The sequence below is a fragment of the Dysosmobacter acutus genome, assembly GCF_018919205.1.
Taxonomy (GTDB): Bacteria; Bacillota; Clostridia; order Oscillospirales; family Oscillospiraceae; genus Oscillibacter; species Oscillibacter acutus.
Genome location: NZ_JAHLQN010000001.1, coordinates 287,956 through 402,721, shown reverse-complemented (window position 1 = coordinate 402,721; position 114,766 = coordinate 287,956). Strand labels below are relative to the sequence as shown.

Genomic DNA, 114,766 nt, shown 5'->3' with positions numbered 1-114,766 from the left:
GCGGGACTCCAAGCTGATGCTGCCCATGATGCTCTCGCCGCTGGAGCTTTTGGACGACGCGCTGATCAGCGGCAACTGCGTCTCCCCCGGCTCGAAGACCACCACCTATCACCACCAGAACAACGCCGTGGTCCAGGCCTGCTTTGCCAAGCATGGGACAGAGCTGAATTTCATGGGCGTGGTGGTCAACCCCCTGATGGTGACCCTGAAGGAAAAGCTGCGCAACTGTATGCTGACCACCAAATACGCCAGGGAGCTGGGCGCCGAGGGCGTGGTCGTTTCTCAGGAGGGATTCGGCAATCCCACCACCGATCTGATGCTTGTGGCCAGGAATATGGAGCACAGCGGGATCAAGGCGGTCATCATCACCAACGAGGACGCCGGCCTGGATGGGATGAGCGAGTCCCTGCCCGACAGCGTCAAAGAGGCGGACGCCATCATTTCCACCGGCAACAGCAACGCCACGCTGCTGCTGCCTAAAATGGATAAGGTAATCGGCGAGCTGACCGCGATCGAACACGTGACCGGCGGCAACTCCGAGTCCATCCAGCCCGACGGCAGTCTTGTGGTGGAGATTCACGGAATCATCGGCAGCCATAACCTGCAGGGCAATACCCATCTAAGCGCCATTACGATCTGAGGAGGTGGAGATATGTACAACATCGTTTATTATACCAACCAGTTCTTTGCCAACATTGGCGGCGAGGACATGGCATATCAGAAGCCCTTCTGGAAAGAGGAACTCTGCGGCGCGGCGATCGGCCTGCAGCCCCGGCTGAAGGACGCCCGGCTGGAGGGAATCGTGGTCTGCGGAGACAACTACTACGCCGAAAACGGCGATCAGGTCAAGGCATTTGTCCGCCAGCAGCTGGAGGGGCGGCAGGTGGACCTGTTCATCGCCGGTCCCGCCTTCAACGCCGGCCGCTTCGGCATGGCCTGCGGCGACATCTGCCAGTATGTGCAAAAGGAGCTGGGCATCAAGGCGTTCTCCGCCATGTATTGGGAAAACCCTGCTGTGGAGATCTATAAGCGGGAACTCTACATTCTGGAGGTGGAGAAGTCCGCCGCCGGTATGCGAAAAGCCGTCCCCCTGATGGCCGACTTCGCCAACAAGCTGCTCAGCGGCCAGCCCATCGGCCTGCCCAACGAGGAGGGGTATTTCGCCAGCGGAAAGCGCGTCAATCTTTTCCGGGAGCGGAACGGCGCCGAGCGGGCCGTGGATATGCTTCTGAAAAAGCTCAGCGGCGCGCCCTTTGAGACGGAGGTCCCTATCTCCATCTATGAAAAGGTGAAGCCCGCGGCCCCCGTCCCCGACCTGAGCAAGGCCAAGATCGCTCTGGTCACCAGCGGCGGCATCGTCCCTGTGGGGAATCCGGACCGGCTTCCCGCCTCCACCTCCAAGTTCTATAAAAAGTACGACATCTCCAAAATAGACCGGCTGGAGCCCGGGAAGTTCTTCTCTGTCCACGCCGGCTATGATCCCGTCTATGCCAACGAGGATCCCAACCGGGTGGCCCCTGTGGACGCGCTGAAGGAGCTGGAGCGCCGGGGGGAGATCGGCTCTCTCTACCCATATTACTTCGTGACCACCGGCAACTCCACCTCGGTCACATCCGCCACTTCCATGGGCCGCGACATTGCCCAGGAGCTTCTTGAGGCCAATGTGAACGCCGTCATCCTCACCAGCACCTGAGGGACCTGCACGCGTTGCGGAGCAACGCTTGTCAAGCAGATCGAGAAGGCCGGGATTCCCGCCGTCCATGTGTGCACCATCACTCCCATCTCCCACACCGTCGGCGCCGCCCGCATCTTTGGCGCCTTTGCCATCCCCTACCCCGTGGGCGACCCCTCTCTCTCCAAGGAGAAAGAAGCGAACTTCCGGCTGGACCTGGTGCGGCGGGCCATGTCGCTGCTCACACAGCCGTGACCGCCTGTTATGTGTTAAGGAGGAGAAAGTATGCAACATCTATTTCAAATGGTAAATGACGCGTTCGCGTTCATCGTCCCTATCACCGACACGCTGTGGAGCTTTCCCACCAATTTGGAGTGGTATAGCAGCATCCCCATCCTGGGCGACTTCTCCCTGGCGATTCTTCTTTTGATCGGCCTGGGCCTGTATCTGACCATCGACAACCGGTTTATCCAGATCCGCCACTTCAAGCGCGGTCTGAAGGTTCTGTTCAGCAAGAAAAAGACAAAGGACGGCCTCAGCCCCATGACCGCTTTCCTGCTCAGCTCCGCCATGCGCGTGGGGCCGGGCAACATCGTGGGCGTCACCGGCGCCATCACCATCGGCGGCCCCGGCGCCCTGTTCTGGATGTGGCTCTCCGCCTTCCTGGGCATGGCCACCGCCTATGTGGAGTCCACCTTGGCCCAGATCTTCAAGGAGAAAAAGGATGACCAGTTTGTGGGCGGCATGGCCTTTTATGGCAAGAAAGCCCTGGGCAACCACCGCTCCGTCCTTGTGGTCATCTCGGTGCTGTTAGTGCTCTACGCCGTCCTGTGCCAGCCTGTTCAGGTGTTCTACATCTTCACCTCGGTCTCCTCCATGGCTGAGGCCATGTTCCACGTGCAGTACGGTCGCGACTCCGTGCTGTACTATGTGGTGGCCGCAGTGGTCATCATAGGATCCTTCTTCATCATCTTCGGCGGCATCAAGCGCGTCACCAAGATCACCGACGTGCTGGTCCCCGTCATGGGCTGCATCTATATGCTGCTGGTGGTGATCATCGCCCTGTGCAACATCCACCACTTCCCCCAGTTCGTCTCCTCCGTGGTCGTGGGCGCGTTCAAGCCCGACGCTATCTTCGGCGGATTGTTCGGCGTGGCTCTGGTCCAGGGCATGAAGCGCGGCCTGATGTCCAACGAGGCCGGCATGGGCACCGTCACCATGTTCGCCGCCACTTCCGAGAACGAGCACCCCTGTGAGCAGGGCGCCGTCCAGTCCATCGGCGTGTTTCTTGACACCATCATCATCTGCACCATGACCGGTTTCGTGGTGGTGCTTGCCCAGCTGTGGACCGGCGAGGCCGGCGTGGATTGGAACACCATCAAGATTTCCGGCATCGGTACCTTCCTGGAGTCCATCACCTATCTCTTCCCCGGGACCTTCTTAGACGATGCCATCCGCTTCGTGGTAGCGTTCAGCTATGGCCTGTTCTCCTACACCACCCTGATCGGCCAGGTCTCTCTGGCTGAGATTTCCGCCAACGGCATCCGCAAGGACCGCAGATTTATCAACGCCATCCGTCTGGCCAGCACACTGTTTGCCATCCCCTTCGGCACACTGGCCGTTCTGGCCGGCCTGGAGTTAGGCAACATCTGGTATCTGTCCGACTTCCTGAACATCGCTGTGGTCTATATCAACATCCCCCTGCTCATCGTGGGCTATAAGTACGCTCGCCGTGCGATCCGCCACTTTGAAAAGAGCGGCGGCGGTGAGTTCACCTCCGAGACCATCGGCATGGAGGCGGAGTATTGGGATCAGCGCGCCAGGGAGCTGAAGCAGAGCAAATAAGCTCCGCCGTCAAAAGGCCGTGTCCCGGCTCTGAACCCTGTCCCCTGCCGGAGGAGGAGTCCGCGGATATATCCCGCGTACGGGAGCCGGGGAGGCAGTCCGGGAGACGCCATATTTTTGAGAATGATGAGGTAGATACGTTATGATCATTTCTGTTTTGAAGGAGATCAAAAAGGATGAAGGGCGGGTCGCCGCCTCTCCCAGCGCGGTCAGGGAGCTCTGCGCCCACGGCCACACCGTCCTGATAGAGCGGAACGCGGGACTGCTCAGCGGTTTTTCCAATGAACAGTATGCCGCCGCCGGCGCGGAGATAGTGGATGTCAAAGAGGCCTATGAGCGGGCGGACATGGTCTATAAGGTCAAGGAGATACTCCCGAAGGAGTACCCCTATATGCGCAGGGGCCTGATCGTTTTCACCTATATCCACTCCAACGGCTCCCGGGAGCAGACCGATGTCTGTCTGGAGGCCGGCGTCACCGGCATCGCCTATGAGGATGTGATCGACCGGGCCGGAAAGTTCCCCATGCTGCGCCCCATGAGTGAGATCGCGGGCAAGGGCGGGTTCCTGGCCGCCTGTGAATACGCCAAGAGCACCAACGGCGGACGGGGACGTCTCTACGCGAAGATAGACGGGCTCTCCGCTCCAAGAGTCACCATCATCGGCGCCGGCTGCGTTGGAATCGGCGCGGCGGAGCTGGCCGCCGGCTGCGGCAACATGGTTTCGCTGGTGGACGTGGACTATTACAGCCTGGAGCACGCCAAGATGAAGCTGGGTCCCAATGTGGAGTTCGTCCAGTCCAACCAGGAGAACATCGAGCGGCTGGTGAAGCAGACCGACCTTCTGATCAACTGCATTCTGTGGCCCAAGTGGCGTACCGACCACCTGGTCTCCCGGGAGCTGGTCCGGCAGATGAAGGATGACGCCATGATCGTGGATGTGGCCTGCGATGAGGGCGGCGCGATCGAGACCTGCCGCTGCACCTATCACTCCGACCCCACCTATACTGAGGAGGGCGTGCTCCACTACTGCGTGGGCAACATCCCCGGGGCCTATCCCAGGGATGCCTCCGTGGCGCTGTGCAACTCCACTCTGCCCTATGCCCTGGCCATTGCGGATAAGGGCGTGGTCCGGGCGTTGAGTGAGGACGCGGGTCTGCGGCGCGGGCTGTGCTTCTATCAGGGGCAGCTCACACTGGAAGAAACCGGGCGTAAGCAGGACCGCCCCTATATCTCTCCTGAGAGGGCACTGGGGCTGGAATAACTCTCTCACCGGTCCCATGAGTCATACACACACGCCAAAAACCGCTCCGTTCGGAGCGGTTTTTGGCGTGTTTCTTCAGATTTACCCAAAGGGTTTTCATATGATGGGTATCCGGTCCTTGGAAGGATCGTTGAGCCAATGTCAGCGCCTGCTATGAACAGCCGCCCGACGGGCGGAGGAGGTGTTCCTTGCTGAGATTTAAATAGATAGTCCCAACTGCTCAGCCTGTTCCAACTGCTCCGGGTGATTGTAAATATCTCCTGTTTCCATATTTCCGCCCGCATAGACAATGCCTGAGTTGTTCCAGCCCAAATGAGACACCAGTCCTTCATAAAATGCCTTTACAGGTGCGAAATTACTTTCTGTATCGCCCTCCGCCGCCATCAGCAGAACACAATCTTTTTTGGGATTTTCATAATGAGGATCAATTTCCGCCACCGCAAATAAACGGTCAAAAGCACATTTCAGCTGTCCGCTGATTCCCCAATAGTACATGGGCGAGGCAAGAACCACAGCATCCGCAGCCTGATATGCGGGATAAATTTTCTCCATATCATCCTTTTGAACACAGGGGCTGTCCGGATTTTTTCCGCCTTTGGTACAACCCAGACAGCCATGGATGTTCATTTTCTGCAAATCAAAACAGATGGTCTCGTTCCCTGCGGCCTCAGCACCTTTCATGAAAGCTTGAATCAGTGCCTTTGTGTTTCCGTTTGCCCTGGGGCTTCCATTTAAAATAACAAATTTTTTTGCCATATCAGTACACCTCCCTGTTTTTATGATATAATTGTAGCACACATAAAGTAAAAACAAAGTACGCACATTAAAGTTAGATACTATCTGAAAGGAGAGTATCCTATTGGATAAAGAATCCTGTATGTCCGTTGGAACCCCGATTGATAAAACGGACTTTGGCTATACGCTATCGCTCATAGGTGGAAAATACAAAATGATCATTTTGTATTGGTTATCGGAATGTGAAGTGATCCGATACAATGAATTGAAAAGAAAAATAGGGACAATTTCCCATAAGACCCTCAGCCTCACTTTAAAAGAACTGGAAAGGGATCAGCTCATTGTACGGACGGAATATCCACAGATTCCGCCCAAAGTGGAATACAGCCTTTCGCAAAGAGGAAAAACGCTGATTCCGGTTTTGGACTGTATGTGCCAGTGGGGCGGAAACAACAGAATGGTCGGGCTGCCTTTGACTGGGGAATAGCGGGGGACCCTTTTGGGGAACCTCGTCTTTTCTGCGGAGCACAGGTGTGCTATAGTATCCTGTGGCCGGTGCGCTGGCTGAAAGGAGCGGGAAGAGATGATTTTGATCGCCTGCGTGGATGACAACAACGGCATGCTGTTCCATGCCCGGCGGCAGAGCCGGGACCGCATGCTGCGGGCGCGTATTCTCCGGCGCTGTGCCGGAAGACGGCTTTGGATGAACGCGTATTCCCAAGGTCAGTTTCCGGCCGGGGCGGAGATCACGGTACATGAGGACTGCTTGTCCCTTGCGGGGGAAGGCGAGTTCTGCTTTGTGGAGGATCAGGATGTTCGGCCCGTTGCGGACCGGGTGGAGCAGGTAATCCTCTATCGGTGGAATCGGGTCTACCCCGCGGATGTTTTTTTCAGCCTCTCTCTGGACGGCTGGAACCTGACCTGCAGGGAGGAGTTTGCAGGCTCCTCCCACCAGCGGATCACAGAGGAGGTCTATGTGCGATGAAACAAAAGCTGCTGCCTGTTTTTCTGGCGCTGCTGGTATTGGCCGGCTGCGCCCCGCAGCCCCGGGAACTGTCGTTTTCCCTGGGGGACATCCCGGAGTTTTCCGGTGAGCCCTATGTGCTCCTCAACGACAACGAGCCGGAGTTTACGGCGGAGGAGATCACCTCCGACTCCTTTGAAACCTACGGCGAATTAGACGCGCTGGGCCGGTGCGGCCCGGCGTTTGCCTGCGTCGGGGCGGACCTGATGCCCACGGAGGAGAGGGGCAGCATCGGCTCCGTGAAGCCCAGCGGCTGGCAGACGGTGAAGTACGACTGCGTGGACGGCAAGTACCTCTACAACCGCTGTCACCTGATCGGCTATCAGCTGACAGGGGAAAATGCCAATGAGCAAAATCTCATTACCGGCACCCGCTATATGAACGTGGACGGCATGCTGCCCTTTGAAAACCTGGTGGCCGACTACGTGAAGGAGACGGAGCACCATGTCCTCTACCGGGTCACTCCGATTTTTGAGGGTGAAGACCTGGTGGCCCGCGGCGTCCAGATGGAGGGCTGGTCTGTGGAGGACTCCGGCGACGGCGTCTGCTTCAACGTCTATGTCTACAACTGCCAGCCGGGAGTGGACATCGACTATGCCACCGGAGAAAGCTGCCCTGAAGAGCAGGGTGGCGGCGGGGCGGCCGATGTATCCTACATCCTGAACACCAGCTCCCATAAGTTCCACAACCCGGACTGCTCCGGCGTGTCCTCCATGAACAAGAGCAACAAGCAGACCTATACAGGCAGCCGGGAGGCGCTGATAGCCCAGGGGTACACGCCCTGCGGCCAGTGCAACCCGTAAGACAGAGAAAAGGGACGGCTCAGCCGTCCCTTTTTGTGGTTCAGGAGTCTGCGGGCGGATCGGAAGGTTCCCTCCGGTCAAAATGGTGAAGCCAGTCGGCCTTTAAAAAGTAGATGGCAAGGACGATGCAGCTGAGACTCCAGGTGAGAGGGTAGCCCCAGAAGACAAAGCGGATGTCGTTGAAGAAACGGAGGATCAAAGTGACGTAGCTCACCCGGACCACACACCAGCACACCACCATCACGCCCATGGGGACCACCGCCAGCCCCGCGCCCCGCAGCGTGCCGGAGACGCTGTGGGAAAAGGCCAGCAGAAAGTAGAAGGGCGCCATGGTCCTGGCCTGGGCCACGCCCACGGCCACCACCGCCGGATCGCTGTTGAAAAGGGCAATGAGCCATGGGGATAAAAAGTAGATGAGCACACCGATGAGCTCCGACAAAAGCATGCTGGCCGCCATGCCGAACCGGGCGCCCCGCCTGGCCCGGTCATATTGACGGGCGCCTAAGTTCTGGCTGATAAAGGTGGTCATGGCCATGGCAAAGATGGTGACCGGCAGAAAGGCAAAGCCCTCGATCTTCATGTAGGACCCGCAGCCGGCCATGGCGTCCTCCCCAAAGGAGTTGATGTGGGACTGCATCACCGTGTTGGCCAGGGCGATGATGGAGCTCTGCAGCCCGGAGGGCAGCCCCGTCTGCAGAATCTCCCGGAGCATGGGCCGGTCCAGACGGATGTTCCGGGGAATCAGGCGGTGAGGTCTCTCTGCCCGCAGCAGGTGCCGCAGCCCCAAAAGGGCGCTGAGTCCCTGGGCGATGACGGTGGCGGCCCCCGCCCCGGCCACGCCCCAGTTGAGGCCTGCCACAAACAGCAGGTCCAAAACGGCGTTGAGCACTGCGGCGGTGATCAGAAAGTACAGGGGATGGCGGCTGTCCCCCACGGCCTGGAGGATGCCGTTGACCGTGTTGTACAGCGCGATGAACAGCACACCCGAGAAGTACATGCGAAAGTACAAAATGGAGTTGGGCAGCACGTTTTCCGGCGTGCCCATCAGCCGTAAGAGAAACGGGGTGAGTCCAACGCCGCAGACGGTCAGCACCACGCCTGAAATCAGCGCAAAGGCCACGGTGGTGTGGACGGCCGTGCTGACCTGCTCCATGGCCCCGGCGCCATAATAACGGGCAATGACCACGCCCGCGCCGATGAAAATGCCGGAGATCAACCCTACCAGCAGCAGAATCAGGTGGGAAGAGGAGCTGACCGCCGCCAGCGCGGCCTTGCCGGTGAAATTGCCAACCACCAGCGAGTCCACCACATTGTAGAGCTGCTGAAAGAGGTTGCCCAGCAGGATGGGAAACGCAAAGGTGAGCACCCGTTTCCAGATGGGCCCCTCTGTCATCAGCACGGCGCCATGTCCGGCCATTTCATCCCCTCCCCTCTCTGCTGTCCGTTCAACACGGACGTTTTGCTCCCTATAGTCTACTACAGCTTTCGCGCGGAAGCAAGGAGGGGGGCTGTTTGTAACAATGGACTAAAAGTATGCGGTGGATTTAACCGGAATGGCGATTGCAAAGGAGAAGAAAAGAAGCTATGATGGAAATAAGGTAAATTCTCCCTGGCCGCAGGGACTTTTTGAGGCGCCCATGAAACGAATCAAACTCAGGCCGCCCTTTCCGGAGCGGCTGACCGCGCTGTATCTGGGGCTGATGGCCCTGGTGTACCCGCTGTGGGTCACCGGGGACTACCAGACCATTTCCGCACAGAAATTTCGGTGTTTTCTGTTTTTAACCGGCGGATATGTCCTGGCCATGGCCGTGCTGGGGATAGAGATGTCCCTTTTGGGCCAGGCGCGCTGCCCTAAGCCGCGTCAGGTGTGGAAAGGCGCCTCGGCGCCACAAAGGCTGATCGTGCTTTTCTGGCTGCTGAGCGCGCTATCCACGCTCCTCTCCCCCTGGCGGAGCGAGGCGCTGTGGGGCATGTCAAGGAACGAGGGCTTTGTCACGCTCTCTCTACTGCGCGTCTTTCCTGCTGGTGTCCGTATTTGGCCGGGCCAGGATGTGGATGCTCTGTCTGTTGGGCGCGTCCATGAGCATCCTCTCCGTTGTCGGGCTGATTCAGCTCACCGGGGCCAATCCCTTCGGGCTCTATCCCGGCGGCTACAGCTATTTTGACGCCGGAAAGGCCTATTCCGGCCAGTACCTGACCACCATTGGAAATGCGGACCTGCTGGCGGCGCTCCTGTGCGCGGTGCTCCCTGCCTTTGCGCTGGCGCTTTTCCGGGGCCGGGAGAGAAAGCGGTTTCTTTTAACGGTCCCGCTGGTGCTGTGCGCCGTGCTTGCGGTGCGGATGCGGGTGGCGGCCGGATATGTGGCGCTGATAGGAGCTGCGCTGATCCTGCCGCCGGTGCTGTGCCGGGAGAAACGGGGCCGGCTGGCCCTGCTCTCCTGTGCCTTGGTATGTGTGGGCCTGGCGGCGGTGTATACTGCGGGAGACGCCCTGGGCGCCACGGCGGGGGAGCTTTCGGCCCTGCTCCACGGCCGTGTGGAGGACAGCTTCGGCTCCGGACGGATCTATATCTGGAAAGAGGTTTTGGCCATTGTGCCGGAGCGCCTGTGGTTCGGCGGCGGGCCGGACACCCTGTCTGTCCGGGTGGGGGGCTACTTTGAGCGCTATGACCCGGCCCTGGCGCTGGTTCTGCTGCTGTCACTGCTGCCAATGCCCGTGTCGGCAAAGGGGAACGACGCGCCGGAGGAGAGTTTTTCCCAGTCGGAGCGAGCCTATGATGCCGCCGGAGAGACACTGAATGTGGGCGGTGAAACCGTAGGCCCTGGGGAGAGGGCTTCGGGTATCGGCTGGAGCTATAACGGCACCACCGGGCTGACGCTGGAGAGCGCCTATACCGGGGAGCCCATCTCCGCAACGCTGACCCACCTCACCATCCAGGCGGCGGGAGAGGTGTCCGTAGCGGGCATCTTCAGCACCGGCCGGGTGGATTTCAACCTCACCGATCCGGCCTACAGCCTGAGCGTCACCGGCGCGGAGGGGCAGAGCGCCGTCACGGCAAATATGCTGGTCTTTGGAAGCGCTCCCAAGGGAATCCTCCGCCTCCGGAGCGGCGGGGCGGGCATTCCCGCCCTGAATTGTGCCGCGCTCATGCTGCCAACGGCCGAGGGCTATGATGAACAGAGTACAAACGTGGTTCTGCGGGCCGGAACATCCGATGATACAGCCCGAGTGGTGACGGAATACAGCGGCCAGGAGTATGTTTACTGGGAGCTGACAGAGTGCGAGGTGCTGTTCCTCTCCGACGGCCGCGTGGCGGCGCGGCAGAACCTGCCTCTGAGCCAGGCGGCGGATATCCGCATGATCGGTGCGCCGGAAAAAAGCGGAGGGATATTCCTTGGCTGGAGCAACGGGGCAAAGGTCTACCAGCCGGGGCAGACCGCCTCGGTCAGGCTCTCCTACACCAAGGAGATATTTTAGGCGGTCTGGGCGGAGCGGCCGGAGACCGGCGTGATCTACCACGGCAGCGGAGGTACGGTCACGGCTGCGGGAGCCGGCAAGGTGGCGGTCGCCGCCGCGTCCGCCGCGCCCGGATCGGACGCGGACCTGACAAGCCAGGGCTTTTCCTCCGGCTATTACAGCTTTGAGGGCTGAAGCCTGACGCCGGGCGGCCCCCGCTGGAATCGTTTACCGTGCCGGAGGGCGCTGCGGCGGATTTGTATGCCGTGTGGAAAAGCAATTACACCATCTCCGGCACCAGTGCCGGGAAAAAGGTATCCATTGTCCCCGGAGTGGTCTGCCTGGGGGATACGGCCATCGACGCCTCCCTCTCTCCCTATCAGGACAGCTCCGGGGCGGGCTGGTCGGGCAAGGCCGCCGATCTGACGCTGACAGCGGAGTACACCGGCGCGCCTATTGAGACGGCCTGCGACCTGAATCTGCACATCAGCGGTGAGGTCTATATCGACGGCACGTCCGGCGCGGCTGTCCGGGCGGGCGGCGCGCTGTATCTTGATTTTGCGCCCGGCGCCTCCTTAACGGTCGTCGGTTCCGCCGGCGCGCCGGCCATTGCGGCGGAGAATCTGTGGGTATCCATGCCCGGCGCCCTGCGGGCCTTGGGCGGCAGCGGCGCGAAGGCGCTGGAGGTGACGGGGGCGATGGACCTCTCCAACGCGGGCGCGGATAAGAGCGGATATCAAAACCGGTTATACAGCGGCGGCGCGTCCATCGCATCCTATGGAGGAGAGCGGGAGATAGAGATTCGCCGTCCGGCGGCGGAGTTTACCTTCCATTTTGAGGACGGCGCCACGGCGGACCAGACCCTCTCAACGGAATACGACGGCAGCGCGCTGCTCAGCGCGCCGGAGCCGGCGCGGGAGGGCCACGCCTTCCTGGGCTGGAGCACGGACGAGAACGGACTCAGCGGGACCTATTACACAAACGGCGGCGCCGCGCCCGATTTTGCCGGAAGCCGGGACCTGTACGCCATCTGGGGCGACGACTTTGGCGGCAGCTTTGTGATATTGGACGGCCGGGGCAAAAGCGTCACCGGCGATGGGCGGGGAGCCTGCACCGCGGCCATAGAGGACGGCGGCGCGCTGCTTCCGGAGGCGGCGGACTGGACGGATCAGGCAGAGTATGCCCTGCCTTCTTCCGGTGTGGTGACAGACCTCCTCTGGGGCGGGCAGCGGCATGCCCTTTCATCCGGACAGAGGCTCTATGCCGTATGGGGCACTGAGCCGTATTATACCTTCCATGGCAATGGGGGGACCTCCGCCTCCGGCGGTACGATGGTAAAGGCATCCTCTCCCGACAAGATGGCGGGTAGTGTTTTTGCAAAGGCGGGCCAGACCTTAGGCTGGTGGACGGAGTTCCCCGACGGCACCGGCCGGGCCTACGCCCCCGGATCCGCCTATGAAAGAACCCTGAAGACCTACTATACCCATTGGGTGGACCGCCGGGCCGTCTGCTGCGGCAGCGGCGGCACACTGAGCGGCGGCGCTGTGGCCAGGGAGACCGACTCCCTTCCCGCCGACGCATACGGCTTTACCCGTCCGGGCTATCAATTCCAGGGGTGGGCACTGGACCGGAGCGGCAGCGCCGTCACCCGGGCGGAGTTTGACGCGGCCCTCTCCGCCGGCGGCCCCGTGTATCTGTACGCGCTGTGGAGCGCTGTTACGGTGCATCTTCACAACGCCACCAACTGCTCGGAGCTGAAGCCCAACGCCGACGGCACCTATACCCTGCCCTACGGCCGCTCCCGCTCCTTCTACACCGACGCCTTTGACGGCTGGAACACAAAGGCTGACGGCTCCGGCACCTGGTATCCCTACGGCGCGGTCATCGACCCGGCGCGGGAGAGCGCCGCAGAGTTTTACGCCTTTTTCGTGGACTCCACCCAGCCCTCCGTCTGGATGACGGCGGGCAGGGGCGGCTTTGACGGCAAGACCTTCCTCACGGTGTCCGAAACGCTGCCCGCAGGATTCACCCTTCCCGGCCAGGTGGGAGACCGACAGATCTTAGCCTGGTGGTTCGGCAGCTTTTATACCGACGGCGGATTTTCCCCCAGGCCTGCCGTGGCGCCGGGAGACCTGGTGGAGGACTGGACGCTGCGCACCTGTTTCCGGGCGGTGGACGATGGGGAAAACACCGACGCCCACGCCAGGACGGTGCAGGATCTCAACGGCGGCGTCACCGCCGACGGCTTCCGGCTGATGGTGTCTTACGCCTCCCTTGGTGATCTGCGCCTTGCGGGCGGCGATATGGTCTTCCGGGAGGGCTATACCCTCAAGGAGTGGAATACCAGCGCCGACGGCACCGGAGAGTCCTACCTCCCGGGCGCAAGAATCTATAAATACGCGGGCCTTTCCAAGGCGCCGCGCCAGGTGTTCGCCATCTGGGAACCCACCTCCGCGCCCTTTGCCACTGTCACCACTGTGGTGGAGGGACGGCGGGTGCAGACCCCGGTGGCCCTGGGCGCAAAGATGACGCTGCCCACCCCGGAACGAAACGACGACCTGGGTTTTGTGGGGTGGAACACAGACAAGAAATGGAGACGGACGCTACGCGGACAGGTCTACCGCGGCGGCGATGCGCCGGCAGGCTTCCGGGTCAAAGACATCGCTGAGGCCGGCCTCCTTCAGAGCGTCGGTAAAATACCATTTGGAGCAGTCCATGGCCTCTACCGTGAGATAGGCGTTCAGCGCCTCATCCGGATCGCTCAGAAGCATGGTGTAAAGCTCCAGGGCGGAAATGGCGGAGACGGCGTAGCTGATGTAGTAAAAGGGGTAGAGGAAGTTGTGCTCCAGATACATCCAGCCGTTGGGCGCGCTGGCGTAGCCGTAGGCCTGGCAGACCTGGGCGTAGAGTTCACTGACCCGCTCCTGGCTCAGCGCCTCCTCCGCGTAGACGCGCTGTAAAAACTCATCGAACAGCGCGCCGTCCACCACGCTGTAAAAGAGGTTCAAAAGCGCCTCCCGGCGGATAGCCGCGCCCTCCACGCCGCCGAAGAGCTCCTCGTACCGGGGAAGGAGCAGCGCCTCCATCCCCTGGGACTGGAGCTCGCCCAAGTCGTTGTCGTCCATGCCGAACAGCAGGTCGCAGCCCGTCAGGTAGTAGTTGGTGAAGTGGCCGAACTCGTGGATGAACTGGGTGTAGTCGTAGTAGGTGGAGGAGGGGGCGTTGAACAAGAAGGGCACGTCATAGGCAAAGAGATAGGTGGTGTAGCCGGTGTCGGCCTTGGCGGCGCTGGGGGCGATGTCATAGAGGCCGTTGGAGCGCAGAAAAGACAGGGATTCGCTTAACTCTCCGGAAAGACCGCTGAGGCAGCGCTCCACGCCGTCCAGGATAGCATCGGGGCCGCAGTCGATGCGGTCGGTGGAGAAGAGGGACTCCGTCTGCTCATAGATGTCCTGGGCATGGCTGTCTGCGTCCGGCGCAAAGTACTCCCGGGCGGAGTGCCAGAGGATCTGGCTGTCCGCGGGGGTATAGCTGCGCACGTAGAGGGACGCATAGGCGTAGTCGGCATAGGAGTCGCAGCCCGCCTGGGCGGCGATCTCCCGGCGCAGCTCAACCAGCTCAAGGAAGACCTGGGCCACCGCCTCCTCGTCCACAGGCTCCGCCGCCATCAGGGAGCGGTAGCGCTGGCACAGCGCGTCCTCCCGGGCATAGAGCGCTTCTTCTGCGCTTGGCGCATCATAGGAGATGAACCACTGAATCTGCTGAGCAGTATAGTGCTCCTTCAGGAGCTTTCCATGTCCGGTCACTGACAAAGCGTGCATGGCCTCCCAATAGCCCTCATTCAGATCCCGGTACAGCTGAGAGGAGTAGAGGCTCTCCTCCGCCGCCCGCTGGTCGGTGGGGTCTGAGGCGCACTGGAGGTCAATGAGCTCACGCATGGTGGCCACGGTGTGGAGGTAGTCCACAAGGGCATCGTCGTCACGGTTGAAAGCCTCCTGGGTTCCACCCTCCTTGGCATAGGCGCGAATGTTTGAGAGAAGGGCCTCCCCCTCCTCGGCGCTGCAGCGGCGGTAGACCATGTCGGCGTAGGCGGTGGGGGCGGAGGAGAAGACGGGCTGGGAGCCGCCGGCGGGACCGTCGACTGCGGAGGGGTCCAGGAGCAGTCCGCAGCCGCTCAGCAGGGCAAGGCACAGCGCGGCCGCCGTCAGACGGAGAAAAAACGGCTTCATTCCGCCGCCTCCGCCGTCCTGGCACGCAGCAGGGCGATCTCCTCGGCGTAGCCGGGCAGCTCGTTGGGCGTCTCCAGGCAGAAGGGGAGCCCCCGCAGCAGAGGGTGGGAGGCAATGCGCACCAGGGCCTCCGTGCCGATGGAGCCCTCGCCGATTCTGGCGTGGCGGTCCTTGCGGCTGCCGGGCGGGTTTTTGCTGTCGTTGAGATGGATGGCCCGCAGGTAGTCCAGGCCGATCACCTGATCGAACTGGCGCAGCACATCATCCAGGCTGTGGATGATGTCGTAGCCGCCGTCGCTGACGTGGCAGGTGTCAAGACACACGCCCATCTTGTCCTTCAGCTCCACCCGGTCCAAAATGGCGCGCAGCTCCTCGAACCGTCCGCCCACCTCGCTCCCCTTGCCCGCCATGGTCTCAAGCAGCACAGTGGTGGACTGATCCGGCTTTAAAATGGCGTTGAGCCCGTCGGCGATCTGCCTGACGCCCACGTCGATCCCCTGGCCCACGTGGCTGCCGGGGTGGAAGTTGTAGAGCTGGCCTGGCAGAAGCTCCATCCGGGACAGGTCGTCGGCGATGGTCTCGGCGGCAAAGGCCCGCTTTTCCGGGTCGTTGGAGCAGAGGTTCAAAATATAGGGGGCATGGGCCACAATGGGGGCGAACCGGTTGGATCGCAGCAGCTCCATCAGCGCCGAGGCGTCGGCGGCGTCCATGGCCTTGGCCCGGCTGCCCCGGGGATTGCGGGAGAAGAACTGAAAGGTGTCGGCCTGAAGCGCCAGGGCCTGACGGCCCATGGCGGCAAAGCCGCGGGTGGAAGAGAGGTGACAGCCGATGTGCAGCATAAAAAACTCCTTTCTGAGCTGATTTTAAGAGAGGGAAAAAAGCAGCCGGCGTTTTCCGCCGGCTGCCTTCTTTTGCTTACAGCTCCCGCAGGGCGTCGATGAGCGCGGTTTTCTCCTCGGTCCTGGCGTCCTTGGTCTTGATGACCCGGGCAGGGCACCCGGCCACCACCGCGTGGTCCGGCACGTCCTCGATGACCACGGCGCCCGCGGCCACCACGGCTCCGCGGCCCACGTGCACGCCCTCGATGACCACGGCGTTGGCCCCGATGAGCACGTCGTCCTCCACGATGACGGGAGTGGCGCTGGCGGGTTCCACCACGCCGGCCAGCACGGTGCCCGCGCCGATGTGGCAGCGCTTGCCCACCGTGGCCCGGCCGCCCAACACGGCGCCCATGTCGATCATGGTGCCCTCGCCGATGACCGCGCCGATGTTGATGATGGCGCCCATCATGATGACCGCGTTCTCCCCGATCTCCACCTTCTCCCGGATGATGGCGCCGGGCTCAATGCGGGCCTTGATGCCTTTCAGGTCCAAAAGGGGCACGCCGGAGTTGCAGCGGTCGTTTTCCACCACGCAGTCGGCGATCCGGTCGGCGTTGGCCTCCAGGATGGGGCCAAGCTCCTTCCAGTCGCCGAAGACGATTTTGCTGGTCACGTTCCCGGCGGCGCCGGTGAAGACGGTGGCTCCGCCGTAGTCCACGGGGCTTTTCTCATTCACATAGACCTTGACGGGGGTCTTCTTTTCCGAGGTGCGGATATACTCAATAATCTCCTGTGCGTTCATATCTCAGTTGCTCCTTTACCGGAAGATTCAAAAAAGTTGTACCCATCATACCACGGCGGGTGGGGAAAGAAAAGGGGAAGGGGAAAACAAAATTTACAGAAATGAACGGTTTTCCTTTCCAAATATGCGGGATAGCGGCGAAATGCTCCGCCGCGAAAGAGAAAAAGTTGACGCGGTGGGCCGCCCGTGCTATGATTCGGTCAAATTCTTTAAGTGCAAAGAGGTGGCATATATGTCCCTTGTCGACGACCGTCGGGCCCTGCACCGCATTCCGGAGCTGGACTGCGACCTGCCGGAAACCATGGCCTATCTTGAAAAGGCCCTCTCAGGCCTTCGGTGCGATCTCTCCTCTCCCTGCAAAGGAGCCCTGTGCGCCTATTTTGACTTTGGAGCGCCCAGCGCCATTGCCTTCCGTTCCGACGCCGACGCCCTGCCCATCACCGAGCGCAGCGGCGTTCCCTTTTCCTCCCTCCACCCCGGGCGGATGCATGCCTGTGGCCACGACGGCCATATGGCGATCCTGCTGGAGCTTGGAAGGCGGCTCAACGGCTGGAAGGAATCGGACCGCAATGTGCTGCTGGTGTTTCAGCCGTCGGAGGAGACCACCGGCGGCGCCCGGAAGATCTGTGAGAGCGGCGTTTTTGAGCGCTGCGGCGTGGAGGCGGTCTTTGGGCTGCACCTCTGGCCCGACCTTCCGGCCGGGACGGTGGCCAGCCGCCGTCTGGAGATGATGAGCCGCTCCTGCGAGGTGACGGCGGAATTTACGGGCCGCTCCGCCCACATCGCCAGGGCGGAGGAGGGGATCGACGCCCTGGACGCGGCCGTCCTCTTTTACCGCCGGGTGCGGGAACTGGTGGATTCTCTGCCGCCTCAGATCTACCGGCTGTGCCGGTTCGGCCGCATGGAGAGCGGTACGGTTCGAAACGCGCTCAGCGGCCGCGCACGGATAGAGGGCAGTCTGCGCACCTTTCAGGACGAGGTGTTTTTCGATCTGCTGGAGGGTATCCGTGCCATCGGACGGGACGTCCAGGCGGAGACGGGCTGCGGCGTGGCCGTCACCAACTCCGACGGCTACCCGGCCGTTATCAATCCGCCGGAGCTCTATGACCGCATCCGGACCGGGTGCGGCGTGGAATTTGAGGAGCTGCCACGGCCGGTCATGATCACCGAGGACTTCTCCTGGTATCAAAAGCACCTGCCGGGGCTGTTCTTTTTCCTGGGCACCGGCCCCTCGCCTGCCCTCCACGCGGATAACTTCAACTTTGACGAGGCGGTTTTGAGCCGGGGCGCCGACCTCTTTGAGTCCATCGCCCGGAGATATGGAGGAAGAGCGGTATGATAGAACGAATGAATCAGCGGCTGCTGACGCTGGAGCCCAGCGGCATCCGCCGCTTCACGGCCCTTGCCAAAAGCGTTCCCGGCTGTGCCCTGCTGACCATCGGCGAGCCGGACTTCAACACCCCGGAGCCCATCAAGGAGGCCTGCAAGAGGGGGCTGGATGAAAACCATACCCACTATCCCCCCAATGTGGGCAGCCTTTCGCTGCGCACCCGTATCGCGGAGTTTGAACAAGCCCACAGCGGCCTCGTCTACAGCCCGGAGGAAGTGATCCTCACCATCGGCGCCACGGAGGCCATCTACACGGCCATGACCGGTGTGCTCAATCCCGGGGACGAGGTGGTCATCCCCACCCCCGCCTTTTCCCTCTATGAATCCATCGCGGCGCTGGCCGGCGCCAGGCCGGTGCTGCTGGACACCAGTGCAGACCGGTTTCAGATCACGGAGGAGAAGCTCCGCTCCGTACTGACGGAGCGGACGAAGCTGCTGGTGCTCAACTCCCCCAACAACCCCACCGGCTCCGTCTACAGCGCGGAGACGCTTGGGGTGATCCGGCGGGCCGCCATGGAGGGGAACTTCTTTGTGCTCTCGGACGACGTGTATACCGGGCTTTCCTATGGGCCCTGCCCCCGCCTTGCCGCCTGTAGGGAGCTGAAGGACCGGCTGCTGGTGGTGCAGAGCTTTTCCAAGCCCTATTCCATGACCGGCTGGCGGGTGGGCTATCTGATGGGCGACGCTCCGGTGATGGAGAAGCTGAAGCTGCTCCATGCCGCCGACGTGGTCAGCGTCACGGCCTTCATCCAGGACGGCTGCGCCGCCGCGCTGCGCTGCGACGTGTCGGACATGGTGGAGACCTACCGGGCCCGCCGGGACTATATGTACGACCGCCTGCGGGGCATGGGATTGGACGTGGTGGAGCCCATGGGCGCGTTTTACATGTTCCCCAGCGTGAAAAAGTTTGGACTTGACACCGAGGAGTTCTGCCAGCGGATGGTCCGGGAGGGGAAGGTGGCCGGCGTGCCGGGCACCTGCTTCGGCGCGGAGGGGTTTGTCCGGTTCTCCTTCTGCTATTCCACGGAGGAGATCGCCCTCGGAATGGACCGGCTGGAGGCTTTTTTGGGAACACTTTGAGGAAAACTATGATAAGTTGACAGGAACATAGTGGAATTTGCCGAAAAATACGTGAATTGTGCACATTCACCCGCTCTTGCATTTTCACGGCGGATACGGTATTATGTCACTCATAATATAGAAAGATAGAGGCGCGTTGCGCGATGAGTAACCCGGCTGCCAAGGCAGTGCAGGCCGTTGGCCGGGGGAAAGGCGCGGGATGCCGAAGGCAGTACCCGGGTGCAGCGGGGCTGTACTGGCCCGGTAAACGAACAGCAGCCGGGCTGTCGCGTGATGCGGAGAGCTATCTTTACAAGTGGTTGTATTGGCCTGCGGCGCTTGTCGCGGCGGCAAGCCATACGAGTTCATGTAAAGAACAACCTTTTCGCAAAGGTTGTTCTTTTTTTGAGAAATAAAAAACGGGAGGGCATTGACATGTCAAAGGAAATTTTCAGAGGGATCGCAACCGCGCTCATCACCCCGTTTAACGACAAAGGTGTGGATTATGAGAGCTATGGCCGGCTCATTGACTGGCAGATTGAAAGCGGCATCGACGCGCTGGTCTCCTGCGGCACCACCGGCGAGAGCCCCACGCTGTCGGTGGAGGAGCACAAGGAGGTCATCCGCTTTGCGGTGGAGCGCGTGGCGGGCCGGGTGCCCCTTGTGGCGGGAACGGGCAGCAACTGCACGGAGAGCGCCATTGAGCTGACGGAGTTCGCCTCCGAGGTGGGCGCCGACGGCGCCCTTGTGGTGACGCCCTACTACAATAAGGCCACACAGAACGGCCTGGTGGCCCACTTCACCGCCATTGCCGACAAGAGCAAAATCCCCCTGATCCTCTACAATGTACCCTCCCGTACCGGATGCGGCATTCTGCCTCAGACCTATCTGAAGCTGGCCCGGCACGAACGCATCCAGGCCATCAAGGAGGCCAATGGTGACATCTCCAGGATTGTGGAGACCGCCGCCCTGATTCAGGGCAAGTTAGACCTGTATTCCGGAAACGACGACCAGATCGTGCCCATACTGTCCGTGGGCGGCATCGGCTGCATCAGCGTGCTGTCCAATGTGCTGCCCCGGGAGACCACGGAGATCTGCAGGCGCTATTTCGCCGGGGATGCGGCCGGAGCCGCCGCGCTGCAGTTTCAGTATCTGGAACTGATCCACGCGCTGTTCTGCGAGGTGAACCCCATCCCCGTCAAGACCGCCCTGGCCGCGATGGGCATGTGCGGCGGGGAGCTCCGCCTGCCCATGACGCCCATGGAGGAGCCAAACCGCCAGCGCCTGCTGAAGGCTATGAGAGAGCAGGGGCTGCGGGTATGAGGATCATTGCAAACGGTGCCTGCGGGCACATGGGCCGGGAGATCGTCCGGCTGGCAGAGGAGGGTTACCGGGGAGGTGAACTTGCCGCCGCGGTGGATGCCTATGGAAAAGGGGAGGGCGTGCTCGCCGACCTGCACGACGCGCCTGAGGCGGATGTGATCATCGACTTTTCCCACCATACCGCTGTGGGCCCGCTGTTGGCCTATGCCTGCGGCAGGGGCCTTCCGGTGGTCATCGCCACCACCGGCCACACGGAGGAGGAGAGAGAGCTCATCTTTGCAGCGGCGAAAAAAATCCCTGTGTTTTTCAGCGCAAACATGTCGGTGGGCGTGGCGCTGCTGTGCTCCCTGGCCCGGCAGGCCGCCGCGGTGCTGGAGGGCGCGGACATCGAAATTGTGGAGATCCACCACAACCGCAAGGTGGACGCACCCAGCGGCACGGCCCTGATGCTGGCCGACGCCGTCCGTGAGGCGCGGCCGGAGCTGAAGAACCACTGCGGCCGGAGCGGCCAAGGCAAAAGGGAGCAGAATGAAATCGGCATCAGCGCCCTCCGGATGGGCGGTGTTGTGGGCACCCACGAGGTGATGATTACCACCGAGACCCAGACGATCACGCTCAAGCATGAGGCTTACAGCCGCGCGCTGTTCGCCGAAGGGGCGCTCACCGCCGCCCGGTTCCTCCAGGGGAAGGGCGCGGGGCTTTACGACATGCGGTCCATGATCGGCGAATCGGGAGGGGCGGAATGAAGACAGTCAAGTTCGGCGGAAGCTCTCTGGCCACCGCTGCCCAGTTTGAAAAGGTGGGGGCCATCCTCCGCCAGGACCCGGAGCGCCGCTATGTGGTGGCCTCCGCGCCGGGCAAACGCTTTTCCGGCGACATCAAGGTCACGGACCTCTTGTACTGCTGCTATGACTTGGCTCTGGAGGGCAAGGACTTCGCCGGCCCCTTCACGGAGATCCGGGCCCGGTTTGATGAGATCATCACACGGCTCCACCTGGATTTTTCCCTGGAGAAGGACCTGGATGAGATTGAGAAGCAGCTGCGTGAGCGTCCTCAGCGGGACTTTGCGGCCAGCCGGGGCGAGTACTTAAATTCCAGGGTCATGGCCGCCTATCTGGACGTACCCTTCTTGGACGCGGCGGAGTGCGTGTTCTTTACGGCCAAGGGCGCCTTTGACGCGGAGCGGACCAACAGTGTGCTGGGCGCAAAGCTGAAGGAGCTGCCCAGGGCCGTGGTCCCCGGCTTTTACGGCGCCCTGCCCGACGGCACCATCCGCACGTTCTCCCGGGGCGGGTCGGACATCACCGGCGCCATCGTGGCCCGGGCCTCCCAGTCCGACGTCTATGAGAACTGGACGGACGTGTCCGGCATGCTGGTCACCGACCCACGGATTGTCCCCGACCCCAAACCCATCGGCGTCATCACCTACACGGAGCTGCGGGAGCTGGCCTACATGGGCGCCAGCGTTCTCCATGAGGACGCCATCTTCCCCGTGAAGACGGCGGGCATTCCCATCAACATCCGCAACACCAACCGGCCCCAGGACCCGGGCACGCTGATCGTGCCCCAGGCCCAGGAGCAGCCCGAGGGCAGCATCACCGGCGTGGCGGGCCGCAAGGGCTTTACGGTGCTGACCGTCGAAAAGGATCAGATGAACTCCGAGGTGGGCTTTGGCCGCAAGATGCTCAGCGCTCTGGAGGAGTGCGGCGTGAACTTTGAGCACATGCCAAGCGGAATTGACACCCTGTCCGTGGTCATGGCCTCCGCGGAGTTTGAGCCGCACCGCCAGGAGATCGTTCAGAAGATATGCTCCACCGTCAACCCCGACGCCGTCTCCGTGGAGGCGGCCATGGCAATGATCGCCGTGGTGGGCCGGGGCATGGTGCGTCAGAAGGGACTGGCCGCCCGGCTGTTCACCGCCATTGCCGAGGCGGATGTGAACCTCCGGATGATCGATCAGGGCTCCAGCGAGCTGAATATCATCATCGGCGTGGATGAAGCCGACTTTGAAAAAGCCATCTCCGCTGTCTACCACGCCTTCTGCGTTTGATGGAATCCAAATTTGCCTCTCCCGCCCTCCGGCGGGAGGGGTTCTTTCTTGACAGAGCCCGTCCCATGGATTAAGATACCCTCAACCGGCCCCGCCGGAAACAGAGGGAGGAACTGCATGAACATTCTGGTTGTTTCCGACTCCCACGGCAATGTGGACAATATGGTCCGCCTCACCCGGTCTCTCCGGCCCGACGCGGTGTTCCACCTTGGAGACCTGCTGCGGGATGCCAGGGCCCTGGCCCGTGAGTGCCCCCAGACCCCCATGGCTTCGGTCCCGGGCAACTGCGACGGATGGACGGAGGAGCCGGACATCAAAAATCTGATGGTGGACGGCTGCCGGGTGCTGCTGTCCCACGGACACCGCTGGCAGGTGAAGATGGGATACGGAGCCGCCATCGGCGCCGCCCGGCGGGCCGGGGCCAATGTGCTGCTTTTCGGCCACACCCACCAACCCTGCTGTTTTCAGGAGAACGGGCTTTGGATCATGAACCCGGGCGCCGTGGGCGCGGGGGGAACCTGCGGCTGGCTGAATATCAGCGGCGGGAAGATTTCCTGCCGCGTCATTGCCCCTGAGGAACAGGAGAGCGGCTTTATCAAATAATTGAAAAACAGGAGGAACCGGACATGAAGGTATTGATCATCGGCGGCGTGGCCGGCGGGGCCAGCGCCGCGGCGCGGCTGCGGCGGCTGGACGAACAGGCGGAGATCGTGGTGTTGGAGCGATCCGGCTATGTGTCCTACGCCAACTGCGGCCTGCCCTATTATGTGGGCGGCGTCATCACGGATAAGGAGGCCCTGACTCTCCAGACGCCGGAGAGCTTCCGCCGCCGCTTCCGCATCGACGTGCGGGTGGGCCATGAGGCCACGGCGATCCACCCGGAACAAAAGACGGTGGAGGTCCGCGCCGGTGGAGAAACCTATGAGGAAACTTACGACAAGCTGATCCTCTCCCCCGGAGCAAGGGCCGTGCGGCCTGAGCTGCCGGGCATTGACGATGAGCGGATCATGACGCTTAGGACCGTGGAGGATACCTTCCGCATCCGGGAGTATGTGGAGCGGCGCCGTCCCCGCCATGCCACCGTGGTGGGCGGCGGGTTCATCGGCCTGGAGATGGCGGAGAACCTGATGGAGGCCGGCATTCCCACCACGCTGCTTCAGCGCAGCGCCCAGGTGCTGCCGCCCCTGGACTATGACATGGCCTGCCAGGTCCACTCCTACCTTCGTACCCGGGGGCTGGATCTGCGGCTCAACACCCCCATCGCCGGGTATGAGGACGCCGGAGACTGCCTGCGGGTGATGCTGAAGGAGAAGCCGCCCCTCCAGACGGACCTGGTGCTCCTGGCCATCGGTGTGGAGCCGGATACGCAGATAGCCCGGGACGCGGGGCTGGAGTTGGGGATCAAGGGCTCCATCGTGGTGAACGAGTATATGGAGACCTCCCTGCCGGACATCTACGCCGTGGGCGACGCGGTGCAGGTGCGCCACCTGGTCAGCGGCCGCCCGGCGCTCATCTCCCTGGCCGGCCCGGCCAACAAGCAGGGCCGCATCGCGGCGGACCGGATCTGCGGACGGGAGGCCCGCTACCAGGGCTCCCAGGGTTCTTCGGTCATCAAGCTCTTCGGCATGACCGCTGCCTCCACGGGCCTCAATGAAAAGAGCGCCCAGGCCGCCGGAATCCCCTATGATAAGGTGGTCAATTTCTCCACAGACCACGCCGGATACTACCCGGGAGCTGCCAATCTGACGCTGAAAACCCTCTTTGACCCGGAGAGCGGGCGGATATTAGGAGCCCAGATCGTGGGCTTTGGCGGAGTGGACAAGCGCATTGACGTGCTGGCCTCCGCCATCCGGGAGGGGCTGAGCGCCGCGGATTTGAGCGAGCTGGAGCTGGCCTATGCCCCGCCCTATTCCTCTGCCCGGGACCCTGTGAATGTGGCCGGCTTCACCATGGAAAACCTCCGTTCGGGCCTGGTGCGCCAGTTCCATTGGGACCAGGTGGACGCCCTGCGCCGGGAGGACGGCGTCATGCTGGTAGATGTGCGCACACCTGAGGAGTTCCGCTCAGGTCACATTCCCGGCGCCGTCAACATCCCCCTGGACGAGCTGCGGGACCGGCTGGAGGAGATGGACCGGAGCAAAACGATTTATGTCAACTGCCACAGCGGGCTGCGCAGTTACCTTGCCTGCCGCATCCTTGCCGGCAACGGCTTTGATTGCGCCCATCTCTCCGGCGGCTATCGCTTCTACGCCTATGTGATGTCGGACCGGCGCACCGATGAAGGCCCGGCCTACCCCTGCGGGATTCCGCTGAAGTAGCGCGCTGCCCAAGGTGTGGCAAAGGCTGCGGCATGCCGGTACAAGGAGGAAAAAACCGGCGGCTGTGGTACAACGCAGACAGAATCCGGAAGGAGGGACAATATGCCTGCCATAGAAGAGGTTTTGACCGCGCTGACGCCCAAGTGGTTTGACCGGGCCAGCGTATATACCGGCTCCGAAGGGGAGTTCCGCTACCGGTTCCGCCGGGAGAAGGAGGCCGTGTCCGCCGCCGTCTACACCCATCTGTGCTATGAGAAAGCCGGGGACGTGGAGGAGAGGGAGTTTCCCCGGGACGAACAGGGCGTGGAATTGCTGCGCCGATGGGTGGCGGAACGGTATCAGTTGTATGTATCCTCCAATGAGGGACAAGCGGCTGACGTCGATGCAAAAGTGGTTCGTCATCCTGCATAAATTTACAGAGAAAAAGGGGACAGTCTTGACAAAAGACTGTCCCCTTTTTCTGCCTTTCTGATAAAAATAGGTGAATTGCACAAACGAACTTAGGAAAAATGATAAAAAACAGAAAAAATGCTTACAACAATAAAAATTAACTATAGTTAGTATTGACATTAACTATATGAAATGATAAATTAGCCTAAACGCGGGCCATAAAAAAACCGCGGTCGAAATTTGGAGGGAAGTAAATGAAAACGATTGATCTGAGAAGCGACACCGTCACGCTTCCTACCCGGGAGATGCTGGAGTATATGATCAGCGTACCTCTGGGCGATGATGGACGGGCAAAGGGCAATAAGGGCGAGGACCCCACCGCCGCGGAGGCCGAGGCCTATGTGGCAAAGGTCTTCGGCAAGGAGGACGCGCTGTATGTGCCCTCGGGCAGCATGGGCAACATGGTCTGCGTCGCCACCCACTGCAAGCGCGGCGAAAAGGCGGTCACTGCCACCAATATGCACATGTACAAGGCAGAAAAGGGCATCTTCAGCCCGGATCTGTGCGGCATCGTGCCGGTCTGCCTGCCGCACACCAAGGGTGTATATGATTTGGAGGAACTGGAAAAGACGCTTAAGGGCGGCGACATCAAGCTGGTCTGCCTTGAGAACACCTACAACTTTGAGGGCGGCTGCGTGATTTCCCGGGAGGATATTGAAAAAGTCCTGAAGCTGTGTAAGCAGTATGGCGCGGCCACCCATATGGACGGCGCCCGTGTGTTCAACGCCGCCAGCGCCTTGGGCATCAGTGTGGCGGAGCTGACGGAAGGCGTGGACAGCGTCCAGTTCTGCGTGTCCAAGGGCCTCTCCGCTCCCATTGGCTCGTTCCTTGTGGGCAGCAGAGAGTTCATTGAAAAGGCCAGAGCCACCCGAAAGCTGATGGGCGGCCAGCTGCGCCAGGTGGGACTGCTGGCCGGAGCCGGCATGTATGCGGTGCAGCATCTCTCGGAGCGGGTGGCCCACGACAACGCCCGGGCGCGGAAGTTGGCCGAGGGCATTCAGGACGCCAAGGACATCTCCATCGATCTCTCCACCGTCCAGACCAACATTGTCAAGGTGGACCTCCACGGCGCGCTCAAGGGCAAGGATTGGCTCCGGGCCCTGGAGGAAGAGGCCCATGTCCGGGCCCACTACATCACCGACGACTCCATCCGCCTGGTGACTTACCGCGGCATCAGCGACGAGGACATTGACGAAGCCATTGTCCGCATCCGGAACTTCTGCGCGGCCCATTGATCTGAGCGGACAGGCTGAAATCCAACGAACCGAACGCACCGGCAAAAATTCGCCCGTATCTGAAAAAACCCGGGAGATTCCGGAAAAATATGAAAAAAAGAAAGTGTGGGTAATGTCATGAAAAGATTGTTTGCTCTGTTGCTGACCCTTGTAATGTGCGCTTCCCTGTTGGCCGCCTGCGGCAATGGCGGCGGTTCCTCCGGCAGCGCCGGCGGCTCTTCCACCTCCGGCAGCGGCGCCGGTTCCTCCGCAAGCACCGATTCCTATCCCGACGGCACCATCACCATCACCGTGGCCTACAGCGCCGGCGGCTCCAGCGACAAGCTGGCCAGAATGGTGCAGCCCTATCTCCAGGAGGAGTTAGGCGTCAACGTAGTGGTGGAAAACCAGGGCGGCGCCAGCGGCCAGATTGCCGCCGAGTCCTTCCTGAGAAAAGATCCCGACGGCTACAACCTGCTGGCGGTCAATGCCCCCGGCATCTTCTACACCGTAGCCCTTCAGGATACCACTTATGACTATGCCGACCTGGTTCCCGTGTGGGTGGAGTCCTATGACCCCATCGTCATGCTGGCCCTCAACGGCAGTGAGTTCAACACCCTGGGCGACTTTATCGACGGCGCCAAGGCCAACCCCGGCAAGTACTCCGTGGGCTATGCGGCCGGCGGCGGACAGCAGGCGACCGCCCTGTGGCTGAAGAACAACCTGGACCTGGACATCAAGCTGGTCTCCTATGACGGCGGCTCCGACGCCTCCGCGGCCCTTCTGGGCGGACACGTGGACGTGATCTTCGGCGACGCTTACGCCCGTGTGGACCTGGTCACCGAGGCCAAGGCTCTGGGAATCGGCACCACCGAGGCCAACAGCGCATGGCCTGACGCTGTCTCCTTCAACGAGCAGCTGAAGGCATATAATGTGGAAATGCCCTCCGACGAGTTCCAGGCCAGAATGGGCTGCTACTGGGTTTCCAAGGACTTTGTGGATCAGTACCCCGACCGTTATCAGAAGCTGATCAGCGCCTTTGAGGCGGTGGCCGCCGATGAGGCCTATCTCCAGAACCTGAAGGACGCCAACGTCTACGATTCCGCCGTGCTGGCTTCCGGCGCAGACTATGCTCAGCAGATGGAGCAGATGGCCAACGAGGTGGAGACCGTGGTCGCGCCTATGTTTTCGGAGAGCTGACTTAAGAAGCTGACTCAAGAAAGGACTGCCCATGTTTAGAATCAAGACAAAAACCGGCCAGGTGGAGATTTCCAAGGAAATCATTGTGGTTTTGCTGATGGATGTCTTTGCCGCCGCCTATGCTGTCGCCGCCCGGGGGTTGTCCTCCGCGTCGCTGATGTTCCCCGGCTTTTTGCTGGCGGGCATCCTGATCTTCAGCATTATGTGCATCAAGCAGTCCATCCACTTCCGCCGGGAAGCCCCGGCGGAAGCGGATGGAGAGGAAATCGGGTTTGGCATCACGGGAAAGTTGGTGGCCTTTGTGCTGCTGGTGTTGGCCACGCTGCTGTGCTTCAACTTCCTGGGCGCAGTGCTGTGCATCTTCCTGTTCCTGCTGGCCTCCATGGTGATCCTTGGCGTGCGCAGCAAGCTGTTGCTGGTGCTGATCCCCGTGGTAATGGATACTTTTGTGTATCTGGTGTTTAAAGTGTGGCTGGCGGTTCCCCTGCCCGCCGGACTGCTGACGTTTCTGAAGTAAGGAGGGGACGCAAATGGCAGAAATCGCAACATATGTGGGAAACGCCTTGGCAGAGCTTGCCAGCGGCAGCACCTGGATGTGGATCATTATCGGCACCTTCATGGGCATCATTGTGGGCGCCATCCCCGGATTCACCTCCAGCATGGCCACCGGCATCCTGCTCCCGGTCACCTTTGCCTTGACACCGGTGAACGCACTGGTGTTTCTGATCTCCGTGTACATTGCCACTATCTATGGCGGCAGCATCACGGCCATCCTGCTCAACACCCCGGGCGCTCCGGAATCTTCCGCCTCCACCTTTGACGGCTATCAGATGACCCTGAAGGGCCAGGGCTGTGAGGCGTTGGGCGTGGCCTTCTGTTCGTCGGCCTGCGGCGGACTCATCAGCTATGTTTTCATGATCTTCGCCATGATCCCCATCGCCCGTATGGCGGTGAAGATCGGGCCCACGGAGATGTTCCTCATCGCGCTGATGGGCGTGAGCATCCTGGCGGTGCTCTCCTCCAGCGCCAACGTGCCCAAAACGCTGCTCTCCGGTTTTGTGGGGCTGTTGATCGGCACCATGGGCATGACGCCCACCGGCGAATGGCGGGCCACCTTCGGTTCCATCTACCTGGCCGAGGGCGTCCAGGTGGTGCCGGCCATCATCGGCTTTTTCGCCATGTCTGAGGTGCTCAGCATGGTGGGCAAGGAATTTATCGTCAATAAGGACGCCAAGACAAAAACCAGCGTAAAAAAGATTGTAAAAGGTATGGGAATGGCTCTGCGCCATCCCAAAACCATTATCACCTGCGGTCTGATGGGCATGGTCATCGGTGCCATTCCTGCCGCCGGCGGCACGGTGGCCGCCTTTACCGCCTACGGCATGACCAAGAAGTCCTCCAAGCACGGCAACGAATTCGGCACCGGCTATCCCGAGGGCGTGGTGGCTCCGGAGGCCGCCAACAACGCCTGCACCGGCGGCGCGCTGATGACTACCCTGGCCCTGGGCGTCCCGGGCAGCTCCACCTGCGCCATTTTGCTGGGCGCGCTGAGCATCCAGGGCCTGACGCCTGGCCCTACATTAGTGCGGGACCAGATGCCCATGGTGTACGTACTGATCCTGGCAGCTATTTTGTCCCAGGTCATCATGCTGGTCATGGCCATCGGCGCGGGCTTCGGCCTCACCAATCTGCTGGATATCCCCACCAAGATTCTGGCCCCCTGCATCATGGTGTTCTGCATCGCCGGCTCCTTTGCCTGCCGCAACGCCATGTTTGATGTGTTTTTGATGTTCGCCTTCGGCTTGGTGGGTTATTTGATGAAGCAGTTTGACTTCTCGCTGCCGGGTATTGTGCTGGGCATCGTCTTGGGCGGCATAGCGGACAACCAGCTGATCCGGGCCAACCAGCTCTTCGGCTCGGAGACACTTAAGGCCATCTTCACCCGTCCTGTCTCCCTGGTACTGGTGATCGTCATTGTGTTCAGCGTGGTGTGGCCCTATGTGCAGCCGCTGTTGAAGAAGAAAAAGAATTCATAAATTGATATAAAGGAGATACAAAATGGAACTGTGGAAAGAAGACCCTTCCTATTATGGCGGGGACGTACTGCATCAGGCCAAGAAGGAGAAGATCCAGAAGGCCATGGAGGAGAACGGACTGGACGCCATTTTGCTGCTGAAGGCGGAGACCGTCCGCTATGCCACTGACTTCTATGTCAAGGGCTACCGCCCCTTCTACGAGCCGGAATACCTGGCCGTGATCCCCAAGGGCCGGGATACCGTGGTGGGCCACACCTCCGGCAGCGACAACTACCGCATCCAGATCCGTTCCGACATCAAGGACCACCGCAAGCTGCCCGGCTTCTCCAAGTGGGGCGAGGAAGTCATCAAGATTTTCCGGGACTATGGCATCACCTCCGGCCGCGTGGGCGTGGAGCTGCTTCCCTTTGAGATGTACCTCCAGCTGAAGGCGGAGTTCCCCTCCATGGAGTTCGTGGACATCAGCAAGATGTGGGTGGATCTGACGGTTGTCAAGCACCCTGAGGAGATCAAGCACCTGCGCCGCGCCGTTGAGATCGCCGTGGTGGGCTGCAACGCCGCCCTGGAGTTCTGCAAGCCCGGCAAGACCGAGTACGAGGTGGCCGCCTATGCCGAGTACAAGATGCGTGAATTGGGCAGCGAGATGACGCCCTTTGTCACCAACATCGCCTCCGGCGTCAACTCCGCCATCTTTGAGCGCATCTCCACGGAGAAGGTCATCCAGGAAAACGAGATGGTCATCATCGACCTGGGCTCCGTGTACCGGGGCTACACCGGCGACGTGGGCCGCTCCCTGTGCACCGGCAAGCCCACCGACCTCCAGAAGCAGATGTATAAGGTCAACTACTTGGCCCTCCAGGAGGCGCTGAACACCGTCAAGCCCGGCAACACCTGCGGCGATGTGGACGCGGCCGCCCGCCGGGTTATCCGGGAGATGGGCTTTGAAAAGTACGAGCACAAGTTCGCCACCGGCCACCAGTTGGGATACGGCCTCCATGGCTCCCCCTCCATCAACAAGGGCGTGGATTACGTGCTGCGTCCGGGCATGGTTATGGCTGTGGAGCCCCGGGTCACCATGTTCGACCGTCCCGAGGTGGGCGGCACCCACATGGAGCAGAACATTCTGGTCACCGAAGACGGCTACGAGCTGCTGAGCAAGGACCTGCCTTTCGACGCCGACCTGATGGCAGACTGATACTTCTCTCTATATACAGCAAAAAAGGCAGAAGCGGTGGTTTCTGCCTTTTTTGCTGGCCTTTTGGAAAGGATATGGAACTTTTCCGGCTTGCATATTTTTTCCAAAGGGATTATGATAGACTATATTGAAAAGGTAGAATGGAAGATATGCACACAACAACCCGGAGTATGAACGAACAGCCAAAAACAGCCCCTGTCATGGGAACGGAAAATTACGTGGGCAGGGTGATGAGGAGCAAGGGCGTGGATATTAAGCAGATCATTTATTTTGTGGAGATTGCCGACCGGGAGGGTTATTCGGCGGCCGCAAAATCCCTCTCCGTGTCTCAGCCCACACTGAGCGTCGCCATCCAGAAACTGGAGAAGGAGTTTGGGCTGAATCTCTTTTACTACAACGCCAAAAAGATGAACCTTACCAGCGAGGGCAAGCTGTTTTACAGCTATGCCCGGGATTTTCTTGCGGCCTACAACCGAATGGTGGAGGGGTCGTGGAGCATCAGCCGGGAGATCATCGGCAATGTGTCCATCGTGGCCGCGCCTGTGCTGAGCAAGGTGTATCTGGGGGAGCTGCTGTCCATCTATCATGAGAAATACCCCGGCGTCACCATCCACGTGGAGGGCAAGTGCGGCACCAGCGGGCTGGAGCTGCTGGAGTCCCAGGACGCGGATTTCGCCATGAAGATGATGCCCATCGACGAGAGCAAGTATGACATCATTCCCATGGTCAACCAAAACCTGAAGTTAGGGGTCCACAAGAGCCACCGCCTTGCGTCCCGCAAAGCCGTCTCCTTCAGGGAGCTGAGCAACGAAACCTTTCTCACGGTCAGCGACGACTACTCCCTGTACCGCCAGTTTATGAAAAACTGCGAAAATGCCGGCTTCACTCCCAACATCGCCCTGTCCTCCACGGACTGCGACTTCCTTGCTTCACTGGTCAGCCGCAACTGGGGCGTGTTCCTCATGGGGCAGTCCATCTGGGATTCCGTGGACAACAAAAACATCCGCCTGCTGGATGTGACGGATGCGGACGTCACCTGGGACCTGGTGCTGGTCAGTAAAAAGGGCCGGGTGATGAGCAATGCCAGCGTGGCCTTTGCGGAGCTGGCAAGGGAGTACTTTTCAGGAAAGCTTGCAGACGGGAGGCCGTTGTAAAACGAGAAGAGAGGAGCCGGAAGGCTCCTCTCTTTAGTTATAGGCGTTGGCAATGTCGCAGTAGTTGAAGTCGTCCTGAAGCGGGAACTCCTCCTCCATTCCATTGTCCTTGAGCTTTTGACGGGCAACCGCCTTTTTCTCATTGCTGTCCTGTAAGTCCATGGTGCGCAGGAGGCCCTCCACGCTCAGCGGGAATTTGCTGTAGGGGATGGAGACCGCCAGCTCACTGTCGCTCCACTTGCAGTACAGCCGGGTTCCGCCGCACAGTGTGGAGAGGTTGATGTTGTTGGACATGTAGGGATAGGCGGTGGACTCGGAGCAGATCGCCTGGAGGCCGGACATCTTGAAATTGGTCTGGATGCCATAGTAATAGGTATAGCCCTGAATCAGACGCATGGCATAATAGGGGTTGGTGATGATCAGTACCATGTGGGGCGGCTCCTCGGAGTCCGCATACTGAGAGAGGGGCTTGACCATGACGCCGTAGGCCCTGTGGTCACAGAGGGTCTGACGGTCCCGGGTGTACTTTGCGGTGCCCAAATCATGGTACAGGCGAATGACCTGTCCCCTGCGCCCGCTGCGGTGCAATTCATCCGGAAGCGCCAGTCCCAGGGCGCGGGCCGCGGCAGCGCACCGGTGGGCGGAGGCGTCCGCCTTTACAGCATGACCCAATGTGGCGGACTTGACCATCATGCAGTAGTTGATGGGCTTAGTGAGCTGGATGGCCTGCGCGTCCGCAAACTGCTGCTTTGTGAATAGAAAGCGGACGCCGACCGCCTGACGGGGCCAGTCGATGGCGCAGCTCAGCCGGACCGCAAGCTCTTTGACAGTAAACTCGTTCATACATGCTCTCCTCTACAGACGCTTGTAAATTTGGTTGCCGATCAGCTGGATTAGCTGAACCAGAATGCACAATATGACAACGCCGGTGTAGAGCACCATGTCGTCAAAGCGGTGGTATCCGTAGTTCATGGCGATGGAGCCCAGGCCCCCGGCGCCGATGGCGCCTGCGATGGTGGTGGCGGACAGGTAGGTGACCGTGGCCAGGGTGGTGCCGGAAACGATGGAGGGGACGGCCTCTTTCAGCATCACCCGAAAGATAATCTGAAGGTTGGAGGCGCCGAAGGACCGGGCGGCCTCAATGAGCTGGGGGTCTACCTCCACCATGGCGTTTTCAAAGATTCGGGCCATAAAGGGCGTGGCGGCCACGGTCAGGGGGAAAACGGCGCCACGGATGCCCATGGTGGTGCCCATGACGGCCCTGGTCACCGGCAGCAAGGCTACTATGAGAATCATAATGGGGAAAGAGCGGATGAAATTTACAAGGAAGTTCAGCACGGAGTAGATGGTCCTGTTGGGCTTGAGACCGCCGGGCCGGGTGGAGACCAGCACTACGCTGATGACAAAGCCGAACAAAATGGCCAGCACCATGGTGGCGGCCAACATGGCCAATGTGTCGTAAATGGCCGGTTCAATGAGGCCGAAAAAGTATTTCTTGAATCTTGCGATCAGTTCTGCATCCATTGGGGACCCGCCTCCTTTCCGCTTTGCCCGCAGGGCTCCGCCACCCATGCGATCTGCCGGCGCTCCAGCCAGTCCCGGACCTGGGGAAGGAGCCCATTGGGCACCTCGATGATCAGGTAGGTGACCGCGCCGTGGCGGTACTGCTCCCGGTCCGCTTTCAGGACGCTGAAGTCCTGGCCCAGCTCCCGGGCCATCCGGGAGAGGATGGGCTGGGCCGCCTGCTGACGGGTGGGCAGCAGGCGCAGCACCGTCCCGCCGCCGGTGGGTTCAACGGCCTCCTGGCTGCCCATCAGGCGGCGCAGGGCCTGCGGAGGCGTGGAGAAGAAGGAGGTGATATCCCCTTGGGCCACCAGGCGGCCCCGCTCCAAAAGATAAACCTGCTCACAGGAGGACTTCAGGATGGACAGCTGATGGGTGACGACGATCATGGTGATCCCTAACTGCTGGTTGATGTCCGAAAGGAGGTCCATAATGGTTTCCGCAATGTTGGGGTCCAGGGCGGAGGTGGCCTCGTCGCAGAGTAGGAATTTTGGATTCATGGTCAGCGCCCGGGCAATGGCCACCCGCTGCTTCTGGCCTCCGGAAAGCTCTGTGGGCAGGGCGTCCCGCTTGTCGGCGATGTGGACCATCTCCAAAAGCTCCGTGACCCGTTTGTCGATCTCGCTTTTGCTGTATTTCCAGCATCGCATGGGCAGCGCCACGTTGTCGTAGACGCTCAGCCGCTTGAGCAGGGAAAACTGCTGAAAAATCATGCCGATGTCCCGGCGGAACCGGCGGGCCTCCAGGCCGGACAGAGAGGATACCTCCACACCGTCCACTTTCAGGCTGCCGCTTTCGTAGCCGGTAAGGCCGTTGATGCAGCGCAGCAGCGTGGATTTTCCGGAGCCGCTCTGGCCGATAAGGCCGTAGACCTTTCCGCTCTCCATGGTCATGTGGATGTCCTCCAGGGCGGAAAAGTCGTCAAAATGCTTGCAAAGTCCGCGTATTTCAATCAAGGGATGTCCTCCTCCCGCAATGGCAAAGGGCGGCGCTTCGGCCACTCGTTCCAAGTAGATTTATCAATATAAAACCAGAGTTCCCTTGTAGAGCTCGTCGAACCGGGTGCGGAACTCGTCGGAGTGCAGCGCCTCGTCCAATGCCGCTGCCCACTCGCTGTCCGCGTCCTCGGCGCGCACGGTCAGGCCGATGGGGTAATTTTTCTTGGATTCGTTCTCCGCCAAAAAGTCATTGGGATCCAAGCCGGCTTCCATGATTTGCTGGCCGGTACAAACAACAGCATCACAGTCCTCAATGCTGCGGGCGGTATAGGATATCTCAGTCTCCACAAATTCAATGTTCTTGGGATTGCTGACCACATCCAGGATGGTGTAAAAGCTCTCAGTTTTCTCTCCTAATTCAAGGAGTCCCAGATCCTGAAGGAAGAGCAGCGTGTTCTCCATGTTGGTGGAGTCGTTTGGAATGGCAATGGTGGAGCCATCGGGCAGCTCGTCCAGGGAGGCGTGATTGGCGGAGTAGAGGGCGGTGCGGCCATAGTACAGGGGGCTTACCTCGGTGAAATCAGTACCATTGTCTTTGTTGTACTGCTCCAGCCAGGGGGCGTGGTTGTAGATGAACCCATCGATGTCACCGCCGCTGCAGGCATCGGCCGGACCGGAGTTGGAGTCGAAGAGAACCACCTCCACATTGTACCCCTTGTCGGCTACCAGCTCCGCCAGGACCTCAATCATGTCCGCATAGGTGCCGCCGCTGCCCAGCTGGATGGTCTGGGGCTGAGAGGAGGCGCTGCCGCCGGCGGAGGAAGCGCTTCCGGAAGAGACGGAGCCGCTCCCGCAGGCGCTCAGGGAAAGCGCCGCAATAAGGGCCAGTACAAGGGAAAGAACCTTTTTCATAGTAAAACATTCTCCTTAAAAATAAACAAAATGTTGTTGCAACAGGTAGAATGATATAAAAATCAGGCGAAAAAGTCAACGATTTGACGATTGTATTTAGCGTTTAATCAGGTGGTAAGATTGAAATATCCAATCATATAAAAATGGAGGAGAACAACCTGCGCCGCCGGTGAAGCACCTTAACGAAAAAATAACGAACAAGTAGCCGCTGTTTTTTGTTTCCCTATAGACAAGCGGGCCCATAAACGGTAAAATAAAAAATAAGAATCTCATCCGTCCCACGGGCCGGTGAGAATCAAATCTGAAAAAGAGGGACGAAACAATGAAAAAAATCTTATCTCTGGCATTGGCGCTGGTACTGGCCCTTGCGCTGGCGGTACCTTCCTTTGCCGTGGAGACCACTGCCCAAAAGGACATCCAGGTGGTTCTCAACGGCGAATCGGTCGCCTTCCCCGACGCGAAGCCTGAGTTGACCTCCGGCCGCACCATGGTGCCTTATCGTGCCCTGATGGAGACCCTGGGCGGCGAAGTGGAGTATGTCACCGGCGGGACCATTACCTGCAAGTTAGGTGACACCACGCTGAGCTTTGAAGCCGGCGGCAAGGTGGTCACCAAGACCGGCGCTGACGGCAAGGCCGAGACCATCCAGATGGATGTCCCCTGCTATATCAAGGCCGGCCGCACCTATGTGCCTGTCCGTTTCTTTGCCCAGGCTCTGGGTTATGACGTGTTCTGGGACAGCGACGACCGCGCTGCCGTCCTGGTGGACAAGGACGCGCTGATCGAGGAAATCGACAAGAACTTTACCGTGCTCAATGAGGCACTGGCAAAGCTGGTCAGTGACCCCGACAAGAACTACAAGACCACCGCCACCGCCAACATCGCCCTGTCCTCCAAGGACGAGACCGGCGCTGAGGTCAAGTTCGACATGAAGATGGATATGACCATGATTCAGGATAAGCAGAGCCTGGAGATGGACGCCAAGATCGACATGTCCTCCCTGCTGGAGGAGATGGATCTGGATGCCGCGGTGAAGAGCGGCGCCATGACCGCTGAGGAAGCCGAGGCCATGCGCCAGATGTTCAGCAACATCACCATAAAGATGATCTATGACTATAAGAACGACGTCATCTACATGAACATGCCGATGATGGATGCGCTGGTCGCTGAGGACACCACGGTGAACGGCGAGACCTGGTACAAGATGAGCCTGGGCCTTGGTGATCTTTCCGAGCTGGCCAGCTCCGCCACCGTGGGCCGAACCATTTACATGATGGAGAAGATGGTGGCCAATATGGACGCCAATGCGCCTGCGCAGCTCTATGATGCCGTGAAGGCCGACGCTGCCGCCGCCAGCGCGTTCTTAGGCGACAACGCCTACTCCAAGGTGGGTTCCACCTATCAGTGGAGCTTTGACAAGTCCAAGCTGGACAGTGAGACCGCCTCCCTGTTTGACGATCTGTCCATGACCATCAAGGCCAACAGCGACGGCTCCATGAAGATGACCTTCAAGATGGGTATGACCCAGGAGGGCAGTAGCGTCAGCGTGTCCGGCGACGGCACCATGACCAAGGACTCCGCCACCATCACCATGAACATGGATATGGGCGAGATGGGCACTGCTAAGATCACCATGGACATGAAGATGGCGGTCACCACTGAAAAACCTGCCATCGCTCCCCCCACCGGCGCTCAGATCACCGACCTGGGCAGCCTGGACGAGATGATGAACTCCCTTGCCGGCGCCGCCGGCACCGCTGCGTAAGATCAGCCAGCAGACAAAAAGACAGCCGCGTAAGCGGCTGTCTTTTTTTATGGAATCGACCGGTCAAAGTGCTGTCACGACCACCCAGAAGGGAATGGTGACGACAGAAAAGAGGGTGGAGAGCATCACCGCCCGGGAGGCAAGGTCCGCATCCCCGTGGTACTGACGGGTCAATATGGCGCAGATGGTGGCGCAGGGCATGGCGGTCATCAGAAGAATGGCCCGCACGGCGAAGGTCTGCACGCCCAGGAGCACATAGACCAGCAGGAAAAGGAGCCCCGGCACGCCTATGAGCTTCAGCGCGACGATCTCATAGAGACGGCGCTCTCCAAACAGGGACTTGAGGTCACACTTGCCCAGCTGGGCGCCGATGAGGAACATCACCACCGGCACAGTGCCTCCGGCGGCGGTGGAGAGCAGCTTGTTCACCAGCTCCGGCAGCTGTATGCCGCTGAGCAGAATCGCCACACCGCCCACCGCGCAGAGAAAGCAGGGATTCAAAAGGCCCCGCAGGTTCATGCGGCGGGCCTGGCCGCATCCCACCTGGGCGATCATCATGCCGAAGGAGAAGATGCACAGGTCGTTGACCACCTCCCCACAGGCGGCGAACAGCAGCGCGTCGGTGCCAAGAAGCATTTGCAGCAGGGGGATGCCGATGAAGCCGGTGTTGGAGAAGGTCATGAGGAACAGCGTGATGTAGCCCGGGTTGGGTCCTGTTCTGCGCAGCTTCATATAGAGGTAGCCGACCACAATGCCCAGTATGATGCCGGCCAGCATGGTGCCCAGCGCCGTACCGGCGTCCAGCAGCAGCTGAGGCGTCAGAGTGTTATGAATCAGAGCATTGAGGATGGTGGCCGGAGAGAGGTAGTTGACCACAATACTGGACAGGCCGTCCATCTGTTCGCCGCTGATCCAGTTTTTCCGCGCAAAGAGAAAGCCGGGGATGGTCAGCAGCAAAAACAGCGCGACCGAAGAGATGGCGGTGGACAGGACTTCTTGATTCATTTGGGGCGCTCCTTTGGGATTTGGTTGGGGTCAGGCAAACAGCTCCCGGATGGAGGCCTTGGCCTCCTCCGTCAGCGGCGCAAAGGGGCTGCGGCAGGCACCGCAGTCGATGCCGCGCACCGTCCAGCCGTATTTCACCGCACTGAAGATGCCGGCCTTCACCATGACCTCCACCCGGTGATTGATGAGGGCTTGCTCCGCAAAGGCCTCAGCCATGCGCCCGGCATTGTAGAGGTCCCGCAACTTTAAGAAGGTGGGAGCGAACAGATTCACCGTGGTGCCGATGGTGCAGCTGGCGCCCATGGAGAGCGCGCCCAAGAACATCTCGTCAAAGCCGTTGATAAGTACTTTGTCAGGATAGGCCGCTGCCATCCGCTCCAGGCTGTAGAGGTTCTGGGAGGTGTGTTTGATGCCGATGATCCGCGGGTCGCTGAGCAGCTCCGCGGCGTTGTCCTTGCTGAACTCCACGCCGGTGAACTGTGGGATATTGTAGAGAATGGCCTCCAGCCCCGGGACGGCATCCAGCACTGCCTTGTAATAGCCGGTGATCTCCGCCATGGAGAACTTATAGTAGTAGGGCGGGATCATGGACACCGCCGCGGCGCCGGCGCTTTTGGCGTGGCGGGCCAGGTCGATGACGTCGGCGGTGCGGATGGTGCCCACATGGGCCACCACCGGCACCCGGCCGGACACCTGGTGCAGCGTGCACTCAAGAATCTTTTTCCGCTCCTCCAGCGTCAGCAGCAGTCCCTCTCCGGAAGAGCCGCAGCAGTAAAAGCCTTCCACGCCGTCGGCGATCTGAGCTTCCACGATCTGGGCAAGGGCCTCATAGTTGACGCACTCGTCATCGTGCATGGGCACGGTGAGGGCGGAGAAAATCCTCTGCAGTTCGGGGTGGGCGGAATTTACCATGCTGTCCAGCCTCCATCGATGATCATATTGGAGCCGGTCATGAAGGAGGACGCCTTGGAGGCCAGGAAGATGATGGCGCCGTTGTACTCGTCCTCCCGGGACATGCGGCCCATGGGCATTCTGGCGCAGAAGTTGCCCTGGAAGGTGGCGTCCTGGGTGTCTCTCCACACGCCTGCGGGCGTCAGGGTGTTCACCCGGATGTCCTGCTTGCCCCAATAGGTGGCAAGATAGCGGGTCAGGTTGTAGATACCGGATTTGGCGGCGGAGTAGGCCACGGGCTTGATGAAGGGCACGCCGGTCTGCTCCTTTTTATAGGCATAGATGTCCTGAATGGGGGAAACCATGCCGTAGATGGAGCCGATGTTGATGATGGAGCCGCCCTTGTTGGCCTTCACCATCCGGGCGCCCACCGCCTGGCAGGCCAGGAAGGTGCCCACCAGGTTCACATCCACCACCTCGCGGAACACCTCCTCAGGAAAATTTTCAAAGGGGCCGGAGACCTCCGGAGGGGCGGAGGGCTGGGTGTCGATGCCGGCGTTGTTTACCAGCACGTCAGGGGCGTCGCCCCAGAAGCGCTCCATCTCGTCCAGGGCCTTATTGAGGCTCTCCTTGCTTGTGATGTCCACGGTAAAAAACTTCAGCCGGTCGGAGGTGGACTGCTCCTTGGTGTAGATCTTCTCAATCTTCTCCTGGGGGACGTGGCGGCCCCAGACGGCCACCCGCGCGCCCCGCTCCCACAGGGCTTTGCTGAACTGCGCTCCTAACTGGCCCATGCCGCCGGTGACGATGCAGATCTTATTTTCCACGCTGAACAGAGGATCGTTGCTTGTAATCATAGGAATGCTCCTTCCAATCAATGAATTCCAAATGGCGCCGCAAGGCACCCATGCCAAAAGGATCCGGTCCGCCCCGGGGCAATCCGAATCCAAACGACATCATACAAAAGACAATAATACATTTTATAAAAAAGTCAAGCTTTTCTTCGCGGTTGTTGAAAAAACGCGAAAAAAGAGGCGTAAAAATAGCAAAACTTTTTTCGCAAATATTTAACAAAAGATTAACTGGCTTTTTGGTCAAAACGGAGGAATTGCAAAAAGCCGGCAGTTTTCTGTCCAAAATAGATTGACATTGCGGATAAAGTCATCTAACATAAACTGCACGACATCGTACAATACGATGATTGCGAAACAGAAAATTGACAGAGCGGCTGGGGCCCTTGTTGTAAGAACCGACAGCCCTTGGTACAGCGGCCCTGCCGCTTCGCTCCGCGGATGGAGGAAACCCACATCTGGCGGCGGTTTTTGATCGGCATGCTCTTTTGAGCTGTTGATAAATACATTAAAAAATGGAGGATTTACCATGAAGAAATTTTTGTCTCTGGCCATGGCGCTTGTCCTGGCCCTCTCTCTGGTAGCCTGCGGCAGCAGCGGCGGAAGCGCTTCCGGCAGCGGCAGTGCGTCCGGCAGCGGAAGCGCGTCCGGCAGCGGCGAGGCCGGCGGCGTGACCTTTGATCACGACATCACCATGATCGTTCCCTGGTCTGCCGGCGGCGGCACCGACACCGTTGCCAGAAAGCTGGTTGAGAACGCCGAGAAGTATCTGGGCGTGAAGGTCAACGTGGAGAACGTCACCGGCGGCAGCGGCGCTGTGGGCTTGGCCCAGCTGCTCTCCGCTGAGCCCGACGGCTACACCCTGGCCCTTCTGCCTGTTGAGCTGTCATTCCTGAAGGAGCAGGGCGTTTACACCTTCGATTTCAGCGATTTCACTCAGATCTGCAACATCAACTCCGACCCCGCCGCCCTTGCTGTCTCCGCCAGCTCCGACTTCCAGTCCGTGGCTGATGTGGTGGAGTATGCCAAGGCCAACCCTGGCTCCCTGAAGATCGGTCATTCCGGCACCGGCTTCCTGTGGCATCTGGCTGGCGGCCTGTTTGCCGACGCTGCCGGCATCGAGGTCACCTATGTTCCCTATGACGGTTCTTCCACCGGCAACGCGGCTCTGATGGGCGGCGACATTGACGCCGTGACCTTCTCCGGCGCTGAGGAAACCGCTCTGGAGGCCTCCGGCGACATCCGTGTTCTGGCCACCTTTTCCGACGAGCCCATGACCATCTTCAGCACCGACGTCCCCACCATGAAGGACGAGGGCTATGACGTAGTGCTGTCCACCTTCCGCGGCATCGGCGGCCCCGCCGGCATGGATCCCGAAGTGGTTGCCGCTCTGGACGAGGCTTTCGGCAAGATGAGCGAGGAGCCCAGCTTCATCGAGGCCATGGACAACATGGGCCTGGGCATCAAGTACCTGCCCACCGAGGAATACAAGCAGCTGTGCGACGATACCGCCGCCAGCATGAAGTCCGTCTGCGAACTGCTGGGCCTGTCTCAGTAATCAAAGAGGATGGGATGAAAAGCTCCTGCTTTTTGCCGCCCCGGGTTGACCGGGGCGGCGGGAGCAGGAGCTCCTTCTGATTTTACAGCTGAAAGGAAAAAAGGCCATGGAATCAACAAAAAAGAGGAACTGGATCGATGTTGTCGTATCGCTGGCCGTCTATGCTGTGACCATTTTTGTGTTTGTCTACAGCGCCTCTTTCAAAGCAACCGCCGACAACTCTCTGAACCCGGACGTATGGCCCCGCATCATCTGTGTGCTGATGAGCGTAGCTGCTACCGTGCAGCTGGTCAACGCCCTGCGGGGCAAGCTTACCACCAGCGTGACGGTGGCCAACAAAAAGGAAGTGGTCATTGCCATCGCGCTGATCATTCTCTATGCCATTTTGCTCAAGCCGGTGGGATATATTTTGTGCTCCCTGGTCCTGATGGTCTGCCTGCTGAAGCTGTTCCGGGTGAAAAAAGTTTGGGTCTATTTCGTACTGCCCCTTGTGACGACCCTCGCCTCTTACTATCTCTTCCACACGCTGCTGCTGGTCCCCCTGCCCAAGGGACTGCTGACGTTCCTCGGTTAAAAGGAGGGTATCATGAGTTTATTGATTGACGGATTTGCGCGGATGATCGAAAACGGCGGCTGGCTCTACCTGATGATCGGTGTCATCGCCGGCGTGGTCATCGGCTCCCTGCCCGGCCTGACGGGCACCATGGGCATGACGCTTTTGCTGCCCTTCACCTACTCCCTGCCCTCCGACGTGGGCCTCTCCCTGCTGATCGGTATTTTTGCCGGCGCCATCTACGGCGGCTCCATCTCCGCCATTTTGCTGCGCACCCCCGGCACTCCCGCCGCCGGCGCCACACTGATCGACGGATACCCCATGGCGAAACGGGGTGAGGCTGGCAGGGCGCTGGCCACCTCCACCATCGCCTCGGCCATGGGCGGCCTGATCGGCGCCCTGGTGCTGACCTTCCTGGCCCCTACCATTGCAAAAATCGCGCTGAAGTTTGGCGCGCCTGAATACATTTGGCTGGCTGTGTACGGCCTGACGATGATCAGCTTTGTCTCCGGAAAGTCCCTGATCAAAGGCTATATCGCCGGACTGGTGGGCCTGCTGCTGGCCACCATCGGCATCGACCCCATCAGCGGCAGCATCCGCTTCACCTTCGGCTCCATGAACCTGCTCAGCGGCGTGTCGCTGCAGGCGGTGCTCATCGGCCTCTTTGCCATGGCCCAGGCGCTCAACAGCGTGGAGGAGTACGACCAGCCCCAGGCCAAGCAGCTGAAGATCGAGCACATCGGCATCTCGGCCAAGGACTTTATCCGGATTCTGCCCCACGTGGTCAAGTCCGCGTTCATCGGCACCTTTGTGGGCGCCGTGCCCGGTACGGGCACGGACATCGCCGCCTTTTTGTCCTACGGCGAGGCCAAGCGCTCCAGCAAGCATCCGGAGGAGTTTGGCAAGGGCGCCATCGAGGGCATTGCCGCTCCGGAAGCCGGCAACAACGCCTGCGTCAACGGCGCGCTGATCCCCATGTTCACTCTGGGTATCCCCGGCGAGGCCGGTACGGCGGTGCTGTTAGGCGGACTGATGGTGCTGGGCCTGACCCCGGGCCCGCTGCTGTTCCGGGACCACCCGGAGACCATATACTCTGTGTTTGCCGCAACCATTACCTCCAATCTGTTCATCGTGATTTTCGGCCTGCTGTGCGCCCGGCTCTTTGCGAAGGTGCTGTCCCTGCCGAAGAATATGATCACCGTGGTGATCTTTGTTTTGGCGCTGACCGGGTCCTTTGCCATGCGCAACAACGTGTTTGATGTCATCACCACCGTGGTGGCCGGCATTGCGGGCTACTTTATGACCAAGGCGGACTATCCGGTGGCCCCGGTGCTCCTGGGCATCATCTTGGGGCCCACTGTGGAACAGAACCTGTCCCGGGCGCTGCTGATCTCGGGTGGCAGCTATACCATCTTGTTTACCCGCCCCATCTCCATCCTCTTCATCGTCATCATCGCCGCTACGCTGTTCTCCAACCTGCGCAAGCAGAGCAAGAACAAAAAGAGCAAGAGCGATCTGGTGGCAGAAGAAGTGGCCGCGGAAGTGGCCAACATTGAGGCTGAGGAAAACCAAGAATAAAGTATCTTTAACGGCAAAAGGAGAGGTGCATATGCGCCTCTCCTTTTGCCGTTAAGCGCCTGTTAAAATTACAAAGACATAAAAAACAATCTTTACAAAAAATAAACAATGCTTTTGGTAAAAACATAAATCTTTATTTGGGAAAATATATTTTTCCCGGCAAAACGTTGACAAGCTGTATAAATTCAGCTACATTGACAATATGATTTCATGACATCGTACAATCAGATGCGGCCATCCCATCTTTGCCCTCAATCGAAGCTGTGACCGTGATCCGGCTTGGGCCGGCGGACAGCCTGGCGGTGCTCACCGTTGGGGTAGAAGATGGCGGAAGGCCTTGTCATCCTCAGGGAGATCGGCAAGCTCGACTGAGCTGTTGATAAATCGAGAACAGAGATCAAAATAGGAGGAAAACCATGAAAAAGTTTCTGTCTTTGGCATTGGCACTCGTAATGGTACTTTCCCTGGCGGCCTGCGGTAACAGCGGCTCCGGCAGCGCGTCCGGCAGCGGCAGTACATCCGGCAGCGCCCGGGCGTGGCGCTCGCTTAAGTTTGCCGAGCTGGTTTCCGAAAAGAGCAACGGCCGCATTGAGGTCCAGGTCTATCCCGCCGGCCAGATGGGCGAGATGGCCGATATCCTCAGTTCCGTGCAGATGGGCTCCATCGAGATGTGCCGCACCAACCCCTCCTGGCTGGCGGACGCCGGCGCCGAATCCATGAACCTGCTGTCCCTGCCCTTTGTGTTCAAGGATTTGGAGAGCGCCAACAAGGTGCTGGAGAGTGAAGTGGGCGACACCATGCTCCAGGAGATTGTGGACAAGGGCCTGGGCGTCCATGGCCTGGGCTATCTGGAGCCCTCCGGCAGATATTTCTTCTTCAAGAACAAGGAAGTCTCCAGCCTGGATGACATCAAGGGCCTGAAGATCCGCGTCCCGACCAACTCCCTGGCCACCTCCATGGTGGAGAGCCTGGGCGCTTCCGCCACCCCCATCGCCTACAATGAGCTCTACAGCTCCCTGCAGACCGGCATTGTGGACGGCGCCGACAACCCGCTGAAGGGTATTTTGAACATGAGCTTCTATGAGGTCAGCGCCTACGTCCTTGATATGGCGCACCAGTACGAGGCCAGCATCATGCTGGTGGGCGAATCCTTCTGGAACGGCTTAAGCGCTGAGGATCAGGCCATTTTGCAGGAGGCCATGGACGAGGGCGCCGCTTACTACAAGGAGATCGCCGAGGCTGAGTTGGACGGCTACCGCACCTCTTTGGAGGAGAAGGGCCTGACCTTTGTCACCCCCGACAATGCCCAGGAGTGGATGGACGCCGTGCAGCCCATGTACGCCCAGTTCTCTGCCGGCTATGAGGAGCTGCTGCAGCAGATTCAGGATATGCAGTAATCGATTCTGACGGATTGTGTGTGACGCGGGGCCGTCGGCAAAGCGAAGAGACCGGCGGCCCCGCTCTTCCAATTTAGGAGCGGTGGATAGCGTCCGCAGCGGGCGCGGTTCAGAGAGGAATCTGATATATGGAACATCAATTGGGAAAATCAAAGGTGGAGCGGGTCATTGACCTGCTGTACAGCCTGGTCCAGTGGATCTGTGTGATCTGCCTGGCCGGCCAGGTGGTGGTCATTACCTGGGCGGTCTTTGGCCGGTTCGTGCTCAACAGCACGCCGTCCTGGGCGGAGGAAGTCTCCAAAATTCTGATGGTGTGGATGTCGCTGATGGCGGCCGCTCTGGCGGTCAAGGATGACACCCACGTGCGTATGACCATTTTTGACAAGCTGTTCGGCCCTCTGGGGCTGAAAATCCGCAATACAATTTTTGCGCTTTTGAACATCTTTTTCTGCGGCGTGCTCTTCTGGAAGGGCCTGGACCTGATCGAGCAGACGTCCCGCACAAAGCTGCCCGGCAGCGGCCTGCCCTCCTCCGTGCTGTACGGCTCGGTCTGCATCGGCGGCCTTGCCATGACCATCATGCTTTTGTATCAATTGGGGAGGACGCTATGTCAACGGAAGTAATTGCTACGATTATTCTCCTGGGAAGCTTTTTTCTGCTGATCTTCCTGGGCAACCATATTTTGTTTTCCATCGGCGCATCCACGCTGCTGACGGTGCTGTACTTGGGACTCCCCCTGCAAACCGTGGCCCAGCAGACGGTGAAAGGGCTCAACTCCTTTTCCCTGATGGCGGTCCCCTTCTTTATTCTGGCCGGTGAGATCATGAGTTCCGGCGGCATCACCCGGCGGTTGGTGAAGTTAGCGGACGCCCTGGTGGGCTGGATGCGCTGCGGTCTGGGCATGGTCAACATTGTGGCCAGCACCTTCTTCGGCGGCATCTCCGGCTCCCCCACAGCGGACGTTTCCTCCATCGGCGCCATGCTGATTCCGGTGATGGAGGACAATGGATATGACACCGAGTTTTCCGCGGCCGTCACCATGGCCAGCTCCGTCCAGGGCCTGTTGATCCCGCCCAGCCACAACATGGTCATCTTTGCCATGGCGGCCGGCGGCGTCAGCGTGGGCCAGCTCTTTATGGGCGGACTGGTGCCGGGATTGTTCCTGGGCCTGGCGCTGATGATCTACTGCTACATTGTGGCCCGGAAAAAGAACTACCCTGTGGGCGACAAGTTTTCACTGAAGCGGACGCTGCGGGCCACCTGGGAGGGCATCTGGGGCCTTGGCACCGTGCTGATTGTGGTATTGGGCGTGGTCACCGGCGTGTTCACCGCCACCGAGTCCGCGGCCATCGCCTGCATCTATGCGCTGATCGTCACCTTTGCGGTGTACCGGGAGATTTCCCTGAAGGAGATTCTCAACATTATGCGCAACAGCCTGAAGACCCTGGCCATGGTCATGGCGCTGATCGGCGTATCCTCCGCCTTTGGCTGGGTGGTCTCCTATCTGCAGATTCCCTCCAAGCTGACCAATCTGCTGCTGGGTATTTCCTCCAATAAGATTGTCCTGCTGCTGTTGATCAACCTGATTTTGCTGCTGATGGGCACCATGATGGATATGATCTGCTCCATCCTGATCATTACCCCCATTATTCTGCCCGTGGTCACCGCCATCGGCATGAGCCCCATCCAGCTGGGCGTCATCATGATTTTGAACCTTGGCATCGGCCTGATCACGCCGCCGGTGGGCGTGCTGCTCTTTGTGTGCAGCGCCATCGCCAAACGGTCCATAGAACAGCTGACAAAGGCCATGCTGCCATTTTACGCCGTCATGGTCGCGGTGCTGCTGGCCATCACCTTTATCCCTCAGATTTCCACAGCGCTGCCCAACCTGATCTACGACCTGAGCTGAATTTGATCTGCAAAATCGCCCAAGTGCAGCACTTGGGCGATTTCCAATAGGAGGAATGCAAATGAATATCAATCGCACCACCAAGCCCTTAGACCGCACCATCCACTGCGGCGTGGCGGTGGTGGGCGGCGGCATCGCCGGTGTGATGGCGGCGGCCGCCGCCGCGAAAAGCGGCGCACGGACACTGATAGCGGAGTCCTCCACCTTTTTGGGCGGCGTGGTGACCATGGGGCCGCTGGAGGCGCTGATGACTCCGGAGGACTCAAAGGGCACGGTGATTGCCGGCATGGCCCGGGAGTTTTTGGACTTCCTCCGCACCTTGGACAGCGCTGCCAGGGCGGTGGAGGACACCACCGGCTACTGCGCCTCCATCGTGCCCTATGATGCGGAGACCATGAAGTTTGCCCTGCTGGAATTTCTGCACCGCTATGGCGTCACCGTGCTCACCGAGGCCACGCTGGAGGAGGTGGAGAAAGACGGCGCGTCCATTTCCGCGCTGTGCCTGCGGACCAAGACCGGCGCGGTCCGGGTGGAGTGCAGCGCCGTGGTGGACGCCACCGGCGGCGGCTACGCCTCCTATCTGGCGGGCAACGACGTGGAGGTGGGCGACGAATCCGGCCGCAGCCAGCCGGTGACGGTGCTCTGCCGCATCGGCGGCGTGGACATTGACCTGCTGAAGGAGTATGTGGCCGCCCACAGCGGGGAGTTCAAAACCTTTCAGAAAGAGCTGCACCTCCAGGCGGAGCGCCTCCACCTGTGGGGCTTTACGGGCGCGCTGAAGGCGGGCCATGATTCCGGCGCACTGAGGTTGCTGCGCAATGAGATTCACATGATGCAGACTACCCGCCCCGGGGAGGTCATTGCCAATTACTCCCGCATCAACGCGGACCCCCTGGACCCCCTTGCCCTCTCGGAGGCCCAGCGCCAGGGCATGGAGCAGGTGCGCCAGCTCCACAGCTGGTTCCGCCGCACCATCCCGGCCTTTGCAAACTCCTACATTGCCCAGACCGGCTATGTGGGCGTGCGGGAGAGCGGCCGGGCCGTGGGCAGGTACACCCTCACCCGGGACGATATCGTGGCCGCCCGCTGCGGCCCCACGGATGTGGCCATGGGGGCCTTCCCCATCGACATCCACCAGAGCGATGACGGCATGAAGTTTGAGCGCATCGTGTCCGGCTACCACATTCCCCAGGAGTGCCTGATGGCCCGGTCGGTGGAGAATCTGTTCTTAGCCGGCCGCTGCATCAGCGCCACCTTTGAGGCTAACGCCTCCTGCCGCATCTCCATGACGTGCATGTCCACGGGACACGCCGCCGGCGTGATGGCCGCCTCCTGCGCGGCCGGGACGTTTACCACTGAGGCCGTGCGTGGTATACTGAAGGAACAGGGAGCGATTTTATAACTCCTGTGGAAAGGAGAAATTTATGAAAGCAGCTGTTGTCACAAAAATCGGTGCGTTAGAGGTCCTTGATGTACCCATGCCGGAAATAGGCCCCTATGATGCGCTGTGCGCCCTTTGCTACGGCGCCACCTGCGCCGGGACGGATATCCATCTGATGGGCGGGAAACACCCCTTCCCCGTCTCCTTTCCCACTGTGTTAGGACATGAGAGCGTGGGCCGTGTGGTGGAGGTGGGAGACAGGGTGAAAAACCTCCATGTGGGCGATCTGGTGAGCCGCGTGGGATATCCCGGAGCGGCGGGCCTTGCCTCCAACTGGGGCGGGTTTGCCGAGTACGGCGTGGCCCGGGACCACTGGCAGATGAAAAAGGACGGCGTGGACCCGGCCCTCTGGAACCGCAGCCGGGTGAATCAGATCATCCACCCCTCCATTGACGAGAAGACCGCGCCCATGATCATCACCTGGCGTGAGACACTCTCCTACAGCAAACGGCTTGGCGTGGGCAGCGGCAAGAAGGTGCTGCTGATCGGCTCCGGCGGCAACGCGCTGTCCTTTGCCGCCCACGCGTGCAATCTGGGCGCGGAGGTCGTGGTGGTGGGGAGCCTCTCCAAGGAGGAAACCTTCCGTAAACTGCCGCTGTGCGGGTACTACAATTATAAGGACGAGTCCCTGCCGGAGGCGCTTCAGGCCGAATTCGGCAATGGCTTTGATGTGCTCATCGACGGCGTGGGCGGTGCCGATGTGGTGAACCGGGTGCTGGGCGTGCTGCGCCGGGACGCGGTTGTGGGCGTCTACGGGTGGAACAACCGGGCGGCTTACGGCCTCAATCCCTTCCAGGCGGCCCACAGCTTCCGGGTCTATACGGACGGCTACGATGAGGAGGAGGCCAACGCCGAGGTACAGGCCATGATCCTTCGTGGCCAGTTGGACGCGTCGCTCTGGTACGATATGGAGCGCCCGGTCCCTCTGGAGGAGTTGGGCCGGGCCTACGACAGCCTTCGCCGCCATGAGGCGTTTAAGTACCTGATCGCCCTGTAAACATCAAAAAGGAACGCCTCCCCATTGGGGAGGCGTTCCTTTTTTCAGCCATTCCAGAGGACGATGTGCCCTGCCCGGCGGCTTTGGTTCAAGTCGATGATCCGCTGGTTGGAACTGCCGCGAAACCGCAGGGAGATGTCGCGGAGCGCCGCCACATACCGTCCGTCCACCAGCACGTCCAAAAGGCCCAGCATTTCCTCCGTCACCTCGCAGTGGGGATAGGCATCCGGTGAGAGAAGCTCCTCATAGGTAAAACCGGAAAAGCTCCAGATGGTCTTGCGCCGCAGCGTCCCACGCACCCGGCGCAAAAACGGCACCAGAACCCGCTGGTTTTCCGGCTCAAACGGCTCTCCGCCCAAGAGCGTCAGTCCGCTGATGTAGTCCGGCGCCAGGAGGTCTATCAGCTCCTCCTCGGTCCGGGCGGTGAAGGGCCGGCCGTAGTCAAAGTCCCAGGTCTGGGGCTGGAAGCACTGCTCGCAGTGGTTGGTGCAGCCGGAGACGAACAGGCTCACCCGGACGCCCTCGCCGTTGGCAATGTCGCAGTTTTTGATCTCTCCGTAGTGCATAGTGACTCCTTCATGATTCGGTGTGGTTTGGAGCCATTGTACCATAGCGCGGGGGAAAAGAAAAGGCCCGGCCGGGAGTTCCGGCCGGGTCAAACATGCGCTTCAGATGGCCTCGCGGATGAGCCGGCCCATCTCCCGGCAGCCCACGGCGGTGCAGCCCTTGGTCATGATGTCGCCGCAGCGGTAGCCCGCGTCCAAAACGCGGCTCACCGCGTCCTCCACGGCCCTGGCCTCCTCCATCAGGTCAAAGGAGTCCCGCAGGAGCTCCGCCGCCGCCAGGATGGTGCCGATGGGATCGGCGGCATCGGTGCCGGCGATATCCGGCGCGGAGCCATGAATGGGCTCATAAAGACCCAGGGTGCCTCCCCCCAAGGAGGCGGAGGGGATCATGCCGATGGAGCCGGTGATGATGCTGGCCTCGTCGGAGAGGATGTCGCCGAAGAGGTTCTCCGTGACGATCACGTCGAACTGAGAGGGGTCCCGGACGATCTGCATGGCGCAGTTGTCCACATACATGTGGCTGAGCTCCACGTCCGGATAGCCCTGGGCCACCTGGGCGACCACACGGCGCCACAGCCGGGAGGTGGCCAGCACGTTGGCCTTGTCCACAGAGGTGACCTTTTTGCGCCGCTTCTCCGCCAGGCGGAAGGCCACGTGGGCAATGCGGCGGATCTCCTCCTCGCTGTAGGCCATGATGTCGGTGGCCTTTTCCTGGCCGTCCACCTGCTCGGAGCGGTGCTCGCCAAAGTAGACGCCGCCGATGAGCTCCCGGACCACCAGAAAGTCGATGCCCTTGTCCGCGATCTCCGGCCGCAGGGGGCAGGCGCGGCGAAGCTGGGGAAAGAGCCGGGCCGGGCGGATATTGGCATAGAGGCCCAATGCGCCCCGCAGGCCAAGAAGGCCCCGCTCCGGACGGAGCTCCTTGGGGACGGCATCCCACTTGGGACCGCCCACCGCGCCTAAGAGCACGGCGTCAGAGGCAAGGCAGGCGTCCACGGTGGCCTGGGGCAGGGGGACACCGCATTCGTCGATGGCGCACCCGCCCATGAGCACGTCGCTGTAGCGGAAGGTGTGGCCGAACCTGGTGGCCACGGCGTCCAGGACGGCAACCGCCTCGTTTACGATCTCCGGGCCGATGCCGTCGCCCCGGATGACAGCAATTTTCTTCTCCATGCCCTCACCTCTTGATGGAGGCCATCAGGCCGCCCTTGTCGATCATGTCCCGGATGAACGGCGGGAAAGGCTCAGCCTGATAGGTTTCGCCCCGGGTGAGGTTGGTGATGACACCCGAGTCAAAGTCCACGCTGACCTCGTCCCCGTCCCGGATGCCGTCGCTGGCGGCCTCACACTCAAGGATGGCAAGGCCGATGTTGATGGCGTTGCGGTAAAAGATGCGGGCAAAGGTCTTTGCGATGACGCAGCTGACGCCGGCGGCCCGGATGGCGATGGGCGCGTGTTCCCGGGAGGAGCCGCAGCCGAAGTTGAAGCCGCCCACCATGATGTCGCCGGACTGAACCCGCCCCACAAAGGAGGCGTCGATGTCCTCCATGCAGTGGGAGGCCAGTTCCCTGGGGTCCTGGGAGGCCAGGTACCGGGCGGGGATAATGACGTCGGTGTCTATGTTGTCGCCGTATTTGAATACTGTACCGTGTGCTTTCATGCGTCCATGACCTCCTTGGGATGGGTGATTGTTCCGGTGACGGCGGATGCCGCCGCCACGGCGGGAGAGGCCAGATAGACCTCGCTGTCTACGTGGCCCATGCGGCCCACGAAATTGCGGTTGGTGGTGGAGACGCAGCGCTCTCCGGCGGCGAGACAGCCCATGTGACCGCCCAGGCAGGGGCCGCAGGTGGGCGTGGAGACCGCGCAGCCCGCCTCAAGGAACGTGTCCATCCAGCCCTGGCGGATGCACTCCTGATAGACCCGCTGGGTGGCGGGGATGACGATGGCCCGGACGCCGTCGGCGATGTGCCGGCCCTTGAGCACCGCGGCGGCCGCCGCCATGTCGGCGATCTGGCCGTTGGTGCACGAGCCGATCACCACCTGGTCGATGGCGATGTGTCCGCTCTCAGCAGCGCTGTGGGCGTTTTCCGGCAGGTGGGGATAGGCCACGGTGCAGTCGATCTCACTGAGATTCAGCTCCACCGTGCGGACGTATTCGGCGTCCGCGTCGGCCTCAAAGGATTCCCACGGCCGGCTGACCCTGCCCTCCACATAGGCGCGGGTCACGTCGTCCACGGCAAAGATGCCGTTTTTGGCGCCCGCCTCGATGGCCATGTTGGCCATGGTCAGGCGGTCGTAGATGGTCAGGTTCTTCAACCCCGGTCCGGAGAACTCAAGGGACTGGTACAGCGCCCCGTCCACGCCGATCCGGCCGATGAGGTGCAGGATGGCGTCCTTGCCGGAGACATAGGGCCGGAAGGAGCCGGTGACGTGGACCCGAATGGCGGCGGGGACCTTGAACCAGGTCTGCCCCGTGGCCATGGCCGCGCCCATGTCGGTGGAGCCCACGCCGGTGGAGAAGGCGCCTAAGGCGCCGTAGGTGCAGGTGTGGGAGTCGGCGCCGATGACGGCCTCTCCGGGGGCCACCAGGCCCCTCTCCGGCAGCAGGGCGTGCTCCACGCCCATGGCGCCCACGTCGTAGTAGTTGTCCAGGTCAAAGCGCATGGCAAAGGCGCGGCACTGCTTGCACTGGGTGGCGGCCTTGATGTCTTTGTTGGGGGTAAAGTGATCCATGACCATGGCGATGCGGCTCTTGTCAAAGACCTGGTCGAACCCGGCGGCCTCAAATTCGTTGATGGCCACGGGCGAGGTGATGTCGTTGCCTAAGACCAGGTCTAACTTCGCCATGATGAGCTGGCCCGGGCGGACCTCGGGAAGACCGGCGTGCTTGGCCAGAATTTTCTGCGTCATTGTCATGCCCATGCTTACTGCACCCCCACAATTTTATTGATGCCGTTGATGTAGGCCCGGATGGAGGACTCAATGATGTCGGTGGAGAGGCCCCGGCCGGTGACGGTCTTGTCGCCGTAGGCAAGCTTCACCGTGGCCTCGCCAATGGCGTCCTCGCCGTCGGTGACGGCGTTGAGGCTGAAGCTGCTGAGGGTCACGTCCATGCCCACGATGTGGTTGATGGCTTTGAAGGAGGCGTCTAAGGGGCCGGTGCCCATGGCCACTTCCTCGATGGTCTCATCGTCCTTTTTCACCTTGATGCAGGCGGTGTTGGGCACGTCCAGGCCCGTATTGACCACGTGGCTGACAAAGTCGTAGGTCACGTTGTCCACCCGGCGCTGATTCAGGACCAGAGCCTCCAGATCGGAGCTGGTGATGGTTTTCTTTTTGTCCGCCAGGGTCTTGAAGCGGACAAAAATCTCGTCCAGCCGCTCGTCGCTGACCTCGTAGCCCATGGACTCCAGTTTCTCCCGCAGGGCGTGCTTGCCGGAGTGCTTGCCTAAGACCATGGTGTTCTGGGGGATGCCCACGTCGGTGGACTTCATGATCTCGTAGGTCTGGGCGTTGGCCAGCACGCCGTGCTGGTGGATGCCGGACTCGTGGGCAAAGGCGTTGGCGCCCACGATGGATTTGCTTGGGGCCACGCTGACGCCGGTGATGTTGCTCAGAAGCTTGCTGGAGCGGTAGATCTGCCTGGTGTTGACGCCGGTGTCGGCCTGGTAGAAATCCTGGCGGGTCTTCAGCGCCATGACCACCTCTTCCAGGCTGGCGTTGCCAGCCCGCTCGCCGATGCCGTTGACGGTGCATTCCACCTGGGTGGCGCCGGCCTGGACGCAGGCTAAGGTGTTGGCCACGGCCATTCCCAGGTCGTCGTGGCAGTGGACGGAGATGTCCACCTGGTCCACGCCCTCCACGTGCTTTTTCAGATACGAGATGAGCTCTCCCATCTCCTGGGGCGTGGAATAGCCCACGGTGTCGGGCACGTTGATGACCGTTGCCCCGGCGGCGATGGCCGTGGAGTAGGCCTTGGCCAAAAAGGCGGGGTCGGAGCGGGAGGCGTCCTCGGCGGAGAACTCGATGTCGCCGCAGAAGGACTTGGCGTAGGCCACGTTCTCGGCAATGCTCTCAAGCACCTGCTCACGGGTCATGCGCAGCTTGTATTCCATGTGGATGTCACTGGTGGCCAGGAACACGTGGATGCGCGGGTACTTCGCGCCCTTCACGGCTTCCCAGGCGGCGTCAATATCGCCCTTTGTGCAGCGGGCGAGACTGGCGACCTTACAGTTGGTGACGACTTCCGCAATGGTCTGTACGCTCTTGAAGTCCATGGGAGAGGCAATGGCAAAGCCGGCCTCGATGATGTCCACGCCCAACGCATCCAGCTGCCGGGCCATTTCGATCTTCTCCGACAGGTTCATGCTGCACCCGGGAGACTGCTCCCCATCCCGCAGCGTCGTGTCAAATACCTTGATTTTGTTCATGAGAACTGATCCTCCTTACATTTCCGCCAGTGGCTGAACTGAAAATCGTCAACGAACAACGAAACGACAAAATAAAAAAGGCCATCGTCTCTTCCTGAAAGAGACGAAAGCCTAAACACTTCCGCGGTACCACTCTTGTTGGTATATTGCTATACCCGCTTTCAGCATCAGTCCCATCGGGACGAATCCTGCCTCTTTGGTAACGGTGAGGAAACCCGTTCGCGCCTAAGCCCATAGACCTCAGCTTGAATACTCAAGGGCCAGTGACGTCTCCCAGCTCCGTACCGCCTCTCACCAACCGGCGGCTCTCTGAAACATCGCGGAGGGACTTTCTCCCTGTCATCGTATCTGTTCGTTGTGTTGTTGTTTGCAAGAATACAGGAAATTTTTCCGGTTGTCAAGAAAAATTTTCGGCGAAATTGGACTTGCATCGCCCGGATCATCCGTGTATACTGCAAGACGTACTGTAACCGTGAAATTTTAGAAAAAGTATGAAATTGATGCGGTTTCATAAGAAAAGCTGAGAATGTTGGCTGGGTTTGTCCCTGAATTTTTGTTTTAAAAAAGAGAGAGCGGCCCCGGACCTTCCCGGTCCTGTCTGCTGAGAGCGGGCCGGACTTGTGGCTTTTTGCAAAGCTTCCCCGGCCGGCGCGCATCAAATTTGTTCGGATTGACAAAGGAGAGATACCATGGATATGAGGCAGACGGCGCAGGCCCTGCGCCACCTTGTCATCTTTCGGAACCTGCGGGGAGAGCCGCTGATGGAGGCCCTGGCCGCGCTGCTGGAGGCGGACCGGGAAAGCGCGGCCGCAAGGATGTGCGACCTGGCGGCGGAGCTCTATCCCCGGGGCACGGATCTGCACCAGGCGGTGGAGACGCTGGTGCTGCGGGACGACAACTTCTATGTCCGCTCGGCGGCCTCCCAATGGACGGTGGGCTTTCAGGCCGAGCAGTGGCTGGAGCGGGAACTGGCGCTCCTGGAGGAGGCGGTCTTATCCAGCGAGGAGCTGTGCGATCGGTTTGGCCTGAAGGACCGGGTGGAGGAACTGCCCGCCTGGAGCGCTGAGGGAGAGCGGTTCACCCAGGTGTACCGACGGATGCTGAAGCGCTCGCCCCAGTCCGGATTTGGCATCTTTGCCCAATACCATGTGTTCTCCGTATCCCCCCAGGGCCGTCTGGTGGCGGTGGAGCACCCCGATCCCCAGCAGCTTTCAGAGCTCTATGGCTATGAGGCGGAGCGGGAGAAGCTCATCAGAAACACTCAGGCCCTGCTCCAGGGCCTGCCGGCCAACAACGTGCTGCTCTACGGCGACGCGGGTACCGGAAAGTCCAGCACGGTGAAGGCCCTGGCCAACGCTTATCAGGATCAGGGGCTGCGGCTGATCCAGGTGGAAAAGAGCCGCCTGCGCCACATCCCCGCCCTGCTGGACACCCTCAGCGGCCTTCCCCTGAAATTCATCCTGTTCATCGACGACCTGTCCTTTGCCTCCGACGACCGGGATTTTACGGCGCTGAAGACCGTGCTGGAGGGCAGCGTGGCCGCCCGCTCCGGAAACACGGTGGTCTACGCCACAAGCAACCGCCGCCATCTGGTCCAGGAGACCTTCCAGCAGCGCCAGGGCGACGAGATTCACCTCAGCGACACCCTTGAGGAGGTGGCCAGCCTCTCCGCCCGGTTCGGCATTGTCATCACCTTTGGAAAACCCAGCCGGGACCTCTATCTGAGCGTGGTGGCCCAGTTGGCGGAGCGGGAGGGGCTGGACGCGCCGGAGGAGCAGCTCTTCCAGGAGGCGGAGGCCTTTGCGCTTCGTTCCGGCGGACGCTCGCCCCGGGTGGCCCGACAATATGTTGAATATAAAATCGCCATGTCTGGGCCTGGTTCTTGTGCAAATTGACGATTGACGAACAAAAGGGTTTTAGCGTACAATGCAAGTAATTTCAAATGTAAAATGCGTTGAGGGGAACAAGTACCCTCCAGACCACATCAGAGAGTTGCCGGATGGTGCGAGGCAGTGGAGGTTTGGAGCGGGAAGATCATCCCTGAGCAGTTCGCCGAAGGACAGAGCACTCTGCCTGCGTAAGTGGAACCGGGAGCGCCCGTTAGAGCGCCGGACATTGATGGATGTCCATGAGGGGTTCGTCCTTTCGCAGTGCAGCGCGGAAGGCGGGCAATAAGAGTGGTACCGCAGAGACGTTTATGACGCCTTTGTCTCTTTTCTATGTAAAAGAGACAAAGGCGTCTTTTGCTTTTTATTGACAGAGAATTACAACATAGGGGGAGATTACATGGTATTGACAGGGGCAGAGATCATTGTGGAAGTGCTCATTGAGCAGGGTGTCACAAATCTCTTCGGATATCCCGGCGGCGCGGCGCTGAACATCTACGACGCGCTGTACCAGCGCCGGGACCGGATCACCCACTATCTCACCGCCCACGAGCAGGGCGCGTCCCACGCCGCGGACGGCTACGCCCGCGCCACCGGGAAGACCGGCGTGTGCCTGGCCACCAGCGGCCCCGGCGCCACCAACCTGGTCACCGGCATCGCCACCGCCTATCTGGACAGCATCCCCATGGTGGCCATCACCGCCAACGTGGGCACGGAGCTCATCGGCAAGGACAGCTTCCAGGAGGTATTCATCACCGGCATCACCACGCCCATCACCAAGCACAACTACGCCGTGCGGGACATCACCCGCCTGGCCCACACCCTGCGCACCGCCTTCCGCATCGCCTCCAGCGGCCGCAAGGGGCCCGTGCTGGTGGATATCCCCAAGGACATCACCGCCGCAACGTGCGAGTATACCCCGGAGCCGCCGGCAGCGCCGGAGGCCCCCATGCAGCCCGATATGCAGCAGCTGCGCCAGGCCGCGGCCCTGCTGGCCAGAAGCCACCGCCCAGTGCTGTGCTTTGGCGGCGGCGTCATCAGCGCCAACGCCTCCCGCGAGCTGGTGGAGTTTGTCCGCAAGGCCCATATTCCCGCCTGCCACACCATCATGGGCACCGGCGTCATCGGCTTTGGCGATGAGCTTGATTTGGGAATGATCGGCATGCACGGCAGCATGGTGGCCAACACGGCCATCGACCAGGCGGATTTGCTGCTGGCCGTGGGCACCCGCTTCAGCGACCGGGTGGCGCTGAAGACCGACGCCTTTGCGCCCAAGGCGCAGGTGGTCCACTTTGACATCGACCCAAGCGAGTTTGATAAAAACGTTCCCTCCTCCCTGGCGGTGGCCGGGGACCTGAAGGCGGCCCTGACCGCTCTTTTGCCCCTGGTGGAGCCCCGGGACCGCTCCGGCTGGCAGGAGAAGATCGAATTTTGGCGCCAGAAGGACTACTATCCCGCCTCCGAGCCCGGCGTCCTGCACCCCCACACCATCATGGAGATCATCGGCCAGGAGGCCGGCGAGGACGCGGTGGTGGTCACCGATGTGGGACAGCATCAAATCTGGGCGGCCCAGTACTGCAAGAAGACCAAGCCCCGGGGCTTCATCACCAGCGGGGGTCTTGGCACCATGGGCTTTGGCTACGGCGCGGCCATCGGCGCGAAGGTGGCGCTGGGCGGGAGTGCAAAGGTGATCCACGTCACCGGCGACGGGTCCTTCCACATGAACATGAACGAGGCCTGTACCGCCGTGTCCAACAACCTCCAGGTCATCACCGTTCTGATGGACAACAAGGTCTTGGGCATGGTCCGCCAGTGGCAGACCTCCTTTTACGACGGCCATTACATGTGCACGGAGCCGGAGCGTAAGTCCGACTATGTGAAGATAGCGGAGGGCTTTGGCGCCCGGGGCTTCCGGGCCGAGACGCCGGAGCAGTTCCGTGCGGTTTTGGATGAGGCGCTGCGCTTGGATGGCCCCAGCTGGATCGTCTGTCCAATCGACCGGGAGGAGCGGGTGCTGCCCATGATTCCCTCCGGCATGACGGTTCAGGACATCATCTTGGAGTAAGGAGGAGAGAAGATGACACAGGAAAAAGTGGCCCTGGCGCTGTTGGTGGAGAACAACACCGGCGTGCTGGCCCGGGTGGCCATGATGTTCGGCCGCCGCGGCTACAACATTGACTCTCTGACCGTTTCGGAGACCAATGACCCGGGCATCTCCCGCATCACCATCGCCACCCATGGCGAGGAGAAAATCATCGACCAGATCGTCCTTCAGACCAAAAAGCTCATTGAGGTCCGCTCCATCCGGGTGGAGGATACCTCCGCCGCCATTCAGCGGGAGCTGCTGCTGGCAAAGCTGCGCACCACGGAGAACCAGCGCAGCCACATCAAGGAGATCTGCGAAATCTACGAGGCGAAAATTGTGGATTTGACCCGGGACAGCCTGATTGTGGAGCTGACGGGCAAGCCGGGCAAGATCGACGCGTTTTTGGATGTGCTCTCGCCCTACGACATCATCGAGCAGTGCCGTACCGGCATGACCACCATTGGCCGCGGCTCCGCCGTGATGCCCTACGACCATACGGAAAACCACCGGGCATAAGCCTCGTACTGTCAAAAATCCATCCCTCTTTCCTGAAGAGGGGAAATTGTAAAGGAGAAGAATTATGATCAACAAGTACTATGACAAGGACTGCAACTTAGGTGTGCTGGACGGCAAGACCGTGGCCGTCATCGGCTTTGGCTCCCAGGGCCATGCCCATTCAGAAAACCTGGCCGAGAGCGGCGTGAACGTGGTGGTGGGCCTGCGCAAGGGTTCCGCCCACTGGGAAAAGGCCGCCGCCTTCGCCGCCAAGTGCCCCAATTTCAAGGTGATGGAAGTGGAAGAGGCGGCCAAGGCCGGCGATGTGGTGATGATGCTGGTGCCCGATGAGCTGTGTGCCGACATCTACAACAAGCAGGTGGCCCCCTACATGACCGAGGGCAAGACCCTGGCCTTTGCCCATGGCTTCAACATCCACTTCAAGACCGTGGTGCCCCCCGCCAATGTGGACGTCATCATGGTCGCCCCCAAGGGCCCGGGCCACACCGTCCGCAGCCAGTATGTGGAGGGCAAGGGCGTGCCCAGCCTGATCTGCGTGGAGCAGGACTACACCGGCAAGGCCAAGGACACTGCCCTGGCCTACGCCTCCGGCATCGGCGCCGGCCGCGCCGGCATCCTTGAGACCACCTTCAAGGAGGAGACCGAGACCGACCTCTTCGGCGAGCAGGCCGTGCTCTGCGGCGGCGTCTGCGAGCTGATCCATGCGGCCTTCGACACGCTGGTGGAAGCCGGCTATGAGCCTGAAATGGCTTATTTTGAGACCTGCCACGAGATGAAGCTGATCATCGACCTCATCAACGAGGGCGGCTTCTCCAAGATGCGCTACTCCATCTCCAACACCGCTGAGTACGGCGACTACCGCACCGGCAAGCGGCTGATCACCGAAGAAACCCGCAAGGAGATGAAAAATGTCCTGCGGGAGATTCAGGACGGCACCTTCGCCTCTGAGTTCCTCACCGAGATGAGCCCCAACGGCGGCCGCAGAACTCACTTCCTGGCCCAGCGCCGCATGGCCGCCGACCATCCCATCGAGAAGGTGGGCGCCGAGCTGCGCAAGATGATGAGCTGGCTGAAGAAGTAATCTATGAGAAGCGATAATGTGACAAGGGGCGTGGAGAGGTCCCCCAACCGGTCCCTCTTTTACGCCCTGGGCTATACGAAGGAGGAGCTGGAGCGCCCCCTGGTGGGCGTGGTCAGTTCCTACAATGAGATCGTCCCCGGCCACATGCACCTTGATAAGATCACCGAGGCGGTGAAGGCCGGCGTGCGCATGGCCGGAGGAACTCCGGTGGTGTTCCCCGCCATCGCCGTGTGCGACGGCATCGCCATGGGCCATGTGGGCATGAAGTACTCCCTGGTGACCCGGGACCTGATCGCCGACTCCACTGAGGCCATGGCCCTGGCCCATCAGTTCGACGCACTGGTGATGGTGCCCAACTGCGATAAGAACGTGCCCGGCCTCCTTATGGCCGCGGCCCGGCTGAACGTGCCCACCATCTTCTGCTCCGGCGGGCCCATGCTTGCCGGCCGGCTGCGGGATGGGCGGCGCACCTGCCTGAGCCATATGTTCGAGGCGGTGGGCGCCTACAAGGCCGGAAAGATCGACGAGTCCGGCGTGGAGGACTATGAGCTCAACGCCTGCCCCTCCTGCGGTTCCTGCTCCGGCATGTACACCGCCAACTCCATGAACTGCCTGACGGAGGGCCTGGGCCTTGCCCTGCGGGGCAACGGCACCATTCCGGCCACGTACTCCGCCCGGCTGCGGCTGGCAAAGCACGCGGGCATGCAGGTGATGGAGCTGCTGCGCCAAAATCTCCGCCCCCGGGACATCATGACCGAGGCGGCCTTCCACAACGCGGAGACGCTGGATATGGCCCTGGGCTGCTCCACCAACTCCATGCTGCACCTGCCGGCCATTGCCCACGAGTGCGGCATTGAGCTGGACCTGGAGTACGCCAACGAAATCTCCCGCCGCACTCCCAACCTCTGCCACCTGGCTCCTGCCGGCGATACCTTTATGGAGGATCTGGACCGGGCCGGCGGCGTGTGGGCCGTTATGGCGGAGCTTGACAAAAAAGGCCTTCTGGACACCTCCGTGATGACCGTCACCGGAAAGACCCTGGCGGAGAATCTGAGGGGCGTGGAAAACTTAGACCCGGAACTGATCCGGCCCATCGACAACCCCTACTCCTCCTATGGCGGCATCGCCGTGCTCAAGGGCTCCCTGGCCCCGGAGGGCTGCGTGGTCAAGCAGTCCGCCGTGGCGGAGGAGATGATGACCCACCAGGGGCCCGCCCGGGTATTCGACTCGGAGGAAGAGGCCATTGAGGCCATCTACCAGGGCAGAATCGTCTCCGGCGACGTGGTGGTCATCCGCTACGAGGGCCCCAAGGGCGGCCCCGGCATGCGGGAGATGCTCAACCCCACCTCCGCCATCGCGGGCATGGGCCTTGACAAGGAAGTGGCTCTCATCACCGACGGCCGGTTCTCCGGCGCCACCCGCGGCGCCTCCATCGGCCACGTGTGCCCCGAGGCGGCCCAGGGCGGCCCCATCGCTCTTGTGGAAGAGGGAGACCTGATCCGCATCGACATTCCCAACTGCAAGATCGAGCTGATGGTGGATGAGGAGACCCTGGCCCGCCGCAGGGCCGACTGGGTCTGTCCGGAGCCCAAGATCAAGACCGGGTATCTTGCCCGTTATGCCAAACTTGTGACCTCGGCGGCCCGGGGCGCGGTGCTGGAATAAGTCTGCTCCCCGCCGTGCGCTCCGGGGCGGCCCGCTGCCGCCGGATTGGCAGACGCTGCGGGGCGGCCCCGGCACAAGGATATCAATTTGGTACCATTCTTCTCCTCATTTGGGAGCCGGAGGCGCTTTGTGTTTCCGGCTCCCGCCCATATATGGACAGCAAAAAACGCGCCGCACAAGATTGTGCGGCGCGTTTTTTCAAATATTCGCTTACAGGTGGAGCACCCGGTCGCGGATTTCCTGGGTGCGGCCCTGGTTCCAGAACTGGGTGCCGATATAGCCGCAGGTGCGCCGGGCCACATTCATCTTGGCCTGGTCCGTGTTGCCGCACTTGGGGCACTTCCACAGCAGCTTCCCGTCCTCCTCCACGATCCGGATTTCCCCGTCCCAGCCGCAGACCTGGCAGTAGTCGCTTTTGGTGTTCAGTTCGGCGTACATGATGTGCTCGTAGATGAACTTCATCACCTGGAGAACCGCCTCCAGGTTCTGCTGCATGTCCGGCACCTCCACATAGCTGATGGCGCCGCCGGTGGACAGGTGCTGGAACTGGGCCTCAAAGGAGAGCTTATCAAAGGCGTTGATCTCCTCGGAAACGTGGACGTGATAGCTGTTGGTGATATAGCCCTTGTCGGTGATGCCGGGAATGACGCCGAAGCGGCGCTGGAGGCACTTGGCAAACTTGTAGGTGGTGGATTCCAGAGGCGTTCCGTAGATGCCGAAGCCGATGGTGGTCTCCTCCTTCCACCTGGCGCAGGCTTCGTTCATGTGCTCCATCACCCGCAGGGCAAAGGGCGTGGCGGTGGGGTCGGTGGGGCTTTTGCCGGTCATGTACTTCACGCACTCATAGAGCCCGGCATATCCAAGGGAGATGGTGGAGTAGCCGCCCACCAGGAGCTTGTCGATGGTCTCGCCCTTTTTCAGCCGGGCGCAGGCGCCGTACTGCCACAGGATGGGCGCCACGTCGGAGAGGGTGCCCTTGAGCCGGTTGTGGCGGCACATCAGCGCCCGGTAGCAGAGCTCCAGCCGCTCGTCAAAGATCTGCCAGAACTTCTCCTGGTTCCCGCCGGAGGAGAGGGCCACATCCACCAGGTTCAGCGTCACCACGCCCTGGTTGAACCGCCCGTAGAACTGGTACTCGCCCTTGTCGTTTTTCCAGGGGGACAGGTTGGACCGGCAGCCCATGACCGGGAAGCAGTTGCCCTCCTTGAACTCTTTCATCTTCTTCTCGGAGATGTAGTCGGGCACCATGCGCTTGGCGGTGCACTTGGCCGCCAAGCGGGTCAGATAGTAATAGGGGGAGTCGTCGTGGACATTGTCCTCCTCCAGAACATAGATCAGCTTGGGGAAGGCCGGCGTGACCCAGACGCCGTCTTCATTTTTCACGCCCTGATAGCGCTGCTCCAGAGTCTCCTCAATGATCATGGCCAGGTCTTTTTTCTCCTGGTCGCTTTTGGCCTCGCCCAGATACATGAACACGGTGACAAAAGGCGCCTGGCCGTTGGTGGTGAGCAGCGTCAGCACCTGGTACTGGATGGTCTGCACGCCCCGGCGCACCTCGTCCCGCAGCCGGACCTCCACCAGCTTGGAAAGGGTCTCCTCCGAAGGAGCCGCGCCGATGACCTCCATCTCCTGCTCCACAATTTTGCGGATTTTTTCCCGGCTGACCTGGACAAAGGGCGCCAGATGGGCCAGGGAGATGGACTGTCCGCCGTACTGGTTGGAGGCCACCTGGGCGATGATCTGGGTGGCGATGTTGCAGGCGGTGGAGAAGCTGTGGGGCCGCTCGATCATGGTTCCGGTGATGACGGTGCCGTTTTGCAGCATGTCCTCCAGGTTCACCAGGTCGCAGTTGTGCATGTGCTGGGCATAGTAGTCCGTGTCGTGAAAGTGGATGACGCCCTCCCGGTGAGCCTCCACGATGTCGCCGGGCAGCAGGATGCGCTCAGAGATGTCCCGGGAGACCTCGCCAGCCATATAGTCCCGCTGGGTGGAGTTGACCACCGGGTTCTTGTTGGAATTCTCCTGCTTGGCCTCCTCATTGCAGCATTCGATGAGGCTGAGGATCTTGTCGTCGGTGGTGTTGCTGCGGCGGACCAGGGAGCGGGTGTACCGGTAGGTGATGTAGCGCTTGGCCACCTCAAAGGCGCCGTGGGCCATAATCTGATGCTCCACCAGATCCTGAATCTCCTCCACCGACGGCGAGCGGTTCATCTTCTGGCAGTTGAGCTCCACGGACTCGGCGATGCGCCGGATCTGCACCGGCGTCATCCGGGCCTCTTCCTCCACCACGGCGTTGGCCTTGGTGATGGCGGCGATGATTTTGTCAATGTCAAAGGCGACCTCCGCGCCATTTCTCTTCAGTACTTTCATAAGCAAATTCTCCCCCTGATTCCGGTTCTCACTGTCACAACATGTAGTATAATCTTACGGTGCTTTCCCAGTATATACCGCAAGATGCAGTATGGCAAGTGCCAATTGCAACAGGGCTCCGCAAGATTGTTGTCCGCTGCCGCCAAAGGGAGTGAAAAAGTGCGCCGGCGGAGAGGTTCCGCCGGTGCACGGGAGGTTAACGGGCCAAAAGCTTCGCATTTAATTTTTGATAAATCCGCTCCCGGAACCAGGGCTCTGTGGACATCTCCACGGCCTTTTGCAGGGGAAACCAGCCCACGGCGCTGTTTTCGTCGGGTTTGGAGGCCACCTGCTCCTCCGGGTCAGCCTCCAGCAGGTAGGTGACGTTGAGGTGCAGGTGGGAGGATACGTACCTGCCCCGCTTCTCGTGGCCGTCCACGGTGAGGGATTCCAGGGAAAAGGGCTCCCTGGAGACCGCCAGCACCGAGCGTATGCCGCTCTCCTCCCGGACCTCCCGCGCCGCCACCGCCAGCAGGTCCTGCTCGCCGTCGGCGTGGCCGCCCAGCCAGGACCAGGAACGGTAGATGTTGTGGTAGGCCATCAGCACCTGGGTCCGGTCGGGACTGACCACCCAGGCGGAGGCCGTCATGTGGTAGGCGTCGTTTTCCCGGGAAAAGATGGTCCCGTCCGTTCGCAGCAGACGCAGCAGCAGCAGGCGGTCCCGCTCCTCCTGCTCGTTCCAGGGTTGGTAGCGCTCTATCTGGGCAATCAGGTCATTCATAAAATCCTTCCTTTCTCTTTCATATTCAGGGGTAGAGGGCCCTGGCCAGCTGGTCCAGACGCTGCTGGACCTGAAGGCGCCCGTCCTCCGTGGAGGACAGGTGGCCCAGGCGGCACCAGTGAGCGATCTCCAGATGGAGGGGCGAGTCGGGGGCGAAGGGCGGTATGGCCAACTTTTCCACCACATAGGCGGAGATGCTGGTGGGGTTCATGTAGCCCTCCACGCACCGGCGCACCGATGTAAAGCTGAGCACGCCGCAGAGGTAATAGGCCTCCTCCTCCCGCTCCACCGGAAGATACATCAGCTTTTCATTGGGGAGGGGAATGGTGCGTCCCAGATAGGGGTCGTCCATGGGGGGGAGCACCGCGCAGAAAAAGCGCTTCGAGATGTATCGCCAAGCCACCTTGTAGGGGGAAAATGTGTAGGCGCCCACCCGTAAAATGGCGTGAAACTGGCTCTGCTGGATGAATTTTTCCCACCCGGCAAAGCCTCTGCGCTGGTCCAGCACCTCCCGAAAGCGGCACAGGTACGCCCAGGTCAGCGGGGCCTGGGCACGGAGGACCTCTCCATCCACCGGCATCTGGCGGGTCCGGACCGTGTGGGGGCACAGGAGATAGGCCGAGGGGCGGACGCTCCACTGCTGGAGGTCGCTGCCCCGCGCCATGGGGTAGAGATAGTCCGGCTCTATCTCCGCGATAACCTCCTCCGCCTGCCGCTTGCCCTGATCGCTCAGGTTCCGGATCAGCAGACCGCCCGGGGAGCGGCCCAGGACGCGCAGGCAGTAGACGCCGTTGGCCCCGCCAGTGAATACGCCGGAGCGGGCGCGGTAGGGGTTGGAGCCCAAAAGGCCCCTGAGCGAATCCGCCTCCTCCGCCCGGACGGTGATCCAGCCGGAGCAGGGATCGCCGGCCACGCTGGGCCGGGCCAGAGCCTGTGTGATCTCAGCGGCGGCGAATACCTCCGCCGCGGTGGAGCCGGGGCGGTGCATCAGCCGGTTCACCCGCCCGCCCCAGAGGAAGCAGGGTACGTCGTAGCGCTGAGGCCGCCCGGTCTCAAGATAGGCGGCAGCCGCGGCCACCGACACGTCCGCAAAGGGCTGAAGGGCGGAAAAGTCGTCCAGGCGCACCACGCAAAAAGGCGTAGAGCCCGCCTGAAAGCGGCGGAAGGAGGCGCCGTTTCGCCGGGACTTGAACAGGGCCTGGCGCAGCACCACCGCCGCCGCGCCTCCGGGGACCACCAGGCGGTCCAGGCAGAGGCAGAGCATCAGCGCGGAGACATCCTCGTTGGCAAAGCTCTTCTCGATCTTCCGGTGGGGGAAGAGACCGTAGCGCTGCCAAAGGGGCAGCGCCCGCTGCCGCTCCGCCGGAGAGAGGTACTCCCAGCTGACCCAGGGGAAGTTCCCGACCAGCAGGTCCGCGGGGGGCAGGGCGGCGGAGAGTGCCCGGTTCAGGAGCATCCGCACCCGCACCCGGTCCGCCGCGCCCTTGGGCGGTGGAAGGCCGCACAGGCGGCAGACCTCCTTCATCGGGGCGTCCAGGCCCTGATGTGCAATCTTGTCAAAGGCCTCGCGGCGCAGCCGGAGCTGTCCGCCGCAGCCGTCCTCCACCACCAGGACATCATCTTCCCATCGGGGCAGCGCCAGCAGATCGCAGTGGAGCACGGAACGGGGGTCGGCGCCGGCAAAGAGCAGGGCGGTTCTGGCGCCCAACACCGCGAAGGCGTTGATGTCAAGGCCTGCTAAGCAGCAGCCCGGCGCGGCCCGGAGGGCGGCAAGGAGAAAGACGCCGCCTCCGCAGGTTGGGTCCAGGACGCGGCGGGGGCCGGGCCAGCGGCGGAGGGCTTCTTTTACCATCCCCTCCGCCATCCAGGGCGGTGTGTAGAATTCTCCCAGGCAGTGGCGGATGGGCTGAGGCAGCAGCTGCTGGTAGAGCGCCTGAATGGCTTCCGGCCGCTCCGGGACTTTGGAGCCGGGCAGTCCCTCCAAAAGGTCCCTCAGACCGATGCAGGCGTCGGACAGTTCCGCGTCCCAGCGGGCAAGGAGCCAGCAGCACCAGTCCTCCTCCCCGCAGCAGCCCCGGCCCAGCCGCCGGAAGCAGGAGCCGTCCAACAGCTCCCCCCAGGAATACCGGGCGCCCGGGGCAAGGAAGTCCAAGGCCAGCAGCCGTATGATCACACCGTAAGAGGTCAGAATGCCCTGGAGCAGGTGGGTCAGGCCGCCGCCGCAGGAGACACCGTAGAGACGGCCCAGGGCAGCCGGATCCACCCGGTTGTTCCGGCACAGCACCGGCCCAGGATCACCGTAGAGAGCGGAAAGCTCCCGTTCCCACAGCGCGGTCAGGGGCCGCTCCGGTCCGGGCTCGTCCAGATGGCGGCAGAATGCGCCCACCGCGCGGCGGATGGGCGTCCAGTGGGGGCTGCTCTCCCGCCGAAGGGAGTTCACAAGAAAGCTGATCCGGTCCATAGGCCCTCCCCCTCCTCAGAATACAGCTATTGTACAGCAGGCGGAGCGGCGAATCAAGGGACACGCAAAAAAGGCCGGACGCATCTTAACAAGATGCGTCCGGCCTGCCTGTTCCAAAACGCTCAGGATGCGTGATCCGGAGTGCTTAGGACCTGGAATGAGGAGATCATTGCATTGAACCGCATCCCATGCCCCTCTATGGCTTCGGTGAAGAGATAGGAGCAGATGCGGTAGGTTCCGCCCTGCCCGTCATCCACAAAGTGGCACTCCAGGAGCTCCGCGTCCCACGCCGTCCCGTTGTCGGCGTGGAGGAACAGCCCCTCCAACAGATAGGACGAAGCGATGTCGGAGACGGCTTCATAGATGTCTCCCAGTTCCTCCCGCATGGACTCCGCGTCCTCCTGAGGGGTCACGCCCTCCCGATGGGAGAGTTCAAGCCGGCAGGGGGGAAGGAGGGAAAGGGCATCCTCCCGCTGCTTGATCCACTGGTCGATCCGATCCTGGGCCTCCTGAGGGCTCAACGCCTCCAATTGGGCCGCGAGGTCCCGCTCCGCGTCCTCCCGGGTATAGGAAATTGGTATGGGGCGGATGACATAACACTCCTCCTCCCAGGTGGCGGTGTAGAGGGATTCGTCCGCATAGAGCACAAAGCCGGGGTGAGATTCGCCGGCCTCCACCTGGGGCGTGTGAAGGGGGCGCTCCTCCAGCCCCTCCGGAAGGACGGGGAGCTCTCTTGGCGGGAACAGCGTCTCCCAAAGGGCGGAGAGATTCTCCCCGACGGCATGGGCCAAAGCCCTGCCGGGAGGGGTAAAGGCCAGAGCGGACAGGATGAGAACCACGGAGGCGGCCGCGGCCAGCAGCCGGACCGGACGGCGTCTTCGCGTTTTGCCTGCGTTCAGCTGATGCATTATGCCCGCTTTCACCGCCTCCTGGCGTTGGAGGGCTTGGTCGGTATACAGGGACAGGCCCTGCTTCAGTTCAAGATCGGTCATGGTGTTCCTCCTCTTCCATCTGCCGGGCCAACGCCTCTTTTGCATAGTGGAGGCGGGACTTCACCGTCCCCACAGGTTTTTTCAGGACCTCGCTGATCTCCCGCTCACTCAGCTCCAGTAAAAACCGCAGGACCAAAACGCTTCTGTGCTCCGCCGAAAGGTGGTCCAGCGCTTCGGCGACGGCCAGGGCCCGGTCCGATTTCTCGGCAAAGGAGGGAGCCGGGAGGTCGGCGGCCAACGCTGCCTCCCCTGGATTTTTCCGCAGGACGCGGCGGCTTTCATTGATGACAATGCGGAAAAACCAGGGCCGGAACCGGCTTGGGTCCGTGCATTGATAGCCCTTCCGGTATGCCCGGAGAAAGGCCTCCTGGACAGCGTCCTCGGCAAGGTCCCGACTGCGGGTGATGGCGGCGCTGAGCCGCAGGGCCGCCGGGGCAAACTGATCATAGAGGTGAGAAAAGGCCTGGTGATCCCCCCTGAGGGCATCGGAGATGTAGTCTTCCACGGTATGCCTCCTTTCAGATGCGCGCATCTACCCTCTATACCCCCGCAGAAGAGGAAAGGTTCACTTCTTTTTGAAAAAGAATAAAACTGCGGCGTGGTGTGCATGCACATCACGCCGCGTCTTCAGGATCGGATCAGCCCAACATCACGTCAAGCAGCATCATCACCAGAAAGCCGGCCATGACGCTGACGGTGCCGCTGTGGGAATGCTCCCCCAGGTGGGCCTCGGGGATCAGCTCCTCCACAACCACATAGAGCATGGCCCCGGCGGCAAAGGAGAGGATCACAGGCATGATGCCGGTGATGCTGCTGGCGATGAGCACGGTGAGAATGCCAAAGATGGGCTCCACCACGCCGGAGGCCGCGCCGCAGGCAAAGGACTTGGGTCCGCTCACCCCCTGGGACTTGAGGGGCAGCGACACCGCGGCGCCCTCCGGAAAGTTCTGAAGTCCCATGCCCAGCGCCAGGGCCAGCGCGCCGGAAAGGCTCCCGGCATCCTGGGCGGCAACGGAAAAGGCCAGTCCCACCGCCATGCCCTCGGGGATGTTGTGGAGCGTCACAGCGAGGACGATCATGGTGGTGCGCCGCCAGTGGGAGGGAAGGCCTTCAGCCTCATTGCTTCCCATGTGGAGGTGTGGCAGCAGCACATCCAACAGCATCAAAAAGGCGCCGCCCAGCAAAAATCCGCCGCCCACGTGGAGCAGCACATTCTGGCCCGCCGCCTCCGCCATCTCCATGGCCGGAATCAGCAGCGACCAGACCGACGCGGCGATCATCACGCCTGCGGCAAAGCCAAGGAAAATCTTCTGAGTAACAGGCCGCATCTCTTTCCGGAAGAAAAAGACCATGGCCGCGCCCAATACCGTGGCGAGACAGGTGAAGCCAGTGCCCATGGCGGCGAAATACAACTCTTTTTGCAGCATAGATTGTTCTCCTTTGCAAGCGATTCCGGGGGGAAACCGCAGTCCCGGACCAAAAGCGGCCGGGGGAAAGTCCTCCAGCCCCATGTGGTTCATACTGCGCAGCTCTAAAAAAAGTATACCGCAAGTATATCGCAAATGTAAAGTAATTCAACGGATCAATACGAAACAAATAAAATTGATCAAAATATATAGTTTTTTGTAACCATTCTGCTTTTTTAGTAAAATTTTTTAAAATTTCGCGCTAATCAGACAAAATTTGCGTCGGGAAGAAGGTAACATAAGACCATCGGAGGCGAGAGATGAGAAGGGAAACTTAGGAAAGGAACAGTAAGAGACATGGAAACAATCCCGAAAGAGTACCTCATTTTGTTTAACGCGATCACGGCCGCGGAAGAAACTTTGCAGAAACTGAGAGAAGAACTCATCCGCGCTCAACAGACTTCAGAGGAGCTCTACATAGAGAGACCTGAGAGAAAGACAACCGGCTCCTCACAAAAAAACGATTAAAGCAAAAAGGCTGTCCCCTGCAAAACCTGCGCAGGAGACAGCCTCTTTCTTGACACAGGAGGCATCCTGTGATATTTTTTTAAAATAAGTGCTTTGACTCTTGCGGCCTGTTCGGCCGTAAGGATATCAGGAGGTAGCATCATGAAAACGGAAGAACTCTCCAGGATCTGTACACAGGTGCGGCGGGATATCATCAATATGACCGCCAACGCCGGCAGCGGCCATCCCGGCGGCTCACTGTCCGCAGTGGAGCTGATGGTGGCCGCATTTTTTGAGAAAATGCGCGTGGACCCTCAGAATCCCCAGGATCCCGACCGGGACCGCTTTGTGCTGAGCAAGGGCCATGCGGCGCCCTGCTATTACGGGGTCCTTGCGGAAAAGGGCTTCATCAGCCGGGATGAATTCCAAAATTTCCGCCAGCTGCACAGCATCCTCCAGGGTCATCCGGACGCCAAGAAGGTGCCGGGTGTGGACGCCTCCACCGGCTCCCTTGGCCAGGGAGCCTCCATCGCTGTGGGCATGGCCCTGGGCGCCAGGCACCAGGGAAAGGACATCCAGGTCTATACCATCTTAGGCGACGGCGAGTGTCAGGAGGGCCAGGTATGGGAGGCCTTCATGGCCGCGGCCCACTACAAGTTGGACAACCTGACGGTGATGATTGACAACAACGGACTGCAGATCGACGGCTCCAACGACCAGGTCATGAGCCTGGGCGACCTGGCCGCCAAGATGCGTTCCTTTGGATTCACGGTGATCGAGCTTTCCGACGGAAACGATATCTCCGCCGTGGTGGAGGCGCTGAACGCCCCCGCCGTGGCCGGAAAGCCCAAGTGCATTCTGGCCCATACCGTCAAGGGCAAGGGCGTCTCCTTCATGGAGGGCCAGGTAGGCTGGCACGGCAAGGCGCCCAACGAAGAGCAGCGCCAGCAGGCACTGAAAGAACTGGAGGACTGAAAAATGGCTGAAAAGATCGCAACCCGCGCCGCCTACGGCGACGCTCTTGTGGAGCTGGCCGCGAAAAACGACAAGGTGGTGGTGTTGGATGCCGACCTGGCCCACGCCACCATGACGCTGAAATTTGCCCAGGCCTATCCCGACCGGTTTTTCAACGCCGGCATTGCCGAGGCCAATATGGTGGACATGGCCGCCGGCCTTTCCACCATGGGGCTGATCCCCTTCTGCTCCACCTTTGCCATGTTCGGCGCGGGCCGGGCCTTTGAGCAGGTCCGCAACTCCATCGCATACCCCAAATTCAACGTGAAGCTGTGCATGTCCCACGCCGGCGTGTCCGTGGGCGAGGACGGCGGCAGCCACCAGTGCATTGAGGACCTGGCCCTGATGCGGGTGATTCCCGGCATGACCGTCATCGTCCCCGCCGACGCAAAGGAGGCCCGCAAGGCGGTGATGGCCCTGGCGGAGTTCAACGGCCCCGCCTATCTGCGCCTGGCCCGCCTGGCCAGCCCCGTTTTTGAGGAGGACTATCCCTTTGAAATCGGCAGGGCCAATGTGCTGCGCGAGGGCGGCGATGTGGCGGTGTTTGCCTGCGGACTGATGGTGTCCGAGGCCCTGGAGGCCGCCAGGCTCCTGGAGGCCGACGGTATCCGCGCCTCCGTCATCAACGTCCACACCATCAAGCCCATTGACGCCGAGTGCGTCACCCGGTACGCGGAGCAGTGCGGCAAGGTAGTTACCGTGGAGGAGCACAGTGTCATCGGCGGCCTGGGCGACGCTGTGGCCGATGTGCTGATGGGTAAGGTGAACTGCAAGTTCCGCAAGATCGGCGTGGAGGATCAGTTCGGCCAGTCCGGCAAGGCGGCCGACGTGCTGCGGGAGTACGGCCTTACCGCGGACAAAATCGCGGCGCAGATCAAGGAGTCACTGTAAAGGTGCGCAACCGCTGCGGCGGCGCGGGAGATCCCGCGCCGCCGTTTTTCACCCGCAAAGACGGGGCTTTGAAGACGCGGCCCGAATCAGTCCGCGGCCCTGCACATGGCGGCAAGCTGCTGGAACCGCCGCTGGGACGCGGTGGCGCTGATTTTCTCCTTCGGCGCAAAGCCCTTGTCAAATGCCGCGACGGCGTCTTCCGCCACCGCGTAGACGGGGTCCTCCACATACCGGCCTGCTGCGCCGGAGAGGGCGCCGTCCCACAGCTCGCAGACCTGAAGGGCCGCCGCGTACTGGTTATCCGCCGTACGGATGTTCAGCCGCTCCGCCGGGAGAAAGCCCTGACGGGAATAGTAGTCCGGGTCCCCGCAGAGTAGGATGGCCCGGTATCCAAGACGGCGGGCGATCTCCCGGGTCCGCCGAATCAGGCCGGCTCCAATCCCCTGGCGCTGGCAGTCCGGCAAAACGGAGATGGGCCCCAGGGTCAGCACTTCGTATTCGTTTCCGTCGTCCCCGAAGAGGAGGGCCTTCAAAGAGACAACATTTCCGACGATCCTGCCGCCCCGCACGGCGACAAGATCCAGCTCGGGCAAAAACGCGGGGCACTCCCGCATGATATGCAGCAGGTAGTGTTCACAGCAGCCGGGGGCATATTGATTCCAAAATGCCTCCCGGGTCATCTGCTCTGTTTCGCGGTAGTCTGAGGGCTGCTCAGGTCTGATGGTAAACTCCATATAAATCCTTTCCGCCGGTGACGGCTCGCGCTTTGTTGGGGTTCACTTCGGAAAACAGCGGCGGCAAAGCCGCGCGGATGGTTGTGCGGCCCCTGCCGAAGGGGTACAATGGGTCTGCGGCGCCGGGCCCTATGGACAGTTGGCCCTGCGTTGTGAAAATTATCCGGCCAACCGGTTTCGGGTTCTATGATAGCACGTCTGAGGGGTATTTTCACCTGCTTTTCGCGTATAACAGGAAAACGATCCTTGGAATTGAAAAAGGAGTGGATTTCATGAAAAAGACCATTGGCATCATCGGCGGCATGGGTCCGCTGGCCACGGCGGACCTGTTCCGCAAGATCGTCCTGATGACCGACGCGGCCAGCGACAACGACCATATCCGCATTTTCATCGACGACAACACGGAGATTCCCGACCGCACGGCGGCCATTCTCTCCGGCGGCGCGGACCCGGTGGCGGCCATGACCGATTCCATCCGCAAATTAGAGCGATGCGGCGCCGACTGCCTCATTATGCCCTGCAACACCGCCCACTATTTCCTGCCCCGCCTTCAGCCGCTGACGGAGATTCCCTTCCTGAGTATGCTGGAGGCCACGGCAAGGGCCTGCGCCGCCGCGTTTCCAGGAAAGACCGCCGGCGTGCTGGGCACTCGGGGAACCCTCAGCTCCGGCGTATATGAGCGCGCCCTTCAATCGGAGGGCGTGGACTGCTTGCTGCCTGGGGAGGAAGACAGGGACCGGCTGATGCAGGTGATCTATGAGGGCGTCAAAAAGGGAGCGCCCATAGAGAGCGTGCGCGAGCCCATGGAGGAGGTTTTGAAGCACATGTCCGGGGCGGACTACTTTATCCTGGGCTGCACGGAACTGCCCATCGCTGCCGAGGGACTTGCGCTGCCGCAGCGATTTGTGGACCCCACGGCGGAGCTGGCAAGGGCGGCGATCCGCTTTTGCGGCTATGGCGTGAAGGAATAGAAAAAAGCTTGGAGGCAAAAAGGGGAGTCCCTCCTTTTTTGGAAACTTTTTGTCCCGCTGAGCGTCTAAACCAGCAAACGGGAGCAAGGGGGGGATGGGATGAAGCCGGTCCGGCTGACGGTGCTGTCTGCCTGCCATTTCACAGTGGACTTCGCCTGCGCCTTTTTTCTCCTGCGGTGCCTGCGGCAGGGGGGAAATTGGCAGGTCGCCTTACTGTGGTATAATTTCTGCGCCTTTGCCCTCCAGATGCCCCTGGGACTGGCGGCGGACCGGCTGCGGCACGGGCGGCTCTTCGGCGGGGCGGGCTGCATGCTGGTGGCCTGCGGCGCCGGACTCACCGGTTTTGAGGCTGTGACGGCCCTTGGGGTGGGCAACGCCCTGTTCCACATCGGCGGAGGCGTGGAGGTGCTCTACAGTACGGAGGACATGGGGCCTTTGGGGATTTTCGTGGCTCCTGGAGCCGTTGGGCTCGCCTTGGGACTGACGCTGCGCCGGGGCGGGACATGGGCGGGTGCCGCGGTGGCCGCCGCACTGATTGCGTGCGCGGCGGCGCTGCTGTTAGGACGGGAACCGGCTGGGAAGAGCACCCTTCCGGAGGGGGATGCCGGAGCGAGCCCCCTTGGTGCGGCGGCGCTGCTCTTTTCCGTGGTGGTGCTCCGGTCCTGGGCGGGAATAGGCGCCTCCTTCCCCTGGAAAGCCGGGACGCTTGCCATAGCGGCGGCCTGTGCGGCAGCGCTTGGGAAGGCATTGGGCGGAGCGCTGTCCGATCGGCTCGGCCCATCGAAGGTGACTGCTTGGTCCTTAGGCGCCGGGGCGGCGCTGTTTCTCCTCTCCCACTTGTGGGGCGCGGGGCTGATGGCGCTGGCGCTGTTCAACATGACCATGCCGGTTACGCTCTGGGCCATGGCCCGGCTGATGCCCGGCCTTCGGGGGTTTTCCTTTGGGCTTTTGACCTTTGCGCTGTTTCTGGGGTTTCTGCCGGTCTATTTCGGCGCGCCGGCCCTGGATGGACCGGTGCTGGCGGCCGGTTCGGTTTTCTCCCTTGGGCTGCTCCTGCCGGGGCTGCGAAAGGCGGCCGGGCCGTGATCCGCGCTCTTGGGATATCCCTTGCCCTGACGCTGGCGCTGGAGCTTCCAATGGCCGCGGCATGGGGTCTGCGGGACCGGTGGAACCTGACGGTGGCGGCGCTTGGCAACGTGCTGACCAACCCGCCGGTGGTGCTGCTCCATGGGGTGCTGACGGTGCAGCTTGGGTGGCCCGTCTGGCTGGTGACTGCGGCGCTGGAGACAGCGGCCGCTGTGGTGGAGTGGCAATGCTACCGTAGCTGCGGCCGCCGCGTGCATCACCCCCTGGCGCTGTCTCTTTGCGCCAACGCCTTTTCCTACGGCGCGGGGGCGCTGCTGATGAGGCTGTATTGAAGAGGAGGGCGGCATGCCGCCGACAAAAAGGAGGATTTGTGATGAAACGCTTGGCGGTATGGCTGCTGCTGATCGTCTGTATGACCACCTGGGCGGCAGCGGATGTGATCTGGGTGCCGGAGGATGACTTTTTAAATAAGCACATGGACGAGGCGCAGCACGAAGGGCGCAGCTACTATGCCAACAGCCCCCGGGGCAGCGTTTGTCTCTACAAGGAGCCCCTTGGACAGGAGGCGATCGAGCGGGGGGAGAATGGATTTGTGGTCGGCAAAACCTTGGGCGAGATTCAGAATGAGCATCTGATGTATATCGATTTCACCCTCTCCTATGAGGGCCAGCTGTGGGGGGTGGCGGAGTACACCACCGGCACCGACGGAGACCTGATGAGCTGGAAAACCGGCGATGATGGCGGCACAGGCTGGGTTCGGATGAGCGAGATGACCGTGCGCTACGATCAGCGCTCCTTTGAGGAGGAGCACGGGGCGGACTTTGCCGCGTATGGGGGCGGATACGACAGCCTGCTAACCGATCAGACCCTGTGCCTTTACGAGTACCCCGGTTCCGGTTCATTTATCGGCGAAATCAAGGGGGATCAGGACTATCCGGTGGCCTTCAGCGAAACCTGGACCGACGAGGATGGGCAGGTCTGGGGCCATGTGCCCTACCACATGGGGATGCGGGGCTGGGTCTGTCTCCACGACCCGGCCGACAGCGGCCTTCCACAAATGCGGGGGACGGAGTACGACTTCTATCCCAAGGCGGTCCTTGAGTTCCCAGTGGGAGAGGAGGGGAGTTCCTCCACCCTGCAAACCGCTCCGGAGACGGCGGATTCCAGCCTCTGGATTGCCGTGGTGCTGGTGTTGGGAGTCAGCGGTGTGACGCTGCTGATGCTTTCGGTCATGCGGCGCAAACGAAATTGAAGGAATGGCGGCGGAGCATGCTCCGCCGCCATTCCTTATGGAAGAACCCTATTGGGGGGATTCAAATTTCTCGTATTCCTTCAGCCGGGCTGCATACTTGCTGTCCAGTGAGTTTTGTTCACCCGCCTGCTCCTTGTAGGAGCGGACGTTGAGCGCGGCAGAGGCCACGGGGGTGATGGTGCCGGCTCCGGCCACGCAGCCTCCGGGGCAGCCCATGCCTTCCAGCAGATAGCCGTCCCGCTTGCCGGCCTTGGCCAGCATCAGCATCTTCCGGCACTCCTTCAGGCCGTCGCCATAGTCGATCTTGACCTCCCGCTCCGGGTCGATCCGGTGGATGGCGTCCTTCACCGCCTGGGCCACGCCGCCGCCCACGGCAAAGCCGCGTCCGGAGCCGGTGCCGTCAGTAAACTCCTCCTCGGGATCGCCCGCAATCTGCGTAAAGTCAATGCCCTTGGCGTCGAACATGCCCCGGAGCTCCTCAAAGGTCAGCACAAAATCCACGTAGGACCGGACGCTCTGGCGGGAGGCCTCTAATTTTTTGGCCGCGCAGGGGCCCACAAAGACGATCTTGGCATTGGGCTTGCGGCGCTTGACCAGCCGCGCGGTAAGCACCATGGGCGTCAGAGCCATGGAGATGTAGTCCTTAAATTCGGGGAACAGCTTTTTTGCCATCACGCTCCACGCCGGGCAGCAGGAGGTACCCATAAATGGCTGGTTGGCGGGTACGTTTTCCAAAAAGTCGTTGGCCTCCTCAATGGTGCACAGGTCCGCGCCGATGGCCACCTCCACCGTCTCGGAAAAGCCCAGGATGCGCATGGCCTCCTTCAGCTTGGCGGGAGTGGCATCAGGACCGAACTGGCCCACAAAGGCGGGCGCCACACAGGCCACCACCTCGGCGCCGGATTTGATGGCGTGGATCAGCTGGAAAATCTGGCTCTTGTCTGCAATGGCTGCAAAGGGGCAGTTCACCAGGCACATGCCGCAGGAGACGCATTTGTCGTAGTCGATCCTGGCGTGGCCGTACTCGTCGGAGCCGATGGCGTCCATACCGCAGGCCGCGGCGCAGGGCCGCTCCAACTTGCTGATGGCGTTGTAAGGGCACTGGCGCTGGCACTTGCCGCACTTGATGCACTTGTCCTGGTCGATGGAGCACCTGTTGTCTTTGCCGATGATCACGGCATCTTTGGGGCAAACCGCCTGACAGGGGTGGGACATACAGCCCTGACAGTTGTTGGAGATGCGGATTTCCTTGGGCGGGCAGGCGTTGCAGGCAAAGGAGATGATGTTGATGAGGGGCGGCTCATAGTACTTCTCCGGCAGTGCGGCCTCCTCAATGCCGTCGCTGGCCGGAGAGTGGACGCTGGCCGGGCGCAGGGGAAGCCCGCAGGCCAGCCGCAGCCGCTCGGTGACTATGGCACGCTCCAGAAAGATGTTGTGGCGGAACTTTCCCACCTCGCCGGGAACAATTTTATAGGGGATCAGGTCAATCCGGGAATAGTCCCCGCCCTCGTAGGCCAGGCGGGCGACCTCTGTGAAAACCTTTCGGCGGATGTCATCCACCGCGCTGTGAATACCTCTCACGAATAGTCCTCCATTGATTCATCAGAAAGTGGCGTGAGCAAAGCTGCGCAGTGAAGCTGCTGTGAACGCGCGGGGCTTTTTATCGGTGTGACCCGAATGGCGCGGCGGCGGACAAACAGCAATGCGGCCATCAGAATGGCATCTTTGTGAAATCATTCACGACCCTATACCTGATTATAACAAATACGGCTGCGTTTGCAAGAGGGAATCCCTGTATTATTGTAAAACCTGCCGCAAAAAGCCCGAAATCAGAGGGAAATTTGCGGATGGGGGAGTTTTTCCTGCACACCGCTTGCCCAATGGATTGAAATTTGATATAATGTCCTCCGCTGAAACAGCTGAAAGCGGGAGGTGGCTTGTATCGCGGTACTTTGGATTTTCTTGATTTCTTTCGCGCTTGTCAGTGTTCTGGTCTGTGGGTTGATGTTTATCCTCAAGGGACAGAGCTGGCGCACGGCGCTTTTTTTGGTGGCGGTGTTCATTGCGTTTTTGTTGGCGCTGATCAATGCCAGCGCGCAGCCGGACAACATGCGCTTCAAGGCCCTGTGGGCCTGGATTTGCTTTTTGCCCGCCGTCGCCGGCGTCACGCTGCGCTTCTGCCGTCCGGAGCGGGAACAGACGGCGGGGCTTCTGGTGGTATTTGCTGTGGCGCTGAACCTGCTGTTTGCATTTTTTTAATGGAAATTGAGGAAAAAAGGAGGGCCCATTGAGGGCCCTCCTTTTTTGCGGCCCGGGCGGAGAATCCCGGGGCCACGGAGAGAAACAAGAGAAAAGAAATGAAAAAAGTTTGCCACACCAGGTGAGGGGGAGAATCCTTCCTGATGTTGAGGACAGTATACCGGAGAAGTCTGAAAATAACCTTGAAAAATTGTGAACAAATTGAGAGAGTTTACAGAATTCCGGAGAGCAAACGATTTTTCCGGATAAAATATAATCAGTTTGGGCTTAAGCTTTCTTTAAGAAAGAACGCCTATACTGATATCCTCAAGCGATATGGCGCCTGTGCGCTGAAGGAGGATGGTAGTTTGATTGAAGTCAGGAATCTGGTAAAGCGATATGGGGACCACTGCGCGGTGGACCATTTGAGCTTTACGGTGGCCGACGGACAGATTTACGGCTTTTTGGGACCCAACGGAGCCGGAAAATCCACCACTATGAACATCATGACCGGCTACCTGGCCGCCACTGAGGGCGAGGTGCTCATCGAGGGGCACAACATCCTGGAGGAGCCGGAGGCGGCCCGGCGCTGCATTGGGTACCTGCCGGAAATTCCTCCGGTGTATCCGGAGATGACGGTGCGGGAGTACCTGCGCTTTTGCGCCCAGCTGAAAAAGATCCCCAGGGCGGAGCAGGAGAACCAGATTGCCCAGGTGGTGGCGCTGACCCATCTGGAGGAGGTGACGGGGCGGCTGATCCGGAACCTCTCCAAGGGCTACCGCCAGCGCGTGGGCCTTGGACAGGCCATTTTGGGCTTTCCTAAGATCATCATCTTAGATGAGCCCACGGTGGGCCTGGACCCCAAGCAGATCATCGAAATCCGGGACCTGATCCGCCGCCTGGCCCGGGAGCACACAGTGATCCTCTCCTCCCATATCCTCTCGGAGGTGCGGGCCGTGTGCGATCACATCCTCATCATCCACAAGGGGAAATTGGTGGCCTGCGACACGCCGGAAAACCTGGAGGAGCACCTGTCCGGCGCCCACACGGTGGACCTGGAGGCCAAGGGAGGCCGTGAGCAGGTGGAGGAAATCCTGAATGGGATTCCCGGAGTGACCGGAAAGACGGTGTCGCCCAAGACGGAGTCCACCGTGGCGGTGGAGCTCACCGCCGCCGGGGACGTGCGGGAGCAGCTGTTCCGCGCCTTTGCGGCGGCGGACTGCCCCCTGATAGAGCTGACGCCCCGCATTGCCTCGCTGGAGGAGGTGTTCCTTGAGCTGACCCGTGGCGGCCGGGAGGAGGACGGGGACGCTGAGGAAGCGGCGGGCCGCGTACCGGATGAGGAAGGAGGAGACCAGGCGTGAAAGCCATCTACAAGCGGGAGCTGAGCTCCTATTTCAACTCCATGATCGGCTACCTCTGCATCGCGGTGATGGTGGCCTTTATCGGCGTCTATTTCATGGCCTACAATCTCTTTTCCGGCTACCCTTATTTCTCCTACTCCCTGGCCTCTACGCTGTTTATCTTCATGGTCATTGTGCCCATACTGACCATGCGCTCCATGGCGGAGGAGCGCCACAGCCGTACGGACCAGCTGCTTTTGACCGCGCCGGTCAGCGTGACGGAGGTGGTGATGGGCAAGTATCTTGCCATGCTCACCGTGTACCTGATCCCCGTGCTGATCTCCTGTCTGTGTCCGCTGATCATCGCCATGAACGGCACGGCTTATCTGAAGGCGGACTACAGCGCGGTGCTTGCCTTCTTCCTCTACGGCGCAGTGGAGATTGCGGTGGGTCTGTTCATCTCCGCCCTGACGGAGAGTCAGATCATCGCCGCCGTGGGAACCTTCGGCGCGCTGCTGGTGCTGTATTTGTGGGACGGGCTGATCGACTATCTTCCCACCACCGCCTCCGGGTCCCTCATAGGTCTTCTTGTGATCCTGATTTTGGTTTGTCTGCTGCTTCAGTCCCTGTCCGGCAGCCACAAGGTGTCCGGTTCCGTGCTGGCGCTTGGGGCCGCGGCCATTGTGGGCTTTTATCTGAAGGACTCCTCCGCGTTTGCGTCGCTGCTGCCCAACGCCCTGGGGAAGTTCAGCCTGAGCGGGGTTTTCACCAATTTTGTCAACAACCAGGTCTTTGACGTGGCGGGCCTTGCCATGTATGTCTCCGTTGCGGCGCTGATGGTCTTCCTGACGGTTCAGGTGGTCCAGAAGCGGCGCTGGAGCTGAGGAGGTGGGGAGATGAACATCCGGAAAAAAGAGAGCCGGGCCTCCCGGCGCGGGGCATTTTCCGCCGGCGCGGCCGCGCTGGCCGTGGCGGTGGTGGTTGCCTTTAATCTGCTGGTGGCTCAGATTCCCACACGCTACACCCAGCTGGACCTCTCGCCCAACAACATCTACCGTATCACCGACACCTCCGTGGAGTACATGGCGGCCTTAAGTGAGGACGTGTCCATCCATGTGCTGGCCAACAAGGACGCCATGGACCAGCGTATCGTCCGGTTTTTGGATCAGTACAAGGAGCTCAGCGACCGCCTGAGCGTGGAGTACACCAACCCCACCACCTACCCCTCCGTGCTCTCCGCCTACGGCGCGGAGGCCAACACCATCGTGGTGGCCTGTGAGGCCACCGGGCGGCAGGAAACCATTGCCATTGACGATCTGATCGAGTATGATATCTATACCTACATGATGAGCGGCGAGCGGAACGAAACCGCCTTTGACTGCGAGGGCCAGCTGACCTCCGCGGTGGATCTGGTGGTCTCCGAGTCCTCCCGAAGGGCCTATGCCATCAACGACCACGCCGAGCAGAGTCTGTCCGCCTCGGTGGAGGATCTGATGAAAAAGAGCCATTTCAGCGTGGAGGAGGTCAATGTGCTGATGGACGGCGTGCCGGAGGACTGCGACCTGCTGATCTGCAACGGACCGGCGTCCGATCTGGCCGACGATGAGGCCGAGCTGATCCTCAGCTACCTATCCGGCGGCGGGCAGCTGATCTACCTGATGGGCGCGGACCTGACGGAGATGCCCAACTGGAACAGGGTTCTTTCCCAATACGGCATCTCCCCCACCACCGGCTTGATCGCCGATACCCAGCGCTACTATCAGAATAACCCCTATGTGATCTTTCCGGAAATCGACCTGACCGTGGATGCGGCCCACAGCCTCACCGGCGATTCCACGGTGCTGCTTTTCTCCTCCCGGGGCATGACGCTCACCGATCCGGCCCGGGATACCATCGCAGTCTCCTCCTTCCTGACCACCTCCGACCACGGCGTCAACGTGGTGGATGATTCGGATCAGACGGAGGGCACCTACGTGCTGGGCGCCGTGGCCACCGAGGAGACCGGGGGCGGTACCGCCCGGCTGACCGTGTTCGGCTGCAGCAATATGATCAGCGGGCAGATCACGGGGAGCTTCACCAACATCGCCAACCTGGACCTCTTCATGAACGCGGCCACCGTGGGCTTCGACGACATCACCAACCTCTCCATTGAACCGGTGAGCCTCCAGGTGTCCAGCAACACCATCACCACCGGCGGAATCTGGAGCGTGCTGTTCGTCTTCGTGGTGCCGCTGGCGGTGGTAGCGGTGGGCTTTGTGCATTGGATGCGCCGCCGGAAACTTTAGGGCAAGGAGGATTCCCATGAGACAGAAAAAGACGCTGATGGCCCTGGCCGCCGTATTGATTGTGCTGGCGGCATTGACATGGCTTCTCCGCTCCTGCAACGCAAAGGAGGAACAGCGCCGGCAGGAGGAGCAGCAGAACCTGGCCGACACCCGGGTGCTGGAGACCGAGGAGGACCAGACCTACAGCGCCATTTCCTACGACAACGGACAGGTAAACCTGTCCTTTGCCAGGGACGAGGCGGACAAGTGGTACTGGGTGGACGATCCGGACTTTCCCCTGAACGGATACTACCTGGACAGGATATCCCAGCTTGTCATCGATCTGCACCCCATGCAGACCATCACGGAGGGAGACACCATGGAGGCCTACGGCCTGGAGGAGCCCGCCGCATCGCTGAAGGCCGCGGCGGCCGGCGGAGAGGAGACGGTGCTGCTCTTCGGCAAGACCACCTCCGATGGGTCCTATTATATGAAGACATCGGACTCCGACACCGTGTACGTGGTGTCCGACGAACTGCGTGAGAGTATGAACAAAGGCATCTACGACATGGCGGAAATCCCGGATATCCCCACCTTCACCGGCGCGAACCTGCGCTCCGTGCGTGTGGAGAGCCCCGCCCAGGACCTGACGCTCTCCGTGGAGGCGGAGGACGGGGATGAGGCGTCCTGGATTTTCGGCGACACCGACATGACGGATCATGAGACGGTGAGCGCCCTGGCCGATGAGCTGGCCGGCCTTCGATTCACGGCCTGCGTGGACTACCGGCCCACCGATGAGGCGGTGGCGCTGTGCGGCCTGGGCAGCCCGCAGGTGACTATAACGGTTTACTATGTGCCCGACGGCGGCTCTGAGACCACGTTTAAGATGTCGGTGGGCAACGCCGCTGCCGACGGCAATGGCTACTACGCCCGGATGGAGGGCGACACCACCATCTACAGCGTGGCCAAGGATTCGGTGCAGGCGCTGCTGTCCATAGCCCAGAGCGGCCTGCCCGCCTGAGCGGCTTGCCAGCAAACGCCGGCAGTGATACAATCGGGAAGGGGAAACCCTTCCCGATTTTGATCGGAGGAGACATGCCCGAGACGGCTGAAAGGGTGCCCTTTTCGCTCATCCCGTATGCACTACCAGACTGAGAGGAGAAACGCCTATGCGTATCCTGATTGTGGAAGATGAAGTCCGCCTTGCGGCCACACTTGAGGACATTGTGGATATGGCCGGCTATACCGCCGACGTCTGTCACGACGGGGAGTCGGGGCTGGACAACGCGCTCTCCGGCATTTACGATGTGATTTTGCTGGATGTGATGCTGCCAAGGCTGAGCGGGTTCGACGTACTGCGGCGCATGCGCGCAGAGGGGGACAAGACACCGGTCTTGATGCTCACCGCCCGGTCCGACACGGCCGACAAGGTGGAGGGCCTGGACGCGGGGGCGGACTACTATCTCACCAAGCCCTTTGAGCCAAGGGAGCTGCTGGCCTGCATCCGGGCGCTTTGCCGCCGTCAGCCGGAGCTGCGGGAGGAGGGCGTTTTGACCTGCGGCGATCTGAAACTTGAGCAGTCCTCCTTTTCCCTGCTGTGCGGCGCACAGTCCATCCGCCTCTCCCGGAAGGAGTATGACATCATGGAGCTGCTGATGCAGAATCAGAAGCTGGTGGTGCCCAAGGAGAAGCTGCTGCTGAAGGTCTGGGGCTATGAGTCTGAGGCTGAGGACAACAACGTGGAGGTCTACATCTCCTTTTTGCGCCGCAAGCTGACCCATCTGGGCTCCGGCGTGAGGATCAAGACCATCCGAATGGTGGGCTATTGCCTGGAGACTGGGGAATGAAGCGTCAGAACAATATGATCCGCAAGCTCCGGGTCAAATTTGTGGCCATCTGTATGGCCCTTGTGACACTGGTTCTGGGGGCGGTCTTTTTCTCCGTGGTCTCCGCCACGGGGCAGAATATCCGTGCCAACACCATGGAGGTACTGGAGCGGGTGATCGGCCAGGAGGGCAGCGTGGGCCGCCCCTCCGCCGGCGGGCCCACGGTGCAGATGCCCTATTTTACCGTGGCCGTCATGGGCTCCACCGCCTATATCACCGGCGGCACCTACAGCGACCTTGAGAATACCACCGAGCTCCAGGAGATCATCACCATCGCCCTGCGCGGCGGCGCCTCCACAGGCGTGGTGGCCAAGTACTCCCTCCGCTATCTCATTGAGGACAACGGACTCTATCAGCGCATGGCCTTTGCGGACATGTCCATTGAACGGAGCATCATGGAGGACCTGCTCCGCTCCTCCTTCCAGATCGGAATTGCCGCTTTTCTGGTGCTCTTTGCCGTCAGCTGCCTGCTGGCCTGGTGGGCCACCCGGCCGGTGGAGCAGGCCATGCGACAGCAAAGGCAGTTCCTCTCCGACGCCTCCCATGAGCTGAAGACGCCTCTGACGGTGATCCTCTCCAACGCGGAAATGCTCTCCGCCGCCCACCTGGAGGAGCGAAGCGCCCGGTGGGCCGACAACATCCATTCCGAGGCCGGACAGATGAAAACGCTGGTGGAGGAGATGCTGACGCTGGCCCGGTCGGACAATATGGGCCGCACCGCGATCCTCACGGAGCAGGACCTGTCCGCGCTGGTGACGGACTGCTCGCTCTCCTTTGAGCCGGTGGCCTTTGAGCATGGCAAGCAGCTGGAGTGGGAGAGCGTGCCGGGGACCAGGGTCCTTGGGGACGGGGACCAGCTGCGCCGTCTGGTGGGAGTACTGTTAGACAATGCGGTGAAGTATGGAGCGCCGGGCGCGCCGATCCGCGTCTCACTGAGCCGGGACGACAAGCGGGCGCGGCTGGAGGTCTCCAACCAGGGACCGGTCATTCCACCGGAGCAGCTGAGGCGGCTCTTTGAGCGGTTTTACCGGGCCGATGACTCCCGGGGAGAGAAGTCCGGCTTCGGACTGGGGCTGCCCATTGCCGCAGCCATTGCCGCCGAGCACAAGGGAACCATACGGGCGGAAAGCGACCAACGCTCCACCCGATTCATTGTATCGATTCCACTGAAGAAGTGAAAAGGCCCCCGGTCCATCCGAACCGGGGGCCTTTTCACCCGGAGGTGTTGACTATTGGGAAAAATCAGAATATAGTGGTAAACGAGCGTATGTATTTAGATCATTAAATATAGTGTTGCCTTTGGGGGAAGTGCCGGAGGAGGCCATGTTTTAAGGAGGGGGACAATGGGAGAGTACGGAGAGAAGAGAACAGACGCCATCTCCATCAGCTGGAAGCCGGACCGGCAGTCCAAAATCCCTTTATACAGCCAGATTGTAAGCTATTTCAGCGAGAAGATTTCCTCCGGCGACTGGGTGAGCGGCCAGGTGCTCCCCTCCCAAAGAAAGCTCTCCGAACTGTTTGGGGTCAACCGCAGCACCATTGTGGAGGCCATGGACGAATTGGCTTCTCTTGGAATGATCGAAAGCGGCTTTGGCGGCGGGACCCGCATTGCCAACGACAGCTGGTCACTGCTGATGCAGGACAAGGCGCCGGACTGGCAGAGCTATATCAGGGCCGGAGGCTTTCGCGCCAACGTGCCCACGGTACAGATCATCAACCACCTTGAGTTTGAAGACGGGATCACCCGTCTGAGCACCGGCGAGCTGTCGCCGGACCTGGTGCAGATGGATTTGACCCGCAAGGTGCTGAACAGCCTCTCAACACGAAACCTCTTTATGAACTACCCGGACCCGCTGGGCATGCCGGGGCTGCGCGCCGCGCTGCAGACCCACCTGCGCCAGATCGGGATTGAGGCGCCGCTGTCCTGCATTCTGATCGTCTCCGGCGCGCTCCAGGCCCTGCAGCTTATTTCCACGGGTATTGTCCAGGCCAAGTCCACGGTCTATGTGGAGTCGCCGTCCTACCTTGGGTCGCTGAATATCTTTCAGTCCGTGGGGGCGGAGCTTCAGGGAGTGCCTCTGGATGCCAGCGGCATACTGCCTTGGATGATCCGGGAGCCCCAGTCCAACGGCCGACACTCTCTGCTCTACACCATCCCCACCTTTCAAAACCCCACCGGCTGCGTGATGCCGGTGAGCCGCCGCAGGGAGGTCCTCAAATACTGCAAGGAAAACCACATGCCCGTGATCGAGGACGATGTGTTCCGTGATCTGTGGCTGGACGAGATGCCGCCCCCTCCCATCAAAGCCCTTGACCAGAGCGGCAGCGTGGTGTATATCGGAAGCCTGTCCAAGTGCTTTTCACCTGGGCTGCGGCTTGGATGGCTGGTGGGTCCGGAATCGGTGGTTCAGCGGCTGGCCGATGTGAAAATGCAGATGGATTACGGCGTCAGCGTGCTGACCCAGCAGGTGGTGGAGGAGCTTTTCCGGAGCGGCCTTTACTATACGGGGGTCAATACCATTCGCCAGCAGCTCAGGGAGCGCCGGGACCTGATGATGTACCTGCTGGAGAAGTACTTCGCCGACCTGGCGGAGTGGAATCGTCCCGCGGGTGGGTTCTTCATCTGGATCAAGCTGAAAAACCGGGTGTCGGCGGAGCAGCTTTTCAACCGGGCGCTGAAGGAGGGGCTGCTGATTCTGCCCGGCAGCGTATACGACATGGGATATTCCTCTTCCCTCCGCCTGACCTATGGATATCTTTCGGCCGAGGAGATGGAACTGGGAATGCGCCGCCTTGCGGAGATTCTCCGGGCCATGGGCCGGGGCTGATGAAAAAAAGAAAAGCGGGGAAACGGTATGCTGCCGTTTCCCCGCTTTTTTGCAAATCCGCAAAATGGGAAAAAATGGGGTAAGCTTTGGTTGTTTTAATTCGCCCCGCTTGGTTGGTTACAAACAGAACCGATACCGCTATAATAAAGGCGTCCGTTAGATCGGAGTCAATTCTGCCCTGCCCGGAACCGGGAGGGCTTTTGAAGGAGAAAAGATAAAATGGGTAAACTGGATGGAAAAATCGCGATTGTAACCGGCGCGGCCCAGGGTATCGGCAACGGCAGCGCCAAGGTACTGGCCAAACACGGCGCCACCGTCATCCTGCTGGATTTCGCGGAGTCCGTAACCGCCGCCGCGGAGGAGATCCGGCAGATGGGCCTGAAGGCCGACAGCCGCCGGGTGGACGTCAGCAAGTTAGAGGATGTGCAGAAGGTTGTGGACGACATTGTCGCCCAGTACGGCAGGATCGATATCCTGCACAACAACGCCGGCGTCAACCGCCGCGTCAAGTTCGAGGACATGGACGTGAAGACCCTCAACTTCATCTTCGGCGTCAACATCTACGGCGTGTGGAACATGTCCAAGGCCGTGTATCCCTATATGCTGAAGGCCGGCTACGGCCGCATCATCAACACCTCCTCCGTCACCGGCACGAAAGTGGTGGATGAGGGGCAGACCACCTATTCCATGACCAAGGGCGCCGTTTCCGCCCTGACCCGCGCCCTGGCCTATGAGGCCGGCCCCCACGGCATCACCGTCAACGCGGTGCTCCCCGGCTGGGTCCGCACCCCCAAGATTGAGCAGGTTGCTGCCGACAACCGCCCCGAGGATCCTGAGAGCGCCATGCGGGATATGGCGTCCTTCATTCCTCTCAAGCGCCTTTGCAACATTGAGGAGATCGGCGATCTGGTGGCCTTCCTGGCCTCTGACGACGCCAAGTACATCACCGGCACCGAAGTGGTCATCGACGGCGGCAGCACCCTGCCCGAGACCTTTAACATTCTCCACGCGTAAGAGGTGGACGTCGGACTGCTGGCCCGGACACTGATCCAGCTCTACGGCATGATGGCCCTGGGATTTGTGCTGGCAAAGGCCAACATCCTGGATGACCATGTGAACCGGAAGCTCTCCGCCATGGTGGTCACAGCGGTCTATCCCATGATGCTGCTGTGTTCCATGATGGGTCAGCCCGGCGACAGGCTGGAGGCCCTGGCCCTGTTGGGAGCAGGCTTTGGCATCTACATTGCCATGATTTTTTTCGGCAAGGCCGTCTCATGGCTGCTGCGGGTTCCGCCGGAAAAGCGGCGGGAGTTTGAATGTTTGATGGTGTTCGGCAACACGGGGTTCATCGGCGCGCCCCTGGCCCAGTCCCTCTATGGGAACGCGGCCTTTTTCCAGATGACGCTGCTGAACTTTGCCTACTACTTCTTCTACAACACCTATGCCGCCGGCACGCTGGCCCCGGACAGCGGAGAAAAACGGAAGTTCCGCCTAAAGGACCTTTTGACGCCCGGATTTGTGATGACCCTTCTGGCGGTGGTGCTGTATCTGGTGCGCTTTGACGCGCCGCCCATTGTCCGCGACACCCTCTATATGGTGGGCAGCATGACAACGCCTCTGTCCATGATCATTCTGGGTTCCTCGCTGGCCATGTACCCCTTCCGCCAGTCCGTCACCGACCCCTGGTCCTATGTGTACTGCGGGGCAAAGCTGCTGGTGCTGCCGGCCGTCACTTTTTTCCTCTCGCGGCTGCTCCGGGTAAACGTCTACTTCGGCGATCTGGCGGTATTGAGCAACGCCATGCCGGCGGGCTCCATGGTGCTGATGCTGGCGCTGCAGATGAAGCGGGACAGCGGCTTTATCAGCAGAAGCATCTTTGTCTCCACCCTTCTTTCCGCACTGTCACTGCCCGTTCTGGCAGTTTTATTCCTGCATTAAGTTCAACTGGCGGCAATGCCGCGAATGTTACATAGGAGGCGAACGAAATGACGCAGTATCCTTATATCCCCAACAGCAACGAGGCTGTCCGCAAGGAAATGCTGGATTTCATCGGCGCCAAGTCTGTTGAGGAGATTTACTCTTTCATCCCCGACGAGGTGCGCATGAAACGGCCCCTGGACCTGCCTGAGGCCTTTACGTCCGAAATGGACCTGAAAAAGCACATGGACGGCATCCTGGCCAAGGACAGCACCTGCGATGAGAACATCAGCTTCTTGGGCGCCGGCTGCTATAACCACTATGTGCCCGCTGTGTGCGACGAGATCAACGGCCGCAGCGAGTTCCTCACCGCCTACAGCGGCGATACCTATGCTGACCACGGTAAGCTTCAGACCTTCTTTGAGTTCACCAGCATGATGGGTGAGCTGCTGGATCTGGATGTGGTCAGCTTCCCCACCTACGACGGCGGACAGGCCGCGTCCACGGCCATCATGATGTCCCGCCGCATCAATGGCCGCTCCACCGCCCTGGTGCCCGCCGCCATGAACCCCAGCCTGCTCTCCCAGCTCAAGTGCTACTGCGAGGGCATGAATCTGGTGGGCGTGGCCAGTTGTCCCAACGGCCAGCTGGACCTGGAGGACCTCAAGGGCAAGCTTACGGACGACGTGGCCTGCGTCTTCATCCAGAACCCGGCGTTTCTGGGATTCTTTGAAGAGCAGTGCGAGGAGATCGGCAAGCTCTGCCACAGCGTGGGCGCGGAGTACATTGTCTACGCCGACCCCTCCTCCCTGGGCGTTGTCCAGCCCCCTGCCGACTACGGCGCGGACATCTCCTGCGGCGAGATCCAGCCCCTTGGCATCCACATGAGCTACGGCGGCGGCCTGGGCGGCTATCTGGCCACCCGCCAGGAAGAGAAGTACGTGATGAACTACCCCCATCACCTCTACAATATCTTCAAGAATTCCAAGGGTCAGTTCGGCTACAGCCGCGCCCTGCCCGAGCGCACCAGCTACTATGTCCGTGAAAAGGCCATTGAGTACCTTGGCACCTGCGTGGGCTTGTGGGCGGTGACTGCGGCCACATATCTTGCCGTCATGGGCCCCGACGGCATGCGTGAGTTAGGCGAAAACATCCTCTACAAGAGCAACTACGCCCAGAAGAAGCTCTCCGCGCTGCCCGGCGTCAAGCTGCCCTACAGCGCAAGCCACAGCTTCATGGAGTTTGTGCTGAACTTTGACGCTGCGGGCAAGACCGTGGCCGAGATCAACAAGGCGCTGCTGGCCAAGGGCATTTTCGGCGGCTACGACCTGAGCGTCCAGATGCCGGAGCAGGGCCAGTCCATGCTGGTCTGCGTCACTGAGAAGACCGGGCTCTCCGACATTGACGCTCTGGTTGATGCACTGAAGAACATTCTGTAAGGAGGGAACGAACGTGTCTGATACGAAACTGCGGAACTTCCACGAAGCCCAGTGGGATGAGTCCCTGATTTTTGAACAAAGCGTGCCGGGCAGCCGCAGCCTGCTGGTGCCCGACGTGTCCGGGCAGGTCAAGGGCGTCACCGGCGATGTGGAGAAACTGCTGCCTGAAAACCTTAAGCGCAAGGGCAAGCCCGCTCTGCCGGAGCTGGCCCAGCCCCAAGTGCTGCGCCACTACCTGAGACTTTCCCAGGAGACCATTGGCCAGGATATCAACATCGACATCGGCCTTGGCACCTGCACCATGAAATACAGCCCCAAGATCAACGAGCAGTTCGTCCGCTCCCCCAAGTTTACGGAGATGCATCCCTACCAGGATGACGACACCGCCCAGGGCGTCCTGAAGATCATCTATGACTTTGAGCAGATCATGAAGGAGATCTCCGGCCTGGATTCCGTGTCCTTCCAGCCCGGCGGCGGCGGCCAGGGCATCTACTCCAACGCGGCCGTGCTGAAGAAATACTTTGAGGAAAAGGGAGAGGCGGAGCAGCGCACCCAGATCATCACCACCATCCTCTCCCACCCCCTGGACTCCGCGGCTCCCGCCACCAAGGGCTTTGAGGTCATCAGCCTTTTCCCCAACGAGAACGGCTATCCCAGCCTGGAAAACCTGAAGGCGGTGGTCAGCGAGAAGACCGCCGGCATCTTCATCACCAATCCCGAGGACACCGGCGTCTTCAACCCCATTGTCCGTGAGTTTGTGGATGTGGTCCACGAGGCGGGCGGGCTGGCCATCTGCGACATGGCCGACTACAACGGCCTTTTCGGCCTGGTCCGCGCCAAGGAATTGGGCGCCGACATGTGCCACTTCAACCTGCACAAGGCCTTCTCCTCCCCCCATGGCTGCATGGGCCCCGGCTGCGGCGCCCAGTGCGTCAGCGAGGAACTGGAGAAGTACCTGCCCCGTCCCCGCGTCCGCTTTGACGGCAAGCGCTACTACACCGATTACGACGGCCCTGCCTCCGTGGGCAAGATCCGCCAGTTCCATGGCTCCCTGGCCGCTGTGATGCGCTCCTATGCCTGGGTCATGAGCCTGGGCCGCGACGGCTTGGAGACTGTGGCCGAGACCGCCATTTTGAACAACAACTACATGATGAAGCGGGTCCTGAACGAGGTCAAGGGCATCTCCATGTCCTGGGCCGAGGAGGCCCCCAACCGCCTGGAGCAGGTCCGCTACAGCTTTGAAAAGCTGCTTAAGGACACCGGCGTGGGCGCTGAGGACGTGAACCGCCATCTGCTGGACTTCGGCTTCCAGCGCTTTTTCGCCAGCCACCATCCCCTGATCGTCCCCGAGCCCTACACTCCCGAACCCACCGAGTCCTACTCCAAGGCGGACATCGACGAGTATGTGAGCGCCCTGAAGAAGATCAGCGACGAGGCTTACTCCACCCCGGAAGTGGTGCTCAACGCGCCCTACAACGGCCCCATCTCCAAACTGGAGAACGATCATATCAGCGACTGGCGTGAGCTGGCGGTGACATGGCGAGCCTACAAGAAGCAAAATGGCCTCGCTTAAGACCTTTGGCCTGATCGTCAACCCCATTGCGGGCATGGGCGGCAAGGTGGCGCTGAAGGGCACCGATGGTGCCGCGGCGCTCTCCGCCGCCCGGGCCCGGGGCGCCAGGCCCGAATCCGGACTCAAGGCGGAGCGGGCGCTGAAGATGCTGTTGCCCTTCCGGGAGAACGTCCAGGTGCTGACGGCCTCCGGAGACATGGGGCAGAGCCTTTGCGAGAAGTTAGGACTCCCCTTTCGGGTGGTCTGCCGTGCGGAGGGAGAGGATACCTCTCCCTCCGACACCATGGCGGCCGCCCGGGCCATTGCCGACCAGAAGGTGGAGCTCCTCCTGTTCGCGGGAGGCGACGGGACGGCCCGCAACATCTGCGAGGCTGTGGGGGAGCGGGTGAGCGTGCTTGGCATTCCCGCCGGCGTGAAGATCCAGTCCGCGGTATTCGCCCTGGACCCGGAGGCCGCCGGAACGGTGGCCGCCACGCTGGCACGCGGGGTTCCCATGAGCTCCAGCCGCCGGGAGGTGGTGGACCTGGACGAGGATGCCTACCGCACCGGCCGCGTCAGCGCCACGCTGTACGGCGCCATGCTGGTGCCCGATCAGCCTGAGCAGCTCCAGTCCATGAAGCAGAGCGGCTTCTCCACGGAGGCGGATCAGATGGCGGCCATCGCCGGCTATCTGGAGGAGCACATGGAAAGCGGCGTCACCTATGCCATCGGCTCCGGTTCCTCCGCAAAGTGCATCTCCCAGCGGCTGGGGCTTCCCTATGAGCTTCTGGGCGTGGATGTGATCCGGGACGGAAAGCTGATAGAAAGGGACGTGACAGAGGAGCAGCTTTGGAGCTATGCCAAAGACGGAGCCATGCGCATCATCGTCTCCCCCATCGGCGGACAGGGCTTCCTGTTCGGCCGGGGCAACCATCAGTTCAGCGCCCGGGTTCTTCGTGCGGTGGGAAAGGAGCGGATCATTGTGATCTCTCCGGAGTCCAAGGTTCTCTCCATTCAAGACCACACGCTGCACATTGACTGCGGCGATCCAGAGGTCAACCAATCCCTGCGGGGATTTTACAGCGTCCTGTGCGGCTACGGCTATTTTCTGTCCCTGCCCTGCCGGTAAGGGAATCTATAAAATAAAGAGAGCTCCCGCCTTCAGGCGGGGGCTCTCTTTTGACAGGAAGAGGAGAGTGGGGTATGCCTTGCCCACAGCGTCCGCAAATCTGCCGGTTTAATCGGAGGAGGCGGACTGCCGGTGGCGGCCTGAACAGGGTTCCTGTACTGAACCGGCTGGACGGAACGGCCCTTTTCCCGCAAACGCTTGGTTGGATAAGCAATGGGAGGTTGGTTGTGGTAAAAGGGAGGCGGCAGTGGTATTTTTAAGAAAAGCCTGTATATGAGGTGGACGTATCGGCTGGGTTTACAAAATAGGCAGGTAAATAGAGGAGGATGTATATGGACTTATTCAAAAACTGCGTTTTCAGCGATTTTGCCGCACCCACGCTTCCTCCGACGGCCTATGACTTTAATCTGCCTCGGTTTCACCGCATCCGCCAGGAGTTCCCCGACCAGCGGGTCGCTGACATCGATGGAGCAGTTGACGCGGAATTTCAACGCGAGGCTGTGAGAAGAAAGATCAAAAGAGACGATTCCGTGGCGCTTCTTGTGGGCAGCCGGGGTATTTGCAGCATCGACCGCGTGGTCAGGCGTACGGTTTACAACATCCAAAAATTGGGCGGAAGGCCGTTTATTGTGCCCGCCATGGGCAGCCACGGCAACGGTGAGGCCCAGGCTCAGAAGGAAATCCTTGAGGGCTACGGCGTCACGGAAGAGGCCATGGGCTGCCCTATCCGCAGCTCCATGGAAACCGTGCTGGCAGGATATACGGAGGCGGGCCTGCCCGCCTATGCCGATAAAAATGCGGCCGGTGCGGATGTCATTGTCCCCATATGCCGCGTCAAATGCCACACAGACTTTCATGGGCCATACGAGAGCGGAATCTGCAAGATGCTTGCCATCGGCCTGGGAAAGCACAAGGGGTGTTCGCGCATTCATCAGGAAACCATCGAGGACTTTCCCCGGGTGATCCCGTCCATCGCGCAGGTCATGCTGGACAAGCTCCCCGTTGGCTTTGCCATTGCGCTCATTGAAAACGCTCATGAACATCTCTACCAGATCCGGGCGGTGTGCGCGGAGGAGATCATGGACGAAGAGCCCGGGCTTCTCCAGCTTAGCAAATCGCTTATGCCGCGCATTCAGTTCCGCGACGCGGATATTCTGATTGTGAACCGCATTGGAAAGGACATCACCGGGGCCGGAATGGACCCCAATATCACGGGAAGAAAAACCGGCATCCAATTTGAGGACTATACCGGCCCAAGGTTTCAGCGCATCATTGTCAACGGACTGACGGAGGCGTCCCACGGGAATGCGATCGGCCTTGGCCTTGCCGATTTTACCACCTTTTCCACGCTGCAGCAGATCAATTTCACCATGACATACACCAATTGTACGGCCTCCGGCGATCCGCAGTGCTCCCGCCTTCCGCTTGTCATGAAGGACGAAGAAACGGCTCTGCGGGCGGCCATTGCCACCTGCACGGGTATTGACCGCCGGAAGGTCAAAGTGATCCGCATTCCGGATACGCTGCATCTGACGGAAATTGAGGTTTCCAGCTCCCTTTTGGCGGAATGTGGGGAGATGGAGGGCGTCACTGTACTGGATTGACGCCTCTCCGGGGAAAAGCGATTCCTGCCGCGGTATTTGCGGCAGGAATCGCTTTTTGCAATACCCGTGGACCGGAAAAAATCCATTGCCAGAGGAATGGCCACACAGAAAAAAGCCGGATCCAGTTGGATCCGGCTTTTTCGTTGACAATAAAATTTCGGAGGGAGGGTTAAATGGCAAAGGTGCTGATCGCGGGGATAAAGGTCAGCATCAGCAGTACGATCAGCATGGCAAAGATCATCGGCATAATCTTTTTGGCGATCCGCATAATGGGGACGTCGGAAATCGCGGAGGCAATAAAGAGGTTTGCGCCGTAGGGCGGAGTGATAAAGCCGATGCAGAGGTTCACCGTCATCACGATACCAAACTGGACGGGGGTCATGCCGTAGCTCTGGACCACGGGCAGAAAGATCGGGGTCAGAATCAGCATGGAGGAGATGTTGTCGATGAAGCAGCCCACAACCAGCAGGAAGAGGTTGATCATCAGCAGGACAAGGATTCTGTTGTCCAGGGCCGTGATCTTGGCGGCGATGGAGGCCGGAATCTGGGACATGGTCAGGAACCGGGCAAACCCCATGGAGAAACCCACAAGGAACATGGTCTGACCGTTTACCAGAACGGATTCGCGGATGGCGTCATAGATCGTGGCAAGGGTCAGCTCTCTGTAGGCGAAAGCGCCGATGATAAGCGTGTAGACGATGCCGACCACGGCGGATTCGGTGGGCGTGAAGATGCCGGCGTAGATACCGCCAAGGATGATGATGGGAACCATCAGGGCCAGCCAAGTCTCCTTAAGGGTGCGCCAGAGCTTCCCCAAAGAGAACTTTTTGGAGGCGTGGTTTTTCAAACCATACCCATTTTTGGAGACGGCTATGTAGTTGACGATCATCAGCGCAACGCCGATCAGGACGCCGGGGAGAATGCCCGCCTTGAACATATCGGAGATGGAGGTGTTGGCGACCACGCCGTAGATCACGAAGGGAATGCTGGGGGGAATGATGACGCCGATGGTGCCGGCCGCGGCGTTGATGGCGGTGGCATAGGCTCTGTCATAGCCCTCTTTTTCCATGGTGGGGATGGTCAGGGAGCCGATGGCGCTGACCGTGGCCGGGGAAGATCCGGACAGAGCGGCGAAAAACATGGAGGCAACAACGCTGACCATGCCCAGAGAACCCTTGATGTGGCCCACCAGCGCGTCGGCAAATTCAAGGATTTTTGTGGATAGTCCGCCGAATTTCATCAGATTGCCCGCAAGGATGAAAAAGGGGACGGCCAGCAGCGGGAAGGAGTCAAGCCCGCTGAAGCAGGCGGTGGCAATGGTGGTAATGCCAAGACTGGTCGTCGCAAGAAGGGTGATGACCGTGGAGGCGCCCAAAGCAACGGCCATGGGGGTTCCCAGCATCATAAAGAGGAAAAGGAGTGCAAACACCAGAATTGCTTTGAAAATCATGCGGCACCCTCCGTTCTATCTTTTTGTTTAAAGCTTCGCACGCTGTTTTGGATAAAGCGGAAGAGCATCAGCAGCATGCTCAAAGGGAGGGAGAACCATGCGATCCACATGGGCATATGGCTGCCGGTCGCAATCGATTTGCTGGTATAGACGGTGTAGGTGACCTTGCCGGACGTATAGAGCATAAAGAGCATCAACGCGATAAACAGAACGCCGGTAAAAATATCAGCAAGAACTTTCGTGGTGCCGGTAAACTTACTGGACAAAATATCAATTTTGATATTCTTGTTTTCTTTGGTAGAATAGGCGGCGCCAATCCAGACCAGCCAGATGAAAATATAACGGGCGATCTCTTCACTCCAGGCCAACGGGCTCTTGAACAAAAACCGGGTCAATACCTGCGCAAAAACGATGATCACTTCTGCAATCATCAGAAGAACCAGTAAGTATTCTTCCAGATGGTTGTTTAAGATCTTAAAAAGTTTCATTCTTGTGATTCACATCCTTTAATATGGCACTTGATGAGCTCTGTCTACTAAGGGCAAGGCAACGGAAATCCCGCTGCCTTCCCAAATAGTTTCTTCTAAATGCGGCAGTTTTCTGAGGACTACAGGAAAAAGAGCAATTACTTGTTATAGGAATCAGCCAGATCAAGCAGATCCTGGCCATAGAGCTCGGCGGCGGTGACCCAGACGGATTCCTTGGCCTTCTGCTGGAAGTCGGCCTTTGCCTCGTCGGACAGCTCGGTGACTTCCACGCCGTAATCCTTGATGTTCTGCAGCAGGCTCTCGTTCTGCTCGGTGATCATGTCGCGCTGGAGGGCGGTGGCGTTGGCGCCGGCCTCACGGATGGCCTCCTGATAGTCGGCGGGCAGGCTTTCAAGGAACGCCTTGGCAATGCAGAGTCCGGTGGACGTCCAGATGTGCTCGGAGACGGTCATGTACTTCTGAACTTCATGAATGTTGTTGTTCCAAATCATGGCGGTGGGATTCTCTTCACCGTCAACGGTGCCCTGCTGCATGGCGGTGTAGAGCTCGTTGAAGGCCATGGGGGTGGGCAGAGCGCCAAGGTAGGAGAAGTAAGCGACATGCAGATCGTTGGTCATGGTGCGATCTTCAGGCCCTTCAGGTCCTCTACGGAGGTGATGGGGCGCTTGGAGTTGGTCAGGTTACGGAATCCGACGTCGCACCAGCCCAAGTTGACGATACCCAGCTGGCTCTCAAGCTTCTCACTCAGAGTCTCGCCGAATTCACCGGCCATTGCGTTGTGGACGGCGTCGACGGAGGTGAACAGATAGGGCAGGCCGACGACCGCAAACTCAGGAATAAAGCCGGAGAGGATGGAGTCGTTCAGATATGCCATCTCAAGATCGCCCATCTGCATGGAGTTGACATTCTCCGTCAGGGAACCCAGCATGGAGTTGGGGTAGATCTCAACGGTGATGTTACCGTTGGATGCCGCCTCAAGGGGCGCTTTGAAGCATTCCTCAAGGACAATCTCAGAGGGGTGGATTTCGGAGGCGTCACTGGAAATACGGATTGTGATCTTATCGGTGGAGGTGATCTGCGTCTTGAGCGCGTACTCGCCAAGGTCCGCGCCGCCGGAAGAAGCGCCGCCGGAAGAGGCACCGCCGGATGAAGCGCTGCCGGAAGAGGATCCATTGCCACCGCAAGCGGAGAGAGAAGCAACCATGGCTAAGGCAAGAAACATTGCTGCAAATTTCTTCATATCGATTTCTCCATTCTTCGTTGTTTTAAAAGTTGGTGGGTCCTGTATTCAAAAATATGCTGCCACATATAGTTGATCAGCTGCGGGAGTATACGAGATTCCCGCCAAGATAGGTCTTCTCAACCTTGATGTCCTTGATCTTCATGGTGTCGATACCAAAGATATCGGCGTCCAGCACCACAAAGTCGGCCAGCTTGCCGGCCCTGATCGTCCCCTTGCTGTCTTCTTCAAAGGAGGCGTAAGCGGCGTTTCTGGTGTACATGGACAGGGCGTCATATACGCCGATGCGTTCATCGGGATGCCACCCGCCCTCGGGGTAACAGTCCAGATTCTTACGGTTGACCAGGGCGTAAACGCTCTCCATGGGGTCGTAGGACTCGCAGGGATTGTCGGAGCCGGCGGTCATGATGATTCCGGCGTCAAGCAGTTTTTTCCAGGCGAAAAGATACCTGCCCCGCTCGCCAAAGCCCACGCGGCTGTCCGCCCATTTGACATTGGTGGAAATAAACATGGGCTGGATATCCACGATGACCGGGAGTTTGCTGATCCGCTCCACGATGTCGGGATTGAGAATAGACATATGGATCATGCGGAAGCGGGGATCCGGCCGGGGATTTTCGTGGTATACTGTTTCAATGGCCGTGGTCAGCATCTCCGCCGCCCGGTCGCCGATGACGTGGGCGCCGACCTGCATGCCGCGCTCATAGCCGGCGCGGACACGGTCGGTCAACTCCTGCTGCGTATAGTTGGCGACGCCGGTGGTTGTGGGATCGTCGCTGTAGGGCTCCTTCATAAACGCGGTGCGGCCGCCCATGTTGCCATCCACATAGAGCTTATAAAAGCCGAACTTCAGCATATCGTCGCCCAGGCCTGTGCGGATGCAGCAGTTGGGCAGCTCGTCATAGCTGAGGTAGACGCGGGCGCTCAGCCGCCCCTCATCTTTCAGGGACTGATAGACATCCGTGTATTCCATCAAATCGCAGTGCCTGCCCTGGATAGCGTGGACGCCGGTGAGTCCATGCATGTTCAACTGCCGGCAGGCCTCTTCAACGGCATCCTTCTTCGCATCAAACGAGGCAAGCTTGTTGGGGATTTTGGCCAGGATATCCGCCGCGGCGGAATCGCACATCACGCCGGTGGGCTCGCCGTCGGGCCCGAATTCCACCGTACCCTCCACAGCGGGCCGGTAGTTTTTGTCGACGCCGCCCTTTTCAAGCCCCATGGAGTTGACGGAGAAAAAGTGCAGGCAGTAACGGGAGAGGATGACGGGATGGTCGGCGCAGACTTCATCCAGATCCTGACGGGTGGGCATGGCATTGCTGTCTTCAAATTTCTCATTGTCAAACCCCACGCCAAGAATCCACTCCCCTGCGGGAATGTTTTTTGCATACTCCTGAAGCATCTGCTTGAGCTGCCGCATGGACTTTGCGGGTTTCAGGTTCAGCTTGGTCAGACTGCTGGCGTAGGCAAAAAGGTGCTGGTGGGTATCGATCATGCCGGGAATTACCGTGGCCCCGTTGAGGTCAACAACTTCTCCGGCCAGTTTCCTGGCCTCGTCGTCATTGCCGCAATAAGTAAATTTTCCGTCCTGTACGACAAATGCGGTACAGGTGTCCCCTTCCGCCTCCATCGTGTAAATGCGGCCGTTGACATACGCAACAGGCAGTGGCATTGCAAACCCCCTCCTTACTGTTTTGTACATAATAGACAATTTTGATACTTCAAATTGTACATATTATATTTGATGTTTCTATCATAATTCGTTCTTCACAAAAAATACACAACCAATCGTCGGTTCTTAAACCAACCAATCTATATTTTTTGATAAACGGGAATGAAAAGCAGCGCTTGGTTGGCTCGCAGAGCTGAGTTTGGTTGTGGTAAAGGGTCTGTGAAACCACTATTATAAAAAGTATAAAATTCCGAAAGAATCACAAGGAATTTTCGTTATTTTAACCATCGGCATTTTGATATGCCGAGCAACTGATGGGAGGCTTTTATGGCAACTGCGTATGTCAATGGTAAGATTTACACCATGAAGTCCGAGAACGACGCCATGAGCGCGGTCGTTGTGGACAACGGAAAGTTCCTCTACTGCGGCAATGACGATGAAGCCCGGCGCATCGTTACCGAGGGAAAGGCCGCGGGCGCCTGGGAAACGGGCGAAATTGTTGACCTTGGAGGCAAATGCGTACTGCCTGGGTTCATCGACAACCATCAGCACGTACAGACCTATGCAAAGAACGCTTTGAAGGTTGACCTCTCCGACGCCACCTCCATTGTGGAGGTAAAGGAGCGCATCAGGGAGCGGATCGCAAGGGAGCCTGAAGGCAAGCTGATTCTTGGCTGTGCCTTTGACGACACCAGGTTTGACGAGAAGCGGCTCCCGACCCGCTGGGACCTGGATGAGGTTTCACCCAACAACCCTGTGCTCATTGGCCGTTACTGCACCCATATCAGCGTGGCAAACTCCCTGGCGCTGCAAAAATGCGGCATCAGCGAGGAGTCGGCGCTTACCGAAGGCTACGAGCGCGACGCGGAGCACAGGCTGACCGGCTGCATGCATGAGCGTGAGGCCGCTGAGATGGTCAACGTCATCAACGGCGGTGTCGATCTGAGCTATGAAGAACTGAAGGACATCATGGGCGAGGCCCTGCACAGATGCAACAGCTACGGCATTACCAGCATTCATCCGATCCAGGGGAAAATGTGCAATCTCTTTGAGAAAACCGATCTCTATCAGGATCTGTATGATGAAGGCCGCCTGAGCGCCCGAATCTATATGGGTGACGACGAACTTCCCGGATGCTCCATCCGAACCGGCCTGGGCGACGATATGATGAAGTACGGCTTCTATAAGATCTACACCGACGGCTCGCTTGGAGGCCACACCGCGCTGATGACCAGGCCCTATTATGACGTGCCCGAAACCTCCGGGACATGCCATTACAACCAGGAAGAGTTGGATGAGATGGTGAAGGCGGCATATGACCGGAACATTCAGATCGGCGTCCACGCCATTGGGGATCAAGCGGTCGAAATGACGCTGACGGCATTGAAAAAGGCCTATGAGGCCAATCCCCGGCCCTGGGACCAGATCCGCTTCCGCCTGATCCACTGCTCACTTATCAATCCGAAGATTATAGAGATGTTAAAGGAACTGCGTGTGATTATCGACATGCAGCCCGGCTACGTCTCCACCAACATCCATTGGAGCGACGACAGGGTGGGTCCGGACAGAGCGCCGTATCTTTTCGCATGGAAGACCCTGATGAATATGGGACTGACGCTTTGCGGCTCCTCTGACCACCCCTGTGAAAACCTCAATCCGCTGGTCGGCATCTACGCGGTGGAGACGCGCAGCGGCTATGATGGGTATCTGCCCAAGGGATGGCAGCCGCAGGAGCGGCTGAGCCGCTATGAGGCGGTCTGCCTCTATACCAAGAATGCCGCGTATTCTTCATTCGACGAGGACAAAAAGGGAACCATTGAAGTTGGAAAACTTGCAGATTTTACGGTATTTGATCAGGATGTGTTTGGCGTACAGGCGCCTGAGCTGCTGAAGATCAAGGTGGAAAAGACGTACCTTGGCGGCAGGGAAGTGTATTCCCGCTCTTAATTTCTGCGCCAAAGCGCGCAAGTCAATCATTATAGGAGGCTCTCAATGGAAATTCAGGATAAGTATCTGTCTCTGGAAGGCAAGGTAGCCATCATCACCGGCGCCGGCTCCGGCATCGGTCTGGCGGTTGCCAAGCTGTATGTCAAGTACGGCGCAAAGGTGGCCATGGTGGATATCAGCGACAAGTGCCAGGAGGAGGCGGACAAAATCGGCGACGCCGCCAAGTTCTTTAAGTGCAACGTGTCCAGCGAAGCGGACGTCAAGGCCACCGTGGAGGCGGTCAAGGCCGCCTTTGGCCGGATCGATATTCTGGTGAACAACGCCGGAATCATCGTGCGCAAGACCGTGCTGGACACCACGGAAGAGGAGTGGGACCGCTGTCTGGATATCGGACTGAAGGGCGTGTTCCTGTTCTCCAAGCATACGGTGCCCATCATGATCAAGCAGGGCGGCGGCGTGATCGTCAACACCGCCTCCGGCGCGGCCATCAAGGGCGTCCCCGATTCCGCGCCCTACAACGCCTATAAGGGCGGTGTGGCGGCTCTGACCCGCGGCATGGCCGTGGACTTCGGCAAGTACAACATCCGCGTCAACTGCGTCTGCCCCGGCGACATCATCACCCCCATGCTCATCAGCGAGGGCATCCAGACCGGCAAGATCACCACCGCCGATCCCAAGACCCCTGAGGAGAAGGAGGCCATGGAGAAGTTCCTTGAGTCCTGCGGCAGCTATCGTCCGCTGCGCCGGATCGCCACTGCCGAGCAGATCGCCTATACCTTCCTGTTCCTGGCCACCGACATGAGCGTTTACGCCACCGGCGGAAGCTTTGTGGTGGACGGCGGCCGCTGCAGCTGATTCATCCTGCATACAGCATCGGTTCTTAGACTTTGGAAAAGCGGAGCGTTATGCTCCGCTTTTCCGCATTTTCCGGCCGCCGTTGGCCTTTACAATGGGCCGGACGATCTGATATACTGAATAAACAGCGTGAAAAACAATCCTCTGAAATTTTGATCAGGGAAGAAGGGTGAGCGTGAAGACAAAAGGAATTCTTTACATTATTCTCTCCGGGGTGGTTTTCGGTATGATGCCCATCGGCGCCAAGGCCATTTATGCCAATGGGGGAAACTCCTATTTTTTGACGCTGATGCGCTTTACCCTCAGCCTTTTGCCCTTGTACCTTCTGGACCGGGCAGACCGCCGCCGCTGCGATACGGAGGAGAAGGTCCACATCGGCCGCCGCCGGATGGGCCAGATAGCGCTTTTGTCCGTTGGATTTACCGCCACGCCCGCGTTTCTCTTCCTCTCTTATAACTATATCTCCTCCGGGCTCTCCACCACGCTCCACTTTGTCTATCCCGTGCTGGTGCTGGTGGGATGCGCGCTGTTTTTCCGGGAAAAGATCAGCCGCAGGGAGCTGATCTGCTGCGTCCTTTGTATGGCGGGCGTGCTGTCCTTTTATACGCCCGGTGACAGCGGCAGTGCGTTCGGCGTGTTCATCGCGCTTCTGTCGGGGATCACCTATGCCCTCTATATCATCATCCTTGCCAAATCCGGATTGCAGGAGATGCTGCGGCCCTATCAGCTCCTGCTCTGGATTCAGGCGCCCGGCGCTGTGGCGCTGCTGGCGCTGAATTTAGCCATGGGCACTCTGCGGGCACACCTGACGCTGACGGGCTGGGCGCTGATCTGCCTTTTCACCATCGGCACCACCACGGCGACCATGTTCTTCCAGATTGGAACCAAATTATGCGGTCCGCAGCATGCGTCGCTTTTGAGCACCTTTGAACCGCTGACCAGTGTGGTAGCCGGCGTCGTGCTGCTCCACGAGGAAATGACCCTGCGCTCAGGCGTTGGGATTCTCTGCGTGCTGGCCTCCGTGCTGCTCCTTGCGTGGAAAAAGAGCGGAAAGGAAGAGACCGGCGGGATCGCTGAGGAGTCATCCGCCGGCGCCCCTGGAAAAGACGGGTAAAATTACACACAAAAAAGGGACGGACAATTTGTCCGTCCCTTTTTACGGTCCCTGTTTACTTGATAATCAGCGTTTTGCCGTCCATCTCTTGCGGGCACTGAAGACCCATCACATCAAGGATGGTGGGGGCGATGTCGGCCAGCCTTCCGCTGCGCAGCTCCGCGCCGGCGCCGCAGAGAATGAAGGGCACCGGGTTGGTGGAGTGAGCGGTCATGGGGCTGCCGTCGGACTGCTTCATCTGCTCGGCGTTGCCGTGGTCCGCGGTGACCATTGCGATGCCGCCCATCTTCAGCGTGGCGTTCACCACCCGGCCCACACACTCGTCCACAGTCTCCACCGCCTTGACCGCCGCGTCAAAGACGCCGGTATGGCCCACCATGTCGCAGTTGGCAAAATTGAGGATAATGACGTCATAGGCACCGGACTCAATCCGCTCCACACACTTGTCGCAGACCTCCACGGCACTCATCTCCGGCTGCATGTCATAGGTGGGCACCTTGGGAGAGGGCACCAGCACCCGGTCCTCTCCAGGGAAAACCGTTTCCACGCCGCCGTTGAAAAAGAAGGTGACATGGGCGTACTTCTCCGTTTCGGCAATGCGCAGCTGGGTCAGCCCCAACTTGCTCAGATACTCGCCCAGACCGTTTTCCACACGGATGCGGGGGAAGGCCACCTCCACGTTGGGCATGGAGGCGTCGTACTCGGTGTTGCACACAAAGGTCACGGGGAAATACTGATGGGTAAAGCCGTCAAACTCCGGGTCCACAAAGGCCCGGGTGATCTCTCGGGCCCGGTCGGGGCGGAAGTTGAAGAAAATAATGCTGTCGTTGTCGCCCACGCAGCCGTCGCTGTCGCAGACCACCGGCTCCACAAATTCGTCGGTGACGCCCTTTTCATAGGAGGCCTTCACCGCGGCAACGGGATCGGGGTTTGCAGCGGCGCCCTCGCCGTAGACCATGGCGTCATAGGCGGCTTCCAGCCGCTCCCAGCGCTTGTCGCGGTCCATGGCGTAGTAGCGGCCCATCACAGTGGCCACTTTGCCAACGCCGATCTCTGCGCACTTGCTGACGCACTCCTCCAAAAATCCTGCCCCGGAGGTGGGAGAGGTGTCGCGCCCATCCAGGAAGGCATGGATATAGACCTTCTCCAGACCCTTTTCCCTGGCCAGCTTCAAAAGGGCCCACAGGTGGTTCAGGTGGGAATGTACGCCGCCGGTGGAGAGCAGGCCGAACAGGTGCAGCGAGGTGCCCTTGCTGAGGCACTGGTCCATGGCGCGGAGATAGGCCTCGTTCTGAAAGAAGGAGCCGTCCTCAATGGAGCGGGTGATGCGGGGCAGGTCCTGGAAAACCACCCGGCCGCCGCCGATGTTGGTATGGCCCACTTCGCTGTTGCCCATCTGGCCTTCCGGCAGCCCCACATCCAGCCCGGAGGCGGAGAGGGTGGTGTGGGCGTATTCAGCGAACAGCTGGTCCAGGCAGGGGGTCTTGGCGGCGCGGATGGCATTGCCGTCCACGGCGTCGGACAGGCCGAACCCATCCATAATGATCAATGCGGTAGGTGTTTTATTCATGATTCCACTATCCTCATTCTGTCTGCAAAGGGCAGACTCCATCGAACTTGTTGGGAGCGCTCTTCAGATGCGCTTTGTTCAGACTGGATTGGTTACTCCTGGTTTGCAGCGTTGATGATATCCACAAACTTCTGGGGCACCAGGGCGGCGCCGCCGATCAGGCCGCCGTCCACGTCGGGCTGGGCCAGCAGTTCTGCCGCGTTGGAGGGATTCATGGAACCGCCGTACTGGATGGTGACACTGCGGGCCACCCGGGCGCCGTAGAGGGAGCGAATGGTGGCGCGGATGGCGGTGCAGACCTCAGCCGCCTGCTCGGCGGTGGCGGTTTTACCGGTGCCGATGGCCCAGATGGGCTCATAGGCGATGACGCACTTGCGCAGTTTGTCGGCGCTGACGCCCACCAGAGCGGACTTTACCTGCAGGGCGATCCAATCGGCGGTGACGCCCGCCTCACGCTGTTCCAGGGATTCACCCACGCAGATAATGGGCAGCAGGCCCGCGTCCAGAGCGGCGTGCACCTTGCGGCTGACGGTGGCGTCGGTCTCGCCGAAATACTGCCGCCGCTCGGAGTGGCCGATGATGACATATTTCACGCCCAGGTCCTTCAGCATGTCGGCGGACACCTCTCCGGTGTAAGCGCCGCTTTTTTCATAGTAGAGATTTTCCGCGCCGATGGACACCCGCATATCCTTGAAGGCACGGATCGCCGTGGAGATGTTGCAGGCAGGCACACAGACCACCACCTCGCACCACTTGGCCTTGGGCAGGATGGGCTTAAGCTCTTCGGCGAACTGCTTGGTTTCCGTGGCGGTCTTATTCATCTTCCAGTTGCCGGCGATGATAGTTTTACGATATCTGCGATTCATGAATTCTGATACTCCCTTATCTAATATGTGATGCGGCCCACACAGCCGCGAAGAGGATACAAATGAGAGACCGGTTCAATCCCGAGGCTTCCCGATCTTTGACGCGCCCGGGGACCGGAGCTCACCTGTCCAGCAGGCAGGCCACCCCGGGAAGCTCCTTGCCCTCCATGAACTCCAGGCTGGCTCCGCCGCCGGTGGAGATATGGGTCATTTTGTCGGCGTAGCCTAACTGCTGCACGGCGGCGGCGCTGTCTCCCCCGCCGATGATGGTGATGGCGCCGGTTTTGCTCAGCGCCTCGGCCACAGCCTCGGTGCCCCTTGCAAAGGCGGGGAACTCAAAGACGCCCATGGGGCCGTTCCAGATCACGGTGCCCGCGTCGGCCACAGCGCCGCAGTAGAGGGCGATGGTTTCGGGTCCAATGTCCAGGCCCTGCCAGCCGTCGGGAATCTCGCCGGCCTTCACCACCTGGCTTTTGGCGTCCGGGGCAAACTGATCGGCGCAGACTGTGTCCACGGGCAGCAACAGCCGGACGCCCTTGTCTGCTGCTTTCTGCACCATCTCGTTGGCGTAGCCCTCCCAGTCGGCCTCAAGCAGGCTCTCGCCCACCTTGCCGCCCTGGGCGGCGGAGAAGGTGTAGGCCATGCCGCCGCCGATGATGATGGTGTCCGCCAGCTCCAGCAGGTTGTTGATGACCCCAATCTTGGAGGACACCTTGCTGCCGCCCAAAATGGCCACCAGGGGACGCTTGGGGTTCTGCAGAGCGCCGCCGATAACCTCCAACTCCTTCTCAATCAAAAAGCCGGAGACGGCGGGCAGATACCCGGCCACACCGGCGGTGGAGGCGTGGGCCCGGTGGACGGCGCCGAAGGCGTCGGAGACATAGAGGTCCGCAAGAGAGGCCATGGCCTTTGCAAGAGCCGGGTCGTTCTTGGTTTCGCCGGGTTCAAAGCGGGTGTTTTCAAGGAGCATGATCTGACCGCCCTGCAAAGCGGCGGCCTTAGCCTGGGCGTCGGGCCCCACCACGTCGCCGGCCATGATGACCTCCCTGCCCAGCAGTTCGCTGAGCCGGGCGGCCACGGGCTTCAAAGAAAGCTCCGGCTTCACCTCGCCCTTGGGCTTACCCATGTGGGAGCAGGCGATCACCGCGGCTCCCTGGTCCAGCAGGTAGGTGATGGTGGGCAGAGCGGCCCGGATGCGCTTGTCGTCGGTGATGACGCCGCTGCCGTCCTTGGCCATGGGCACGTTGAAGTCGCACCGCAGCAGAACCTTCTTGCCGCGGACCTCCACGTCCCTGACCGTTTTTTTATTGTAGTTCATATAATGGTATCTCCTTTATGCGACAGGATGATTTGGAATCAGGATAAGCATAGTATGGCCGGAGAATCAGAAAATTTCCCCAAACTGAGCCGCTATCTGGCCATTTCCCCATGGTCCAGAAGACCGGGAAAGCCCATCTGGCGCAGCGCCTCATAGGCGCACACGGCCACCGTGTTGGAGAGGTTCAGGCTCCGGGCCTCGGAAACCATGGGCAGACGGACGCACCGGGCGGCATATGCCTCCCGGAAGTCCTGGGGCAGCCCCGCGGTCTCCTTGCCGAAAAAGAGCCAGCACCCGTCGGTGAAGACGGCCTCGCTGTACGGCCGGGGCGCCTTGGTGGTGGTCAGGTAGAGATTGTCGGCCGCCTCCGGATGAAGCCGGAACAGCGCATCTAAGTTTTCATAGACCGACACATCCACCAGATGCCAGTAGTCCAGGCCGGCCCGGCGCACAGCCCGCTCGGAGATGTCAAAGCCCAGGGGCTCAATGAGATGCAGATGGCTGCCGGTGGCCGCACAGGTGCGGGCGATATTGCCGCAGTTTTGCGGGATTTCCGGCTCCACCAGAACAATATGCAGCATAGAACGACCTCCGTCCAGATGAACGCACCCTATTGTAATGCATTCCAATCGCAAATTCAACTGTAAAGTGAGAATTTTATCAGAAATTCAAAAGAAATCACAACAATTTTACAGCTCTGTCTGAAAAAACAACATAAAATGACAAAATTTCATGCTTCCCATTTGGAAGAGGATGGACCGTGTATCAAAAACCGTTCAATCTATCCAAAAACCAGGGGGAAAATTCTATTATTTATTTTATCCCAACCACTGGATTTTCCCTTTTTGTTTGTTATAATGTGGATAAGACTTGACGACAGGAGGGATTTCCTATGAATCAGACACGAGCAGTTCTCTTTTTGCCTGATGAAGCCTCCTGTGAGGGAGTGGTCCGGCCGCTGATGCTGCAATCCGTTTTATTTTGTCCCCTTTTGACTTGGGTGGGCAAGACATTGATGGCGCGCAGTATCCAGCGGTTTTTTGTTGTCTGGGACAAAGAGGAGTACGCCGCGGAGCTGCGCGGATGCTTCCCGGCGGAGGCGGATGTCCTGGTCTCCGGCAGCCGTGAGGCGCTGATGGACTTTTTATCCCAGGAGGGAGAGGTGGAGGTTTTCCCCTGTGAGATGCTTCCTTTGCAGCTGCCGGGCGGGAGCTGCTACGCCTATACCGCACAGGCATCGGCTCTGCGCGAAAGCTGGAGGGAAGGCAGCGGCGGCGCCGTCCCCGGCGCCCGGGAGCTTACAGGGTTTACCGCTGTGTATGACCTTCCGCGCCTGCGTGAGATGGAGCTTTCCTGCCGGGACGAGATTGTACGGCGCCATGCGGCCGCCGGCGTCCACATTCTGGACGGCTCCTCTGTGTACATCGACCCCCGGGTGGAGATTGGAGCGGGCACGGTGGTGCTGCCGGGCACCATTTTGCGGGGAGAGACGACAATCGGCCGGGACTGCGAGATCGGCCCCAACGCCATGATCCGGGACTGCACGGTGGGAGATGGGACCACCGTCAACGCCTCCCAGGCCAACGAAAGCACCATCGGCAGCCGGGTGAAGGTGGGGCCCTTCGCCTATATCCGCCCGGGCTGCGTCATCGGCGACGACATCAAGGTGGGCGATTTTGTGGAGGTGAAGAACTCCGTCATCGGCGACGGCACCAAGATCTCCCACCTGACCTATGTGGGAGACAGCGACGTGGGCCAAAAGGTCAACTTCGGCTGCGGCACCGTGACCACCAATTATGACGGGTTCAAAAAATACCGCTGCACCATCGGCGACCGTGCGTTTATCGGCTGCAACACCAACCTCATCGCACCGGTGACGGTGGGCGAAGGCGCCTACACCGCGGCGGGCAGCACCATCACCGACGAGGTGCCGGCCGACGCGCTGGCGGTGGCCAGGGCGCGGCAGAAGAACCTGGAGGGCTGGGCCGCCCGGCGGCGGGCGCTCCACGCGGAGAAGAAAGACTGAAAAATAACGATAGATAACAGAAAGAGGGCGCTTAAAATGATTGCACACGGCAAAGATATCAAGGTGTTCACAGGCAATGCGAACCACAAGCTGGCGGAGGAAGTCTGCAAAATCATGGGCACCAAGTTGGGCGAGTCTGAGGTTGGGACATTTTCCGACGGTGAGATTTTCGTCTCGCTGTATGAGACTGTCCGAGGCTCCGACGTATTCGTCATCCAGTCCACCTGCAATCCGGTGAACCGGAACCTGATGGAGCTGCTCATCATGATCGACGCGCTTAAGCGGGCCAGCGCCGGACGCATCACCGCGGTGATGCCCTACTACGGCTACGCCCGTCAGGACCGCAAGGCCAAGGCCCGTGATCCCATCACCGCCAAGCTTGTGGCCAATATGGTCACCGCCGCCGGCGCGGACCGGGTGCTGACCATGGACCTGCACGCCTCCCAGATTCAGGGCTTTTTTGATATCCCCGTGGATAACCTGGCCGGCAACCCCATTTTTGTGGACTACTATGCCAAGAAGTTTGGCTCCCAGTGCGAGGACATGATGGTGGTCTCCCCCGACGTGGGTTCCGTGGCCCGGGCCCGCGCCTTTGCCCAGAAGCTCCATATGTCCCTGGCCATTGTGGATAAGCGCCGCCAGAAGGCCAACTCCTGCGAGGTCATGAACGTCATCGGCGACGTGGAGGGCAAGGACTGCATCATTTTCGACGACATGGTGGATACCGGCGGATCCCTGTGCAATGCCGCCAAGGCGCTGATCGACATCGGCCACGCCAAGAGCGTCCATGCCTGCGCCTCCCACGGCGTCCTCTCCGGCCCCGCCATCGAGCGGATCAACAACAGCGTGATCACCGAGCTTGCCCTGCTGGACACCATCCCCCCCATTGCCGAGGGTGCCAGCGAGAAGATCAAGTACCTCACCGTGGCCCCCATGTTTGCCGAGGCCATTGAGCGCACCTACCAGGAGATTTCCATCTCCAAGCTGTTCCGCTAAAACAAACGGATAAAAGCGGGGCGGGGGGCTTCCCCTGCCCCGCCCTTACACTTTTCTGGAAAGGGATACTTTATGTTTGGAAAACCCTCCGGCGTGGAGTGGATCATCGCATGCCTTGGAAATCCGGGCAGCGAGTACGCCAATACCCGCCACAACATGGGCTTCCTCACCGCCGATCTGATTGCGGAGCGGGAGCATGTCAAGATCAACAAGATCAAGTTCAAGTCCGCCTGTAACATCTTCTCCTTCGGTGGCGCCAAGGTGCTGCTGATGAAGCCCCAGACCTATATGAACCTCTCCGGCGAGGCGGTTGTGGAGGCGGTGAAGTTTTATAAGGTGCCCCTGGACCACCTGCTGGTGATCTTCGACGACATCTACCTGCCGGTTGGGAAAATACGCATCCGGCCCTCCGGCAGCGCGGGCGGCCACAACGGCATCAAAAACATCATTGCCCACCTGGGCAGCGACCAGTTCCCCCGAATCAAGATCGGCGTGGGCTCCCCCACCAATCCGGACTACGACATGGCCGACTGGGTGACGGGCACACCAAGCATGGCCGAGCGAAAAATTCTTCTGAATTCCTTTGCCCGGGCGGCTGACGCGGCGGAGGCCATCTGCTCCGGCGAGGAGCTGCGCAAGGCCATGGGGCGCTTCAACTGAAAGAACATGGTTCGCCTTGACAGCGGGCGTATACTATAAATCAGGATGAATTCGGAGGCACACCCCTCCCCGCAAGGGGCGGAGTGCGCCCCTATGCGCGTATAATTGGCAAATTTTAACAAATTAAGACAAGGAGGCCGATATGGAGGCCCTGACAAACGCACTGCTGAAAATTCCGGAGATCGAGGAGCTTGCCCGGCGGATTGAGGGCGGCCGCTGTCCGGTGGCGGTATCCGGAACGGCCCCGGTGCACCGGTCTCAGATTTCCGCGTCCCTGGCCCAGCGCCTCAGCCGGCCGTTGGTGATGGTCTGCGGCGATGAAAAAGAGGCCCTCAGGCTGTGTCTGGACCTGAAGACGCTGATGGGACGGGAGCCGCTGCGGCTGCTCAGCCGCGACTTCCAGCTTACCTCCGCCGCTTTCTCCCGCAGTTGGGAGCACCGGCGCCTGGCCGCCCTCTACGCGCTTGCAAGGGGCGGGGAGGGCGTGGTGGTGGCCACGGTGGACGCTCTGATGCAGCGCTCCATTCCCCGGGAGGTGCTGTTGAACGCGGCCTTTACGGTGAAGGTGGGCGGCCGGGCGGACCCCCAGGCCCTGGCGGAGAAGCTGACCGCGGCGGGCTATACCCGCTCCGACCAGGTGGAGGGCGCCGGACAGTTTGCCCTCCGCGGAGGCATTCTGGATGTGTTCTCCCCCATGATGGATCGGCCGGTGCGCTGCGAGTTTTTCGATGATGAGATCGACTCCTGCGGGCTGTTTGACACAGCCACCCAGCGCCGGATCAAGAATGTGAAGTCCGCCCTGATCCTTCCGGCCTCGGAATTTCTCCCCGCCTACGGGGAAGGGGGCATCTCCGCGCTGGTAAAGGCGCTGGAGGCCCAGGCGGCCAAGGCGGAGAAAAAGCATGAAAAGCTGGCCCAGGCGCTCCGCGCCGACGCGGAGCGCCTGAGCGACGGCGCCATGCCCGACGGGCCGGACCGGTATCTGTCGGCGCTGTATGGGAAGGTGACGTCAGGGGCAGACTACCTGCCGCCGGACGCGCTGGTGTGCATCAGCGAAAGCGCCCGTGTGGACGAGGCCGCCAAAGGCAGGGCGCTCCAGTGCAAGCAGGACACGGAGACGCTGCTCTCCGCCGGCGTGCTGGCCGGGGAGTGGAGCAAGCTCTATCTGAGCCCGGAGGAGCTGTTTGCCCAGCTGGAGGAGTTCCCCACCATGATGATGGACGCGCTGCCCACCTCCCGCTATCCCATGCGGCCCAGGGGCCTTTTGTCCATCTCCGCCAAGCAGCTCAGCTCCTATGGCGGCAGCCTGGAGACGGCTGTGTCCGACATGGCCCACTACCGCTCCACCGGCAGCGGCGTGCTGGTGTTCTGCGGCAGCGAGACCCGGTGCAAAAACCTTCAGCGGCTGCTGGAGGAGCGGGATATCCCCCCCGTACTGGACCTGGAGGGGACGGGGGAGGTAGAGCCGGGGCAGGTGCGCGTCACCTTAGGCGCCCTTTCCGCCGGCGCCGAATATCCCCAGCTCCGCCTGGCTATTCTGACGGAGGGCCAGCTGATGGCCCCGGAGCGGAAAAAGCAGCGGGTGAAGAAGGAGGATTCCAACCGCCAGAAGATCCAGTCCTACACCGACCTCTCCCCCGGCGACCTGGTGGTCCACGTCCACCACGGCGTGGGGCGGTTCGTGGGCATGCAGCGCATGCCTGTGGACGGTGTGGAAAAGGATTATATCAAGATCGCCTACGCCGGCGGCGACTGCCTCTATGTCCCGGCCACTCAGTTAGACCAGGTGAGCAAGTACATCGGCGGCGGTGAGGACACGGAGCGGCAAAAGCTCAACAAGTTGGGTGGCACCGAGTGGGCCAGGCAGAAGAGCAGGGCCAAGGCGGCGGCCAAGGACCTGGCCAAGGGCCTCATCGCCCTCTATGCCGAGCGGCAGAAGCGGCCCGGCTTCGCCTTCTCTCCCGACTCCCCCTGGCAGCAGGAGTTTGAGGAGTCTTTTGACTACGCGGAGACTGACGACCAGCTGCGCTGCATCGCGGAGATCAAGGCGGACATGGAGCGACCCCGGCCCATGGACCGGCTGCTGTGCGGCGATGTGGGCTACGGCAAGACGGAGGTGGCGCTGCGGGCGGTGATGAAGTGCGTCTTGGACGGCAAGCAGGCCGCCATCCTGGTGCCCACCACGGTCCTGGCCCAGCAGCACTACGCCACGGCGGTCAGCCGCTTTCGCAACTTCCCGGTGAAAATTGAGGTGCTCTCCCGGTTTCAGACCGGCCGGGTGAGCAAGCAGGTCCTCCAGGACGCAAGGGACGGCAGCGTGGACCTTCTGATCGGAACCCACCGGCTGCTGCAGAAAAACATCGCCTTCAAGGACCTGGGCCTTCTCATTATCGACGAGGAGCAGCGCTTCGGCGTCACCCACAAGGAGCGGCTCAAGGAGATGAGCAAGCAGGTGGATGTGCTGACCCTGACGGCAACGCCCATCCCAAGGACGCTGAACATGGCCCTCTCCGGCATCCGGGACATGAGCACCATCGAGGAGCCGCCCATGGACCGCCAGCCGGTACAGACCTATGTGCTGGAACACGACTGGGCGGTGGTGGAGGACGCCATGCGCCGGGAGCTGGCCCGGGGCGGACAGGTCTACTACCTCCACAACCGGGTGGAGTCCATCGACGCCGCCGCCTCCCGCATCCGCAAGATGTTAGGTGAGGACGCCCGGGTGGTAGTGGGCCACGGAAAGATGAGCGAGCAGGAGCTCTCCGACGTGATGCAGCAGATGGTGGACGGCTCCGCCGACGTGCTGGTATGCACCACAATCATTGAAACAGGCATTGATATTCCAAACGTGAATACACTTGTGATAGAGGACGCGGACCGGATGGGCCTGGCCCAGCTCCACCAGATCCGTGGCCGCATCGGCCGCAGCTCCCGCCGGGCCTACGCCTATCTCACCTACCGCCGGGGCAAGATCCTGACGGAGACGGCCTCCAAGCGCCTCAGCGCCATTCGGGAGTACGTGGAATTCGGCTCCGGCTTCAAGATCGCCATGCGGGACCTGGAGATCCGCGGCGCCGGCAACCTGCTGGGCCCGGAGCAGTCCGGGTATATGATGAGCGTGGGCTATGACATGTACCTGAAGCTGCTTGAGGAGGCGGTGCTGGAGGAGCAGGGCCGGGAGAAGGCCGTAGAGACCGAGTGCTCCGCTGATCTGACCATTTCCGCCAACATCCCGGAGTACTATGTGCCCTCACCGGAGCAGCGGATGGACCTCTACCGCCGCATCGCGGCCATCCGCAGCGCCGAGGATTCGTCGGACCTTCTGGACGAGATGATGGACCGCTACGGTGATCCTCCCAAACCGGTGCTGGCGCTGCTGGATGTGGCGCTGCTGCGCTCCGCCGCGGCCAGAGCCGGCGTGGCCGACATCTCCCAAAAGGGAGAGCGTCTGGTGCTGGCGCTTGCAAACTTCCGGCCGGAGGCCATCAGCGCCGTATGCTCCATGCCCAAATACCGCCGCAGCCTGACCCTCTCCGCCGGGGAGACCCCAGCCCTCAGCCTCCGCCTCGCTCCAAAGGCCGACGTGCTGCAGTGTGCCCTGGACCTGGTGGAGGAGCTTCGTTTGGCGGATACAAAGGAGAACGAAAATGGATGAACAAAAGAACGAACCCGTAAGGGAGGAGACCACGGCGCGCCGGCTGTGGAAGAACTACGGCTACTTGGTGGTGACTGCGGCTGTGGTCATCGTGCTGTTCCGGGTGATTCTGGCGCTGGCCTATGTGCCCACCGGCTCCATGGAGCCCACGCTGCCCACCCACTCCATGTTCCTTGGCGTGCGGCTGCCCTATGTGGTGGGCGACCCTCTGCCGGAGCGGGGCGACATCGTGATGTTCCGCAGCGAGGAGCTGGATGAGGTCATGGTCAAGCGGGTGATCGGCGTGCCCGGCGACACCATCGCCTTTGACGGCGGCGCCGTGGTGCGCAACGGCGAGAAGATAGAGGAGGAGTACCTTGTGGATGGGGTACAGACCTATCCCGCGGTGGAGGGGGCGGAATTCACCGTGCCGGAGGGCTGCGTCTTCCTCTTGGGCGACAACCGGGAGAGCTCCCTGGACAGCCGCTGGTGGGGCAACCCCTATATCCCCTTGTCCGCCATTCAGGCCAGGGCGCTGGTAAGCCTGTCCCTGCTGCCGAAAAATACCTGGATCGGCGTCCGGACGCTGTCATAGTGCGGTCTGTCCGCGCCGGAGTGATCTGGAAGGAGCGGAATCAACCATATGAAACGATTTCTGG

101 protein-coding genes, 1 pseudogene, 1 riboswitch and 2 other annotated features (2 of these 105 running past the window's edge) are annotated in these 114,766 nt (G+C 60.5%); of the genes and pseudogenes, 68 read left to right on the top strand and 34 right to left on the bottom strand.

The genetic code is table 11. From position 1 onward, the window contains the following. The 4 genes from KQI82_RS01845 to KQI82_RS01830 form a co-directional block, all read left to right on the top strand. Window positions 1-640, top strand: partial view of a glycine/sarcosine/betaine reductase component B subunit gene (locus KQI82_RS01845; RefSeq protein ID WP_216557909.1) — the 3' portion only. It extends 632 nt beyond the left edge of the window; only the last 640 of its 1,272 coding nucleotides appear in the window; the start codon falls outside the window, past its left edge; the stop codon is at window positions 638-640. 12 nt (window positions 641-652) lie between these two features. Beyond that, window positions 653-1,927 (top strand): glycine/betaine/sarcosine/D-proline family reductase selenoprotein B, encoded by a 1,275-nt coding sequence (locus tag KQI82_RS01840; protein WP_216557906.1) that lies wholly within the window; start codon window positions 653-655, stop codon window positions 1,925-1,927. Window positions 1,928-1,957: 30 nt separating this feature from the next. Then, a complete protein-coding gene (locus KQI82_RS01835; protein ID WP_216557903.1) occupies window positions 1,958-3,517 on the top strand; it encodes an alanine/glycine:cation symporter family protein in 1,560 nt (519 codons plus the stop codon). A 142-nt stretch (window positions 3,518-3,659) separates the two neighbouring features. Further along, window positions 3,660-4,778, top strand: coding sequence for an alanine dehydrogenase (locus tag KQI82_RS01830; RefSeq protein WP_216557900.1), 1,119 nt, complete (start codon window positions 3,660-3,662; stop codon window positions 4,776-4,778). A 198-nt stretch (window positions 4,779-4,976) separates the two neighbouring features. Here the strand turns inward: KQI82_RS01830 and KQI82_RS01825 are convergent, their stop codons facing one another. Further along, entirely contained in the window at window positions 4,977-5,534 is a 558-nt protein-coding gene (locus KQI82_RS01825; RefSeq protein ID WP_216557897.1) for a flavodoxin family protein, read from the bottom strand. A 121-nt stretch (window positions 5,535-5,655) separates the two neighbouring features. Here KQI82_RS01825 and KQI82_RS01820 point away from each other — a divergent pair, with 121 nt between their 5' ends. The 3 genes from KQI82_RS01820 to KQI82_RS01810 all read left to right on the top strand — a co-directional run bounded on the left by KQI82_RS01820 (window position 5,656) and on the right by KQI82_RS01810 (window position 7,340). Next, a complete protein-coding gene (locus KQI82_RS01820) occupies window positions 5,656-6,000 on the top strand; it encodes a winged helix-turn-helix transcriptional regulator (protein WP_216633590.1) in 345 nt (114 codons plus the stop codon). Window positions 6,001-6,096: 96 nt separating this feature from the next. Further along, window positions 6,097-6,498 carry a ribonuclease Z gene (locus KQI82_RS01815; RefSeq protein WP_216557894.1) on the top strand — a complete coding sequence of 134 codons (402 nt, stop codon included), beginning with the start codon at window positions 6,097-6,099 and terminating at the stop codon, window positions 6,496-6,498. Beyond that, window positions 6,495-7,340: a DNA/RNA non-specific endonuclease gene (locus KQI82_RS01810; RefSeq protein ID WP_216557892.1), complete on the top strand. Its 846-nt coding sequence runs from the start codon at window positions 6,495-6,497 to the stop codon at window positions 7,338-7,340. Before KQI82_RS01815 ends, KQI82_RS01810 begins: the two co-directional genes overlap by 4 nt. Window positions 7,341-7,380: 40 nt before the next feature. Here the strand turns inward: KQI82_RS01810 and KQI82_RS01805 are convergent, their stop codons facing one another. After that, window positions 7,381-8,757 carry an MATE family efflux transporter gene (locus tag KQI82_RS01805; protein ID WP_241426587.1) on the bottom strand — a complete coding sequence of 459 codons (1,377 nt, stop codon included), beginning with the start codon at window positions 8,755-8,757 and terminating at the stop codon, window positions 7,381-7,383. A 220-nt stretch (window positions 8,758-8,977) separates the two neighbouring features. On the opposite strand from KQI82_RS01805, the gene KQI82_RS01800 reads away from it, so the two are divergent. From KQI82_RS01800 to KQI82_RS15840, 4 genes are all read left to right on the top strand, one after another. Then, on the top strand, window positions 8,978-9,505 hold the full coding sequence (locus tag KQI82_RS01800; RefSeq protein ID WP_216557889.1) for a hypothetical protein: 528 nt from the start codon (window positions 8,978-8,980) through the stop codon (window positions 9,503-9,505). Then, window positions 9,396-10,817 (top strand): O-antigen ligase family protein, encoded by a 1,422-nt coding sequence (locus tag KQI82_RS01795; protein ID WP_216557886.1) that lies wholly within the window; start codon window positions 9,396-9,398, stop codon window positions 10,815-10,817. The genes KQI82_RS01800 and KQI82_RS01795 overlap by 110 nt, the downstream gene beginning before the upstream one ends. A 30-nt stretch (window positions 10,818-10,847) precedes the next feature. Continuing rightward, entirely contained in the window at window positions 10,848-10,991 is a 144-nt protein-coding gene (locus KQI82_RS01790; RefSeq protein WP_216557883.1) for a hypothetical protein, read from the top strand. 71 nt (window positions 10,992-11,062) lie between these two features. Next, complete coding sequence (locus tag KQI82_RS15840) at window positions 11,063-13,756, top strand: InlB B-repeat-containing protein (RefSeq protein ID WP_216557880.1); 2,694 nt, start codon at window positions 11,063-11,065, stop codon at window positions 13,754-13,756. A gap of 1,265 nt (window positions 13,757-15,021) precedes the next feature. Here the strand turns inward: KQI82_RS15840 and KQI82_RS01780 are convergent. Both KQI82_RS01780 and dapD read right to left on the bottom strand, forming a co-directional pair. After that, complete coding sequence (locus KQI82_RS01780; RefSeq protein ID WP_216557878.1) at window positions 15,022-15,864, bottom strand: deoxyribonuclease IV; 843 nt, start codon at window positions 15,862-15,864, stop codon at window positions 15,022-15,024. A 76-nt stretch (window positions 15,865-15,940) separates the two neighbouring features. Beyond that, entirely contained in the window at window positions 15,941-16,648 is a 708-nt protein-coding gene (dapD, locus tag KQI82_RS01775) for a 2,3,4,5-tetrahydropyridine-2,6-dicarboxylate N-acetyltransferase (RefSeq protein WP_216557875.1), read from the bottom strand. Window positions 16,649-16,880: 232 nt separating this feature from the next. Between dapD and KQI82_RS01770 the strand changes: the two genes are divergently transcribed. The 14 genes from KQI82_RS01770 (at window position 16,881) to KQI82_RS01705 (ending at window position 32,036) form a co-directional block, all read left to right on the top strand. After that, window positions 16,881-17,987 carry an amidohydrolase gene (locus tag KQI82_RS01770; RefSeq protein WP_216557872.1) on the top strand — a complete coding sequence of 369 codons (1,107 nt, stop codon included), beginning with the start codon at window positions 16,881-16,883 and terminating at the stop codon, window positions 17,985-17,987. Then, complete coding sequence (locus KQI82_RS01765; protein ID WP_216557869.1) at window positions 17,984-19,117, top strand: pyridoxal phosphate-dependent aminotransferase; 1,134 nt, start codon at window positions 17,984-17,986, stop codon at window positions 19,115-19,117. Before KQI82_RS01770 ends, KQI82_RS01765 begins: the two co-directional genes overlap by 4 nt. Before the next feature lie 118 nt (window positions 19,118-19,235). Next, a riboswitch (Lysine riboswitch) is annotated at window positions 19,236-19,411 on the top strand. A gap of 120 nt (window positions 19,412-19,531) precedes the next feature. After that, window positions 19,532-20,419: a 4-hydroxy-tetrahydrodipicolinate synthase gene (dapA, locus tag KQI82_RS01760; protein WP_216557867.1), complete on the top strand. Its 888-nt coding sequence runs from the start codon at window positions 19,532-19,534 to the stop codon at window positions 20,417-20,419. After that, window positions 20,416-21,165, top strand: coding sequence for a 4-hydroxy-tetrahydrodipicolinate reductase (gene dapB, locus KQI82_RS01755; protein ID WP_216557864.1), 750 nt, complete (start codon window positions 20,416-20,418; stop codon window positions 21,163-21,165). Before dapA ends, dapB begins: the two co-directional genes overlap by 4 nt. Then, window positions 21,162-22,469, top strand: coding sequence for an aspartate kinase (locus KQI82_RS01750; RefSeq protein WP_216557861.1), 1,308 nt, complete (start codon window positions 21,162-21,164; stop codon window positions 22,467-22,469). The genes dapB and KQI82_RS01750 overlap by 4 nt, the downstream gene beginning before the upstream one ends. A 117-nt stretch (window positions 22,470-22,586) precedes the next feature. Next, the gene (locus tag KQI82_RS01745; RefSeq protein ID WP_216557858.1) at window positions 22,587-23,072 is read left to right on the top strand and encodes a metallophosphoesterase family protein; all 486 of its coding nucleotides are present in this window, start codon (window positions 22,587-22,589) and stop codon (window positions 23,070-23,072) included. A gap of 23 nt (window positions 23,073-23,095) precedes the next feature. After that, window positions 23,096-24,787 carry an FAD-dependent oxidoreductase gene (locus KQI82_RS01740; protein WP_216557856.1) on the top strand — a complete coding sequence of 564 codons (1,692 nt, stop codon included), beginning with the start codon at window positions 23,096-23,098 and terminating at the stop codon, window positions 24,785-24,787. A 102-nt stretch (window positions 24,788-24,889) separates the two neighbouring features. Next, complete coding sequence (locus tag KQI82_RS01735) at window positions 24,890-25,198, top strand: hypothetical protein (protein WP_216557853.1); 309 nt, start codon at window positions 24,890-24,892, stop codon at window positions 25,196-25,198. A gap of 233 nt (window positions 25,199-25,431) precedes the next feature. Then, on the top strand, window positions 25,432-26,472 hold the full coding sequence (locus KQI82_RS01730) for a GntG family PLP-dependent aldolase (protein WP_216557850.1): 1,041 nt from the start codon (window positions 25,432-25,434) through the stop codon (window positions 26,470-26,472). 117 nt (window positions 26,473-26,589) lie between these two features. Further along, window positions 26,590-27,651: a tripartite tricarboxylate transporter substrate binding protein gene (locus tag KQI82_RS01725; protein ID WP_216557847.1), complete on the top strand. Its 1,062-nt coding sequence runs from the start codon at window positions 26,590-26,592 to the stop codon at window positions 27,649-27,651. Window positions 27,652-27,682: 31 nt separating this feature from the next. Then, the gene (locus tag KQI82_RS01720; RefSeq protein WP_216557844.1) at window positions 27,683-28,168 is read left to right on the top strand and encodes a tripartite tricarboxylate transporter TctB family protein; all 486 of its coding nucleotides are present in this window, start codon (window positions 27,683-27,685) and stop codon (window positions 28,166-28,168) included. A 13-nt stretch (window positions 28,169-28,181) separates the two neighbouring features. Further along, window positions 28,182-29,687 carry a tripartite tricarboxylate transporter permease gene (locus tag KQI82_RS01715; RefSeq protein WP_216557841.1) on the top strand — a complete coding sequence of 502 codons (1,506 nt, stop codon included), beginning with the start codon at window positions 28,182-28,184 and terminating at the stop codon, window positions 29,685-29,687. A gap of 22 nt (window positions 29,688-29,709) precedes the next feature. Further along, window positions 29,710-30,882: a M24 family metallopeptidase gene (locus tag KQI82_RS01710; RefSeq protein ID WP_216557836.1), complete on the top strand. Its 1,173-nt coding sequence runs from the start codon at window positions 29,710-29,712 to the stop codon at window positions 30,880-30,882. A 170-nt stretch (window positions 30,883-31,052) separates the two neighbouring features. After that, a complete protein-coding gene (locus KQI82_RS01705; RefSeq protein ID WP_216557833.1) occupies window positions 31,053-32,036 on the top strand; it encodes a LysR family transcriptional regulator in 984 nt (327 codons plus the stop codon). A 33-nt stretch (window positions 32,037-32,069) separates the two neighbouring features. On the opposite strand, the gene KQI82_RS01700 is transcribed toward KQI82_RS01705, so the two are convergent. The 4 genes from KQI82_RS01700 to KQI82_RS01685 form a co-directional block, all read right to left on the bottom strand. Then, on the bottom strand, window positions 32,070-32,879 hold the full coding sequence (locus KQI82_RS01700) for a DUF169 domain-containing protein (RefSeq protein WP_216557830.1): 810 nt from the start codon (window positions 32,877-32,879) through the stop codon (window positions 32,070-32,072). 12 nt (window positions 32,880-32,891) lie between these two features. Beyond that, window positions 32,892-33,560, bottom strand: a complete 669-nt coding sequence (locus tag KQI82_RS01695) for a methionine ABC transporter permease (protein WP_216557827.1) — start codon at window positions 33,558-33,560, stop codon at window positions 32,892-32,894. Next, window positions 33,545-34,555 carry a methionine ABC transporter ATP-binding protein gene (locus KQI82_RS01690; protein ID WP_216557824.1) on the bottom strand — a complete coding sequence of 337 codons (1,011 nt, stop codon included), beginning with the start codon at window positions 34,553-34,555 and terminating at the stop codon, window positions 33,545-33,547. The genes KQI82_RS01695 and KQI82_RS01690 overlap by 16 nt, the downstream gene beginning before the upstream one ends. 63 nt (window positions 34,556-34,618) lie before the next feature. Then, entirely contained in the window at window positions 34,619-35,449 is an 831-nt protein-coding gene (locus KQI82_RS01685; protein ID WP_216557821.1) for a MetQ/NlpA family ABC transporter substrate-binding protein, read from the bottom strand. A 322-nt stretch (window positions 35,450-35,771) separates the two neighbouring features. Here KQI82_RS01685 and KQI82_RS01680 point away from each other — a divergent pair, with 322 nt between their 5' ends. Then, window positions 35,772-37,214: a copper amine oxidase N-terminal domain-containing protein gene (locus KQI82_RS01680; protein WP_216557818.1), complete on the top strand. Its 1,443-nt coding sequence runs from the start codon at window positions 35,772-35,774 to the stop codon at window positions 37,212-37,214. A gap of 63 nt (window positions 37,215-37,277) precedes the next feature. Here KQI82_RS01680 and KQI82_RS01675 read toward each other — a convergent pair whose 3' ends face one another. From KQI82_RS01675 to KQI82_RS01655, 5 genes are read right to left on the bottom strand one after another with little or no spacing between them, the layout of a single operon-like run. Then, complete coding sequence (locus KQI82_RS01675; RefSeq protein WP_216557815.1) at window positions 37,278-38,219, bottom strand: AEC family transporter; 942 nt, start codon at window positions 38,217-38,219, stop codon at window positions 37,278-37,280. Window positions 38,220-38,249: 30 nt separating this feature from the next. Continuing rightward, entirely contained in the window at window positions 38,250-39,131 is an 882-nt protein-coding gene (locus KQI82_RS01670; protein WP_216557812.1) for a dihydrodipicolinate synthase family protein, read from the bottom strand. Beyond that, window positions 39,125-39,967, bottom strand: coding sequence for an SDR family oxidoreductase (locus KQI82_RS01665; RefSeq protein WP_216557809.1), 843 nt, complete (start codon window positions 39,965-39,967; stop codon window positions 39,125-39,127). Before KQI82_RS01665 ends, KQI82_RS01670 begins: the two co-directional genes overlap by 7 nt. Next, complete coding sequence (locus KQI82_RS01660; protein WP_216557806.1) at window positions 39,927-40,208, bottom strand: hypothetical protein; 282 nt, start codon at window positions 40,206-40,208, stop codon at window positions 39,927-39,929. Before KQI82_RS01660 ends, KQI82_RS01665 begins: the two co-directional genes overlap by 41 nt. Then, window positions 40,205-40,516, bottom strand: a complete 312-nt coding sequence (locus KQI82_RS01655; protein ID WP_216557803.1) for a hypothetical protein — start codon at window positions 40,514-40,516, stop codon at window positions 40,205-40,207. Before KQI82_RS01655 ends, KQI82_RS01660 begins: the two co-directional genes overlap by 4 nt. On the opposite strand from KQI82_RS01655, the gene KQI82_RS01650 reads away from it, so the two are divergent. The 8 genes from KQI82_RS01650 (at window position 40,491) to KQI82_RS01615 (ending at window position 49,394) form a co-directional block, all read left to right on the top strand. Continuing rightward, entirely contained in the window at window positions 40,491-41,519 is a 1,029-nt protein-coding gene (locus KQI82_RS01650; RefSeq protein WP_216557800.1) for a tripartite tricarboxylate transporter substrate binding protein, read from the top strand. The two genes, KQI82_RS01655 and KQI82_RS01650, sit on opposite strands and share 26 nt — an antisense overlap. A gap of 106 nt (window positions 41,520-41,625) precedes the next feature. Beyond that, window positions 41,626-42,093, top strand: a complete 468-nt coding sequence (locus KQI82_RS01645) for a tripartite tricarboxylate transporter TctB family protein (RefSeq protein WP_216557797.1) — start codon at window positions 41,626-41,628, stop codon at window positions 42,091-42,093. Window positions 42,094-42,105: 12 nt separating this feature from the next. Beyond that, entirely contained in the window at window positions 42,106-43,650 is a 1,545-nt protein-coding gene (locus KQI82_RS01640) for a tripartite tricarboxylate transporter permease (RefSeq protein WP_216557794.1), read from the top strand. A gap of 416 nt (window positions 43,651-44,066) precedes the next feature. After that, window positions 44,067-45,047 (top strand): TRAP transporter substrate-binding protein, encoded by a 981-nt coding sequence (locus KQI82_RS01635; RefSeq protein ID WP_216557792.1) that lies wholly within the window; start codon window positions 44,067-44,069, stop codon window positions 45,045-45,047. 128 nt (window positions 45,048-45,175) lie between these two features. After that, entirely contained in the window at window positions 45,176-45,670 is a 495-nt protein-coding gene (locus KQI82_RS01630) for a TRAP transporter small permease (RefSeq protein WP_216557789.1), read from the top strand. Further along, window positions 45,655-46,956: a TRAP transporter large permease gene (locus KQI82_RS01625; RefSeq protein WP_216557785.1), complete on the top strand. Its 1,302-nt coding sequence runs from the start codon at window positions 45,655-45,657 to the stop codon at window positions 46,954-46,956. The genes KQI82_RS01630 and KQI82_RS01625 overlap by 16 nt, the downstream gene beginning before the upstream one ends. Window positions 46,957-47,017: 61 nt before the next feature. Further along, window positions 47,018-48,358: an FAD-dependent oxidoreductase gene (locus tag KQI82_RS01620; protein ID WP_216557782.1), complete on the top strand. Its 1,341-nt coding sequence runs from the start codon at window positions 47,018-47,020 to the stop codon at window positions 48,356-48,358. A 22-nt stretch (window positions 48,359-48,380) separates the two neighbouring features. Then, complete coding sequence (locus tag KQI82_RS01615; RefSeq protein ID WP_216557779.1) at window positions 48,381-49,394, top strand: alcohol dehydrogenase catalytic domain-containing protein; 1,014 nt, start codon at window positions 48,381-48,383, stop codon at window positions 49,392-49,394. A 44-nt stretch (window positions 49,395-49,438) separates the two neighbouring features. Here KQI82_RS01615 and nrdG read toward each other — a convergent pair whose 3' ends face one another. The 5 genes from nrdG to KQI82_RS01590 all read right to left on the bottom strand — a co-directional run bounded on the left by nrdG (window position 49,439) and on the right by KQI82_RS01590 (window position 54,393). After that, window positions 49,439-49,960, bottom strand: a complete 522-nt coding sequence (nrdG, locus tag KQI82_RS01610; protein ID WP_216557776.1) for an anaerobic ribonucleoside-triphosphate reductase activating protein — start codon at window positions 49,958-49,960, stop codon at window positions 49,439-49,441. Window positions 49,961-50,062: 102 nt separating this feature from the next. Beyond that, the gene (gene leuB, locus KQI82_RS01605) at window positions 50,063-51,133 is read right to left on the bottom strand and encodes a 3-isopropylmalate dehydrogenase (protein WP_216557773.1); all 1,071 of its coding nucleotides are present in this window, start codon (window positions 51,131-51,133) and stop codon (window positions 50,063-50,065) included. 4 nt (window positions 51,134-51,137) lie between these two features. After that, window positions 51,138-51,620 carry a 3-isopropylmalate dehydratase small subunit gene (gene leuD, locus KQI82_RS01600; protein WP_216557771.1) on the bottom strand — a complete coding sequence of 161 codons (483 nt, stop codon included), beginning with the start codon at window positions 51,618-51,620 and terminating at the stop codon, window positions 51,138-51,140. Then, window positions 51,617-52,885: a 3-isopropylmalate dehydratase large subunit gene (leuC, locus tag KQI82_RS01595; protein WP_216557770.1), complete on the bottom strand. Its 1,269-nt coding sequence runs from the start codon at window positions 52,883-52,885 to the stop codon at window positions 51,617-51,619. Before leuC ends, leuD begins: the two co-directional genes overlap by 4 nt. 2 nt (window positions 52,886-52,887) lie before the next feature. After that, complete coding sequence (locus tag KQI82_RS01590; RefSeq protein WP_216557767.1) at window positions 52,888-54,393, bottom strand: 2-isopropylmalate synthase; 1,506 nt, start codon at window positions 54,391-54,393, stop codon at window positions 52,888-52,890. 96 nt (window positions 54,394-54,489) lie between these two features. After that, window positions 54,490-54,745: a binding site (T-box leader), on the bottom strand. Window positions 54,746-55,082: 337 nt separating this feature from the next. Here KQI82_RS01590 and KQI82_RS01585 point away from each other — a divergent pair. The 5 genes from KQI82_RS01585 (at window position 55,083) to ilvD (ending at window position 61,627) form a co-directional block, all read left to right on the top strand. Then, on the top strand, window positions 55,083-56,288 hold the full coding sequence (locus tag KQI82_RS01585; protein WP_241426585.1) for an ATP-binding protein: 1,206 nt from the start codon (window positions 55,083-55,085) through the stop codon (window positions 56,286-56,288). 50 nt (window positions 56,289-56,338) lie between these two features. Further along, window positions 56,339-56,610 (top strand) — a binding site (T-box leader). 69 nt (window positions 56,611-56,679) lie between these two features. Further along, window positions 56,680-58,344: a biosynthetic-type acetolactate synthase large subunit gene (gene ilvB, locus KQI82_RS01580; protein WP_216557764.1), complete on the top strand. Its 1,665-nt coding sequence runs from the start codon at window positions 56,680-56,682 to the stop codon at window positions 58,342-58,344. 12 nt (window positions 58,345-58,356) lie between these two features. Beyond that, window positions 58,357-58,881 carry an acetolactate synthase small subunit gene (gene ilvN / locus KQI82_RS01575; RefSeq protein WP_216557762.1) on the top strand — a complete coding sequence of 175 codons (525 nt, stop codon included), beginning with the start codon at window positions 58,357-58,359 and terminating at the stop codon, window positions 58,879-58,881. A 64-nt stretch (window positions 58,882-58,945) separates the two neighbouring features. Beyond that, window positions 58,946-59,962, top strand: a complete 1,017-nt coding sequence (gene ilvC, locus KQI82_RS01570; protein ID WP_216557760.1) for a ketol-acid reductoisomerase — start codon at window positions 58,946-58,948, stop codon at window positions 59,960-59,962. Window positions 59,963-59,965: 3 nt separating this feature from the next. Continuing rightward, window positions 59,966-61,627 (top strand): dihydroxy-acid dehydratase, encoded by a 1,662-nt coding sequence (gene ilvD, locus KQI82_RS01565; RefSeq protein WP_216557757.1) that lies wholly within the window; start codon window positions 59,966-59,968, stop codon window positions 61,625-61,627. Window positions 61,628-61,837: 210 nt separating this feature from the next. Here the strand turns inward: ilvD and nrdD are convergent, their stop codons facing one another. From nrdD to KQI82_RS01535, 6 genes are all read right to left on the bottom strand, one after another. Continuing rightward, the gene (nrdD, locus tag KQI82_RS01560) at window positions 61,838-63,997 is read right to left on the bottom strand and encodes an anaerobic ribonucleoside-triphosphate reductase (protein ID WP_216557754.1); all 2,160 of its coding nucleotides are present in this window, start codon (window positions 63,995-63,997) and stop codon (window positions 61,838-61,840) included. Between the two features lie 196 nt (window positions 63,998-64,193). Further along, the gene (locus KQI82_RS01555) at window positions 64,194-64,757 is read right to left on the bottom strand and encodes an NUDIX hydrolase (RefSeq protein WP_216557750.1); all 564 of its coding nucleotides are present in this window, start codon (window positions 64,755-64,757) and stop codon (window positions 64,194-64,196) included. Between the two features lie 25 nt (window positions 64,758-64,782). Further along, window positions 64,783-67,218, bottom strand: coding sequence for a class I SAM-dependent methyltransferase (locus tag KQI82_RS01550; RefSeq protein WP_216557747.1), 2,436 nt, complete (start codon window positions 67,216-67,218; stop codon window positions 64,783-64,785). A 122-nt stretch (window positions 67,219-67,340) separates the two neighbouring features. After that, the gene (locus KQI82_RS01545) at window positions 67,341-68,210 is read right to left on the bottom strand and encodes a nucleoside triphosphate pyrophosphohydrolase family protein (RefSeq protein WP_216557744.1); all 870 of its coding nucleotides are present in this window, start codon (window positions 68,208-68,210) and stop codon (window positions 67,341-67,343) included. Continuing rightward, window positions 68,197-68,715, bottom strand: a complete 519-nt coding sequence (locus tag KQI82_RS01540; RefSeq protein WP_216557741.1) for an RNA polymerase sigma factor — start codon at window positions 68,713-68,715, stop codon at window positions 68,197-68,199. The genes KQI82_RS01545 and KQI82_RS01540 overlap by 14 nt, the downstream gene beginning before the upstream one ends. 133 nt (window positions 68,716-68,848) lie before the next feature. Beyond that, the gene (locus KQI82_RS01535) at window positions 68,849-69,637 is read right to left on the bottom strand and encodes a ZIP family metal transporter (RefSeq protein WP_216557738.1); all 789 of its coding nucleotides are present in this window, start codon (window positions 69,635-69,637) and stop codon (window positions 68,849-68,851) included. A 648-nt stretch (window positions 69,638-70,285) separates the two neighbouring features. On the opposite strand from KQI82_RS01535, the gene KQI82_RS01530 reads away from it, so the two are divergent. Further along, on the top strand, window positions 70,286-71,098 hold the full coding sequence (locus KQI82_RS01530; RefSeq protein WP_216557735.1) for a transketolase: 813 nt from the start codon (window positions 70,286-70,288) through the stop codon (window positions 71,096-71,098). Between the two features lie 3 nt (window positions 71,099-71,101). Next, window positions 71,102-72,028, top strand: a complete 927-nt coding sequence (locus tag KQI82_RS01525; RefSeq protein ID WP_216557732.1) for a transketolase family protein — start codon at window positions 71,102-71,104, stop codon at window positions 72,026-72,028. Between the two features lie 86 nt (window positions 72,029-72,114). On the opposite strand, the gene KQI82_RS01520 is transcribed toward KQI82_RS01525, so the two are convergent. Continuing rightward, window positions 72,115-72,762, bottom strand: a complete 648-nt coding sequence (locus KQI82_RS01520; RefSeq protein ID WP_216557729.1) for a GNAT family N-acetyltransferase — start codon at window positions 72,760-72,762, stop codon at window positions 72,115-72,117. 272 nt (window positions 72,763-73,034) lie between these two features. Here KQI82_RS01520 and cuyB point away from each other — a divergent pair, with 272 nt between their 5' ends. From cuyB to KQI82_RS01500, 4 genes are all read left to right on the top strand, one after another. Beyond that, window positions 73,035-73,733: a cysteate racemase gene (gene cuyB / locus KQI82_RS01515; protein WP_216557726.1), complete on the top strand. Its 699-nt coding sequence runs from the start codon at window positions 73,035-73,037 to the stop codon at window positions 73,731-73,733. 99 nt (window positions 73,734-73,832) lie between these two features. Beyond that, entirely contained in the window at window positions 73,833-74,819 is a 987-nt protein-coding gene (locus tag KQI82_RS01510) for an MFS transporter (RefSeq protein WP_216557723.1), read from the top strand. After that, entirely contained in the window at window positions 74,816-75,151 is a 336-nt protein-coding gene (locus KQI82_RS01505; RefSeq protein WP_216557721.1) for a hypothetical protein, read from the top strand. Before KQI82_RS01510 ends, KQI82_RS01505 begins: the two co-directional genes overlap by 4 nt. A gap of 41 nt (window positions 75,152-75,192) precedes the next feature. Continuing rightward, a complete protein-coding gene (locus KQI82_RS01500) occupies window positions 75,193-76,071 on the top strand; it encodes a hypothetical protein (RefSeq protein WP_216557718.1) in 879 nt (292 codons plus the stop codon). A 48-nt stretch (window positions 76,072-76,119) separates the two neighbouring features. Here the strand turns inward: KQI82_RS01500 and KQI82_RS01495 are convergent, their stop codons facing one another. Continuing rightward, window positions 76,120-77,652 (bottom strand): 4Fe-4S dicluster domain-containing protein, encoded by a 1,533-nt coding sequence (locus KQI82_RS01495; protein ID WP_216557715.1) that lies wholly within the window; start codon window positions 77,650-77,652, stop codon window positions 76,120-76,122. A 381-nt stretch (window positions 77,653-78,033) separates the two neighbouring features. On the opposite strand from KQI82_RS01495, the gene KQI82_RS01490 reads away from it, so the two are divergent. The 14 genes from KQI82_RS01490 to KQI82_RS01425 all read left to right on the top strand — a co-directional run bounded on the left by KQI82_RS01490 (window position 78,034) and on the right by KQI82_RS01425 (window position 94,271). Further along, entirely contained in the window at window positions 78,034-78,330 is a 297-nt protein-coding gene (locus KQI82_RS01490; protein ID WP_216557712.1) for a hypothetical protein, read from the top strand. A gap of 347 nt (window positions 78,331-78,677) precedes the next feature. After that, window positions 78,678-79,673 carry an ABC transporter ATP-binding protein gene (locus KQI82_RS01485; RefSeq protein WP_216557709.1) on the top strand — a complete coding sequence of 332 codons (996 nt, stop codon included), beginning with the start codon at window positions 78,678-78,680 and terminating at the stop codon, window positions 79,671-79,673. After that, window positions 79,670-80,536, top strand: a complete 867-nt coding sequence (locus KQI82_RS01480) for an ABC transporter permease (protein WP_216557706.1) — start codon at window positions 79,670-79,672, stop codon at window positions 80,534-80,536. Before KQI82_RS01485 ends, KQI82_RS01480 begins: the two co-directional genes overlap by 4 nt. Before the next feature lie 12 nt (window positions 80,537-80,548). After that, window positions 80,549-81,937 carry a DUF7088 domain-containing protein gene (locus KQI82_RS01475; RefSeq protein WP_216557704.1) on the top strand — a complete coding sequence of 463 codons (1,389 nt, stop codon included), beginning with the start codon at window positions 80,549-80,551 and terminating at the stop codon, window positions 81,935-81,937. Between the two features lie 16 nt (window positions 81,938-81,953). Then, window positions 81,954-82,937, top strand: a complete 984-nt coding sequence (locus KQI82_RS01470) for a DUF4340 domain-containing protein (RefSeq protein WP_216557701.1) — start codon at window positions 81,954-81,956, stop codon at window positions 82,935-82,937. A gap of 148 nt (window positions 82,938-83,085) precedes the next feature. After that, the gene (locus tag KQI82_RS01465; RefSeq protein WP_216557698.1) at window positions 83,086-83,763 is read left to right on the top strand and encodes a response regulator transcription factor; all 678 of its coding nucleotides are present in this window, start codon (window positions 83,086-83,088) and stop codon (window positions 83,761-83,763) included. After that, window positions 83,760-84,980, top strand: coding sequence for a sensor histidine kinase (locus KQI82_RS01460; protein WP_241426583.1), 1,221 nt, complete (start codon window positions 83,760-83,762; stop codon window positions 84,978-84,980). Before KQI82_RS01465 ends, KQI82_RS01460 begins: the two co-directional genes overlap by 4 nt. Window positions 84,981-85,145: 165 nt before the next feature. After that, window positions 85,146-86,630 carry an aminotransferase-like domain-containing protein gene (locus KQI82_RS01455; RefSeq protein WP_216557695.1) on the top strand — a complete coding sequence of 495 codons (1,485 nt, stop codon included), beginning with the start codon at window positions 85,146-85,148 and terminating at the stop codon, window positions 86,628-86,630. Between the two features lie 219 nt (window positions 86,631-86,849). Further along, on the top strand, window positions 86,850-87,644 hold the full coding sequence (locus KQI82_RS01450) for an SDR family oxidoreductase (RefSeq protein WP_216557692.1): 795 nt from the start codon (window positions 86,850-86,852) through the stop codon (window positions 87,642-87,644). A gap of 3 nt (window positions 87,645-87,647) precedes the next feature. Continuing rightward, complete coding sequence (locus KQI82_RS01445; RefSeq protein ID WP_216557689.1) at window positions 87,648-88,568, top strand: AEC family transporter; 921 nt, start codon at window positions 87,648-87,650, stop codon at window positions 88,566-88,568. 47 nt (window positions 88,569-88,615) lie between these two features. Beyond that, the gene (gcvPA, locus tag KQI82_RS01440) at window positions 88,616-89,986 is read left to right on the top strand and encodes an aminomethyl-transferring glycine dehydrogenase subunit GcvPA (RefSeq protein WP_216557686.1); all 1,371 of its coding nucleotides are present in this window, start codon (window positions 88,616-88,618) and stop codon (window positions 89,984-89,986) included. A 13-nt stretch (window positions 89,987-89,999) separates the two neighbouring features. Next, the gene (gcvPB, locus tag KQI82_RS01435) at window positions 90,000-91,559 is read left to right on the top strand and encodes an aminomethyl-transferring glycine dehydrogenase subunit GcvPB (protein ID WP_216557684.1); all 1,560 of its coding nucleotides are present in this window, start codon (window positions 90,000-90,002) and stop codon (window positions 91,557-91,559) included. Continuing rightward, window positions 91,546-92,667, top strand: coding sequence for an ATP-NAD kinase family protein (locus KQI82_RS01430; protein ID WP_216557681.1), 1,122 nt, complete (start codon window positions 91,546-91,548; stop codon window positions 92,665-92,667). The genes gcvPB and KQI82_RS01430 overlap by 14 nt, the downstream gene beginning before the upstream one ends. Window positions 92,668-92,999: 332 nt before the next feature. After that, window positions 93,000-94,271, top strand: coding sequence for a nickel pincer cofactor-dependent isomerase, group 22 (locus tag KQI82_RS01425; RefSeq protein WP_216557678.1), 1,272 nt, complete (start codon window positions 93,000-93,002; stop codon window positions 94,269-94,271). Window positions 94,272-94,440: 169 nt separating this feature from the next. On the opposite strand, the gene KQI82_RS01420 is transcribed toward KQI82_RS01425, so the two are convergent. The 4 genes and pseudogenes from KQI82_RS01420 to KQI82_RS01400 all read right to left on the bottom strand — a co-directional run bounded on the left by KQI82_RS01420 (window position 94,441) and on the right by KQI82_RS01400 (window position 99,121). Continuing rightward, window positions 94,441-95,721 carry a TRAP transporter large permease gene (locus KQI82_RS01420; RefSeq protein WP_216557675.1) on the bottom strand — a complete coding sequence of 427 codons (1,281 nt, stop codon included), beginning with the start codon at window positions 95,719-95,721 and terminating at the stop codon, window positions 94,441-94,443. Beyond that, entirely contained in the window at window positions 95,718-96,209 is a 492-nt protein-coding gene (locus tag KQI82_RS01415) for a TRAP transporter small permease (RefSeq protein ID WP_216557672.1), read from the bottom strand. Before KQI82_RS01415 ends, KQI82_RS01420 begins: the two co-directional genes overlap by 4 nt. Before the next feature lie 137 nt (window positions 96,210-96,346). Further along, a pseudogene (locus tag KQI82_RS15540) lies at window positions 96,347-97,413 on the bottom strand (TRAP transporter substrate-binding protein). A 112-nt stretch (window positions 97,414-97,525) separates the two neighbouring features. Continuing rightward, the gene (locus KQI82_RS01400) at window positions 97,526-99,121 is read right to left on the bottom strand and encodes an amidohydrolase (RefSeq protein WP_216557662.1); all 1,596 of its coding nucleotides are present in this window, start codon (window positions 99,119-99,121) and stop codon (window positions 97,526-97,528) included. Between the two features lie 327 nt (window positions 99,122-99,448). Between KQI82_RS01400 and KQI82_RS01395 the strand changes: the two genes are divergently transcribed. From KQI82_RS01395 to KQI82_RS15835, 3 genes are all read left to right on the top strand, one after another. Next, on the top strand, window positions 99,449-101,068 hold the full coding sequence (locus KQI82_RS01395; protein WP_216557660.1) for an amidohydrolase: 1,620 nt from the start codon (window positions 99,449-99,451) through the stop codon (window positions 101,066-101,068). Between the two features lie 45 nt (window positions 101,069-101,113). After that, on the top strand, window positions 101,114-101,923 hold the full coding sequence (locus KQI82_RS01390; RefSeq protein WP_216557657.1) for an SDR family NAD(P)-dependent oxidoreductase: 810 nt from the start codon (window positions 101,114-101,116) through the stop codon (window positions 101,921-101,923). A 175-nt stretch (window positions 101,924-102,098) separates the two neighbouring features. Further along, window positions 102,099-103,037, top strand: coding sequence for a DMT family transporter (locus KQI82_RS15835; RefSeq protein ID WP_216557654.1), 939 nt, complete (start codon window positions 102,099-102,101; stop codon window positions 103,035-103,037). Window positions 103,038-103,092: 55 nt separating this feature from the next. Here the strand turns inward: KQI82_RS15835 and gpmI are convergent, their stop codons facing one another. The 4 genes from gpmI to KQI82_RS01365 all read right to left on the bottom strand — a co-directional run bounded on the left by gpmI (window position 103,093) and on the right by KQI82_RS01365 (window position 107,372). After that, window positions 103,093-104,607, bottom strand: a complete 1,515-nt coding sequence (gene gpmI / locus KQI82_RS01380; RefSeq protein ID WP_216557651.1) for a 2,3-bisphosphoglycerate-independent phosphoglycerate mutase — start codon at window positions 104,605-104,607, stop codon at window positions 103,093-103,095. A gap of 92 nt (window positions 104,608-104,699) precedes the next feature. Beyond that, on the bottom strand, window positions 104,700-105,473 hold the full coding sequence (gene tpiA / locus KQI82_RS01375) for a triose-phosphate isomerase (protein WP_216557648.1): 774 nt from the start codon (window positions 105,471-105,473) through the stop codon (window positions 104,700-104,702). A 121-nt stretch (window positions 105,474-105,594) separates the two neighbouring features. Beyond that, complete coding sequence (locus KQI82_RS01370; protein ID WP_216557645.1) at window positions 105,595-106,791, bottom strand: phosphoglycerate kinase; 1,197 nt, start codon at window positions 106,789-106,791, stop codon at window positions 105,595-105,597. A gap of 92 nt (window positions 106,792-106,883) precedes the next feature. Beyond that, window positions 106,884-107,372, bottom strand: a complete 489-nt coding sequence (locus KQI82_RS01365; protein WP_216557643.1) for a tRNA (cytidine(34)-2'-O)-methyltransferase — start codon at window positions 107,370-107,372, stop codon at window positions 106,884-106,886. 311 nt (window positions 107,373-107,683) lie between these two features. Between KQI82_RS01365 and KQI82_RS01360 the strand changes: the two genes are divergently transcribed. The 6 genes from KQI82_RS01360 to KQI82_RS01335 form a co-directional block, all read left to right on the top strand. Further along, the gene (locus KQI82_RS01360; RefSeq protein ID WP_216557641.1) at window positions 107,684-108,817 is read left to right on the top strand and encodes a GlgC family sugar phosphate nucleotidyltransferase; all 1,134 of its coding nucleotides are present in this window, start codon (window positions 107,684-107,686) and stop codon (window positions 108,815-108,817) included. Between the two features lie 36 nt (window positions 108,818-108,853). After that, on the top strand, window positions 108,854-109,813 hold the full coding sequence (locus KQI82_RS01355) for a ribose-phosphate pyrophosphokinase (RefSeq protein ID WP_216557638.1): 960 nt from the start codon (window positions 108,854-108,856) through the stop codon (window positions 109,811-109,813). 72 nt (window positions 109,814-109,885) lie between these two features. After that, the gene (gene pth / locus KQI82_RS01350) at window positions 109,886-110,473 is read left to right on the top strand and encodes an aminoacyl-tRNA hydrolase (RefSeq protein ID WP_216557634.1); all 588 of its coding nucleotides are present in this window, start codon (window positions 109,886-109,888) and stop codon (window positions 110,471-110,473) included. Window positions 110,474-110,615: 142 nt separating this feature from the next. Continuing rightward, the gene (mfd, locus tag KQI82_RS01345; RefSeq protein WP_216557631.1) at window positions 110,616-114,128 is read left to right on the top strand and encodes a transcription-repair coupling factor; all 3,513 of its coding nucleotides are present in this window, start codon (window positions 110,616-110,618) and stop codon (window positions 114,126-114,128) included. Continuing rightward, window positions 114,121-114,702: a signal peptidase I gene (gene lepB / locus KQI82_RS01340; RefSeq protein ID WP_216557628.1), complete on the top strand. Its 582-nt coding sequence runs from the start codon at window positions 114,121-114,123 to the stop codon at window positions 114,700-114,702. The genes mfd and lepB overlap by 8 nt, the downstream gene beginning before the upstream one ends. A 48-nt stretch (window positions 114,703-114,750) precedes the next feature. Further along, window positions 114,751-114,766: the 5' portion of a hypothetical protein gene (locus KQI82_RS01335; RefSeq protein ID WP_216557625.1), read on the top strand. The gene runs 959 nt beyond the window's last position; the window shows 16 of its 975 coding nt (coding positions 1-16); it begins with the start codon at window positions 114,751-114,753; its stop codon lies off the right edge, out of view.

Excerpts from the sequence above, each read along its gene's own strand:
- KQI82_RS01780 (WP_216557878.1), bottom strand. The coding sequence starts at position 15,864 with ATGCTGCACATCGGCTGTCACCTCTCTTCCACCCGCGGCTTTGCCGCC.
- KQI82_RS01455 (WP_216557695.1), top strand. The coding sequence starts at position 85,146 with ATGGGAGAGTACGGAGAGAAGAGAACAGACGCCATCTCCATCAGCTGG.
- KQI82_RS01770 (WP_216557872.1), top strand. The coding sequence starts at position 16,881 with ATGTCCCTTGTCGACGACCGTCGGGCCCTGCACCGCATTCCGGAGCTG.
- KQI82_RS01685 (WP_216557821.1), bottom strand. The coding sequence starts at position 35,449 with ATGAAAAAGGTTCTTTCCCTTGTACTGGCCCTTATTGCGGCGCTTTCC.
- KQI82_RS01705 (WP_216557833.1), top strand. The coding sequence starts at position 31,053 with ATGAACGAACAGCCAAAAACAGCCCCTGTCATGGGAACGGAAAATTAC.
- KQI82_RS01710 (WP_216557836.1), top strand. The coding sequence starts at position 29,710 with ATGGAACTGTGGAAAGAAGACCCTTCCTATTATGGCGGGGACGTACTG.
- KQI82_RS01460 (WP_241426583.1), top strand. The coding sequence starts at position 83,760 with ATGAAGCGTCAGAACAATATGATCCGCAAGCTCCGGGTCAAATTTGTG.
- KQI82_RS01640 (WP_216557794.1), top strand. The coding sequence starts at position 42,106 with ATGAGTTTATTGATTGACGGATTTGCGCGGATGATCGAAAACGGCGGC.
- KQI82_RS01470 (WP_216557701.1), top strand. The coding sequence starts at position 81,954 with ATGAGACAGAAAAAGACGCTGATGGCCCTGGCCGCCGTATTGATTGTG.
- KQI82_RS01535 (WP_216557738.1), bottom strand. The coding sequence starts at position 69,637 with ATGCTGCAAAAAGAGTTGTATTTCGCCGCCATGGGCACTGGCTTCACC.
- KQI82_RS01730 (WP_216557850.1), top strand. The coding sequence starts at position 25,432 with ATGAAAACGATTGATCTGAGAAGCGACACCGTCACGCTTCCTACCCGG.
- KQI82_RS01425 (WP_216557678.1), top strand. The coding sequence starts at position 93,000 with ATGGACTTATTCAAAAACTGCGTTTTCAGCGATTTTGCCGCACCCACG.
- KQI82_RS01665 (WP_216557809.1), bottom strand. The coding sequence starts at position 39,967 with ATGATTACAAGCAACGATCCTCTGTTCAGCGTGGAAAATAAGATCTGC.
- tpiA (WP_216557648.1), bottom strand. The coding sequence starts at position 105,473 with ATGAATCGCAGATATCGTAAAACTATCATCGCCGGCAACTGGAAGATG.
- KQI82_RS01415 (WP_216557672.1), bottom strand. The coding sequence starts at position 96,209 with ATGAAACTTTTTAAGATCTTAAACAACCATCTGGAAGAATACTTACTG.
- KQI82_RS01655 (WP_216557803.1), bottom strand. The coding sequence starts at position 40,516 with ATGGCCAGAGACAAAAATTTCTTCATGGTAAATCCTCCATTTTTTAAT.
- KQI82_RS01400 (WP_216557662.1), bottom strand. The coding sequence starts at position 99,121 with ATGCCACTGCCTGTTGCGTATGTCAACGGCCGCATTTACACGATGGAG.
- KQI82_RS01390 (WP_216557657.1), top strand. The coding sequence starts at position 101,114 with ATGGAAATTCAGGATAAGTATCTGTCTCTGGAAGGCAAGGTAGCCATC.
- KQI82_RS01805 (WP_241426587.1), bottom strand. The coding sequence starts at position 8,757 with ATGGCCGGACATGGCGCCGTGCTGATGACAGAGGGGCCCATCTGGAAA.
- KQI82_RS01360 (WP_216557641.1), top strand. The coding sequence starts at position 107,684 with ATGAATCAGACACGAGCAGTTCTCTTTTTGCCTGATGAAGCCTCCTGT.
- leuC (WP_216557770.1), bottom strand. The coding sequence starts at position 52,885 with ATGGGCATGACAATGACGCAGAAAATTCTGGCCAAGCACGCCGGTCTT.
- KQI82_RS01765 (WP_216557869.1), top strand. The coding sequence starts at position 17,984 with ATGATAGAACGAATGAATCAGCGGCTGCTGACGCTGGAGCCCAGCGGC.
- KQI82_RS01585 (WP_241426585.1), top strand. The coding sequence starts at position 55,083 with ATGGATATGAGGCAGACGGCGCAGGCCCTGCGCCACCTTGTCATCTTT.
- gpmI (WP_216557651.1), bottom strand. The coding sequence starts at position 104,607 with ATGAATAAAACACCTACCGCATTGATCATTATGGATGGGTTCGGCCTG.
- KQI82_RS01590 (WP_216557767.1), bottom strand. The coding sequence starts at position 54,393 with ATGAACAAAATCAAGGTATTTGACACGACGCTGCGGGATGGGGAGCAG.
- ilvB (WP_216557764.1), top strand. The coding sequence starts at position 56,680 with ATGGTATTGACAGGGGCAGAGATCATTGTGGAAGTGCTCATTGAGCAG.
- gcvPA (WP_216557686.1), top strand. The coding sequence starts at position 88,616 with ATGACGCAGTATCCTTATATCCCCAACAGCAACGAGGCTGTCCGCAAG.
- KQI82_RS01715 (WP_216557841.1), top strand. The coding sequence starts at position 28,182 with ATGGCAGAAATCGCAACATATGTGGGAAACGCCTTGGCAGAGCTTGCC.
- KQI82_RS01810 (WP_216557892.1), top strand. The coding sequence starts at position 6,495 with ATGAAACAAAAGCTGCTGCCTGTTTTTCTGGCGCTGCTGGTATTGGCC.
- KQI82_RS01450 (WP_216557692.1), top strand. The coding sequence starts at position 86,850 with ATGGGTAAACTGGATGGAAAAATCGCGATTGTAACCGGCGCGGCCCAG.
- leuD (WP_216557771.1), bottom strand. The coding sequence starts at position 51,620 with ATGAAAGCACACGGTACAGTATTCAAATACGGCGACAACATAGACACC.
- ilvD (WP_216557757.1), top strand. The coding sequence starts at position 59,966 with ATGAGAAGCGATAATGTGACAAGGGGCGTGGAGAGGTCCCCCAACCGG.
- mfd (WP_216557631.1), top strand. The coding sequence starts at position 110,616 with ATGGAGGCCCTGACAAACGCACTGCTGAAAATTCCGGAGATCGAGGAG.
- KQI82_RS01545 (WP_216557744.1), bottom strand. The coding sequence starts at position 68,210 with ATGACCGATCTTGAACTGAAGCAGGGCCTGTCCCTGTATACCGACCAA.
- KQI82_RS01530 (WP_216557735.1), top strand. The coding sequence starts at position 70,286 with ATGAAAACGGAAGAACTCTCCAGGATCTGTACACAGGTGCGGCGGGAT.
- KQI82_RS01630 (WP_216557789.1), top strand. The coding sequence starts at position 45,176 with ATGGAACATCAATTGGGAAAATCAAAGGTGGAGCGGGTCATTGACCTG.
- KQI82_RS01370 (WP_216557645.1), bottom strand. The coding sequence starts at position 106,791 with ATGAACTACAATAAAAAAACGGTCAGGGACGTGGAGGTCCGCGGCAAG.
- KQI82_RS01555 (WP_216557750.1), bottom strand. The coding sequence starts at position 64,757 with ATGAATGACCTGATTGCCCAGATAGAGCGCTACCAACCCTGGAACGAG.
- KQI82_RS01395 (WP_216557660.1), top strand. The coding sequence starts at position 99,449 with ATGGCAACTGCGTATGTCAATGGTAAGATTTACACCATGAAGTCCGAG.
- KQI82_RS01800 (WP_216557889.1), top strand. The coding sequence starts at position 8,978 with ATGAAACGAATCAAACTCAGGCCGCCCTTTCCGGAGCGGCTGACCGCG.
- dapB (WP_216557864.1), top strand. The coding sequence starts at position 20,416 with ATGAGGATCATTGCAAACGGTGCCTGCGGGCACATGGGCCGGGAGATC.
- dapA (WP_216557867.1), top strand. The coding sequence starts at position 19,532 with ATGTCAAAGGAAATTTTCAGAGGGATCGCAACCGCGCTCATCACCCCG.
- KQI82_RS01745 (WP_216557858.1), top strand. The coding sequence starts at position 22,587 with ATGAACATTCTGGTTGTTTCCGACTCCCACGGCAATGTGGACAATATG.
- KQI82_RS01550 (WP_216557747.1), bottom strand. The coding sequence starts at position 67,218 with ATGGACCGGATCAGCTTTCTTGTGAACTCCCTTCGGCGGGAGAGCAGC.
- KQI82_RS01430 (WP_216557681.1), top strand. The coding sequence starts at position 91,546 with ATGGCCTCGCTTAAGACCTTTGGCCTGATCGTCAACCCCATTGCGGGC.
- KQI82_RS01680 (WP_216557818.1), top strand. The coding sequence starts at position 35,772 with ATGAAAAAAATCTTATCTCTGGCATTGGCGCTGGTACTGGCCCTTGCG.
- KQI82_RS01740 (WP_216557856.1), top strand. The coding sequence starts at position 23,096 with ATGAAGGTATTGATCATCGGCGGCGTGGCCGGCGGGGCCAGCGCCGCG.
- KQI82_RS01620 (WP_216557782.1), top strand. The coding sequence starts at position 47,018 with ATGAATATCAATCGCACCACCAAGCCCTTAGACCGCACCATCCACTGC.
- nrdD (WP_216557754.1), bottom strand. The coding sequence starts at position 63,997 with ATGAAAGTACTGAAGAGAAATGGCGCGGAGGTCGCCTTTGACATTGAC.
- KQI82_RS01670 (WP_216557812.1), bottom strand. The coding sequence starts at position 39,131 with ATGGTAAATTCCGCCCACCCCGAACTGCAGAGGATTTTCTCCGCCCTC.
- KQI82_RS01795 (WP_216557886.1), top strand. The coding sequence starts at position 9,396 with ATGCTCTGTCTGTTGGGCGCGTCCATGAGCATCCTCTCCGTTGTCGGG.
- KQI82_RS01615 (WP_216557779.1), top strand. The coding sequence starts at position 48,381 with ATGAAAGCAGCTGTTGTCACAAAAATCGGTGCGTTAGAGGTCCTTGAT.
- pth (WP_216557634.1), top strand. The coding sequence starts at position 109,886 with ATGTTTGGAAAACCCTCCGGCGTGGAGTGGATCATCGCATGCCTTGGA.
- KQI82_RS01500 (WP_216557718.1), top strand. The coding sequence starts at position 75,193 with ATGAAACGCTTGGCGGTATGGCTGCTGCTGATCGTCTGTATGACCACC.
- KQI82_RS01675 (WP_216557815.1), bottom strand. The coding sequence starts at position 38,219 with ATGAATCAAGAAGTCCTGTCCACCGCCATCTCTTCGGTCGCGCTGTTT.
- KQI82_RS01420 (WP_216557675.1), bottom strand. The coding sequence starts at position 95,721 with ATGATTTTCAAAGCAATTCTGGTGTTTGCACTCCTTTTCCTCTTTATG.
- KQI82_RS01355 (WP_216557638.1), top strand. The coding sequence starts at position 108,854 with ATGATTGCACACGGCAAAGATATCAAGGTGTTCACAGGCAATGCGAAC.
- KQI82_RS01635 (WP_216557792.1), top strand. The coding sequence starts at position 44,067 with ATGAAAAAGTTTCTGTCTTTGGCATTGGCACTCGTAATGGTACTTTCC.
- KQI82_RS01735 (WP_216557853.1), top strand. The coding sequence starts at position 24,890 with ATGCCTGCCATAGAAGAGGTTTTGACCGCGCTGACGCCCAAGTGGTTT.
- nrdG (WP_216557776.1), bottom strand. The coding sequence starts at position 49,960 with ATGCACTACGGAGAGATCAAAAACTGCGACATTGCCAACGGCGAGGGC.
- KQI82_RS01720 (WP_216557844.1), top strand. The coding sequence starts at position 27,683 with ATGTTTAGAATCAAGACAAAAACCGGCCAGGTGGAGATTTCCAAGGAA.
- KQI82_RS01835 (WP_216557903.1), top strand. The coding sequence starts at position 1,958 with ATGCAACATCTATTTCAAATGGTAAATGACGCGTTCGCGTTCATCGTC.
- KQI82_RS01365 (WP_216557643.1), bottom strand. The coding sequence starts at position 107,372 with ATGCTGCATATTGTTCTGGTGGAGCCGGAAATCCCGCAAAACTGCGGC.
- dapD (WP_216557875.1), bottom strand. The coding sequence starts at position 16,648 with ATGAACGCACAGGAGATTATTGAGTATATCCGCACCTCGGAAAAGAAG.
- KQI82_RS01475 (WP_216557704.1), top strand. The coding sequence starts at position 80,549 with ATGAACATCCGGAAAAAAGAGAGCCGGGCCTCCCGGCGCGGGGCATTT.
- KQI82_RS01625 (WP_216557785.1), top strand. The coding sequence starts at position 45,655 with ATGTCAACGGAAGTAATTGCTACGATTATTCTCCTGGGAAGCTTTTTT.
- KQI82_RS01830 (WP_216557900.1), top strand. The coding sequence starts at position 3,660 with ATGATCATTTCTGTTTTGAAGGAGATCAAAAAGGATGAAGGGCGGGTC.
- KQI82_RS01520 (WP_216557729.1), bottom strand. The coding sequence starts at position 72,762 with ATGGAGTTTACCATCAGACCTGAGCAGCCCTCAGACTACCGCGAAACA.
- KQI82_RS01650 (WP_216557800.1), top strand. The coding sequence starts at position 40,491 with ATGAAGAAATTTTTGTCTCTGGCCATGGCGCTTGTCCTGGCCCTCTCT.
- KQI82_RS01825 (WP_216557897.1), bottom strand. The coding sequence starts at position 5,534 with ATGGCAAAAAAATTTGTTATTTTAAATGGAAGCCCCAGGGCAAACGGA.
- lepB (WP_216557628.1), top strand. The coding sequence starts at position 114,121 with ATGGATGAACAAAAGAACGAACCCGTAAGGGAGGAGACCACGGCGCGC.
- KQI82_RS01525 (WP_216557732.1), top strand. The coding sequence starts at position 71,102 with ATGGCTGAAAAGATCGCAACCCGCGCCGCCTACGGCGACGCTCTTGTG.
- KQI82_RS01695 (WP_216557827.1), bottom strand. The coding sequence starts at position 33,560 with ATGGATGCAGAACTGATCGCAAGATTCAAGAAATACTTTTTCGGCCTC.
- KQI82_RS01700 (WP_216557830.1), bottom strand. The coding sequence starts at position 32,879 with ATGAACGAGTTTACTGTCAAAGAGCTTGCGGTCCGGCTGAGCTGCGCC.
- KQI82_RS01510 (WP_216557723.1), top strand. The coding sequence starts at position 73,833 with ATGAAGCCGGTCCGGCTGACGGTGCTGTCTGCCTGCCATTTCACAGTG.
- KQI82_RS01750 (WP_216557861.1), top strand. The coding sequence starts at position 21,162 with ATGAAGACAGTCAAGTTCGGCGGAAGCTCTCTGGCCACCGCTGCCCAG.
- KQI82_RS01725 (WP_216557847.1), top strand. The coding sequence starts at position 26,590 with ATGAAAAGATTGTTTGCTCTGTTGCTGACCCTTGTAATGTGCGCTTCC.
- leuB (WP_216557773.1), bottom strand. The coding sequence starts at position 51,133 with ATGGAGAAGAAAATTGCTGTCATCCGGGGCGACGGCATCGGCCCGGAG.
- KQI82_RS01815 (WP_216557894.1), top strand. The coding sequence starts at position 6,097 with ATGATTTTGATCGCCTGCGTGGATGACAACAACGGCATGCTGTTCCAT.
- cuyB (WP_216557726.1), top strand. The coding sequence starts at position 73,035 with ATGAAAAAGACCATTGGCATCATCGGCGGCATGGGTCCGCTGGCCACG.
- KQI82_RS01820 (WP_216633590.1), top strand. The coding sequence starts at position 5,656 with ATGTCCGTTGGAACCCCGATTGATAAAACGGACTTTGGCTATACGCTA.
- KQI82_RS01645 (WP_216557797.1), top strand. The coding sequence starts at position 41,626 with ATGGAATCAACAAAAAAGAGGAACTGGATCGATGTTGTCGTATCGCTG.
- ilvN (WP_216557762.1), top strand. The coding sequence starts at position 58,357 with ATGACACAGGAAAAAGTGGCCCTGGCGCTGTTGGTGGAGAACAACACC.
- KQI82_RS01465 (WP_216557698.1), top strand. The coding sequence starts at position 83,086 with ATGCGTATCCTGATTGTGGAAGATGAAGTCCGCCTTGCGGCCACACTT.
- ilvC (WP_216557760.1), top strand. The coding sequence starts at position 58,946 with ATGATCAACAAGTACTATGACAAGGACTGCAACTTAGGTGTGCTGGAC.